The organism is Buchananella sp. 14KM1171 (assembly GCF_041380365.1).
Taxonomy (GTDB): domain Bacteria; phylum Actinomycetota; class Actinomycetes; order Actinomycetales; family Actinomycetaceae; genus Buchananella; species Buchananella felis.
Genome location: NZ_CP159981.1, coordinates 461,371 through 576,713, shown reverse-complemented (window position 1 = coordinate 576,713; position 115,343 = coordinate 461,371). Strand labels below are relative to the sequence as shown.

The 115,343-nt window shown below is 67.6% G+C and carries 89 protein-coding genes, 7 tRNA genes and 4 pseudogenes (2 of these 100 only partly in view); 55 read left to right on the top strand and 45 right to left on the bottom strand.

Annotated elements, in window-relative coordinates:
• Positions 1-893, bottom strand: partial view of a heparan-alpha-glucosaminide N-acetyltransferase domain-containing protein gene (locus ABYF38_RS02335; protein WP_371152520.1) — the 5' portion only. 724 nt of this gene lie to the left of the window's left edge; 893 of the gene's 1,617 nt are visible here — the first part of the coding sequence; it begins with the start codon at positions 891-893; the stop codon falls past the left edge of the window.
• 75 nt (positions 894-968) lie between these two features.
• Here ABYF38_RS02335 and ABYF38_RS02330 point away from each other — a divergent pair, with 75 nt between their 5' ends.
• The gene (locus tag ABYF38_RS02330) at positions 969-1,733 is read left to right on the top strand and encodes a fumarylacetoacetate hydrolase family protein (protein ID WP_371152519.1); all 765 of its coding nucleotides are present in this window, start codon (positions 969-971) and stop codon (positions 1,731-1,733) included.
• 94 nt (positions 1,734-1,827) lie between these two features.
• On the opposite strand, the gene ABYF38_RS02325 is transcribed toward ABYF38_RS02330, so the two are convergent.
• From ABYF38_RS02325 to ABYF38_RS02315, 3 genes are all read right to left on the bottom strand, one after another.
• Complete coding sequence (locus ABYF38_RS02325; protein WP_371152518.1) at positions 1,828-3,015, bottom strand: aminotransferase class I/II-fold pyridoxal phosphate-dependent enzyme; 1,188 nt, start codon at positions 3,013-3,015, stop codon at positions 1,828-1,830.
• Positions 3,012-3,476: a hypothetical protein gene (locus ABYF38_RS02320; protein ID WP_371152517.1), complete on the bottom strand. Its 465-nt coding sequence runs from the start codon at positions 3,474-3,476 to the stop codon at positions 3,012-3,014. Before ABYF38_RS02320 ends, ABYF38_RS02325 begins: the two co-directional genes overlap by 4 nt.
• Before the next feature lie 251 nt (positions 3,477-3,727).
• A complete protein-coding gene (locus ABYF38_RS02315) occupies positions 3,728-4,399 on the bottom strand; it encodes a hypothetical protein (protein WP_371152516.1) in 672 nt (223 codons plus the stop codon).
• A gap of 762 nt (positions 4,400-5,161) precedes the next feature.
• Between ABYF38_RS02315 and gltX the strand changes: the two genes are divergently transcribed.
• Positions 5,162-6,661: a glutamate--tRNA ligase gene (gltX, locus tag ABYF38_RS02310; protein WP_371152515.1), complete on the top strand. Its 1,500-nt coding sequence runs from the start codon at positions 5,162-5,164 to the stop codon at positions 6,659-6,661.
• 67 nt (positions 6,662-6,728) lie between these two features.
• On the opposite strand, the gene ABYF38_RS02305 is transcribed toward gltX, so the two are convergent.
• Together ABYF38_RS02305 and ABYF38_RS02300 are read right to left on the bottom strand one after the other, a co-directional pair.
• Positions 6,729-10,301, bottom strand: coding sequence for a cell wall-binding repeat-containing protein (locus ABYF38_RS02305; RefSeq protein WP_371152514.1), 3,573 nt, complete (start codon positions 10,299-10,301; stop codon positions 6,729-6,731).
• 246 nt (positions 10,302-10,547) lie between these two features.
• Positions 10,548-13,775, bottom strand: a complete 3,228-nt coding sequence (locus ABYF38_RS02300) for a cell wall-binding repeat-containing protein (protein ID WP_371152512.1) — start codon at positions 13,773-13,775, stop codon at positions 10,548-10,550.
• Positions 13,776-14,410: 635 nt separating this feature from the next.
• Between ABYF38_RS02300 and ABYF38_RS02295 the strand changes: the two genes are divergently transcribed.
• From ABYF38_RS02295 to ABYF38_RS02280, 4 genes are all read left to right on the top strand, one after another.
• Positions 14,411-14,482: transfer RNA gene (locus ABYF38_RS02295), tRNA-Gln, on the top strand.
• Positions 14,483-14,519: 37 nt separating this feature from the next.
• Positions 14,520-14,592, top strand: a tRNA-Glu gene (locus tag ABYF38_RS02290).
• Positions 14,593-15,867: 1,275 nt separating this feature from the next.
• Positions 15,868-15,940 (top strand) — tRNA-Glu (locus tag ABYF38_RS02285).
• 102 nt (positions 15,941-16,042) lie between these two features.
• Complete coding sequence (locus ABYF38_RS02280) at positions 16,043-17,206, top strand: glycosyltransferase family 4 protein (RefSeq protein ID WP_371152511.1); 1,164 nt, start codon at positions 16,043-16,045, stop codon at positions 17,204-17,206.
• A 16-nt stretch (positions 17,207-17,222) separates the two neighbouring features.
• Here the strand turns inward: ABYF38_RS02280 and ABYF38_RS02275 are convergent, their stop codons facing one another.
• The gene (locus ABYF38_RS02275) at positions 17,223-17,951 is read right to left on the bottom strand and encodes an IclR family transcriptional regulator (protein WP_371152510.1); all 729 of its coding nucleotides are present in this window, start codon (positions 17,949-17,951) and stop codon (positions 17,223-17,225) included.
• A gap of 82 nt (positions 17,952-18,033) precedes the next feature.
• On the opposite strand from ABYF38_RS02275, the gene leuC reads away from it, so the two are divergent.
• Together leuC and leuD are read left to right on the top strand one after the other, a co-directional pair.
• Positions 18,034-19,440, top strand: coding sequence for a 3-isopropylmalate dehydratase large subunit (gene leuC, locus ABYF38_RS02270; RefSeq protein ID WP_371152509.1), 1,407 nt, complete (start codon positions 18,034-18,036; stop codon positions 19,438-19,440).
• Positions 19,441-19,458: 18 nt separating this feature from the next.
• Positions 19,459-20,058, top strand: coding sequence for a 3-isopropylmalate dehydratase small subunit (leuD, locus tag ABYF38_RS02265; RefSeq protein ID WP_371152508.1), 600 nt, complete (start codon positions 19,459-19,461; stop codon positions 20,056-20,058).
• A 292-nt stretch (positions 20,059-20,350) separates the two neighbouring features.
• Here leuD and ABYF38_RS02260 read toward each other — a convergent pair whose 3' ends face one another.
• Positions 20,351-22,393 carry an acyltransferase family protein gene (locus ABYF38_RS02260; RefSeq protein WP_371152507.1) on the bottom strand — a complete coding sequence of 681 codons (2,043 nt, stop codon included), beginning with the start codon at positions 22,391-22,393 and terminating at the stop codon, positions 20,351-20,353.
• 174 nt (positions 22,394-22,567) lie between these two features.
• Between ABYF38_RS02260 and murA the strand changes: the two genes are divergently transcribed.
• The 5 genes from murA (at position 22,568) to ABYF38_RS02235 (ending at position 27,700) form a co-directional block, all read left to right on the top strand.
• On the top strand, positions 22,568-23,884 hold the full coding sequence (gene murA, locus ABYF38_RS02255) for a UDP-N-acetylglucosamine 1-carboxyvinyltransferase (protein ID WP_371152506.1): 1,317 nt from the start codon (positions 22,568-22,570) through the stop codon (positions 23,882-23,884).
• A 48-nt stretch (positions 23,885-23,932) separates the two neighbouring features.
• Positions 23,933-24,982 carry a lysophospholipid acyltransferase family protein gene (locus tag ABYF38_RS02250; RefSeq protein WP_371152505.1) on the top strand — a complete coding sequence of 350 codons (1,050 nt, stop codon included), beginning with the start codon at positions 23,933-23,935 and terminating at the stop codon, positions 24,980-24,982.
• Positions 24,979-25,998 carry an NAD(P)H-dependent glycerol-3-phosphate dehydrogenase gene (locus ABYF38_RS02245; protein ID WP_371152504.1) on the top strand — a complete coding sequence of 340 codons (1,020 nt, stop codon included), beginning with the start codon at positions 24,979-24,981 and terminating at the stop codon, positions 25,996-25,998. Before ABYF38_RS02250 ends, ABYF38_RS02245 begins: the two co-directional genes overlap by 4 nt.
• Before the next feature lie 39 nt (positions 25,999-26,037).
• Positions 26,038-27,147 carry a D-alanine--D-alanine ligase family protein gene (locus ABYF38_RS02240; RefSeq protein ID WP_371152503.1) on the top strand — a complete coding sequence of 370 codons (1,110 nt, stop codon included), beginning with the start codon at positions 26,038-26,040 and terminating at the stop codon, positions 27,145-27,147.
• A 274-nt stretch (positions 27,148-27,421) separates the two neighbouring features.
• Positions 27,422-27,700 carry a FeoA domain-containing protein gene (locus tag ABYF38_RS02235; protein ID WP_371152502.1) on the top strand — a complete coding sequence of 93 codons (279 nt, stop codon included), beginning with the start codon at positions 27,422-27,424 and terminating at the stop codon, positions 27,698-27,700.
• Between the two features lie 172 nt (positions 27,701-27,872).
• On the opposite strand, the gene ABYF38_RS02230 is transcribed toward ABYF38_RS02235, so the two are convergent.
• Positions 27,873-28,271 (bottom strand): hypothetical protein, encoded by a 399-nt coding sequence (locus tag ABYF38_RS02230; RefSeq protein WP_371152501.1) that lies wholly within the window; start codon positions 28,269-28,271, stop codon positions 27,873-27,875.
• A gap of 62 nt (positions 28,272-28,333) precedes the next feature.
• Here ABYF38_RS02230 and ABYF38_RS02225 point away from each other — a divergent pair, with 62 nt between their 5' ends.
• Complete coding sequence (locus ABYF38_RS02225) at positions 28,334-29,251, top strand: ATP-grasp domain-containing protein (RefSeq protein WP_371152500.1); 918 nt, start codon at positions 28,334-28,336, stop codon at positions 29,249-29,251.
• Between the two features lie 157 nt (positions 29,252-29,408).
• Here ABYF38_RS02225 and ABYF38_RS02220 read toward each other — a convergent pair whose 3' ends face one another.
• The 3 genes from ABYF38_RS02220 to orn all read right to left on the bottom strand — a co-directional run bounded on the left by ABYF38_RS02220 (position 29,409) and on the right by orn (position 32,438).
• Complete coding sequence (locus tag ABYF38_RS02220) at positions 29,409-30,437, bottom strand: hypothetical protein (protein ID WP_371152499.1); 1,029 nt, start codon at positions 30,435-30,437, stop codon at positions 29,409-29,411.
• A 758-nt stretch (positions 30,438-31,195) separates the two neighbouring features.
• Positions 31,196-31,271 (bottom strand) — tRNA-His (locus ABYF38_RS02215).
• Positions 31,272-31,703: 432 nt separating this feature from the next.
• On the bottom strand, positions 31,704-32,438 hold the full coding sequence (gene orn / locus ABYF38_RS02210) for an oligoribonuclease (protein ID WP_371152497.1): 735 nt from the start codon (positions 32,436-32,438) through the stop codon (positions 31,704-31,706).
• A gap of 178 nt (positions 32,439-32,616) precedes the next feature.
• Here orn and ilvA point away from each other — a divergent pair, with 178 nt between their 5' ends.
• Complete coding sequence (gene ilvA / locus ABYF38_RS02205) at positions 32,617-33,858, top strand: threonine ammonia-lyase IlvA (RefSeq protein WP_371152496.1); 1,242 nt, start codon at positions 32,617-32,619, stop codon at positions 33,856-33,858.
• A gap of 166 nt (positions 33,859-34,024) precedes the next feature.
• On the opposite strand, the gene ABYF38_RS02200 is transcribed toward ilvA, so the two are convergent.
• A complete protein-coding gene (locus ABYF38_RS02200) occupies positions 34,025-35,416 on the bottom strand; it encodes a Gfo/Idh/MocA family protein (RefSeq protein ID WP_371152495.1) in 1,392 nt (463 codons plus the stop codon).
• Positions 35,417-35,513: 97 nt separating this feature from the next.
• On the opposite strand from ABYF38_RS02200, the gene ABYF38_RS02195 reads away from it, so the two are divergent.
• The 3 genes from ABYF38_RS02195 (at position 35,514) to ettA (ending at position 39,154) form a co-directional block, all read left to right on the top strand.
• Positions 35,514-35,586 (top strand) — tRNA-Arg (locus tag ABYF38_RS02195).
• 963 nt (positions 35,587-36,549) lie between these two features.
• Positions 36,550-37,368, top strand: a complete 819-nt coding sequence (locus ABYF38_RS02190) for a single-stranded DNA-binding protein (protein WP_371152494.1) — start codon at positions 36,550-36,552, stop codon at positions 37,366-37,368.
• Between the two features lie 103 nt (positions 37,369-37,471).
• The gene (ettA, locus tag ABYF38_RS02185) at positions 37,472-39,154 is read left to right on the top strand and encodes an energy-dependent translational throttle protein EttA (protein ID WP_371152493.1); all 1,683 of its coding nucleotides are present in this window, start codon (positions 37,472-37,474) and stop codon (positions 39,152-39,154) included.
• A gap of 81 nt (positions 39,155-39,235) precedes the next feature.
• On the opposite strand, the gene ABYF38_RS02180 is transcribed toward ettA, so the two are convergent.
• Positions 39,236-40,243 carry an acyl-CoA thioesterase gene (locus tag ABYF38_RS02180; protein ID WP_371152492.1) on the bottom strand — a complete coding sequence of 336 codons (1,008 nt, stop codon included), beginning with the start codon at positions 40,241-40,243 and terminating at the stop codon, positions 39,236-39,238.
• A complete protein-coding gene (gene ptsP / locus ABYF38_RS02175; RefSeq protein ID WP_371152491.1) occupies positions 40,240-41,925 on the bottom strand; it encodes a phosphoenolpyruvate--protein phosphotransferase in 1,686 nt (561 codons plus the stop codon). The genes ABYF38_RS02180 and ptsP overlap by 4 nt, the downstream gene beginning before the upstream one ends.
• Before the next feature lie 324 nt (positions 41,926-42,249).
• Between ptsP and ABYF38_RS02170 the strand changes: the two genes are divergently transcribed.
• Both ABYF38_RS02170 and malQ read left to right on the top strand, forming a co-directional pair.
• The gene (locus ABYF38_RS02170) at positions 42,250-42,507 is read left to right on the top strand and encodes a PTS transporter subunit EIIB (protein WP_371152490.1); all 258 of its coding nucleotides are present in this window, start codon (positions 42,250-42,252) and stop codon (positions 42,505-42,507) included.
• A gap of 143 nt (positions 42,508-42,650) precedes the next feature.
• Positions 42,651-44,828 (top strand): 4-alpha-glucanotransferase, encoded by a 2,178-nt coding sequence (malQ, locus tag ABYF38_RS02165; protein WP_371152489.1) that lies wholly within the window; start codon positions 42,651-42,653, stop codon positions 44,826-44,828.
• A gap of 452 nt (positions 44,829-45,280) precedes the next feature.
• Here the strand turns inward: malQ and ABYF38_RS02160 are convergent, their stop codons facing one another.
• Positions 45,281-46,582 carry a PTS transporter subunit EIIC gene (locus ABYF38_RS02160; protein ID WP_371152977.1) on the bottom strand — a complete coding sequence of 434 codons (1,302 nt, stop codon included), beginning with the start codon at positions 46,580-46,582 and terminating at the stop codon, positions 45,281-45,283.
• A gap of 376 nt (positions 46,583-46,958) precedes the next feature.
• On the opposite strand from ABYF38_RS02160, the gene ABYF38_RS02155 reads away from it, so the two are divergent.
• The 4 genes from ABYF38_RS02155 to ABYF38_RS02140 all read left to right on the top strand — a co-directional run bounded on the left by ABYF38_RS02155 (position 46,959) and on the right by ABYF38_RS02140 (position 49,357).
• Complete coding sequence (locus ABYF38_RS02155) at positions 46,959-47,714, top strand: GntR family transcriptional regulator (RefSeq protein WP_371152488.1); 756 nt, start codon at positions 46,959-46,961, stop codon at positions 47,712-47,714.
• Positions 47,715-47,840: 126 nt separating this feature from the next.
• Entirely contained in the window at positions 47,841-48,071 is a 231-nt protein-coding gene (locus ABYF38_RS02150) for a glucose PTS transporter subunit EIIB (RefSeq protein WP_371152487.1), read from the top strand.
• Positions 48,068-48,526, top strand: coding sequence for a PTS sugar transporter subunit IIA (locus ABYF38_RS02145; protein WP_371152486.1), 459 nt, complete (start codon positions 48,068-48,070; stop codon positions 48,524-48,526). The genes ABYF38_RS02150 and ABYF38_RS02145 overlap by 4 nt, the downstream gene beginning before the upstream one ends.
• 66 nt (positions 48,527-48,592) lie before the next feature.
• A complete protein-coding gene (locus tag ABYF38_RS02140) occupies positions 48,593-49,357 on the top strand; it encodes an HAD family hydrolase (protein ID WP_371152485.1) in 765 nt (254 codons plus the stop codon).
• 167 nt (positions 49,358-49,524) lie between these two features.
• On the opposite strand, the gene pepN is transcribed toward ABYF38_RS02140, so the two are convergent.
• Both pepN and ABYF38_RS02130 read right to left on the bottom strand, forming a co-directional pair.
• Positions 49,525-52,098: an aminopeptidase N gene (gene pepN / locus ABYF38_RS02135; protein WP_371152484.1), complete on the bottom strand. Its 2,574-nt coding sequence runs from the start codon at positions 52,096-52,098 to the stop codon at positions 49,525-49,527.
• Positions 52,099-52,295: 197 nt separating this feature from the next.
• Complete coding sequence (locus ABYF38_RS02130) at positions 52,296-54,308, bottom strand: M13 family metallopeptidase (RefSeq protein ID WP_371152483.1); 2,013 nt, start codon at positions 54,306-54,308, stop codon at positions 52,296-52,298.
• Between the two features lie 85 nt (positions 54,309-54,393).
• On the opposite strand from ABYF38_RS02130, the gene ABYF38_RS02125 reads away from it, so the two are divergent.
• Positions 54,394-54,837, top strand: coding sequence for a ribose-5-phosphate isomerase (locus tag ABYF38_RS02125; RefSeq protein ID WP_371152482.1), 444 nt, complete (start codon positions 54,394-54,396; stop codon positions 54,835-54,837).
• Positions 54,838-54,946: 109 nt separating this feature from the next.
• Here the strand turns inward: ABYF38_RS02125 and ABYF38_RS02120 are convergent, their stop codons facing one another.
• From ABYF38_RS02120 to ABYF38_RS02105, 4 genes are all read right to left on the bottom strand, one after another.
• Positions 54,947-55,465 carry a GNAT family N-acetyltransferase gene (locus tag ABYF38_RS02120; protein ID WP_371152481.1) on the bottom strand — a complete coding sequence of 173 codons (519 nt, stop codon included), beginning with the start codon at positions 55,463-55,465 and terminating at the stop codon, positions 54,947-54,949.
• A gap of 191 nt (positions 55,466-55,656) precedes the next feature.
• The gene (gene cysE / locus ABYF38_RS02115) at positions 55,657-56,247 is read right to left on the bottom strand and encodes a serine O-acetyltransferase (RefSeq protein ID WP_371152480.1); all 591 of its coding nucleotides are present in this window, start codon (positions 56,245-56,247) and stop codon (positions 55,657-55,659) included.
• Between the two features lie 190 nt (positions 56,248-56,437).
• The gene (gene cysK, locus ABYF38_RS02110; RefSeq protein ID WP_371152479.1) at positions 56,438-57,385 is read right to left on the bottom strand and encodes a cysteine synthase A; all 948 of its coding nucleotides are present in this window, start codon (positions 57,383-57,385) and stop codon (positions 56,438-56,440) included.
• Between the two features lie 194 nt (positions 57,386-57,579).
• Positions 57,580-58,245 (bottom strand): IMPACT family protein, encoded by a 666-nt coding sequence (locus tag ABYF38_RS02105; protein ID WP_371152478.1) that lies wholly within the window; start codon positions 58,243-58,245, stop codon positions 57,580-57,582.
• A gap of 256 nt (positions 58,246-58,501) precedes the next feature.
• Between ABYF38_RS02105 and rpmF the strand changes: the two genes are divergently transcribed.
• The gene (gene rpmF / locus ABYF38_RS02100) at positions 58,502-58,669 is read left to right on the top strand and encodes a 50S ribosomal protein L32 (protein ID WP_371152477.1); all 168 of its coding nucleotides are present in this window, start codon (positions 58,502-58,504) and stop codon (positions 58,667-58,669) included.
• Between the two features lie 1,162 nt (positions 58,670-59,831).
• On the opposite strand, the gene ABYF38_RS02095 is transcribed toward rpmF, so the two are convergent.
• Positions 59,832-59,902: transfer RNA gene (locus tag ABYF38_RS02095), tRNA-Gly, on the bottom strand.
• A gap of 229 nt (positions 59,903-60,131) precedes the next feature.
• Here ABYF38_RS02095 and ABYF38_RS02090 point away from each other — a divergent pair.
• Positions 60,132-61,544, top strand: a complete 1,413-nt coding sequence (locus tag ABYF38_RS02090; protein ID WP_371152476.1) for an MFS transporter — start codon at positions 60,132-60,134, stop codon at positions 61,542-61,544.
• 84 nt (positions 61,545-61,628) lie between these two features.
• On the opposite strand, the gene ABYF38_RS02085 is transcribed toward ABYF38_RS02090, so the two are convergent.
• The 4 genes from ABYF38_RS02085 to ABYF38_RS02070 all read right to left on the bottom strand — a co-directional run bounded on the left by ABYF38_RS02085 (position 61,629) and on the right by ABYF38_RS02070 (position 67,020).
• Positions 61,629-63,035, bottom strand: coding sequence for an MBL fold metallo-hydrolase RNA specificity domain-containing protein (locus ABYF38_RS02085; RefSeq protein ID WP_371152475.1), 1,407 nt, complete (start codon positions 63,033-63,035; stop codon positions 61,629-61,631).
• 182 nt (positions 63,036-63,217) lie between these two features.
• Complete coding sequence (locus ABYF38_RS02080; RefSeq protein ID WP_371152474.1) at positions 63,218-64,201, bottom strand: epimerase; 984 nt, start codon at positions 64,199-64,201, stop codon at positions 63,218-63,220.
• Complete coding sequence (locus ABYF38_RS02075) at positions 64,198-64,626, bottom strand: pyrimidine dimer DNA glycosylase/endonuclease V (protein WP_371152473.1); 429 nt, start codon at positions 64,624-64,626, stop codon at positions 64,198-64,200. Before ABYF38_RS02075 ends, ABYF38_RS02080 begins: the two co-directional genes overlap by 4 nt.
• Positions 64,627-67,020 carry an MMPL family transporter gene (locus ABYF38_RS02070; protein WP_371152472.1) on the bottom strand — a complete coding sequence of 798 codons (2,394 nt, stop codon included), beginning with the start codon at positions 67,018-67,020 and terminating at the stop codon, positions 64,627-64,629.
• A 311-nt stretch (positions 67,021-67,331) separates the two neighbouring features.
• Between ABYF38_RS02070 and ABYF38_RS02065 the strand changes: the two genes are divergently transcribed.
• The 4 genes from ABYF38_RS02065 to ABYF38_RS02050 all read left to right on the top strand — a co-directional run bounded on the left by ABYF38_RS02065 (position 67,332) and on the right by ABYF38_RS02050 (position 71,060).
• Entirely contained in the window at positions 67,332-68,258 is a 927-nt protein-coding gene (locus tag ABYF38_RS02065; RefSeq protein WP_371152471.1) for an ABC transporter ATP-binding protein, read from the top strand.
• A 55-nt stretch (positions 68,259-68,313) separates the two neighbouring features.
• Complete coding sequence (locus tag ABYF38_RS02060) at positions 68,314-69,129, top strand: ABC transporter permease (RefSeq protein ID WP_371152470.1); 816 nt, start codon at positions 68,314-68,316, stop codon at positions 69,127-69,129.
• Positions 69,130-69,277: 148 nt separating this feature from the next.
• Positions 69,278-70,426 (top strand): sensor histidine kinase, encoded by a 1,149-nt coding sequence (locus ABYF38_RS02055; RefSeq protein WP_371152469.1) that lies wholly within the window; start codon positions 69,278-69,280, stop codon positions 70,424-70,426.
• Complete coding sequence (locus ABYF38_RS02050) at positions 70,419-71,060, top strand: response regulator (protein WP_371152467.1); 642 nt, start codon at positions 70,419-70,421, stop codon at positions 71,058-71,060. The genes ABYF38_RS02055 and ABYF38_RS02050 overlap by 8 nt, the downstream gene beginning before the upstream one ends.
• Positions 71,061-71,093: 33 nt before the next feature.
• Here ABYF38_RS02050 and ABYF38_RS02045 read toward each other — a convergent pair whose 3' ends face one another.
• Complete coding sequence (locus tag ABYF38_RS02045; RefSeq protein WP_371152466.1) at positions 71,094-72,335, bottom strand: glycosyltransferase; 1,242 nt, start codon at positions 72,333-72,335, stop codon at positions 71,094-71,096.
• Positions 72,336-72,511: 176 nt separating this feature from the next.
• On the opposite strand from ABYF38_RS02045, the gene ABYF38_RS02040 reads away from it, so the two are divergent.
• From ABYF38_RS02040 to ABYF38_RS02010, 7 genes are all read left to right on the top strand, one after another.
• Positions 72,512-72,587: transfer RNA gene (locus tag ABYF38_RS02040), tRNA-Pro, on the top strand.
• Between the two features lie 234 nt (positions 72,588-72,821).
• Positions 72,822-74,261, top strand: coding sequence for a trigger factor (gene tig / locus ABYF38_RS02035; protein WP_371152465.1), 1,440 nt, complete (start codon positions 72,822-72,824; stop codon positions 74,259-74,261).
• Between the two features lie 290 nt (positions 74,262-74,551).
• Positions 74,552-75,154 (top strand): ATP-dependent Clp protease proteolytic subunit, encoded by a 603-nt coding sequence (locus ABYF38_RS02030; protein ID WP_371152464.1) that lies wholly within the window; start codon positions 74,552-74,554, stop codon positions 75,152-75,154.
• An 18-nt stretch (positions 75,155-75,172) separates the two neighbouring features.
• Positions 75,173-75,847 (top strand): ATP-dependent Clp protease proteolytic subunit, encoded by a 675-nt coding sequence (locus tag ABYF38_RS02025; RefSeq protein ID WP_371152463.1) that lies wholly within the window; start codon positions 75,173-75,175, stop codon positions 75,845-75,847.
• A gap of 300 nt (positions 75,848-76,147) precedes the next feature.
• Positions 76,148-77,401: an ATP-dependent Clp protease ATP-binding subunit ClpX gene (gene clpX / locus ABYF38_RS02020; protein ID WP_371152462.1), complete on the top strand. Its 1,254-nt coding sequence runs from the start codon at positions 76,148-76,150 to the stop codon at positions 77,399-77,401.
• A 138-nt stretch (positions 77,402-77,539) separates the two neighbouring features.
• Positions 77,540-77,950 (top strand): chorismate mutase, encoded by a 411-nt coding sequence (locus ABYF38_RS02015; RefSeq protein ID WP_371152461.1) that lies wholly within the window; start codon positions 77,540-77,542, stop codon positions 77,948-77,950.
• Positions 77,950-78,372 (top strand): twin-arginine translocase TatA/TatE family subunit, encoded by a 423-nt coding sequence (locus tag ABYF38_RS02010; RefSeq protein ID WP_371152460.1) that lies wholly within the window; start codon positions 77,950-77,952, stop codon positions 78,370-78,372. Before ABYF38_RS02015 ends, ABYF38_RS02010 begins: the two co-directional genes overlap by 1 nt.
• A gap of 56 nt (positions 78,373-78,428) precedes the next feature.
• Here the strand turns inward: ABYF38_RS02010 and tatC are convergent, their stop codons facing one another.
• Positions 78,429-79,262, bottom strand: coding sequence for a twin-arginine translocase subunit TatC (tatC, locus tag ABYF38_RS02005; protein ID WP_371152459.1), 834 nt, complete (start codon positions 79,260-79,262; stop codon positions 78,429-78,431).
• Between the two features lie 33 nt (positions 79,263-79,295).
• Positions 79,296-79,649 carry a twin-arginine translocase TatA/TatE family subunit gene (locus ABYF38_RS02000; RefSeq protein ID WP_371152458.1) on the bottom strand — a complete coding sequence of 118 codons (354 nt, stop codon included), beginning with the start codon at positions 79,647-79,649 and terminating at the stop codon, positions 79,296-79,298.
• Positions 79,650-79,754: 105 nt separating this feature from the next.
• Between ABYF38_RS02000 and efeU the strand changes: the two genes are divergently transcribed.
• The 5 genes from efeU (at position 79,755) to ABYF38_RS01975 (ending at position 85,268) form a co-directional block, all read left to right on the top strand.
• Complete coding sequence (efeU, locus tag ABYF38_RS01995) at positions 79,755-80,858, top strand: iron uptake transporter permease EfeU (protein ID WP_371152457.1); 1,104 nt, start codon at positions 79,755-79,757, stop codon at positions 80,856-80,858.
• Positions 80,859-80,934: 76 nt separating this feature from the next.
• Entirely contained in the window at positions 80,935-82,125 is a 1,191-nt protein-coding gene (efeO, locus tag ABYF38_RS01990) for an iron uptake system protein EfeO (RefSeq protein WP_371152456.1), read from the top strand.
• A gap of 11 nt (positions 82,126-82,136) precedes the next feature.
• Positions 82,137-83,648 carry an iron uptake transporter deferrochelatase/peroxidase subunit gene (gene efeB / locus ABYF38_RS01985; RefSeq protein WP_371152454.1) on the top strand — a complete coding sequence of 504 codons (1,512 nt, stop codon included), beginning with the start codon at positions 82,137-82,139 and terminating at the stop codon, positions 83,646-83,648.
• Between the two features lie 256 nt (positions 83,649-83,904).
• Complete coding sequence (locus ABYF38_RS01980) at positions 83,905-84,645, top strand: hypothetical protein (protein WP_371152453.1); 741 nt, start codon at positions 83,905-83,907, stop codon at positions 84,643-84,645.
• Positions 84,646-84,845: 200 nt separating this feature from the next.
• Positions 84,846-85,268 (top strand): hypothetical protein, encoded by a 423-nt coding sequence (locus ABYF38_RS01975; protein ID WP_371152452.1) that lies wholly within the window; start codon positions 84,846-84,848, stop codon positions 85,266-85,268.
• Between the two features lie 25 nt (positions 85,269-85,293).
• On the opposite strand, the pseudogene ABYF38_RS01970 reads toward ABYF38_RS01975, so the two are convergent.
• Positions 85,294-85,543, bottom strand: a pseudogene (locus ABYF38_RS01970) (transposase); the annotation flags it as partial.
• A 1,942-nt stretch (positions 85,544-87,485) separates the two neighbouring features.
• On the opposite strand from ABYF38_RS01970, the gene ABYF38_RS01965 reads away from it, so the two are divergent.
• The 3 genes and pseudogenes from ABYF38_RS01965 (at position 87,486) to ABYF38_RS01955 (ending at position 91,206) form a co-directional block, all read left to right on the top strand.
• The gene (locus tag ABYF38_RS01965) at positions 87,486-88,787 is read left to right on the top strand and encodes an ISL3 family transposase (protein WP_371151564.1); all 1,302 of its coding nucleotides are present in this window, start codon (positions 87,486-87,488) and stop codon (positions 88,785-88,787) included.
• A 26-nt stretch (positions 88,788-88,813) separates the two neighbouring features.
• A pseudogene (locus ABYF38_RS01960) lies at positions 88,814-89,641 on the top strand (ISL3 family transposase); the annotation flags it as partial.
• Positions 89,642-90,930: 1,289 nt separating this feature from the next.
• Complete coding sequence (locus tag ABYF38_RS01955) at positions 90,931-91,206, top strand: hypothetical protein (RefSeq protein WP_371152451.1); 276 nt, start codon at positions 90,931-90,933, stop codon at positions 91,204-91,206.
• Positions 91,207-91,608: 402 nt separating this feature from the next.
• On the opposite strand, the gene ABYF38_RS01950 is transcribed toward ABYF38_RS01955, so the two are convergent.
• On the bottom strand, positions 91,609-92,061 hold the full coding sequence (locus tag ABYF38_RS01950) for a hypothetical protein (protein WP_371152450.1): 453 nt from the start codon (positions 92,059-92,061) through the stop codon (positions 91,609-91,611).
• A gap of 741 nt (positions 92,062-92,802) precedes the next feature.
• On the opposite strand from ABYF38_RS01950, the pseudogene ABYF38_RS01945 reads away from it, so the two are divergent.
• A pseudogene (locus tag ABYF38_RS01945) lies at positions 92,803-94,010 on the top strand (IS110 family transposase).
• Positions 94,007-94,435, top strand: a pseudogene (locus ABYF38_RS01940) (transposase); the annotation flags it as partial. The pseudogenes ABYF38_RS01945 and ABYF38_RS01940, both read left to right, overlap by 4 nt.
• Positions 94,436-94,567: 132 nt before the next feature.
• Here the strand turns inward: ABYF38_RS01940 and ABYF38_RS01935 are convergent.
• Both ABYF38_RS01935 and ABYF38_RS01930 read right to left on the bottom strand, forming a co-directional pair.
• A complete protein-coding gene (locus tag ABYF38_RS01935) occupies positions 94,568-95,314 on the bottom strand; it encodes a response regulator (RefSeq protein WP_371152449.1) in 747 nt (248 codons plus the stop codon).
• Positions 95,307-96,323, bottom strand: coding sequence for a sensor histidine kinase (locus ABYF38_RS01930; RefSeq protein ID WP_371152448.1), 1,017 nt, complete (start codon positions 96,321-96,323; stop codon positions 95,307-95,309). The genes ABYF38_RS01935 and ABYF38_RS01930 overlap by 8 nt, the downstream gene beginning before the upstream one ends.
• 100 nt (positions 96,324-96,423) lie before the next feature.
• Here ABYF38_RS01930 and ABYF38_RS01925 point away from each other — a divergent pair, with 100 nt between their 5' ends.
• The 5 genes from ABYF38_RS01925 to ABYF38_RS01905 all read left to right on the top strand — a co-directional run bounded on the left by ABYF38_RS01925 (position 96,424) and on the right by ABYF38_RS01905 (position 99,213).
• Positions 96,424-97,128, top strand: coding sequence for an ABC transporter ATP-binding protein (locus ABYF38_RS01925; protein WP_371152447.1), 705 nt, complete (start codon positions 96,424-96,426; stop codon positions 97,126-97,128).
• The gene (locus ABYF38_RS01920) at positions 97,125-97,856 is read left to right on the top strand and encodes a hypothetical protein (RefSeq protein WP_371152446.1); all 732 of its coding nucleotides are present in this window, start codon (positions 97,125-97,127) and stop codon (positions 97,854-97,856) included. Before ABYF38_RS01925 ends, ABYF38_RS01920 begins: the two co-directional genes overlap by 4 nt.
• A complete protein-coding gene (locus ABYF38_RS01915) occupies positions 97,853-98,548 on the top strand; it encodes a hypothetical protein (RefSeq protein ID WP_371152445.1) in 696 nt (231 codons plus the stop codon). Before ABYF38_RS01920 ends, ABYF38_RS01915 begins: the two co-directional genes overlap by 4 nt.
• A 96-nt stretch (positions 98,549-98,644) precedes the next feature.
• Complete coding sequence (locus ABYF38_RS01910; protein ID WP_371152444.1) at positions 98,645-98,869, top strand: antitoxin; 225 nt, start codon at positions 98,645-98,647, stop codon at positions 98,867-98,869.
• Positions 98,866-99,213: a type II toxin-antitoxin system PemK/MazF family toxin gene (locus ABYF38_RS01905; RefSeq protein WP_371152443.1), complete on the top strand. Its 348-nt coding sequence runs from the start codon at positions 98,866-98,868 to the stop codon at positions 99,211-99,213. Before ABYF38_RS01910 ends, ABYF38_RS01905 begins: the two co-directional genes overlap by 4 nt.
• A 73-nt stretch (positions 99,214-99,286) precedes the next feature.
• On the opposite strand, the gene ABYF38_RS01900 is transcribed toward ABYF38_RS01905, so the two are convergent.
• From ABYF38_RS01900 to ABYF38_RS01850, 11 genes are all read right to left on the bottom strand, one after another.
• Positions 99,287-99,724: an NINE protein gene (locus ABYF38_RS01900; RefSeq protein ID WP_371152442.1), complete on the bottom strand. Its 438-nt coding sequence runs from the start codon at positions 99,722-99,724 to the stop codon at positions 99,287-99,289.
• 306 nt (positions 99,725-100,030) lie between these two features.
• Positions 100,031-100,963 carry a nucleotidyl transferase AbiEii/AbiGii toxin family protein gene (locus ABYF38_RS01895; RefSeq protein WP_371152441.1) on the bottom strand — a complete coding sequence of 311 codons (933 nt, stop codon included), beginning with the start codon at positions 100,961-100,963 and terminating at the stop codon, positions 100,031-100,033.
• A 203-nt stretch (positions 100,964-101,166) separates the two neighbouring features.
• Complete coding sequence (locus ABYF38_RS01890) at positions 101,167-102,036, bottom strand: type IV toxin-antitoxin system AbiEi family antitoxin domain-containing protein (protein WP_371152440.1); 870 nt, start codon at positions 102,034-102,036, stop codon at positions 101,167-101,169.
• 151 nt (positions 102,037-102,187) lie between these two features.
• Positions 102,188-104,035, bottom strand: coding sequence for an AMP-dependent synthetase/ligase (locus tag ABYF38_RS01885; RefSeq protein ID WP_371152439.1), 1,848 nt, complete (start codon positions 104,033-104,035; stop codon positions 102,188-102,190).
• Between the two features lie 122 nt (positions 104,036-104,157).
• Positions 104,158-106,836 (bottom strand): valine--tRNA ligase, encoded by a 2,679-nt coding sequence (gene valS / locus ABYF38_RS01880; RefSeq protein WP_371152438.1) that lies wholly within the window; start codon positions 106,834-106,836, stop codon positions 104,158-104,160.
• Positions 106,837-106,949: 113 nt separating this feature from the next.
• Positions 106,950-107,588, bottom strand: a complete 639-nt coding sequence (locus tag ABYF38_RS01875) for a DUF6318 family protein (RefSeq protein WP_371152437.1) — start codon at positions 107,586-107,588, stop codon at positions 106,950-106,952.
• A 394-nt stretch (positions 107,589-107,982) separates the two neighbouring features.
• A complete protein-coding gene (locus ABYF38_RS01870) occupies positions 107,983-108,435 on the bottom strand; it encodes a hypothetical protein (protein WP_371152436.1) in 453 nt (150 codons plus the stop codon).
• A gap of 345 nt (positions 108,436-108,780) precedes the next feature.
• Positions 108,781-109,341 carry a hypothetical protein gene (locus ABYF38_RS01865; RefSeq protein WP_371152435.1) on the bottom strand — a complete coding sequence of 187 codons (561 nt, stop codon included), beginning with the start codon at positions 109,339-109,341 and terminating at the stop codon, positions 108,781-108,783.
• A 209-nt stretch (positions 109,342-109,550) separates the two neighbouring features.
• Positions 109,551-110,234 carry a DUF6318 family protein gene (locus ABYF38_RS01860; RefSeq protein ID WP_371152434.1) on the bottom strand — a complete coding sequence of 228 codons (684 nt, stop codon included), beginning with the start codon at positions 110,232-110,234 and terminating at the stop codon, positions 109,551-109,553.
• A gap of 409 nt (positions 110,235-110,643) precedes the next feature.
• Positions 110,644-111,405, bottom strand: a complete 762-nt coding sequence (locus tag ABYF38_RS01855; RefSeq protein WP_371152433.1) for a hypothetical protein — start codon at positions 111,403-111,405, stop codon at positions 110,644-110,646.
• The gene (locus ABYF38_RS01850; protein WP_371152432.1) at positions 111,402-112,085 is read right to left on the bottom strand and encodes a DUF6318 family protein; all 684 of its coding nucleotides are present in this window, start codon (positions 112,083-112,085) and stop codon (positions 111,402-111,404) included. The genes ABYF38_RS01855 and ABYF38_RS01850 overlap by 4 nt, the downstream gene beginning before the upstream one ends.
• A gap of 426 nt (positions 112,086-112,511) precedes the next feature.
• Between ABYF38_RS01850 and ABYF38_RS01845 the strand changes: the two genes are divergently transcribed.
• The gene (locus ABYF38_RS01845; RefSeq protein WP_371152431.1) at positions 112,512-113,570 is read left to right on the top strand and encodes a hypothetical protein; all 1,059 of its coding nucleotides are present in this window, start codon (positions 112,512-112,514) and stop codon (positions 113,568-113,570) included.
• An 853-nt stretch (positions 113,571-114,423) separates the two neighbouring features.
• On the top strand, positions 114,424-115,343 hold the start of the coding sequence (gene dnaE / locus ABYF38_RS01840; RefSeq protein WP_371152430.1) for a DNA polymerase III subunit alpha. Its footprint extends 2,638 nt past the window's final position; 920 of the gene's 3,558 nt are visible here — the first part of the coding sequence; its start codon is at positions 114,424-114,426; the stop codon falls past the right edge of the window.

Below are 115,343 nucleotides of genomic sequence, written 5' to 3'. Positions count from 1 at the left end.
TTGACGCCGTCCTTGGCAACGAACGGGGCGGCGAAGGCGGCGAACAGGAGCAGGCCGCTGACGCCGTAGGCCAGCAGCACCCTGGGCTTGGTCAGGTCGCTGCGCCCGATCGCCATGCCGATCAGGACGAAGCCCATCCAGACCACCGCCGGGTAGACGGAGACGAAGAGCATGGACAGGAAGCCGTTGCCGGGCGAGCCGCCGGGATAGTAGCCGAACCTGACCGAGGCCTCCTCGACCAGGAAGATGGCGGTGCTACCAAGGGCGGCGAACGAGAACCCCCAGGCCAAGAGGGCGCGCACGCTGCACCGCACGAACGGCAGGGCGAGCACGAACCAGAGGGCGTAGGCCCCCAGGATCACGGCGATGGGGGTGGCCAGGGTCTCCAGCACGGAGGCGAGCACCAGCAGCACCACGGCGCGGGTGAAGATCCGCAGGCGGTCGCGCAGCAAGTATTCGCCCTCGCGCGGCCTGGTGCCGCCGGTGATGATGGCCAGGGAGATGCCCGCCACCATCGCGAAGAGGATGGAGGCGCGCCCGTGCGCAAAACCCAGCCAGCGTGGCGTGTTGCCCACCGCGTCGATGGCGCCGGCGTGGGCGATGACCATGCCCAGCAGTGCGATTCCGCGCGCCGCGTCCAGGCCGGTCACGCGGCCCGCGCCGCCCAGGTAGGGGCCCTTGCGCAGCTGGGGCCACCACGGGCGCGGTTTCTGCGTCCACGGCGACTTGCTCTCCGGGGCATTAGCGTGGGCTGGCAGGGCGGCCTGGTCCACCGGGAGGGCGGCCTGCGTGGGCGGGGCGGTGGGGGCGGCAGCGTCGTCCACCAAGGAAGTCCCAATCTGCGCGGCGGCCCGTGGGGGGACCGGGCCGGGGGCGGGAATCGAATCTGTCATGGTGGGAGCCTAAATGGGCGCGGCCGGTTTGCAGGTCATGCGTCGGTATGAACGCGCCGCCCGTATCCTCATACCATGCGCATTGCTCGTTTTTCCCTTGCAGACGTTCCCGCCTACGGCGTGCTGGAGCCGGACTCCGACCGGATCGTGGTGCTGGACGGCGACCCCCTTTTCGGCGGCACCAAGCCGCGCGGTGAGATCACCAGCGTGGACGAGGTCCGCCTGCTCTCGCCCGTGATCCCGCGCTCGAAGGTGATCGGCGTGGCCGGCAATTTCCCGGTGGACGACGCTGCCGCCCCGGCCGCCCCCTTCCTGTACGCCAAGCCGAACACCGCCGTGATCGGGCCCGACGTGCCGGTAAACCCGCCGGCGTGGGCGGGCGAGCTGCACGTGGAGACGCACCTGGCTGTGGTGATCAAGTCGCTGTGCAAGAACGTGGCGCAGGCCGACGCGGCCGCCGTGATCCTGGGCTACACGGCGGCTGCGGACTTCACCAGCGCCACCGCCCAGGACGCCGACGGGCAGTGGACCCGCGCCAAGAGCTGGGACACCTCCTGCCCGCTCGGGCCGTGGATCGCGTTGGCCGACGAGTTCGACCCGGCCGCGGCCGTGCTGCGCACCTACGTGGACGGCCAGGTGGTCAGCGAGGCCAAGATGGCCGACGCCGCCTGGGACGCCGCCCGCGTCGTTGCGGAGGTCTCTGCCGTCATGACCCTGCTGCCCGGGGACGTGCTGCTGTGCGGCGCGCCCGCCCCGGCCGCCCGCGTCAAGGCCGGGCAGCGCGTGGACGTGGAGGTCTCCGGGATCGGTTCCTTCTCCAACCCCGTGATCGCGCTGTAACGGCGCGGGAAGGGAAGGGGCGGCGGCGGGCTGGTGGGCCCGCTTGGGGCAGACGGGCGCAGGGCAGCGGCCGGCGGCTGGCGGGCGGGGGAGATCAGCCCGCTTGGGCGTAGGCGTTGGCCGCAGCGGCGATCTGGCGGGCCAGCTGCGTGACCAGCTCCCGCGAGGTGGCCAGGTTGACGCGGAAGTAATCGGCGTACGCGCTACCGCAGGCCCCGCCGTTGTTCACGTCCACCAGGGCCTCCTTGACCACCACGTCGTGGACGCTTCTGCCCTCGGGCAGCAGCTGGGCCAGCGCGGTGGCGTCCACCCACGCCAGGTAGGTGCCCTCGATGGGGAAGGTGCGCAGCAGGGGGCAGGCCCCCAGCTCGCGGGCAAAGACACGGGCGTTTCCCGCCAGGTAGTCGTTCAGGGAGGCCAGCCAGCCGCGAGCGCGGCTGTAGCCGGCCGCGCTCGCGGCCGCCCCCACCGGGGAGTGCTGCGAGGCGAGCAGGTGCAGCGAGGTCGCAAACCGCCCGGCCAGGTTCGCGTCCGTGACGATCAGCTGGGCGCAGCGCAGCGACGGGATGTTGAACGCCTTGGTAGCCGCCAGCGCGGTGACCGTGTGCGCGGCCGCCCCCGGCAGGCTGGCGTAGGGCACGTGGCCCGCCCCGGCACTGGGGGAGTGGACCAGCGGGGCGTGGATCTCGTCGGCAAAGACCAGCGCGTCGTAGCGGCTGACCACGTCGCGCAACGCCTCCAACTCGGTGCGGGACAGCACCCGCCCCACCGGATTCCACGGGTTACACAGCACCACCAGGCCCGCCCCCGCCTTAAGCGCGTCCTCGATTCCCTCCAGGTCCAGCCGGTACACGCCAGACTCATCCGGGGAGCAGGGCACCTCGATCACCTCGCGGCCCTCCGTGGCCGGCAGCGTCAGGAACGGCATGTACGCCGGCGTGGGGACCACCACCGCGCTACCCGGGCGGGTCAGGCGCCGAATCATCTCCACCAGACCGGACAGGACGTCGGCCGCCAAGTAGACGTTCGAGCACTCGATCTGCCAACCGAAGGTGTCCCGCACAAAATCGCACGTCGCGGAGCGCAGCTCGGCGGTCTCAGCGGGCGTGGGGTAGCCCAGGTGGGCGCTAGTCACGCGGGCGGCCGCCGCCGCTAGCACCGGCGGCGGGGCAGGGAAGTCCATCTCCGCCACCCACGCCCCAATCGCGCCCGGGGTGCGCGACCACTTCAAGGAAGCATCCCGCTCCCGCTCCTGGCGCGTCACATCATCGAACACGCTCATAGCCCGCCAGCCTCGCCACCAGCAACGCGAAGGCCACCCACGAAGTCCTTCCACTCCGTGGGAGCAAAATCCATGGCGTCGCACACCGCCAGCCCCACCAGCATCGAACCGGACTCCACGTCCACGCGCGCCGCGATCGCCCCGTAAGACTTCGACGTGAGCCGGGGCCGGTTCATGAACTCCACCGCCATGAACTCGGTGCCATCCGCGCCCCTCATCGCGCGCGGCTCGCTGCGCTCCTTCAGCTCCGCCTGCTGATTGATCCGCTCCAGCTGCTTGTCCAGGTAGGCGAGCGTGGCGGACTCATCAGAGTCCGCAGGCAGATCAGTGTCCAACTTGAACGCGGTGCCCACGTAGTGGCAGGAGGACGGCCCCGAGAGCTCGAAGGACGCGTTGTTCTCCTGCAACGTGTTCCAGCCCTCCAACTCCGGCCGCACCAGCGTCAGCGGCGGCGCCTCCACCTGGGCCGCCTGCTGAGAACCGGCAGAGCCGGCAGACCCGGCGGACGGAAAAGCACAAGCCCCAAGCAAGGCGGTACACGCGGCGGCACTGGCAAGGAGGGCGGCATGACGGCGGCGTCGTGCAACTGGCGCAAAACTCATGCCCACAAGACTAGAGGCTCAGGCGACGCAAAAAGGCGGACGGCGCGGCCGTGCAAGAACACAACCGCGCCGTCCAGGCAACTAGCCAGGCGCACGCCCGGCAGTCAGAATCAGAGAGAACCGGGGTTGCCGGACTCCAAGCGCAGGGAAGAAATAAAGGTAGTCGCCTCGGTGACGTCGAAGGCGGACTTGTCCTGGCACGCGCCCAGGAAGTGGATCGCCTTGTTCGACTCCACGTCGATGCGGATACCAATAACCATCGGAACCTGGAGGCCGTCCTTCTCCAGGGTCACGGAGCGCATGAGCATCTGGGTGCCATCAGCCATCTTCACCTCCTGGATCGCGTCCTTGGACACCACAGTGCCGCCACCGATGGCCTCAGCGATGTGCTCCAACGCGTGCTCGGAGGCGGCCCGGTCGGTGGCACCCTCGAACGGCGGCGGGGCATCCACACCGGTCGCCACCAGGCAACCCGACGGGGTGTTGAAAGAGATCTTCTTGGGCGGCTCGATAGCCAGCGGGGTGAAACCGTCCACCTCCGGGACGGCCAGGGCCAGCTCGCCGGCAGCGGCAGCGCCTTGCGTGGCCTCAGCGGAAGCGGACTCGGACGCCGCCTCCGTGGTAGAGACCTCGGGGGCAGCAGAGGCGGACTCGGAGGCGGCCTCAGAAGCGGCGGCGGACGGGGCAGCCGCAGTCGCATCAGGCGTGTTGTCCCCCTGGCTGGAGCAGGCAGACAGGAGCAGGACGGCGCTCGCCGCCAGGGCAATCAGAGAACGTTTCATGCTTCCAGGCTACTGGGGGTGCGATTTTGGGGACTAGGAATATCCACAGAGACCTGGTGTGAAATCGCACAGCGGGGTTGGGCGTGTCCGGGGCCGCTGGGGCTGGTAGGCGCGGGCGTGCGGGCGTGCGGTTGGGTGCGGGTGTGGCCGCTGCGGGAGTGCGGTTGGGGTGGGTGCGGCCGCGGCGGGTGTGACGGCGGCGGCGGGTGTGACGGCGGCGGCGGGGTGCCCCCGAGCTCACAAGCGTGCGGTCGGGGTACATGCGACCGCTCGGGGCGTGGCACCGGTCGGTCGGATGTACCCCGTTGCAGCATTTGCGAGCTTGGGGGCCGGGGATGGGTGCTGTGGGCCTCGATGGGGCGCCGGTGCTCGCCGTAGGTGCCGGGTGTGCGCAAGCGATTGAGGGCTTAGTGCACCTCTCGTAGGGTTGGTGCACCTCTCGTGGGCTTAGTGAACCAGTCGTAGGCTTACCCGGCCGGGTAACCCCTCAATCGGTGCACCAAAAGCTCAACAGCTGCACCAAGAGCTCAAGAGGTCGGGAAACCCTACAACCGTTTGCGCAACGATCACTGGCCCGGCGTCGAAGTCCTTCGCCCCCAGGCCCGGGTTGGCTGGGTCGCTTCACCGAGCAGTCCGGCCAGGGCGGCCCCTTCGCCCCCAGGCCCGGGTTGGCGGGCCCCGCGAGGCGCGAGATTTGAACTGAGCCGCTGACCGGCGCCTGTATCCCACCTGGGCGGCAGCGGTCATAGACTTATCCCCATCATGACTACTGCAGCAGTTTCTCCGGTTCGCGTTCGTTTCTGCCCATCTCCCACTGGCACCCCGCACGTGGGCATGGTGCGCACCTGCCTCTTCAACTGGGCCTACGCCAGGCACGTTGGGGGCACCTTTGTTTTCCGCATCGAGGACACGGACGCAGCGCGCGACAGCGAGGAAAGCTACGCGGCCATCCTGGACTCCCTGCGTTGGCTGGGCCTGACCTGGGATGAGGGCATCGACGTGGGCGGCCCGCACGGTCCCTACCGTCAGTCGCAGCGCATGGACATTTACAAGGACGTGGCAGCCAAGCTGCTGGAGGGCGGCTACGCGTATGAGTCCTTCTCCACCCCGGATGAGATCGAGGCTCGTCACCGCGCCGCCGGGCGCGACCCGAAGCTGGGTTACGACGGTTTTGACCGCGACCTGAGCGAGGAGCAGAAGGCCGCCTACCGTGCCGAGGGCCGCGAGGCGGTGTTGCGTATCCGCATGCCCGATGAGGACATCACGTTCACCGACCTGGTGCGCGGCGAGATCACGTTTAAGGCGGGCAGCGTGCCGGACTACGCGATCGTGCGCGGTAACGGCCAGCCGCTCTACACGCTGGTCAACCCGATTGACGACGCGCTGATGGAGATCACCCACGTGCTGCGCGGCGAGGATCTGCTTTCTTCCACGCCTCGCCAGATCGTGCTGCACCGCGCTCTGGTGGAGTTGGGCATCTCGAAGGGGGTGCCGGAGTTTGGTCACTTGCCCTACGTGATGGGCGAGGGCAATAAGAAGCTCTCCAAGCGGGACCCGGAGTCGAACCTGCTGCTGCACCGCGAGCGCGGCATGATCCCGGAGGGCTTGACCAACTACCTGGCGCTGCTGGGCTGGTCCATCTCCCCGGACAACGACGTGTTCTCGATGGAGGAGATGGTGGCGGCGTTTGACGTGCACGACGTCAACCCGAACCCGGCCCGCTTTGACCCCAAGAAGTGCATCGCGATCAACGCCGAGCACCTGCGCCGCCTGGATGAGGATGATTTCCGCGACCGTTGCGTGCCTTACTTGCACGACGCTGGCCTCGTGGCCGCCCCCTGCTTCGCCGACCTGAGTGAGCGTGAGCGGGAGATCCTGTCTGCCGTGTCTCCGTTGGTGCAGTCCCGGGTCCAGCTGCTCGGTGAGGTGCCCGGCATGGTGGGCTTCCTGTTCACCGACGGCCCGGTGAGTGTGGAGGACGACGCTCGCGCCAAGCTGCGCCCGGAGGCGGCCGAGGTGCTGGCGGCCTCCCTGCGTGCGCTCGGTGAGTTGGGCGAGGGCGAGTTCGTTGCCGCCCGCCTGGAGGAGTCTCTGCGGGCCGTGCTGGTGGACGAGATGGGCATCAAGCCGCGCTTTGCGTTCGGTCCGCTGCGCGTGGCGATCACGGGCCGTCAGGTCTCCCCGCCGCTGTTTGAGTGCATGGAGGTCCTGGGCAAGGATGTCTGCGTTTCCCGTCTGGAGGCGCTGGCTGCATCTCTCTGATGCGTGAGCTGAGGGGCGGGAGGAGAGCTGTTGCTCTCCTCCCGCCCCCTTGCTTCACCTACGCGGATTAGCGGATAGCTTGGCGCACCGTGTTCTCCACGTGGTTGGACAGGGAGTTCTCCCCGCCCACCAGGTAGGCGTGGACCGGTCGCTTCAGGCTGCGCAGGAAGCGGTCGGCGTGCCCGTCGAGGGTGGGAGCGGCGCTGAGCAGCAGCACGCCACCGCTGCGGGCCGTGAGGGCAGAGGCCGCCAGGGCGTCGGCGAAGTTGTTGCCGTTTGCGATCACCACCCGGGCCGGGTGCGAGGCGGAGACCTGCGCAGGCGGGAACGCGGTGGCCAGCAGGTAGGCGGTCTCATACCTGGAGGAGCCCACGAAGTGCTGGGACATCGGGATGCGTGCGTTGCGTAGCGCGGTCTGCGCGCCCCCACCCAGGACCGCAATCGCTCGCTGGCTGCTCTGCTGCCGCAGGAACGCCGCCGTCCCGGCCGGGAGGGTGGTGCCGCGCGAGAGCACGGTGATCGCCCGGGCGTTGTGAGAGGCCGCGCCCGTTGCCAGGCCGTCGGGGAAGTTGTTGCCGTCGGTGACGAAGATCCGCTCGATGCTAGAACCGCTCACCGCCAGGGCCTGCTGAGCGATTTGGATTGAGGTGTCGAACCGGTCAGAGCCCGCGATGCGCTGCACGCCCATCCCGGCGCGGCGCAGGCTGGCCTCCACCCCGGCAGGCACAGAACCGTTGCCGCCCAGGATGACCACGCGCCGTGTCCCCTGCGTGCGCATCGAGTTCAGCACGCTCGGCTCGAGCGCGTAGCGGTTGACCGTCAGGTAGATCGGCGCGTCCAGTACCCGCGACAGGCCCGCAGCGCTCAGCGCGTCCGCGTAGCTGTTACCCGTTGCCAGGAGGGCGACCTCCGAGCTTTCCTGTGCCTGCGCGATCGAGACTGCCGTGGCGACGCGGTCGGAGCCCGAGAGCCGGACTACCTGGCTTTCCACCTTCGGCGGCGGAGGCGGCGCCACCGGGGGCTTGGCGGTGGCGGTCGGCTTCGCGGTGGCGGAGGCCGACGGCTTTGCGGTGGCGCTCGGGGTGGCCGAGGGCTTGACCGGCGGGGTCGCCGAGGCCGAGGTCGAGGCGGAAGCACTCGGCTTGGCGGTGGCGGTCGGCTTCGCGGTGGCGGTCGGCTTCGCGGTGGCGGAGGCCGACGGCTTCGGGGTTGCGGTGGCGCTCGGGGCGGCCGAGGGCTTGACCGGGGGCTTGGCCGTGGCGGAGACCGATGGCTTCGCGGTGGCGGAGGCCGACGGCTTCGCGGTGGCGGTTGCGCTCGGGGTGGCCGAGGGCTTGGCGGTGGCGGTCGGCTTCGCAGTGGCGGAGGCCGACGGCTTTGCGGTGGCGGTCGGCTTCGCAGTGGCGGAGGCCGAGGGCTTCGCGGTGGCGGTTGCGCTCGGGGTGTGCGAGGGCTTGACCGGCGGGGTCGCCGAGGCCGAGGTCGAGGCGGAAGCACTCGGCTTGGCGGTGGCGGACGTCTTTGCGGTAGCGGAGGCCGACGGTTTCGCGGTTGCGGAGGCCGACGGCTTCGGGGTTGCGGTGGCGCTCGGGGTGGCCGAGGGCTTGACCGGCGGGGCCACGGGCGTAGTCGCCGGCGCAGACACCGACGCGGTCGCCGACGCCGACGCGGTCGCCGACGCGGTCGGCTCAGAACCCGGCAGCGCGGGCAGCACGGTGATCTCCTCTTCGATCCAGTAGTGGAACGAGGAGAGCTTCACGCGCGCGACGCCGGGTGCTAGACCGCGCGCCTGGTTCGAGTTCTCGATCCGCAGCAGGTCTGGGGTGAGGGATTCCAGGGTGGCGAAGGGGGTGTCGTCGTCGCTGCCGAACGTGCGCACCAGGTTGATGACCTCACCGACGCGGACGGTCCTGGGGCCGCGCAGCTCAAGGCCGGGGCGGATCTGGACGGTTAGGGTGCGGAAGAACATGGTGCCCGGGATGGAGAAGAAGAGCTTGGCCTTGCCGGGCTTGACGAAGTGGAACTCGCCGGTTTCGCGGTCCACGGTGAGCAGATCGAGGGAGTCGGTGCCGAGGCTGAACTCGCCGGAGAGCTGCTCGGTGATGTCCCCGGAGCTGCCGTAGACGGTGAAGACACCGGTGGAGCCCACCACACTGTCGCCCCAGCTCCATCGAACGGTTCTGATCTTGTGGACGTTCACGGTCGCTTCGGCGATGCGCCCGGAGGGGCTGGCGGTGAAGATGATTCGTGCCCGGCCGGGGGAGACGGCCTGGAAGCGGCCGGTGTTCGCGTCGATCGAGATGACGTTGGGCGCGTCGGTGCTGAAGCGGCCCGTCACCGAGGCCTCCTGTCCGTCCACGAGCGCCGTGACGACGGGCGTCTCGAACGATCCCTCCAGCAGGTCGCTGCGGACGGCCAGTGAGAGCTGCGGGACGGGGGCGGCGGATACCTGCACCACCTGGGTCACCGTGTTGCTGGAGTTGGTGGGGGTGAAGGAGATCGTTGCCTGCCCGCCGGTCAGCGCGGTGATCTCGCCGGTGGTCTCGTCCACCTGGGCCACGTCGGGGCGGGAGGAGGTGTAGCGCCCGGCGAGGGCAACGGTGCGGGTGCTGAAGGAGGAGGTGACGGTGGCGAACGCCTTTTCCCCGACCCCCAGGGTGCTGATCGGCTCGAACTGGACGGAGCTGTCGCCGGGGATCGGCACATCGATGGCGTAGCAGCCGTTGCCCACGGGCGCGGCCGGGGTGTTGCCCCCGCTGCGCACCGAGTGGTTTACGTAGTGGGTCTGGTCGCTCTGCGCAAAGGCGTGGTGGGTGTAGGCCGGGTTGAGCAGGGTGTGCAGGTGGCCGGTGCGGAAGTTGAACGCGCCGTTGTCGTCCTGCAGGTAGATCAGCTCGTCCTCCCACAGGGTCAAGCCCGCGAACGGCGTCATCGTGCCGACGCTGCAGGCCAGGTTCTCCGTGTAGAGGGACTGCCCGCCCAGCACCTTGAGCCCGAACAGGTTGGTGCGCACCGGTCGGGTGTGGGTGATTCCGCTCAGCACCTGCTCGGCGGCGCGCTGCAGGGAGATGCGCTCGGCGTCGTTGTCCCAAGACACCATGCTGGCGTACTGCTCGGCGCTGGTGATGCCCTTCTCCCGCAGCACGGTCTGCAACGGGCGCCCGTTGTAGGGCGGGTTGGTCTGCCACATCCTGCGGCGCAGGTTGCGGAAGTCGTCCATTGCCCGCGCGCGAACGTCGTCCTGGTGTAGCTGGACGGGGACGCGCGCAAGCAGTCCCGTGCCCAGATCCGTGCCGAGGTCCACGTAGGTGGACTGCCGCAGGGTGCAGCTGGGGATAGTGGGCTGGTAGCACGGGTGGGTGAGGTTCTGCGGCGTGGCCTGCCCGCCTGGCCCGGGGGCGGTGTTCGACTGGTGGTTGCCCGCGCCGTCCCGGTCTGCCTCGGTGTCGGCATCGAGGAGCGGCTCGGTGAGCAGGGGCGCCTGGTGGGCAGCGTCGTCCACCTGTTCAAAACTGTTCGCGGCGGCGTCTGGGGTGGGGGGCTCCTGGGCGAAGGCGGCGGCGCTGCCGAGTGCGGCCGGGAGGCTGAGACATACCGCTATGGAAGCGGCGAGTAGGGATGGCAATTTCTTGTTGCGCATCGTTACTCCTTTCGATTTTGTAGTTATTTCTTGGCGGGTGAGGGGGCGGCCTACCGCTGGGCTCGGCCTGGGGTCGCGTCGGCTCGTCGTGAGCCGATTGGCGGCGTGGCTCGGCCCGCAGGAGGGGCGTGGTGGGGGCGCCCCCAAGCTCTTTCTGGCGCGCTGTCAGCTTGTATTTGGCATGGCTGCGCCCAAACCCGCACGAGACTGGGGTTTTGAACGCAGGCCCTCCGCCAGGGCGGGAGATCAGTCCACGGCTAGGCGAACCGAGTTCTCCACCCGGGTGGAAAGGGAGTTTTCACCCCCTGCCAGGTAGGCGTGCACGGGGCCGGAGAGCTGCATCAGGTAGGACGCGGCATAGCCCTCCAGCGTCGACGCCGTGCTCAACAGCAGCACCCCTCCCTCACGGGCCGTCAGCGCCGAGGCCGCCAACGCGTCAGCGAAATGGTTGCCGTTGGCGATCACCACGCGGATGGCCCGATTGGGGGCGGCGGGGGAGGCAAACGCCTTTGCCACCCGGTAGGCCGTCTCGTAGCGCGACGCCCCCAGGAACCGCTTCGCCGGCTGCACAGAGGCCTGCTGCAGGGCCGTGTTGGCCTTGCCGCCCAGCACGTCCACCGCCCGGAACCGGGACTGCTCCCGCAGGAACGCGGCAGTGGCGGCGGGCAGGCTGGACCCATTGGTTAGCACCGTGATTGCCTGCGCATTGGCCGACGCTGCCCCCGCGGCCAGACCATCAGGGAAGTTGGTTCCATCCGTGACGAAGACTCGTTTCACGGCCGCGCCGTTCACGCTGATCGCGCGCTGGGCCACCCGCAGCGAGGTGTCCGTGCGGCTGGCGCCCGCGATGCGCTCAACGGTCATGCCGGAGTTCAGCACGGTGCGCTCCACCGCGAGCGGCACCGAGCCGTGCCCTCCCAGGATCACCACGTGGCGCACGCCCTGCCGGCGCATCGAGGCCACCACCTGGCTCTCCAGGCCGGAGGAACTCGCCGTCAGGTAGATCGGCGCGTCCAGCACCCGGGAGAGCCCGGCGGCGCTCAGCGCGTCGGCGTAGCTGTTACCCGTGGCCAGGATGGCGGTGCTGGCGGGGGCCTGGGCCTGAGCGACGGCGATGGCCGTGTCCACCCTGTTGTTGCCTGCCAGGCGCACCACCCGGCTCGTCACTGTGGGCGGCGTCGGGGTGGCCGGCGCGCTGGCGGTAGGGGTGGTGCTGGGGGTGGCCGGCGCGCCGGTGGGGGCCGGCGGTTTTGGCGAGGCGGTAGGGGCGGTGCTGGGGTTGGCCGGTGCGTCGGTGGGCGCCGGCGGTTTTGGCGAGGCGGACGGTGTGGCGGATGGCGTGGAGGGCGCCGAGGGAACGGACGGGTTAGAGGGCGACGTCGTAGGCGAAACCGAAACCGAAGGCTGCGCGGAAGGCGTGGCCGGACCATTCGACGGCGTGGGCAATACAGGATTGCCGCCCGGGCCGGGCTCCACGCGGATGTCGAAATCCACCCACCACGACGAATAGGACAAGCGCACCCGGCCGCTACCCGGAGCCAAGCCCCGCACCTGGTCGGTGTTGTGCACCTCAAGCAGCTGAGGCGTCAAAGAGGTAAGCTCCCCGACCTCGTAACCCGGCCCCTGATTCAGGGCGCGCTTGAGCTTGATACTCTGGCCCACCTTCACCACGTTCGGGCCGGTCAGCTCCAGGCCAGGCTGCACGTCGATAGCGATGCGCTTGAAGATGTCCGTGCCCGGAACGGAATACTCGAACCAGACCTTGCCGGTGTTGTTCAGGTGGAAGGAACCCGTGTCGAGATCAATCGTCGCCTTACCGAAAGACTCCGGGGCAACCACGAACTTGCCCGGCACCACCTCGTTCAGGTTGGCCGAAGCCAAGCGCACCACCAGGGTGCCGGACGAGCCGGCGTTGCTGGCAGACCACGTCCACGAATAACGCTTGACCTGCTCAACCCGCACCTCCATGGAGGTGACCCTGCCGCTCGGGACGGCCGTGAAGATCACGCGCGCCTTGCCCGGGGTCAAGCCACGGTAGACGCCCGAAACCGGGTCGACCGCGATGATCTCCGGCGCGTCCGTGGAAAAACGGCCGGTCACCTGAGTCTCGGCGCCGTTCACGGTGGCGCTCACCACGGCAACGTCGTCCAAGCCGGGCAACAGGGCGCGCCGGCCGGCCAGCTTCAGCGTCGGCACGGTGCCGGCGGAAACCGTGATCGTCCGAGTGTGCACGCTGTCCGCACCCGCCGTGCGGAAGGTGATCACCGCAGACCCGGGCGCCTTGGCCCGCATCTCGCCCGTCTGCTGGTCCACCTGGACGACGTCAGGAGCCGAGGAAGAGAACGTGCCCACCATGACCAGCTCGCGCTTGTTGAAGACCCCGGTAGGCAGCAGCGTTGCGGTGTCGCCCACGCCCAGCACACCCGGGTCAGAGAGCTTGACCGCAGTGCCCGAGGGCAGCGGGACGTCGAAGGAATAGCAGCCATCCCCGACCGGGGCCGGCGAGGTGTTGCCCTGCGCGCGCACGCTGTGGTTCGTGAAATGGGTCTGGTCGGTCAGCGAGAAGGCGTGGCGGACCTTAGTCGGGTTGAGCAGCGTATGCAGGTGACCGGTCGCGGTGTTGAAGCTGCCGTTGTGGCGAATCAGGTCAGCCAGCTCCGCCTCGAACTGGCTCATGCCCTGCGCGCTGGTCATGAACCCCTCCGCGCACGCGAGGTTCTCAGAACCCAAGCCCTGCCCGCCGCTCACCCCGAGAGCAAAGATGCTGTGCCCGGAGGGGCGGTCGTGGGTGATGCCGCTAATGCTCTGCTCTGCGGCGCGCTGGATGGAGATTCGCTCCGCGTCGTTGTCCCACTGGGGCTGGTTGGCGAACGCCTGGGCGGAAGTGATGCCATGCTCGGCAAGAACTGTGCGCAGTGGGCGGCCGTTGTAGGGCGGGTTGGCGGCCCACATCCTGGTGCGCATCGCGCGCATCTCATTCATCGCCTGCGCGCGGACCTGGTTCTGGACCAGCCGCACCGGCACGCGGGCGCGGGGGCCGGGGCCCAACTCCAGGCCCAGATCCACGTAAGTGGACTCCTGCAAGGAACACGTGGGGACGATCGCCCGATTGCACGGGTGAACGAACTCGTTGGGACCGAGCGGGTCGGGGGCCTGCGGCGGTAGGGAGGGGGCCGGCTCATCCGGGTCGGGGGCCTGCGGCGGTAGGGAGGGGGCAGGCTCATCCGGGGAGCCGGAGCCGGGAAGTGGGTCTTGCGGGGGAAGCGCCGGAATCAGCAGGCTGCGCAGTTCGCCGTCCTCGTCCTCGTCCGCGCTCCCGGTGTCGGTCCAAAGGGGCGGGGAGGAAGTGGCGGGCTCTCCCGCCAGTGGGAGGGGGGACTCGGTAGCCAAGGAAGGACTGGCCAATGTCGCTGGCAGAATCAAGCCGATTGAGAGCGAAATGGGGGCCAGCAGGGACCGGCGAGGGCGGCGCATGATTACTCCTTTCGTGAGCGGCAGCCGTGCGCTAGTTAACCGGTAAAGCTGTCCGTTTACCGAGATTTCTCGGAATATGTGACAGATGTCTGACGACTGTGGCGCGTCTCGCGCAAATCGGGGCGCTCGCGGCGGCGTGTCGGTTGCCACGCGGTGATTTGCGCTATCTATCGCTGGGCGTGCGGGGGTGGGGTGGGGCGCGAGCGCCCCTGTCGTAGGGGCGCTGGGTGGTGGCCGGGGCTCGTGGCGCGGGGTAAAGGGGCGTTTGGGGTCGGGTGCGGGTCGAGAGCTGCTGGTGGCGGGTGGGGCGAGGTTCGGGGGCGAGGGCGCGGGGTGGGGTGGGAAGGTGCGTCCGGCTGGGTGTGTTGTTGGGGCCGGTCTGCGCCCGCCGTGGTGGCGTGGCGGGCTTGGGTGTTTGGTGGCTGCGGCGGGAGGGACGTCGGCCATAGTGGCGGGCCGTGCTCTGGCGGGCGGCGTTACCGGTTGCGGTGAATGGTGTCGCGTGGCGAGCAGCGTGCGCGGGAAGGTGGCGCGGATTACTCCCCGGGGATTTGCCGGGATCGGCACCCCTCGTGTAACGTTCACATCCGGCGCTCGCAGCCGGGCTTATGTCGGGCTGGGAGAGTCAAAACCCTTGGGGTATGGTGTAATTGGCAGCACGACTGATTCTGGTTCAGTTAGTCTAGGTTCGAGTCCTGGTACCCCAGCTCGCGAGTTAAATCGCGCGGCTCGAAAGAGCCAAGTGGCCCCGTCGTCTAGCGGCCTAGGACACCGCCCTCTCAAGGCGGCGGCGCCGGTTCGAATCCGGTCGGGGCTACAAATCGAAGCGGCTCGGAGGTTTTCCTCCGGGCCGCTTTCACGTTCGGTAGCGGGCCTGTCCCGCCGTCTCCAACGGTAGGGGAAATGGGAATAGGCCGGGCGCTAAGGGCTGGGAGCGCGGCCGCCCGGCTTGGCCGCCCGTGGTGGCCGACGTTCCGCCTGCCGTCGGGTTTTCGCGCCGGCGTTCTGGGTGGCCGACGTTCCACTCGCCGCCCGGTAACACGCCGATCCCCGTGGGGGCCGCCCGTGGTGGCCGACGTTCCGCCCACCGTCGGGTTGTCGTGCCGGCGTTCCTTGGTGGCCGCTGCGGGTTGCCCCCGAGCGTACAAGCGTGCGGTCGGGGTACATCCGACCGCTTGGGGGCGTGGCACCGGTCGGTCGGATGTACCCCGTTGCAGCATTTGCGAGCTTGGGGGGCCGGGGATGGGCGCTGTGGTCGCGTTAGGCGGCGTCGATGCTCGCCGTTGGTGCGGGTGTGCGCAAGCGATCGAGGGCTTAGCGCACCTCTCGTAGGGTTGGTGCACCTCTCGTGGGCTTAGTGAACCAGTCGTAGGCTTACCCGGCCGGGTAACCCCTCAATCGGTGCACCAAAAGCTCAACAGCTGCACCAAGAGCTCAAAAGGTCGGGAAACCCTACAACCGTTTGCGCAACAGTGCCCGGCCCAGTCCCCGGGGTGGTCGGTTCAGCTCGCGAGGTGGTCGTTCCAGTCCGCCAGGAGCTCCGGTACCCGGGGCGGGCCGGCGTGGTCCCCGGAGTGTGCCGGGCCGGGCGAGACTGACGGGATTCAGGGGCGACGCTGACGCCCGTCAGTAAGGTGCCCACACCAATGCTCCGGCTGCGGTGGGCGTGTCCTGAGCGGTGTGGCGGCGCCCGCCTCCGGGAGGCGGGCGCTGGAGTAGGTTGCGCAAACAGTTGCGTCTTTCTTGTACCTCTTGAGCCGTTCGTGCAGCGGATGCGTCTTTGTTGCAGCTCCTGAGCCCTTAGGACGTGTCGTAGCGCATCAAGAGGTCACATTAGGGCTCAGGAGGAGCCACAAAGGCTCAACTGGTCGGGCAAAGGCGCGATCGTTTGCGCAAGCCCGATGGCTGCGCCTCGCACGAGCAGCGAGCGCGTTACGCGAGTCTCCGCCCGCGTGGATTACCCGCCGCCCCGCATCCCCGCCGCCCCGCAGCCCCGCCCCCACCCGCTGGGCCTGTGTGTCATTTCACGGGCGTTCGATTGGCGCTGGCCCCGTGCGGGTCGCTAATGTTTCACCTGTTCGCGCAAGCGAGTGGCCCCGTCGTCTAGCGGCCTAGGACACCGCCCTCTCAAGGCGGCGGCGCCGGTTCGAATCCGGTCGGGGCTACAAATTGAGGCGGCCCGGAGTTTTCTCCGGGCCGCTTTCGTCTCCGGGCCACTAACCCTGTTTCCGGCCAGCTCCCGTGGCGCGTGTGCAACACTTCGACTCATGCGGATTGTGCACATTAGCGACTGCTACACGCCCCGGTTGGGCGGCATCGAGACGCTGGTGCGGGAGCTAGCCACCGCCCAGCACGCGTCCGGACACGAGGTGACGGTGCTGACCGCGACTCCCGACCGCGATGGTGTGGCCGGCGCGCGCTGGCCCGATCCGTTCGAGGTGGTGCGCGTAACGTCGCCCCTGCCGAGGCGCTTTCCGGCGGCGGCGTTTGCGTTCCGGCGCCTGAGGGCGCAGCTGGGCGCTCTGCGGCCGGACGTCGTCCACGTGCACGCCGGCGTGATCAGCGTGTTTGCTTGGCCGGGCATCGAGGCCGCTCTTTGCTTGGGGATCCCCGTGCTGGTGACGTGGCACAGCACGGTGCCGATGCGGGTGGCCGGCGTGGCTGCTCGCTTGGGGTGGGTGCGTAGGTGGCAGGAGCGCGGCGCCGAGCTGACGGCGGTTTCCGGCCTGGCCGCTGGGCGGGTTGAGCTGTGCGGCGCGAAGTCTGTTGGCGTGCTGCCGAACGCGATCGATTTATCGGCCTGGATTGGGGCGAGTGAGGGGGACGACGTTGCCGCGCCGCCGCCCGGTGCTTCCGCCGGCGAGCGGGTGGTGACGGTGGTTAGCGCCGTGCGGATCGTGAAGGCGAAGCGTCCCGAGGTGATGGCTGCGGCTTTCCTGGAGGCGGCCAGGCGCGTGCCTGGCGCGCGGGCGCGGTTCATTCTCTGCGGCGACGGCCCCGAGCTGGGGGCGTTGCGTGCTCGGCTTGCCCGTCACGACGAGCGGGGGTTGATTGAGCTGCGTGGGCGGGTGGACCGCGGCGACCTGGCCGCGCTTTACCGCGACTGCGATGTCTACCTCACCGCCCGGTTGGACGAGGCCTTTGGTCTTTCTCCGTTGGAGGCGCGCGCTGCGGGCCTGGCGGTGGTGGGCCGCGCGGGCACCGGGATGGACGATTTCATCACGCATGGCGAGCACGGCCTGCTGGCCGGGAGCGACGCGGAGCTGGCGGATCACCTGGCCGCGCTCTTGGCGCGGCCGGAGCTTTTGGACAGGCTGAAGCGGAACAACCGGCAAAGCCCCATCCCGTATTCGCAGGATGAGGCTTTGCGGTGGGTCATGGACGCTTACGGGCGCGCCGTCGCGCGCCGGCGAAAACTCAGGTGGGCGTAGCGGCTAGGCGCGCCGATCAGTGCCCGGCCTGGACCAGTAGCTCTGAGAGCCGGTTGGCGGCGGCGGCCACCATCTCGCCGTAGATGCGCCCGGGCTGGCGGCCCATGCGCTCGATGGGTCCAGATATCGAGACGGCGGCGATGACGCGTCCGCCCTTGCCTCGCACTGGGGCGGAGACGGAGCAGACGCCGGCCTCGCGCTCCGAGACGGACTGGGCCCAGCCGCGCCGGCGCACCCCGGACAGGGTGGTGGCGGTGAACGATGCTCCCTTGAGTCCGGCGTGCAGGCGGTCGGGGTCCTCCCAGGCCAGCAGTACCTGGGCGCCGGAGCCGGCCAGCATGGACAGGGTGACACCCACGGGCACGGAGTCTCGCAGGCCGGAGGGGCGTTCCGCTGCGGCCACGCAGATGCGGTGGTCTCCCTGCCGGCGGTAGAGCTGTGCGGACTCGTCGGTGTGGTCGCGCAGCATGGCCAGGACGGGGCCGGCGCAGGCCAGGAGGCGATCCTCTCCAGCGGCTGCGGCAAGCTCCGCCAGGCGGGGACCCAGTACAAAGCGGCCGTGGGAGTCCCGCGACACTAGGCGGTGGTGTTCAAGTCCCACCGCGAGGCGGTGGGCGGTGGGTCGGGTGAGGTGGGTTGCTGCAACAAGCTGAGCTAGCGTGGCGGGGCCGCCCTCAAGGGCGTCCAGCAAGGCCACGGCCTTGTCCAGCACTCCGATTCCACTTGAAGAGTTCGTCTCGTCCATGAGATGATATTGCCATCTCAGTAACTGAGATGCAAGCAATCGGTGGAGTGAATTTCTATTCACGGACCTGTGGAGGTGTTCGGTGGGCAAGACGCTCGCAGAAAAGGTGTGGCAGCAACACGTGGTGCGCGCTGGTGCGCAGGGCCAGCCCGACCTGCTCTACATCGACCTGCACCTGGTTCACGAGGTCACCTCCCCGCAGGCTTTCGATGGCCTGCGCATGGAGGGGCGGCCGGTGCGCCGTCCCGACCTGACCATCGCTACGGAGGACCACAACACCCCGACGCAGAACATCGACCAGCCCATCGCTGACCCGATCTCCCGCTTGCAGATTGAGACGCTGCGGAAGAACTGCGCCGAGTTTGGCGTGCGCATCCACTCCCTGGGGGACGCGCAGCAGGGAATCGTGCACGTGGTGGGCCCCCAGCTTGGCCTGACCCAGCCCGGCATGACCGTGGTGTGCGGCGACTCCCACACCTCCACGCACGGTGCGTTCGGCGCCCTGGCGATGGGAATCGGCACCTCCGAGGTCGAGCACGTGCTAGCCACCCAGACGCTGCCCCTGAAGCGCTTTAAGACCATGAGCGTGACGGTCAACGGGTCCCTGCCGGAGGGCACCACGGCCAAGGACGTCATCCTTGCCGTGATCGCCAAGATCGGCACGGGTGGCGGTGCGGGCCACGTGATCGAGTACCGGGGGCAGGCCTTTGAGGAGATGACGATGGAGCAGCGGATGACCGTCTGCAACATGTCCATCGAGGCCGGTGCCCGCGCCGGCATGGTGGCCCCCGACGAGACCACCTTCGCCTACCTCAAGGGGCGCCCGCACGCCCCGCAGGGGGAGGACTGGGACGCCGCCGTGGCGGCGTGGCGCGAGCTGCGCACGGATGACGACGCCGTCTTCGACACCGAAGTGGTGCTCGAGGCCGCAAACATCACGCCCTTTGCGACCTGGGGAACCAACCCCGGGCAGGGCGTGCCGCTGCACCAGACGGTGCCGGACCCCGAGTCCTTCGAAGACGAGACGGACCGCGCCGCCGCCCGCCGCGCGCTGGAGTACATGGACCTGCGCCCGGGCATGCGGATGAAGGACATCAAGGTAGACACGGTCTTCCTGGGTTCCTGCACCAACGGCCGCTTGGAGGACCTGCGGGCCGCCGCCGCGATCCTGGACGGTAAGCGGATCAAGGAGGGGCTGCGCATGCTGGTAGTGCCCGGGTCGGCCAAGGTACGCCTGGCCGCAGAGGCTGAGGGCCTGGACAAGATCTTCATCAGGGCCGGAGCGGAGTGGCGCAACGCCGGCTGCTCGATGTGCCTGGGCATGAACCCGGACCAGCTCACGGCGGGGGAGCGCTGCGCCTCCACCTCCAACCGCAACTTCGAGGGACGTCAGGGCCCGGGCGGCCGCACCCACCTGGTCTCGCCCCCCGTTGCCGCCGCCACCGCCCTGCTGGGGCACCTGGCCGCCCCGTCCGACCTGCCCGCCTGAGCCCGAGGAGAATAAGAAATGGAAAAGTTCACCGTTCACACGGGCATCGGTGTGCCGCTGCGCCGCTCCAACGTGGACACCGACCAGATCATCCCGGCCGTGTTCCTGAAGCGCATTACCCGCACGGGGTTCGACGACGCCCTCTTTGCCGCCTGGCGCAAGGAGCCGGATTTCGTGCTGAACCAGGAGCCCTACCGGGCCGGTTCGGTGCTGGTGGCTGACACGGACTTCGGCACCGGTTCCTCGCGCGAGCACGCGGTGTGGGCGCTGCGCGACTACGGCTTCAAGGCGGTGCTGGCACCGCGCTTTGCGGACATCTTCCGCTCCAACGCCGGCAAGCAGGGCCTACTGGTGGCGCTGATCGACGAGGCCACCCGCGACGCCCTGTGGGCGTACATGGAGGCCAGTCCCGGTGCCGAGGTGACTGTGGACCTGGTGGAGCGACAGGTGCGCTTTGGTGACCAGGCCGCGCCCATCGAGGTGGACGACCACACGCGCGAGCGCTTGCTGGCGGGCGCAGACGACATCGCCATCACGCTGCAGAACGAAGCGGACATCTCCGCCTTCGAGGCCACCCGGCCCTCATTCAAGCCCAAGACGCTGCCCGCCCGCTGGTAGGGGGTGGTGGGGGTGCCGTGTTTGAGCGGTGCGCCCGGGCTGTTGCTCGCCCGCTGGTAGGGGGTGGTGGGGGTGCCGTGTTTGAGCGGTGCGCCCGGGCTGTTGCCCGCCCGCTGGTAGGGGGTGGTGGGGGTGCCGCGTTTGAGCGGTGCGCCCGGGCTGTTGCCCGCCCGCTGGTAGGGGGTGGTGGGGGTGCCGCGTTTGAGCGGTGCGACCGGGCTGTTGCCCGCCCGCTGGTAGGGGCTTCTTGCCCCACGCCTCAGTTAGTCGGCCACCCGGCCAGCTGGCCCAGCTAGCGGGCCGGGGTGGCGAAGCTGTCCAGCGCCGCCTGCACGGCGGCGGCGTAGACGTCGCCGCCCTCCTCGCTGGGGTGGATCAGGTCGTCCGCCAGCAGGTCGGTGCGTGCGGCGATCGCGGTGTCCCAGTCCGCGATACGGACGCGGTCCTTGTGGGCGGCGGCGAACTGGCGGGCCACCTGGTTGTTGGGCGCCATCCACTCCACCGTCTCCGGGCCGTAGGCGGTGACCAGCACCAGGCGGCGGCCGGGAGCCAGCGAGGCCAGGAACTCCTCCATCTCCTCCAGGGAAACCGGGCCGTTAGAGAGCAGGGAGACCACCACGAACGGGCGCTGCCCGTAGGTGGCGTCCAGCCCGGCCAGGATCTCCTGCGCGGAGAGGAAGTGGCGCGAGACCTCGGCGTCGATGGCGCTGTCCACCAGCTGCTCGGCCAGCGAGGGCGCGGAGGCCAAGGTGACGGAGTCTCCCACCACGGCGACGTCGGCCCCCTGCACCGGCACGGAGATCGGCGGCACCGGCGTGGGCGTCGGTTCGACGGGCGAGGGGGAGGGGGCCGGCTCGCTGGGCGCCTCGGGACTCGCGGAGGCGGGGGCGGCAGCGTCGTCGCTGGGAGAAGCGGACGCGGCGGCCGGCGGGGAGGCAGGTGCGGCTGGGGTGGCGGTGGCGAGCGCGCGCCTGCCCGCCTCGATGCTCGCCTGCGCCTGCGACATGGCGGGCTGGTGGGCCAGCGCCCACACGAACGCGCTGCACACGATCACAATGGCCAGGCCGGAGGCCAAGAACGCCTTGTGCGGCATGGTGAATAGCCGCCTGGCCGCGCCGCGCCAACCCGAGTTGCGCACCGGTTCCTCCACGTATTTGTAAGAAAGGGCCGCCAGGGCAACCGACGCCAGGCTGACTGCCAGTGCCCCCCAAAGCGAAGGCACCCTGCGGGCGGCGTAAAAAAGCAACACGTACAGCGGCCAGTGCCACAGGTAGATCCCGTAGGAGCGTTCGCCGATCCACGTCAACGCGCGCGCACCCACCACCTTTTGCAGCCAGCGGGCCGGGCCCGGGTGACTGGAGGCGGAAGGCAAAAGCGCCTGCACCACTCCAACGGAGAGAACGGAGGCCACCAGCAGGGCGCCCATGCCGCGCGTGTCCGCCACCAGCCACGCCAGACCAGGCACTCCCGCCAGCACGCCGGCGCTGAGCGCGACCAGCAGCACCACCGAGACCCAGCCGGCCACGCCACGCCACGTGGCGCGCACGCTGGAAGTTCTGGCCGTAGAACTCAGCCCGGAGCGGTTGAGCAGCGCCAACGCCGCCCCCAGCATCAGGCCAAAGGAGTGCGTGTCGGTGCCGAAGTAGGCGCGCGACGCTGCCGCCCCGGCCGAAGTCAGTGCCACCCCGGCCCCAAACGAGGCCGCAGCTATCAGTACGCACAGGACCGCAGCCACCCTGCGGGCCTGCCAGTGAGCGGCCCACGGGAAGGCCCGAATGAGGCGGTCGGCCAGCCAGACGATGCCCAGCAGCAACAAAGGCCAGACCAGGTAGAACTGGGCCTCGATCGCCAGCGACCAGGTGTTCGTCAGCAGCAGCGGCTGGGTGTGGTCGTAGTAGGAACCCCCGGCAAAGATCTCCACCCAGTTGGAGACAAAGAAGAGCGAACCCAGGGTCTGGCGGCGCACCGCCAGCAGCGCATCGCCGCCCACCACGGCCGCCATGCCCACCACGGTCACCACCGCCAACACGAGCGCGGGCACCAATCGGCGCCAGCGCCGCAGGAAGAAGCCCCGCAGGTTGACCCGGCCGCTGCGCTGGGTCTCGGCCAGCAGTAGCGAGGTGATCAGGAAGCCGGACAGTACAAAGAACAGGTCCACCCCCAGGCGCCCCTGGGGAGCGAGCTTGGGGAAGAAGTGGTAGCCAAGCACAAAGACGATGGCCAGGGCCCGCAGGCCGTCCAGCGGCGCAAGGTGGCGCTTGCCGGGGCTTCGCGGCACACCTGCGGAGGTGGAGGGCTTGCCGTTTCGAGCAGCGCCAATCGGCTTAGCTTGCAATACCCTTCCCTCCGATAGACCAAGGGCGAGCCTAGCTCGAATGACCATGCCAGGCACCATCCAATGACTGACGTATGGATAACACCTCGCGGTTGCCCACGGCCCGCCGGTATGTGTGACGAGTGCGGGGGCAAGGGACGTAAACTCTTTTCGAGAACTTGCGGGAGGAGAGCCATGGCAGTCATGCGCGTTGAGGGCGGCAAGCCCCTGGTTGGCGAGATCTTTGTGCGCGGCGCAAAGAACCTCGTCTCCAAGGCCATGGTGGCGGCGCTCCTGGCTGAGAGCCCCTCCGTGCTGCGAAACGTGCCGCTGATCCGGGACGTGGACGTGGTCAGCGACCTGCTGCGCCTGCACGGGGTGGAGGTGGACTTCGACGAGGAAGCCGGCGTCCTGCGGATGGACCCGGGCCACGTCAAGGAAGCCGCCGTGGCCCAGGTGGGTGAACTGGTGGGTGCCTCCCGCATCCCGATCCTGTTCTGTGGCCCGCTGCTGCACCGGCTGGGCCGCGCCTTCATCCCCGACCTGGGTGGTTGCCGGATCGGGGACCGGCCGATCGACTTCCACCTGCGCATCCTGCGCGAGTTCGGTGCGGTGATCGACAAGGTGCCCGACGGCATCGAGATCTCCGCCCCCAACGGCCTGCGCGGCGCGATCATCGAGCTGGAGTACCCCTCCGTGGGGGCCACCGAGCAGATGCTGCTCACCGCCGTGCGCGCCCAGGGGCGCACCGTGCTGAAGAACGCGGCGGTGGAGCCGGAGATCATGGACCTGTGCGCGGTGCTGCAGAAGATGGGCGCCCGCATCTCCGTGGCCGCCGAGCGGGTCATCACCGTGGACGGCGTGGAGGAACTCAAGGGCTACCAGCACACCGCGCTCGCGGACCGCATCGAGGCGGCCTCCTGGGGCGCGGCAGCCCTGGCCACCGGCGGCGACATCATGGTGCGCGGCGCCACCCAGCCGGAGATGATGACCTACCTGAACGTGTTTCGGAACATCGGTGGCGCCTTCGACGTCACCGAGGAGGGCATCCGCTTCTCCCACCCGGGTGGCGACCTGCAGGCGGTGGCCATCGAGACCGACGTGCACCCCGGCTTCATGACCGACTGGCAGCAGCCCCTGGTGGTGGCGCTGACCCAGGCCAGCGGGCTGTCCATCATCCACGAGACGGTCTACGAAAACCGCTTCGGTTTCACCTCCGCGCTGGTGGACATGGGCGCCAAGATCCAGGTCTACCCCAACTGCCTGGGCCCGCTCACCTGCCGGTTCGGGGAGCGCTCCTTCCAGCACAGCGCCGTGGTCTCCGGCCCCACCCCGCTGCACGGCGCCGACATCGAGGTGCCCGACCTGCGCGGCGGCTTCAGTCACCTGATCGCGGCCCTGACCGCCTCCGGCACCTCCCGCGTGCACGGCATCGAGCTGATCAACCGCGGCTACGAGCATTTCAACGCCAAGCTGCGCGCCCTGGGCGCGCGCGCCACCATGGAGCGTTGAGTCAAACCAGTGAACAAATCGAGGCAGTCTGTGGGTAGAAGTTATCCGTTGTTCTATCGCGTCTCCGGCGCCGTTGCGCGCCTGCTGATGCGTTCGGTGGCCCGTCTGCGCTGGCAGCGCGTAGACAACTTCCCGAAGGAGGGCGCGTTCCTGGCGGTGGGCAACCACGTCTCCAACGCGGACGGCCTGACGCTTCTCCACCTGCTGCTGGACCAGAAGATCCCGGCGCGCATCCTGGCCAAGCACGAGCTGTGGCGCATCCCCGTGCTGAGCTTCTTCCTGCGGCGCAGCGGCCAGGTGCCGGTGGTGCGCGGCTCTGCCCGGGCGGTGGAGGCGCTGTCGGCGGCATTCAACGCGTTGGAGAAGGGGGAGGTGATCGCCCTCTTCCCGGAGGGCACGCTGACCTCTAACCCCGACCTGTGGCCGATGACCGCGAAGCTGGGCGCCGCCCGCCTGGCGCTGGCCTCCCGCGTGCCGGTTATCCCGGTGGGGCAGTGGGGCGCGCACGCCCTCTACCGCCGCGAGGGCGGGGTGCCGCGCTTCTGGCGCCGCCCGCGCATCGTGGCCCGCGTGGGCAAGCCGGTGGAGCTGAGCGACCTGTACGGCCGCACCGACGCCGCCGCCTACAAGGAGGCAACGCACCGCATCATCCTGGCGCTCACTTCGCTGGTGGAGGAGCTGCGCGGCGAGCAGGCCCCCATGCCGATGTGGGATTCGCGCCGCGACGGCCGCACCTATGACACCTCACCGCGTGTGCACGACGTCCAGTGGAACCCGCTCCTGAGCGTGCCTGCCGAGCAGTCGCGTGGCGGCGACATCACCGAACTCCTGGAACGCGAGGCCGCCGCGCCGGCCGGTGGTGGCTACGACTCCGCCCCCTACACGTGGGGCAAGCGGGCCGACGACGCTGCCCGGCCGCGCCCCGAACTGGCCGGCCCGTCCGTGCCCGCCTCCTCCCCGGAGGCCGTGGCCTCCAAGCAGGCCGGTGAAAAGCGGGCCGAGCAGGAGGGGGCGACCGGCGGAGCGTCGGGCATCAAGGCGGATCGAATCGTTGCGCCCGAAAAGCCGGGCAGCCAGCAACCCGGGCAGGGAGCATGAACGGTCACATCGCCGTAATCGGCACGGGCGCGTGGGGCACCACGTTCGCGCAGGTGTGCGCGCACGCAGGTAACCAGGTGGTCATGTGGGGGCGCGACGCGCAGGTGGTCGCCTCCATCAACGCCCACTGCAACGAGCGCTACCTGCCGGCGCTGAGGCTGGATCCCAAGATCGGTGCCACCACGGACATGCTCGGTGCCGTGGAGGGCGCCCAGCTGGTGGTAGTGGCGATCCCGTCGCAGATCGCCCGCGAGGCGCTGGCCCCCATTCGCGGCAAGCTGGGGCCCACGACCGTGGTGCTCTCCCTGATGAAGGGAATCGAGCTGGGCACGGACCTGCGCATGAGCGAGGTCTTGGCCCAGGCGCTCGCGGTGGACCTGGCACAGGTGGCGGTGCTCTCCGGGCCCAACCTGGCCAGTGAGATCGCCGAGCAGCAGCCCACCGCCACCGTGATCGCCGCCAAGGACGAGGCCGTGGCAAACCGGGTGGCGCAGCTGTGCGCCGCGCCCTACTTCCGCCCCTACACGAACACCGACGTGGTGGGAGTGGAGCTGGGCGGCGCCGTGAAGAACGTGATCGCCCTGGCCGCCGGGATGGCGCTCGGACTGGGGTACGGGCAAAACACCGCCGCCACGATCATCACCCGCGGCCTGGTGGAAACCACCCGCCTGGGCGAGGCCATGGGGGCGGAGCGAGAGACCTTCGCGGGCCTGGCCGGCATGGGTGACCTGGTGGCCACCTGTGCCTCGCCGTTGTCTCGCAACCAGCGATTTGGGCGCGCGATCGCGGAGGGCTGCAACCTCGAAGAGGCCCAGCGGCGCACGGGTGGAACGGCAGAGGGCGTGAAGTCATGCCAGTCGGTCAGCCACTTGGCCAAGAAGCTTGGGGTGGACATGCCCATCACCTTCGGCGTGCTGGCGATCCTCCACGGCGGAATCGACCCCAAGGAAATCACACGCGTGCTGCTGTCCCGCCCCCGCAAGGCCGAGGGCGTCAGCGGCGCCACCCAGGAATGACCCTGAACAGGGCGCAATTATCAAGGTAGTGAGGTCATCTTGACTGAGGCACAGTCCGGCGCAGCGAAGCCCCGGGTGGCGGTAGTTTTCGGTGGACGCTCCGGCGAGCACGGCATCTCCTGCGCCACCGCGTCCAACGTGCTGGCGGCGATCGACAGGTCCCGGTACGACGTGGTGCCCGTGGGCATCACCCGCGAGGGACAGTGGGTCCTGGTGGCTGACGACCCCGAGCGCTACGCCCTGCGCGACGGCGAGCTGGCGCAGGTGGTGGCGCAGTCCCCGGCACTCCAGGTGGTTCTGGAGGACCGCGGTGTGCTGCAGCTAGTTGCCGGCGCGCAGCGCATCGACGTGGACGTGGTGCTGCCGCTACTGCACGGCCCCTACGGCGAGGACGGCACCATCCAGGGCCTGCTGGAGCTCACCGGCGTGCGCTACGTGGGCTGCGGCGTGCTGGCCTCCGCCGCCGCGATGGACAAGCACACCACCAAGCTGGTCCTGGCGGGCGAGGGCCTGCCCATCGGCCGCTCCGTGTCCATCACCGACTCCCTGTGGCGCCGCGACCGCGCCCTCTGCCTGGAGACCGTGGCGGCCCTGGGGCTGCCCGTGTTCGTCAAGCCCGCCCGCGCCGGCTCCTCCCTGGGCATCAGTAAGGTGGAGAGCGCCGACCAGCTGGTGGAGGCGATCGAGGAGGCGCGCCGCCACGACCCGAAGGTCGTCGTGGAGGCCGCAGAGGTCGGGCGAGAGGTCGAGGTGGCCGTGCTGGGCGGGCGCGACGGCGCCGCCCCGCGCACCGCGCCCCCCGGCGAGATCGTCATGAACGGGCAGAGCGAGTTCTACGACTTCGACACCAAGTACGTGGCCGGCGCGGACCTCAACCAGATCCCCGCCCAGTTGCCCGCGCCCGTGACCAAGCGGCTGCAGGACCTGGCCGCGCGCGCCTTCGAGGCGCTTGGCTGTGAGGGCCTGGCCCGCGTGGACTTCTTTGTCCGCCCCGGTGGCGACGTGGTGATCAACGAGGTCAACACGCTGCCCGGCTTCACCCAGTTCTCGATGTATCCGCAAGCCTGGGTGGCGGCCGGGATGAGCTACTCAGAGCTCGTCACCGAGCTGATCGAGCTGGCGCTGGAGCGGCGCGTGGGACTGCGCTGAGCGGGGGTTTGAGGCGGTAACACCGGTTGCTGCAAACGGTGCGCCGATCCCTACGGGGGCCGGCGCGCTGCGTTTCCGGGGCCGGGTCGGGGTTGGCGCGTGGCCGAGCCGGGGGCGGGGGATGGCCGGGGGTGCCGAGCCGTCACTGCGCGGATGCGGCCTTTCCCCCCTTGCGCGCTCGTATTGAAGGGTGAGACTACGGAGTTCACCTCTTGGAGGAGACCTTGTTGACATGTACGCTAAATTGAATCAATCAAGTTTAGCCAGTGGGGTGATGGTGGTGACTCACCAGCAGGAAATGCAGGAATCTGAGGCGAAACAGATCTCCCTGGACAAGGTGCCGCAGGGGTGCTGGGCAACGGTCATCGCCATCGAGACGGGGCTACCCACGCACCTGAGCAGGCGCCTGCTGGGCTTAGGTCTAGTGCCCGGCACGCGGGTGCAACTGGTCCGCCCGGCCGCCTACGGTGGGCCGGCCATCTTCCGGGTCGCCAATCACGACGTTTGCCTGCGCCCGGACGACGCCTCCGCCATCACCGTGGTGGCAGCGTAGTTGCGCCCCGTGCGCGGGGAGCTGCCGGGCCTCGACAGGTTGCAGCGGTGGTCGGGAGCATGCTCCCAAAGCCAATCCGGCTGCCGGGCCAGGGCGCTTGAGTTAGCGGGTCAGGGGCAGCACGTGGGAGCGGGCCGGGCGTTTTGCTCGGCCCGCCGCGCATTCGCGAGAGTTAGTCCTTCTGCTGGCTGCGGCGTGCGGCCTCGACCTGGGCCCGCTGCCGCGCGGCCTTCTTGGACAGTCCGGCCGTCGAGGGTCGAGCCTGCTTCTGCTCCTCCCTGGCGACGGGAGCCTTGCTGGCGCGCCACGTGGGGCGAGCAATGCCCGCGTCGCGGTCGCGGTTCCACGCGGCCGACACGTCACCAAACAAGGTCTTACGCACGCCACGGTGAACGTCGCGCATCCGGTAGAACAGAATCAGGCCCACTAGGAAGCAAGAGACGATGACGACGGCGCCCCAGAACTCGTCGTACAGAGCAACGTATCCGCCGCCAAATGCCGCCACCAGGGCGCAAACAGTGATCGTGAGGCCGACCGCCCAGCGGTAGTTGCGGCGCTGAGAGAAATCCATTACTCCGTCCTTGGCAGTAGATAACGGTGCAAAGTCTAGCCGCAGCGCGATACGGTTAGAGAATGAGCAAGCCTGTGGTGACCTTTGCAACCAGCGCAGATCAACCGAACCTAGACGGCGAGGAGCACCCGCTCCTGGACGCAGTTGCCGAGCGCGGCATGGACCCGCGTGTGGCAGTGTGGGACGACCCTAGCGTCAACTGGGGCGACGCGGGCGTCGTAGTGGTGCGCGGAGTGCGTGACTACGCGCAAAAACGCTCCCAGTTCATCGAGTGGGCCGGCTCCATCCCGCGCCTGCTCAACCAGGCACCCGTGCTCGCGTGGAACACGGACAAGCACTATCTACAGGAGCTGGAGGCGCGCGGGCTGCCCACCATCCCCACCACCTGGCTGGAGCCCGACGCCGGGCTGACCAAGCACCAGGTGCACTGCCGCTTCCCCGCCCAGGGCGACTTCGTGGTCAAGCCCGCCATCTCCTCCGGCGGTCGCGGTACGGGCCGCTACACCTCCACCGACGCCAAGAGCCGCATGGAAGCGATCACGCACGCCGTGCGCCAGCTTCGCAAGGGCCGCACCGTCATGGTGCAGCGCTACCTGGAGACCATCGACACCGCCGGTGAGATCTCCCTGGTCTTCTTCAACGGCCTCATCTCCCACGCCGTCTCCAAGCAGGCCATGCTCCACCCCTCCTTCCGCTCCGTGGAAGAGGTGCAGCGGGAGACTGCCGTGCAGGTGCGGGAGGTAACCGAGGCCGAGCGCAACTTCGGTGAGCGCGTGCGCAGCGTGCTGCACGGTTACATCAAGGAAACCGTGGGCCGAGACATGCAGCTGCTGTTCAACCGCATCGACCTGGTGCCCGACGGCAAGGGCTCCTTCTACGTCATGGAGGTCTCCCTGATCGACGGCTCCCTCTACCTGGGCGCCGTGCCGGAGGCCGTGGGCAACTTCGCCGACGCCATCGCCCAGCGCGTGTTCTGGTAGAACGCCAAAGATGGGCTGAGGGGGCCGCCGGGGCTGTAAAGCCGCTGGCGGCCCCTCAAGTCGCTAATGCGTGCTGAGTGCGGGGCGGGCGCGCGGCCAAGCGATGCCGGCCGCGCGCGGGGCGCGGCCAGGAGGTAGTGGCCGTGCTGGCACGCGATCAGTCCACCCAGACCTCGGTATAGTCGGCGCAGGAGTACCGGAAGGTGGAGTACTTTGCCTCGCGGATGAAGCTCATCTTGCCCACCAGGGTCTTGTCCGCCGGGGACCACTGGGACTCGATAGTCACCTGCGGGTTGTAGGTGCCCGCGTATGCCTCGATGCAGCTGGTCTCGGGGGAAGGCAGATCGGAACGACCATGGGCCGCGAAGAACAGGTCGGTGTAGTCGTAACCGAGCACCACCGCGTAGTAATCCTCGCTAAAGCGGCTCACCCCGACGGACGGGACGGTTACGGTGCCGATCTCCGCCGCGGAGTAGTCGGTTCGGCAGGAGTAGAGGAAGGTGTACCTCCCGGAGATTAGGGCCGGGAAGGTCAAGGTGCCCTCGAAGTGACCGGTCGTGTCCGTCGTGAGGGCGCTGTCGGCGAGGCGGGCCGTGTAGGACTGCCCGTCGTCGCCCGCAATCATCAGGCAGGAAGTCTCCGGCCGGCGCAGGTCGCTCGGGCCCGTGGCCGTGAAGTCCACGTTCAGGCTCAGACCGTCCTGGGAAACGCCCGTCACTTGTGCGGCGTAACTCTCCGAGTACCTGCTTTCTGCCCCAGCCTGCAGTTGCGCCGATGGCGCCTCCGGCAGGCGCAGGTTGGTCCGCGAGGGTGAGGGGGTGGGCGTGGCTACCTGCGTGGTGGTCGCGGGTGTTGCGGACGCAGCCTGAGTTGTTTCGCGTGCGGCGGGGGAGGAGGAAGCGGTAGGGGCTGCAGCCCCCTGCGGCTCGGGAGCCGAGCGGCCCTTGACGAGCCAAACTACCGCTCCGGTAGCCACGGCGGCCAGCGTGACCGTGGCGATGATGGCGGCCATCAGGCCGCGCTTCTTGCCCGGTTCGCGGGCCGAGACCGGGGAAGTGATCGGGGCCGAGACCGGGGCCGGGACCGGGGAAGTGATCGGGGCCTGGGGCGGGAGTGCAGGCGCGGCCGGGGCAGGTTGCGGGGCTGCGGGCGGCGCAGCCGCAGCTGCCACCGGCGGGGGCGGCACAGGAGTAGCCGCCGAGGCTGGGCCCAACGGGGCCGGGCTGACCGCAGGCTGTGTGGGAGGCGGGAAGTTCAGCGGGGCCTCCTGCTGCTGACACCACGGGCACTGACTGTAAGTCTCCGGATAGACGTGCTGGGGATTGAGACGGCAGACCAACATCGGCAGGGCCCTTCCGAGAATGAGTGAGGCCGGGAACGCGCACGCAATGTTGGCGTTCGCGGCAGCGGAGGTGACGGGATGCGGCGCGGGGCGTCGTCCAGGACGGGGCTCGCCGCAGGGGCTCAATCCCGCCGCAGAACCCGGCGGCGCCGGGGCAGGTACCTGCCCCGGCGAGAGCATACTGAGCGCACACCGGGCCGACGGGAAACCGCAGTGTGAGGGAGCCGATCTAGGGGCGCTGCGAGAACGCAACCGGGGAAGGTGCGCCTAGCGCCGCTGGCCGTAGGCCCCGGGCCCGGGCGGCACGGACCGCACTTTTGCGACATTGGGGTACATGCGACCGATCGGGGGCACGGCACCGGGCGGTCGCATGTACCCCGCACTAGCATTTGCGTCGCGCCCCTTGGCGATAAGGCCCCGAGCCCGCGCCGACTCCGCCCAGCCCCGGCGCGTGCGTGGCCCGGTCCTCGTGCGCTTGCCGCCCAGCACACGGCACCCGGTGGGCATGAAAAAGCCCAGTCCGCACGGACTGGGCCACCACGCATTTAGCTGCCTGGACTCACCACATGAAAAAACCCAGTCCGCACGGACTGGGCCTTACCTGGGGTGAGTGACGGGTCTCGAACCCGCGACCTTCTGGACCACAACCAGACGCTCTACCGACTGAGCTACACCCACCAGGGTTGCATGGCGCAACGAATGAAGATGTTATCGCCCCGGGGTCGGAAAAGGGAAATCCTGGCGGTGTATTCCCTGCCACACGGGTGGGCGGGGCCCGGGCCAGGGCGCTGGCCCGGGAGCGGGCCGCCGGCGTACGGGCAGTGACTGGACAGGGTGAGCGCGTCCGCTCCCGGGGGCGCGGGCCGCCAGCGCACGGGCAGTGCCGAACGCGGCGGTCCCACGACCCACTGATTCACTGGCGGGCCGGCGCACGGGCAGTACCCCGCGCCGGTGCCCGGGCCGCGCCGGTTCCCCGGCCCTGCCGAACACACCGGCCCCGAGCAGAGCTGCCCCGCCCCGGCCGCCTACCGTAGGCCGTGCTTAACGCAGCGGCCGGGCGGAACGTCGTCCACCCGGCCACCACCTAAAACAGGCACCTCGCCTTTAGACCTACTCGCCAGCCCCCGCCGGCTTTCCGGCCTCGTACCCGCAGGCCGGCGCCTCAGCCCCCTCGGCAGCCTCGATCGCTTCGCCAGCCTTGACGAAAACCACGCCGGCAGCGGCGGCGCGCTGGTCGCGCTCGGCCAGCAAGCGCCGGGCGGCCCGCTTGCAGGTGGTCATGGAGGGCCCGGGCGGGGCGGGCAGCAGCACGTCGCGGTAGTAGGCAAGCTCCTGGATCGACTCCAGGATGTCCGCCATCGCGCGGTGGCCGCCCTCCTTCTTGGGGGCGTTGTAGTAGGCGCGCGGGTACCAGCGGCGGGCCAGTTCCTTCAGAGAAGAGACGTCCACGATCCGGTAGTGCAGGTGGCTCATCAGCTCCGGCATGTCGCGGTCCAGGAAGGACTTATCCGTGTGCACGGAGTTGCCGGCCAGGATTGCCTTGCGCTCGGTGGGGCAGAACTGCTTGACGTACGCCAGCACGCGGGCCTCCGCCTCCGCCAGGGGAATGCCGCCGTCCAGCTCCTCCAGCAGCCCGGAGGTGGTGTGCATGCTGCGGACGAAGTCGTTCATGCCCTCCAGCGCCGCAGCCGGCGGCTTGATGATGAGGTCGATCCCCTCACCCAGCGGGTTCAGGTCAGAATCGGTGACGATCACCGCGATCTCAACCAGGGCGTCCTGCTGCAGGTCCAGGCCCGTCATCTCGCAGTCGATCCACACCAACGGGTCGTTTTCGCTACTACTCACGGCCCCTAGCTTATGCCCGCCGCCCGGGAAGCCGGGAATACCAGGCGCGCCGGGAGGCCGGGTGCGCCCCGAGACCGCGCCGGGACGCCTGCAGACACCGGCCGCCCGCGAGACACTGCAGGGCGTGGCGGGGCGGGCGCACTATTCTGTAGAGCGGGATAGACACGAAAGGGCTGGTATGACGGCGCTTGATTTTGCGGGCGCGCGCGAGCGCCTGGACGGGGTACTCAAAGAGACGCCGCTGGAGCGCAGCGACCGCCTGAGCGAGGCGGCAGGCTTCCCGGTGCTGCTCAAGCGCGAGGACGTGCAGCGCTGCCGCTCGTTCAAGGTGCGCGGCGCCTACAACGCGATCGCGGCGATGAGCGAAAAGCAGCGGGCGCGCGGCGTCGTGGCGGCCTCCGCCGGTAACCACGCGCAGGGAGTGGCATTCGCCTGCAACGACCTCGGGGTGGAGGGGCAGATCTTCCTGCCGTCCAACACGCCGCGTCAGAAGCGCAACCGGATCGCGGAGATCGGCGGTCCGTGGGTGGAGCAGGTGATCGTGGACGGCAACTTTGACCTCGCCTCCGCGCGCGCCCAGCTGCACGCGATGGAGACTCGCGCGAACTTTGTGCACCCCTTCGACGACCCGCACGTGATCGCGGGCCAGGGCACCACGGCGCAGGAGATCTTCGAGGCCGCCGGGCCGGAGGGGATCGACACCGTGCTGGTGCCGGTGGGCGGAGGTGGCCTGCTGGCCGGCATCGCCGCCTGGTTTGTGCAAAACGCCCCGCAGACGCGCGTGGTGGGCGTGGAGCCGGCCGGGGCTGCCTCGATGCAGGCGGCGCTCGCGGCGGGCCGCCCGGTGGAGCTGGACCGCGTGGACAACTTCGTGGACGGCACCGCAGTGGCCCGCGTGGGTAACCGCTCCTACGAGATCGTGGCGGGGCTGGACATCCCGTTCGTGACGGTGCCGGAGGGCGCGGTCTGCTCCGAGCTGTTGGACCTGTACCACGCCGACGGCGTGATCGCGGAGCCGGCCGGCGCGTTGGCGTCCGCCGCGCTGCGCATCGGCCTGCCGTTCGAGCCCAAGGGCCCGGTGGTGTGCGTGGTCTCGGGCGGCAACAACGACCTTTCCCGCTACGACGAGATCGCCGAGCGCTCGGCCCGCTACCAGGGCCTGCGCCACTACTTCATGGTGCGGTTCCAGCAGCAGCCGGGCGCGCTGCGCTACTTCCTGGACGAGGTGCTTGGCCCCGACGACGACATCGTCCTCTTCGAGTACACCAAGAAGAACAACCGCGAGACCGGCCCTGCCCTGGTGGGCATCGAACTGGCCGACCCGCGCGACATCACCGCCCTGCGCAAGCGCATCGACGCCTCTCCGGTGCACGTGGAGGAGATCCCCAGCGAGTCAGACCTCTTCCGCCTCCTCATCTAGCCTGCCGCCCGGCCTGTGGCCAGTGAGGCCGGTTCGTGACGTAGGTGGGTGGCCGACGTCGTCCCCGCCCGGCCTGTGGCCAGTGAGGCCGGTTCGTGGTGTAGGTGGGTGGCCGACGTCGCCCACCTACCGCCCCTAGCACTCGGCCCGGACGCGGGGCGGCACCCTAGGGGAGGGCGCTGCGGCCCTGGTTCGACTCGAAGTAGGCCGCGAGATCGGCGGGCAGGGCGGCGACGTCGTACGGCTGGCCGTCCTGGCGCAGCGAGAGCGTGGCCGCGATGCCCGTAGCGACCGCGTGGTAGGCGGCCACCGGAGAGGTGTCCGTGGGCGTGCCAAAGCGCAGGAAGCGAAGGAACTCGGCCACGGTGAGGGCGTCGGCCTCCCCGTGCCCCTCGGCTTCCTCCGCAATGGGGAAAACCTGGTCGCCGGCCTCGTTGTAGTTGGTGCGGTGGTTGTAGAGCACCACGCGCCCACCGGCGCCGTCCCCAAAGTTCTCCAGGCGCCCGTGCGTGCCGATAACCGTGTAATTGCGCCAATAATCCGGGGTGTAGTGGCACTGCTGGTAGGAAGCGAACATGCCGCCGGGCAGGCGCATCAGGACCTGAGAGAGGTCCTCCACGTCGATCACCGGGTTCAGTCCGGTCTGCTGCGTGGCAGGGTAGGCGGTGCGGTCGAACCAGTCGGTCATGAGCCGGTCGGAGTTGTCCGCGCGGGAAGGCACGTCCCCGTACACCGTCAGGCCGCCCAAGGCCGTGACCCGCTGCGTGTAGGCGCCGGCCAGCCAGTGCATCACGTCGATGTCGTGAGCCGCCTTCTGCAGCAGCAGCGAGGTGGTGTAGCGGCGCTCTGCGTGCCAGTCCTTGAAGTAGAAGTCGCCGCCGTGGCCAACAAAGTGGCGGCACCAGATCGCCTTGACCTGCCCCACCAGGCCCTCCTGGATCAGGCGGCGCAGCGTGCGCACCACCGCCATGTGGCGCATGTTGTGGCCCACGTACAGGGCGGTGCCGGACTCGCGGGCCGCCTGCAGGATCGCCAGGGCACCGGGCAGCGTGATCGCCAGCGGCTTTTCCAGATAGACCGCCACGCCCGCGCGCAGCAGGGCCGGGGCGATCTCCTCGTGAGTGTGGTCCGGGGAGGTGACGAAGGCCAGATCCAGATCGAAGGACAGGAAGTCCTGCAACGTAGAGGCCACCGGGACCGGTTGGCGCAGGCGGTCCTGCGCGCGGCGGGCGGCCTGCGGGTGCGGGTCCAGCGCCGCCACCAGGTCCACCCCGTGCGGGCAGTCCAGCGCGTGCAGCGCCAGGGGAGCGCGCGCCCCGACGCCCACCACGCCCATGCGCAGGCGGCGCGTGCCCAGCGGGAGGGCGGGGGAGGTGGTGGTGGGGGTGGTGGCGTTGGCGGGGTGTGGCGCGGCGGGAGCCTGTGTCGGAGCGGCGGGAGAGGCGTCGGCGGTAGAGGTGTTGGAAGGGTGCGGCGCGGCGGGGGTGCAGGTGGGTGGGGCCGGGTTCGTCGTGGCCGAGGTGGAGTCCGGTGAGGCGGGCTGGAGAGGCGAGGTCATGAGCAGAATTCTGATCCCTCGGGCCGGCGAGGGTGCGTGCCACGCGGGAAAGGGGCCATAATGGGCCGCGACGCGCGCTCGCTCTAAACGGGCGCCAGCCTCCATAGCTCAGTGGATAGAGCAAGGGCCTTCTAATCCCTTGGTCGCAGGTTCGAATCCTGCTGGGGGCGCGCTTTGGAAAGGGCCGGGTGACCGGCAGAGCGACCGCCGCAGACAGCGTTGGCTCGCCCTTTTCTTTTCCTCCGATGCCTGGGCGTGGGGCGAAAGGCGGGGTGGCGAGGGGCGCAGGGCGGGGTGGCGTCCTGGCCGACAAGTGCCGGGGCTCAGTTCAAAAGAAAACAGTCCTTACCGTGCGCGCATTCCTGCCGCTCGCCCCCAAGACTCGTCCAAACGGTGCGTGCCAGGTTCGTGTGAGCTGGTTGGGAATTCCAGACTGAGCGCCGGAACGTCGGGCTGAGGGGCGCATACGTCGAGTTGAACAGGCGAACGTCGAGTCGAAAGGACGAACGTCGAGTTGAGGGGTGGAATGTCGGGCTGGGAGTGCGAGGGAGTGAGGCCGTGCTGCGAGGGCCCGGTATCCGGTCTCGACGTTTGGTGGTGAATCTAGACGTTTGGTGGTGAATCTAGACGTTGGCTTGGGTGGAAACGTCGAGTTGAACAGTCAAACGTCGAGTTGAACAGTCAAACGTCGAGTTGAGAAGGCGAACGTCGAGTTGAACAGGCAAACGTCGAGTTGAGGGGTGGAATGTCGGGCTGGGAGTGCGAGAGAGTGAGGCCGCGCTGCGAGGGCCCGGTATCCGGTCTCGACGTTTGGTGGTGAATCTAGACGTTTGGTGGTGAATCTAGACGTTAGCTTGGGTGGCAACGTCGAGTTGAACAGGCGAACGTCGAGTTGAACTGGCGAACGTCGAGTTGAACAGTCAAACGTCGAGTCGGGGCCCGCTTCTTCGAGATGAGCCACCGAGCCCCGGCGCCGCACCGCCCACTTATCCACCGGTGCGGGCGGGGCTGCGGCGGCGCCCGACCTGGGGATAACCGGCTCCAGCGCGCTTTACGCACGCGCCGTTGGTTTGGCTCCGCCGACCTAACAGGCTGGAGGTGCGGCGCTCGCCGCCAGTTCGAAAGGAGCCACCATGTCAAACCCGATAGAGATCACCGTCCACGGCTATGCCGCGACGAACGCGTCCCTGCTGCGCAGCGAGGGCAGGCCGGACCTGGCCGAGTTCCGCATCGCCGCCACCCCGCGCTACCGCACCGCCGAGGGGTGGAAGGACCTGGACACGGAGTTCATCACCGTCAAGGCGTGGCGGGAGGCCGCGCAGGACGTCGCCTCCTCGGTGCGCAAGGGCATGCCGCTGGTTGTCATCGGCCGGCTTGCCACCGAGCGGTGGGAGCGGGCGGGAAGCACGCAGACCTCGGTGGTGATCCACGCCTCCAGCATCTCGGTGGAGGTCAAGCGTGGCGTGGTTACATACGCGCGCGTGGTGGACCGCAACTCCGGCCGCCCGCAGGAGGAGAACGCGCAGTCCTCTCAGATGGACGACGCTGCCGCGCCCACCCCTCCCTCCCAGTCTGCCGACGGCGCGCCCACCTGGGCCACGGGCGCGGGGCCCCGGGAGGGCAGCGCGGGGCCCGGGGAGGGGAACGCCGGCCCTCAGGATGGGAGCAGCGTGCCGCAGGACGGGGCGACTGCCGCTCCTCGGGTCGACGGGGAGCCTGCCACTGCGGGGGGAGCCTTGCGCGAGTCCGGCGTGGGCGGGGACAGCGGCTCGCAGGCGGGGACGGACTTGACTCCGCTGGCCGGCGTGGGCGGGTTCCCGCAGGGCGGGGCGGAAGCGGCCCCGGCCGCAGCGGACCGCGCACAGGCCCCCTCCCAGGCGCTGGAGGACGCCGGGGGAGGCGGGGCTGAGTTCACCTCCGCCGAGCTGGAGTACGAGCTGCAGTCCGTTTGAGGGACGTGGGCCGAGCGTGACTAAAGGCTCGGCCCACGTACCGCTTGGCGCAGGTGCTTCCCGGCTAGGATTTAGCCGGATATGAACACACCTGGGAGGGTAAGTGGCTGAGTACATCTACTCGATGATTAAGGCGCGCAAGGCGCACGGGGACAAGGTGATCCTCGATGACGTGACGATGATGTTCCTGCCTGGTGCCAAGATCGGCATGGTGGGCCCCAACGGCGCCGGTAAGTCCACGATCCTGAAGATCATGGCCGGCCTGGAGACCCCGTCTAACGGTGAGGCCCGCCTCACCCCGGGCTACACCGTCGGCATCCTGCTGCAGGAGCCGCCGCTGAACGAGGAAAAGACCGTGCTGGGTAACGTCCAGGAGGGCGTGGCCGAGCTCAAGGGCGCTCTGGACCGTTACAACGAGATCTCCGAGCAGATGGCGGACCCGGACGCGGACTTCGACGCCCTCATGGAAGAGATGGGAAAGCTGCAGGAGTTCATCGACGCCAACGACGGTTGGGAGCTGGACTCGCGCCTCGAGCAGGCGATGGACGCGCTGCGCTGCCCGCCGCCGGACGCGGACGTGAAGGTGCTCTCCGGTGGTGAGCGCCGTCGCGTCGCCCTGTGCAAGCTGCTGTTGGAAGCCCCGGACCTGCTGCTGCTGGATGAGCCCACCAACCACCTGGACGCTGAGAGCGTGCTGTGGCTGGAGCAGCACCTGGCCTCCTACCCGGGTGCCGTCATCGCCGTGACCCACGACCGCTACTTCCTGGACCACGTCGCCGGCTGGATCGCCGAGGTCGACCGCGGCCGCCTCTACCCCTACGAGGGCAACTACACCACCTACCTGGAGAAGAAAGCAGCCCGCCTGGAGGTCCAGGGCAAGAAGGACGCCAAGCTCGCCAAGCGCCTGGCCGAGGAGCTGGAGTGGGTGCGCCAGTCCGCCAAGGGCCGCCAGGCCAAGTCCAAGGCGCGTCTGGCCCGCTACGAGGAGATGGCTGCGGAGGCCGAGCGCACCCGCAAGCTCGACTTCGAGGAGATCCAGATCCCGCCGGGCCCGCGCCTGGGCAACGTGGTCCTCGAGGCCACCGACCTGACCAAGGGCTTTGGCGACCGGGTCCTGATCGACAAGCTCTCCTTTACGCTGCCGCGCAACGGCATCGTCGGTGTGATCGGCCCCAACGGCGTCGGTAAGACCACCCTGTTCAAGACCATGGTGGGCCTGGAGCCGCTGGACTCCGGTGACCTGAAGATCGGCGAGACCGTCAAGATCTCCTACGTGGACCAGACCCGTGGCGGCATCGACCCGGACAAGACCCTGTGGGAGGTCGTCTCCGACGGCCTGGACTTTATCCAGGTCGGCAACGTGGAGATGCCCTCGCGCGCCTACGTCTCCGCCTTCGGTTTCAAGGGTGCGGACCAGCAGAAGCCGGCCGGGGTGCTCTCCGGCGGTGAGCGCAACCGCCTCAACCTGGCCCTGACCCTAAAGCAGGGTGGCAACCTGCTGCTGCTGGACGAGCCCACCAACGACCTGGACGTGGAGACCCTGGGCTCCCTGGAGAACGCCCTGCTGGAGTTCCCGGGTTGCGCCGTGGTGGTCACCCACGACCGCTGGTTCCTGGACCGCGTGGCCACCCACATCCTGGCCTGGGAGGGCACCGAGGAGAACCCGGCCTCCTGGTACTGGTTCGAGGGCAACTTCGAGGCCTACGAGGCCAACAAGATCGAGCGACTGGGCCCGGAGGCGGCCCGCCCGCACCGGGTCACCCACCGCCGCCTGACCCGCGACTAAGCCGGGGTTTCCCAGCGAAGAGGGCGGGTGGCTGCCGCGCAACGCGGCAGCCACCCGCCCTCGCCTTTGCCCCGCGCGAACCTATTTGCTGGGGCCCGCAGGTGGGGTGTCCAGGAAGGATTCCCGTCCGGCCTGGGCCGGGTCATCGCCCGGTACCCGCACCATTCCCTCCTGGCTCGCGGAGGCCACCAGGCGGCCGTCCGGGGCGTAAATGCTGGCGCGCGCCAGGCCCCGCCCGCCGCTAGCCGCCGGTGTGTCCTGCTGATAGAGGTGCCAACTGGCCGCGTCGACGTCCCCGTGGAACCACATCGAATGATCCAGCGTGGCCAGGGACAACCCCGGCTCCAGCCAGTGAATCCCGTGCCCTCGCAGCACCGGCTCCAGCATCACCTGGTCGCACGTGTAAAGCAGCAACGCCCGGGCCACTGTCTGACAAACCCCGGCCGGCACGTCCCCGCGGGTACGCATCCACAACAGCTGGCTGCTCCCGCGCTCCTGCGGGCGCGAGACGTAGAGCGGACTATCCACGTGCCGCACGTCCATCGCCAGCGTCTTGCCCAGGAACTTCGCCACCGGGTGCTCCACCGTGCGAAACAACTCGATGGCGCTCTTCAACTCGCCCGGGCCCGGCACCCCGGCGGGCATGGAATCGGCGAACTCCAGCCCGATCTGCTCCACCTGAAACGACGAAACCAGCGTCATGATCGCCTCGCCGCCCTGGTAGACGGCCGTGCGGCGCCGGGAGAACGAACGCCCGTCGTGCAGCCGCTCCACCCGAAACTCCAACGGCACGTCCAGGGCGCCTGGCCGCAAAAAGACCGCGTGTACTGAGTGCGGTAAGCGGGCAGCGTCGTCCACCCCACTGGTAGCGCCGCAAACTGCCGCACCGGGCACTGTGGCCGCCGCAGCAAGCAACGCCTGCGCCATCACCTGGCCGCCGTAAACACGGCCTCCCAGCTGCGGCAAAGAAGTCCCCACAAAACAATCCGGCCCCTCGCCTCCGTCCAGTTGCAAAATGCGCAGGACGGAGGCGAGCGGCTCGGATGAAGCGGAGGGAACCCTTAACGGAGCGTTCCCTGCGCGGCTCACAGACCCAGTTCCTCCAGGATCGGCAAGCGGCTGCGCACGGCCTCGCGCGCGGAGTTGGCGTCCACGGCCGTGAGCGCCAAAGCGGCTAGCTCCTGGCACTCCTCCAACGTCACCGAGGCGAGCACCTCGGCAACGTCGGCCAGAGCGCGGGAGGTCATAGAGAGGCTCTTGACTCCCAGGCCAGTCAGGACCACCGCCAGCGCGGGGTCGGCGGCCGCCTCGCCACAAACGCCCACGGGAGCGTCGTTCGCGGCGCCACCCTTGCAGGTGACGTCGATCAGAGCGAGCACGCCAGGCTGCCAGACCGTGGAGAGCTGAGCCAGCGAACCGAGCATGCGGTCGGCGGCCATCGCGTACTGGGTCAGGTCGTTGGTGCCGATGGAGGCGAACTTGGCGCGCGAGAGCAGGCGGTCCGCAGTCAGGGCCGCAGAAGGCACCTCGACCATGATGCCCGCAGTCTTCAGCCCCAGCTCCTCGCACTGGCTCACGAAGGAATCCGCCTCCGGCATGGTCGCGATCATCGGCGCCATCACCCAGACGTCGGCCGTCTCCATCTCAGCGGCGGCGGCCAGGGCCTTGAGCTGGTTGGTCAGCACCTGCGGGAACTTCCACGAGGTGCGGAAACCGCGCACGCCCAGCGCCGGGTTCTCCTCGCTCATGTCCGTTACGAACGGGAGCGGCTTGTCCGCGCCCGCGTCGAGGGTACGCACAACCACCTTCTTGCCCGGGAACGCGGCCAAAACCGCGCGGTAGGCCTCCACCTGCTTCTCGTGGCTCGGCTCCACGGCCTCGTCCAGGAACGCGAACTCGGTACGGAACAGGCCAACACCCTCCGCGCCGGCCGCAGCCGCAGCCATCGCGCTGGTGGCGTCACCCACGTTGCCGAGCAGCTGCACGCGGTGACCACACTTGGTCTGACCGGTGCCGTTGAACACCGCCTTGCGGCGCGACAGGGCGGCCACGCGCTCCATGTCCTCCACCGACGGGTTGACGCTCACGCGCCCCTTGGCGCCGTCCAGCAGCACGAAGGAGTTTGCCTTCAGGTTCCGCAGCACGCCGTTGCCGGCGCCGACGATCGCCGGGATGCCCAGGTCGCGGGCCAGGATCGCGGTGTGGGAGGTGGGGCCACCCTCTGCGGTGATGATGCCGATAACCTTGGCCGGGTCCAGCAGCGCCGTGTCAGCCGGGGCCAGGTCGCGGGCGACCAGGATGAAAGGCTCCGGGCGCTCGGGAATGCCCGGCAGGTCCTGGCCCGTCAGGCGGGCCACGATGCGGTCGCGCACGTCAGCAACATCGCGCGTGCGCTCGGCCATATAGCCGCCCAGGGACTCCAGCTGGGCGGCGATGGTCCCGGCGGCCACCCAGACCGCGCGGGCGGCGGAGACGCCCTCGTTCACAACCAGCTTGGCTGCCTGCTTCACCAGGGTCTTGTCTGCGGCCATCTGGGCCGTCATGGTCAGAACCTCGCGGCCCTCACCCTGAGCGGAGGCGGCCTTGAACTCCAGGTCAGCCTTGGTAGCAGCCGCAGCAGCCTGGATCAGCTCCTTGGCGCTGGCGGGGTCCCCAGCGAAGCGTTCATCCGGGCTCGGCTCCTCAATGCCAGCACCCATGTGGGCAATAGGGCCAGCCACCAGTCCAGGGCTGACGGGGATACCTTCGAAGCTGAGATCGTTCTCGGTCACGGGACCCTCCTTATGTCTGCTTGGCGCAATTGTCCCCGATTAAGTGCCCTCTTGGAGGCGGAACGCCCTGCGCGAACAAGGCGATTTTTCGATTCGCTCCCGGCGGGTGTCTCCCGGGGTGGTTCTGGGGTGGGGGAGCGGGGGAAATCGGGGCGGAGCGCGGGCGCGGTGGAGCGGTGGCGCGGCTGCCTGGCCCCGTCGGCTGGCCGGCACTCCGCGAAGGCCCGAGCGCCCCTACCGTAGGGGTCCAAATGTGACGCCGGACACCTATTGGTGCTATGGTTGTGCTGATTCTGGCCCTGTGTGCAGGAGAGAGGTGACGCCGTGTTGGAGCGCGCGAAGGCGATTCTTATTGCCCTGGGCGGAGCAGAAAACGTCATCAACGTGGAGTCCTGCATCACCCGAATGCGGGTGGAGGTCCGCGATGTTCGGCGCGTCTCCGTCCCCGACCTGCGGGGTGCCGGGGCGCTCGCCGCGATCATCTCTGGCACGGGCAATGTTGTTCAGGTGGTGCTGGGGCAAGAGACTGACGACGTGGTAGATAGCGTCGAGCGACTTGGGGTTGCCCGCCGCGTCGTGTGAGTTCAGCTGGGGCCTACTTAGCCACCAATGCCTGAGATTTCCTGCAACGCATTGCAAAAATTGCGGCTCTGTGCTGGTAGATTTGGCTTGAATCCGACTGAAACACTCTGCAAGTCGGTCCACCCAATGGAGGATGGCGACCCATGTCTGGCACGGTTCCCGGCAACGTCGGCGCTTTGCGCGAATTGGCAAACAAGTGTGGGGTTGCAACGGAGTACTGGGATTTCTCCGGCAACCATCGGCAGGTGCAAGAGCGAGTCTTGGTTGCCGTTCTTGAGGCCTTGGGCAGGCAAGCCGCCACAGATGAGGAGGTAGCGCGCTCCCTTGCAGAGGTTGAACTGGAGCCGTGGCGTGACGCCCTGCCTCCCAGCGTGGTCATGCGTTCAGGCTTCAGCTACGAGCTACCGGTGCACGTCCATCACGGCGAGCGAGTTTCGGTTCGGGTGGAGCTGGAACTGGGCGGGCACTGGCAGCTTTCCCAGATGGATGTTTACGTTCCGCCGCGTGACGTGGACGGTGACCTGATTGGTAGGGCGACCTTCTATTTGCCAGAAAACCTCCCCCTGGGGTGGCACGAGTTGGTGGCAGAAATAGGCGAGGGGGAGTACTGGCGCGAGGTACGTTGCCCGCTAGCGGTTACCCCCTTCCGTCTGGAGAGCCTCCCTAGCCGGGACTGGCGCGGCTGGGGCGTGATGGCCCAGGTCTACTCCACGCTCTCTAACGAGTCGTGGGGCATGGGCGACTACGGGGACCTGGCTGACCTGGCGCAGATCTCCGGCGAGCAGGGAGCTGACTTCCTGCTCATCAACCCGACCCACGCCGGGGAGCCGATCCCGCCGATCACTGCCTCGCCGTACCTGCCGGTGACGCGCCAGTTCGTCAGCCCCCTCTACGTGCGGCCTCAGTTGATCGAGGAGTACGGCAAGCTCACGGCCCCGGCGCGGGCACGCCTGGAGGACGCCCAGCGTCGCTGGCAGGCCGCAGCTCGTTCGATCGAGCGGGTGGAGCGTGACGCGGCGTGGGCCAGCAAGCTGGAGGCGCTGGAGGAGGTCTTCCTCGTGCAGCGCCGCTTTGGCCGACAGGCTGCCTTCGACCGCTTCCGCCGCCGGGGCGGGCAGAGCCTGGAGAACTGGGGCCTGTGGTGCGCGCTGGTGGAGGAGCTCTCCCCGGAGCGCGGCTGCGCCAAGGACGGCATCGACTGGCCCGTGGGCCTGGAGAACGTGCACGGAAAGGACGTGGAGGCCGCGCGCGAGCGCCTGGCCGCCCGGATCGACTTCTACGTGTGGTTGCAGTGGGTGGCCGACGAGCAGCTTGCCGCCGCCCAGAACACCGCCCGCGACGCCGGTATGCGCTTGGGTGTGATGGCTGACCTGGCCGTGGGCGTCTCCAAGCACGGCGCGGACATGTGGACTATGCCGGAGAACTTCGCCAAGGGTATTGGCGTGGGTGCGCCGCCGGACATGTACAACCAGCAGGGCCAGAACTGGGACCAGCCGCCGTGGCGCCCGGACGCGTTGGCCCGCGCGGCCTACCGCCCGCTGCGTGACATGGCACGCACGGTGCTGGCCCACTCCGGTGCGCTGCGAATTGACCACATCCTGGGTATGTTCCGCCTGTGGTGGGTGCCTGCGGGGGAGTCCGCGGCAGATGGCACCTACGTGCGCTACAACCACGAGGCGATGCTGGGCGTGCTGCTGCTGGAGGCCCACCGCGCCGGCGCCGTGGTGATCGGCGAGGATCTGGGCACGGTGGAGCCGTGGGTGCGGGACTACCTGGCAGACCGTGGCGTGCTGGGCACCTCCATCATGTGGTTCGAGAAGAACGAGGAGGGCGGCTTCCTGGCCCCGCAGGACTACCGCACCCTGGCGTTGTCTACCGTGAACACGCACGACCTGCCGCCCACCGCCGGTTACCTGGACGGCGAGCACGTGGAGTTGCGCCACCGCCTGGGGCTGCTGGAGGACGACGTTGAGCAGGTCCGCGCCGAGGCCCGCGCCGAGCGCGCACAGATGGTTGGCGAGTTGATCGAGCGGGGATATTTGGTGGACGACGCTGCCTCCGAGCCGCAGATTATTGCCGGCATGCACCGCTTTGTGGCGGACACGCCCTCCCAGCTCGTAGGGGTGGCCCTGGTGGACGCCGTGGGGGAGAAGCGCGCGCAGAACCAGCCCGGTACGGATGAGGAGTACGCCAACTGGCGTATCCCGCTGGGCGACGGGACCGGCACGCCCGTGCTGGTGGAGGACGTGGCGGGGAGCGAGCGCGCGCACTCGCTGTTCGCGGTGATGCGCCAGGCGATGGGGACGCGCCCGCGTTCCTGAACGGTGCGCCCTGCTGAAGCGGGTGGGTGAGGCGGCCGCAGCCGCCTCACCCACCCGCTTCGCGTTGCCCGTGCGCGCTCTTGTCGTGTGCGAAGCGAGCCTTCCCCGCCCGGGGCGTCTGGGGTCCCGCCCGGGGCGTTTGCGTGCCCGGCGGGTGGTTGCCGCGCGAACGCGTGGGGGCCGCGAGTAGCTAACCGGAGTCCGGTCGGCTCGAGCCGCGCAAATGCTGCGACGGGGTACATCCGACCGCTTGGTGCCATGGCACCAAGCGGTCGGATGTACCCCGCACTCACTCTTGTGCGCTCGGGGGCGCACGTTAACACCGCCGCGCCCGCGTATGGGACGGCTCGAAAAACCTTGGGCGGATCTGGCCGGAAAGCCAAAGGGTGGGGGCCGAGCGTTTGCTCGGCCCCCACCCCGGGAGCAAGTTTGCTTAGAAACTCGCTAGCGCGTCAGCGCTTGCGGGCCTCCTCGGCAACCTTACCGGTGCGAACGGCAGCCTCGGCCTGAGCGGCCTCGAAGCCGTCGCCCTCGTCCTCGCGACCCGGCGTCGGGAAGTTGAACGCGGGGATCATGAAGCGGAAGACGAAGAAGTAGATCACCGCGTAGGCCAGGCCGACCAGGACGATCATGATCGGGCCCTGGAACACGCCACCGGACAGTTCAGCAGACTTGCCGAAGTTGATCAGGTAGTCGATAGCACCAGCGGAGAAGGTGAAGCCGTCCTTGGCGCCCAGCAGGTTGGTCACGGCCAGAGCGGAACCGGTCAGGACCGCGTGCACGGCGTACAGCGGGAAGGCAACGTAGGCGAAGGCGTACTCGAGCGGCTCGGTGATACCGGTCAGGAACGCGGTCAGGGCCACGGAGAACATGAGGGCACCGGTGGCCTTCTTGCGCTCGGGCTTGGCGGTCTGCCAGATGGCGAAGGCGGCGGCCGGGAGGGCGAACATCATGATCGGGAAGAAGCCGGTCATGTAGGAGCCGGACCAGGCGTTGGTGCCGTCAACACCGTTGAAGAAGCAGGTCAGGTCGCCGTGCAGGGTGGCGCCTTCCTTGTCGGTGCAAGCACCCAGGGTGAACCACGGGATGGAGTTGATCAGGTGGTGCAGACCGAAGGGGATGAGCAGACGGTTAACGGTACCGAAGACGAAGCCACCGAGGACGGCGTTGCTCTCGTTCATCAGCCAGCCACCGAGCTTCTGGTTCACCAGCCAGTCGAAGGCGGGGTAGATGTAGGACATCACGACGGCGAGCACCACGGCCACACCGGAGGTGATGATCGGAACGAAGCGGCGACCACCGAAGAAGGCCAGCCAGTCCGGCAGCTTCACGCGGTAGTACTTCTGCCACAGCAGAGCGGCGATGATACCCATGAGGATACCGCCGAGCACGCCGTAGTTGACGGTCTTGAGCGCGGCACCGGCCTCGTCGACGCCCATGACGAACTTGGACATCGGCTTGAGGGTCTCGGAGAACACCAGGTAGCCGATCAGACCGGCCACACCGGTGGAGCCGTCAGACTTCTTGGCGAAACCGACGGCCACACCGACGGCGAAGATCAGGGGGAGGTTGCCGAAGACGGCACCACCAGCGGCGCCGAGAACGTCGGCAACCTTGTTCATGAATTCGACGTGCTTGCCGAGGCCGTCAGCGCCCAGCATGTCCGCCTGGCCGAAGCGCAGGAGCAGACCAGCTGCAGGCAGGGTGGCGATCGGAAGCATCAGAGAACGACCAAGGCGCTGCGCAACGGCCATGAAGCCGCCGGAGCGAGTCGGGGTTGAAGTACTCAATTGAGCTCCTGTTTGACGTGCGGCGCCATCGCCGCAATGCCGTCCACCCTCGGGCTGAGGGTGGGCCCGTCCATTGGTGCACGCTATGCGCAGGTCTGGACCAGCTGCGTACAACTCAACCGCGCCTTCAATCTCGTGTCAAGTTTCTTCCCAGGGTTTTCGCAGATTCAGGTTAGCTTTTGCTGCAATTGAGCTTTGGTTGATCGCAATTCGGGCGCGAGCGGGGTGGTGCGGGCCAGCTTCGTCCCGCTATGCCGTGTTGGAGCGCGCCCGGGGTGGAAGGAATTTGGGCAGCACATTTGGGCCACGTGGGCGCAGAAGGCGGTAGCCTGTTGGGCAAGTGGCGAGCTATCTGGGGGATGCGGTGGTAGTTGTCAAGCACAAGGCAGTGCGTGACTACCTGAGCTCTTTGATATCCACGGAGTTGTCCCCGGGGGACGCCATTCCCTCCGAGCGGGTGCTGTGTTCACTGTTCGGCGTGTCCCGGATGACGGTCCGGCAGGCCGTGGACTCCCTGGTGAACGAGGGCCGGCTGGAGCGGGTGCAGGGTTCCGGCACCTTCGTGGCGCAGCCGAACCGGCGCGCCCAGGTGCGCCTGACCTCCTTCACCGCAGAGATGCAGCGTCGGGGACTGAAGCCCTCCAAGCGCGTGCTGGCGTTCGAGACCGTCAAGGCCCCGCCGCTGCTGGCACAGGACCTGGAGGTGCCTACGGGAACCGAGACGTTCTATGTGCGCAGGCTGCTGCTGGCCGACGGGAAGAGCATCGCGCTGGAGGACATCTGGCTGCCGTGCTCCCTGGTCGCCCTGGAGGAGGCGCACGTGGAGGACGGCTCTCTCTACGACTCCCTCACGCGGGCCGGCTTCGAACCCACCTGGGGCGAGGACACGGTGGAGGGCGCGATCTTCACGCACTCGGAGTGCCGGGTGTTGCAGGTGGACTGGCCCCACCCGGCGCTGCGCATCACCCGCCGCGTGTTCGCCGGCTCGCTCAGCGTGGCCAAGACGATCACGACGTTCCGCGCCGACCGCTACGCCGTCACGGTCCCCGTGGTCGCCTTCGCGCGCAAGGCCGCGTCCCCCGGCGGTGGGATCTAGCCGCCCGCGCCTCCCACGGAATCCAAATGACGGCCGCTAATCATTTGACTACGGGCCGCAATGGGAGAAAAATATTGGTCTGGACCACCGAATTGGTCCAGAGAGATCACGAAGGAGTGTGTCTACATGTCTCAGGCCGAGCAGATTCTCGCCGCCCTCGGTGGCAGCGACAACATCATTGAGCTGGAGCCCTGCATCACCCGCCTGCGCGTTGAGGTTGAGGACGCGTCCGTGGTGGACGAGGCCGCGCTGAAGGGCGCGGGTGCTCACGGCGTCATGCGCATGGGCAACGTTGTGCAGGTCATCGTCGGTCCGAACGCCGACACCATCGCGGAGGACATCGAGGACATCCGGTGACCTTGCAGATTTCAGCCCCGCTGGCGGGCAAGGTTGTGTCCCTGGACGAGGTTCCGGACGCAGTCTTCTCCCAGCGCATCGTCGGACCTGGAATTGCAATCCAGCCGGCAATTGACGGTTCTGAAAGCCGCGTAGTTGCTCCCGTGGCCGGCAAGATCGTCAAGTTCCACCCCCACGCTTTTGTCATCATGACCGCCGAAGGCAAGGGAGTCCTGGTGCACCTGGGCCTGGACACCGTCCAGCTCAAGGGCGAGGGATTCACCCTGCACGCGGCCGAGAAGTCCGAGGTCGAGGAGGGCCAGCTGCTGGTCACCTGGAACCCGAAGGACATTGAGGAGGGTGGTCGGCGCACCGTTTGCCCGATCATCGCCCTGGACGGCAAGGACGCGATCAGCGTCGTTGCCGACGAGGGGGCCGACGTCAACGTTGGCGATCCGCTGGTGAGCTGGGAGTGATCCATTTAGGGTTGAGGGGCGCGGGCGCAAGCCCGCGCCCCTCGCTCGTTTTGTGAAGGAGTCAGCATGCCGGCTAGCGACGAGTGGATCAGCCCCGCGCCCGCCCAGGATGCCTCCGGCCCGGCCGAACCCGTCACGCCGGCCGCCGCGAGCCCTGCGGTGATCGACTTCGCGGCCCGCTCCGCCCGCGCCGGCGGCCTGCTGATCGACATGGACGGCACCCTGGTGAACTCCGAACCGGCCAACCAGGCCGCATATCGCGCACTCTATGCCGCGCACGGCTGGCACCTGGACGAGGCCGTGCTGCCCCTGTTCACCGGGCGCACCAGCCGGGACTCATTCCGGGACATCCCCGGGCCGTGGCACGCCGAGGGCCTTGACATCGACGCCCTCATCATCGAGGTCAACAGCCTGGTGGACATGCGCGCCTACCCGCCGGTGCCGATCCGTGGGGCCGCCCAGTTTGTGCGCCTGTTCGAGCGGGCCTGCGTGGTCACCTCCGCTATGCGCGAGTGGGCCCGCGAGGGCGTGGAACTGGCCGGGCTGAGCTGGGACGGCCTGCACCTGGTCAGCGCGGAGGACGTCTCGCGAGGCAAGCCCCACCCGGAGCCATACGTGCGCGGCGCGCAGGTGGCCGGCGTGGATCCCGCCTCGTGCCTGGTGGTCGAGGACACCCCCGCCGGGGTGCGCTCCGCCCTGGCCGCCGGGGTGGGGATGGTGCTGGGCGTGACCACCGGCTACCGGGACGCCGCCCTGCTGGAGGCCGGCGCTCACGCCACCATGCCGGACTTCACCGCCCTGCACGACGCCCTGCGCCCGGTCATCGCCTAGCCTGCCCGCCCCCAGCGCTTCTGCGCAGACAGGCGAGCCCGCCTGGGCGGGCGCCCCCAGCTGCTAGAGGGACGACGCTGCCGCCCCTACCTACAAAAGCGCGGTGGCGGGAGTTATCCTCCCGCCACCGCGCTGCCGTCGGCCCCCGAACCGGCCGGGGCACGGCCCTATCGGGTCAGGTCAGCCTGCTGGGCCTTGCGGGCGCGCTTGGCCACGTCCAGCCCCTCGGAGACCAGGCGGCGCAGCGCAGCCGGCGCCTGCGGGTTGGCCTCCAGCCACGCCTCGCCCTGGGCCACCGCGTCGAAGCCCAGCTCCTCCTCCAGGCCCACCAGGGCAGAGGGGTAGAGGGCCGGGATCAGCGTCTGAGCCACCTGGCCGCCACGCTCCTCCCACCAGGACAGCAGGCGCCCGAAGTACTGCTGCGCGCCCGGCAACAGCAGGGCGCGGTCGCGGCTGCGCTGGTAGCCGTAGATCAGGCGGAAGATCATGCCGTTGGGCAGCGAGACGTCGTCGGCCAGCGCCGCGAAGGTGGCGTCCTTGGCGGCCGCAGTCGGGAAGGCCGCGCGTGCCTCTGCGGCGCTCTCGCGTCCCGTCACCGTCTGGTCCTCTGCCTCGAAGGCCGCGATCTCCTGCTCGGTGGCCGCGCCGGCCGCCGCCAAACCAATCAGCAGCCCCCACTTGCGGTCCACGTCCAGCACCAGGCCGTTCAGGGTCTCGGTGCCATCCAGCAGGGCGCGGATCGCCGCAGCCTGCTCCGGGGAGGCCACGTGGCGGGCCGCCGCTGAGACGAACTGCAGCTGGGCGTCCGAACCGGCCGGGGCCGTGCGGGCCAGGCGCAGCAGGCGCTCGCCCACCTCGACCTCCACCTCCGCGCGGTGGGAGGGGTGCACGTAGCTCTCCAGCGCCGTGCGCACGCAACGCAACAGCATCGCCAACACCGAGGAGTGCGTCTCCGTGCCCAGCGCCGCCAGGCTCAGGTCCAGGAAGTCCCGGGCGCTCCACTCGCCGTCGCGCGTCATGTCCCACGCACCCGCCAGGATCAGCGCGCGCGCCATCGAGTCACTCAGGCTCGCCACGTGCTTGCGGGCCACCTCCAGGCTGGCCGGGTCCAGGCGCACCTTGGCGTAGGCCAGGTCCTCGTCGTTGACCAAGACCAGCGCCGGGCGGGCCTTGCCCACCAGCTCGCCCACCTCGGTCACCTCGCCACTCACGTCCAGCTCAATGCGGCTGGTGCGCTTCAACTCGCCGTCGGCAACGTCGTACCCGCCCACAACCAGGCGGTGCGGACGGAGCGTTGAACCGGGGGAGAAGCTCTCCTGCCGGATGATCGCGGAGGTAACCAGGCCAGCGTCGTCCACCTCGATCTCCGGGCGCAGCAGCGTGATACCGGACTCCTCCAGCCACACCTTGCTCCACTCGGTCAGGTCGCGGCCGCTGGTGGCCTCCAACTCCGTGAGCAGGTCCGTCAGCACCGTGTTGCCCCACTGGTGCTTCTTGAAGTAGGCGCGCACGCCCGCCATGAACTCCTCGCGGCCCACGTAGGCAACCAGCTGGCGCAGCACCGAGGCGCCCTTGGCGTAGGTGATGCCGTCGAAGTTGACCTCCACGTCCTCCAAGTCGTTCATCTGCGCCACGATCGGGTGCGTGGAGGACAGCTGGTCCTGGCTGTAGGCCCACGCCTTCTCAGCCATCGCGAACGTGGTCCATGCCTCATCCCAGCGCGTCGCCTCAGCGGTGGCCAGCGTGGAGGCGAACTCCGCGAAGGACTCGTTCAACCACAGGTCGTTCCACCACTTCATCGTCACCAGGTCGCCAAACCACATGTGGGCCAGCTCGTGCAGGATCGTCACCGCGCGGCGCTCCACCTGCGCCCCGGTGGGCACCGACCGGAACACGTACTCGTCGCGGAACGTCACGCAGCCGGCGTTCTCCATCGCGCCCGCGTTGAACTCCGGCACAAAGATCTGGTCGTACTTGTCGAACGGGTAGGGGAAGTCGAACTCCCGCTCGAAGAAGGCGAAACCGGCGCGGGTGATGTCCATGATCTCCTCGGCGTCCAGGTGCTCGCGCAGCGAGGCGCGCGCCCACACGCCCAACGGGATCTCCCGGCCGTCAGCGCTGGTCAGGCTGCCCGTGGCGCCCGCGAACGGGCCGCCCACGATCGCCGTGATGTAGCTGGACATCTTGGCCGTGGGGGCAAACTCCCAGCGCAGCGCGTCCCCGCCCCGGCCACGCGACTCTGCGGCGGTGGGGGTGTGGGCGTTGGAGAACACGGTCCAGCCCAGCGGGGAAATCACCGTGAACTGGTAGGTGGCCTTCAGGTCCGGCTGCTCAAAGACCGCGAACACGCGGCGGGAGTCCGCCACCTCGAACTGGGAGTAGACGTACGCCTGGCCGTCGGCCGGGTCCACAAAGCGGTGCAGGCCCTCGCCGGTGTGGGAGTAGGCGCACTCGGCCTCCACCACCAGCTCGTTGAACTCCGCCAAGCCCTCCAGCTCGATGCGCGAGTCCCGGTGCGCGGAGTTGTCCACCACCGCGCCGTTCAGGGAGATGAAATAGACGTGCGGGGAAATCAAGTCAACGAAGGTGCTGGCCCCCTCCTGCGCCGCAAAAGAAACAATGGTGCGGGAAAAGAAGGTCTCCCCGGGCCTGGACAGGTCCAGCTCCACGCGGTAGGAACAGTCACTCACCAGTGCCGCGCGCGCGGCAGCCTCGACCTGGGTCAGGTTCTCTCCGGGCATTTCCAAACTCCTCTATCGGCTTCGCGGCCGTCATAACGTCCCGATTCTGCCAGGAACCGCGCGATACCGCCCAAATTAGCGCAAGTGTGTCCCAGGTAATACAAGAATTAGTGTTTCGAAAATGAAGGTGGTGGGGGCCCGGCCCGCTACCGCAGACCGAGCCCCCACCACCGGCTCGACTCCAAGCCCCTAGGCGCTCACCAGATGCTCACGCGCTCCTGCGGATCGCGCCACAGGCCGTCGCCCGGCTGCACCCCGAAGGCCTCAGCGAACTCGCCGATGTTCGCCACGATCCCGTTGGCGCGGAACTCCTCCGGGGAGTGCGGGTCGGTAGCGACCTGCTGGATGATCGCCTCGTCGCGAGACTTAGAGCCCCACACGCGGGCGTAGGACAGGAAGAAACGCTGCGTGCCGGTGAAACCATCCACCACCGGGGCGTTCTCCAGGCCGTCGATGCCCGCCTTGCGCAGCGCCAGCCGGTAGGCCTTCAGCGCGATCGTGGCACCACCCAGATCGCCGATGTTCTCACCGATCGTCAGGGCGCCGTTGACGTGGTGGGTGTCCCCGTACTCCTCCACCAGCTGCGCCGGCACGAAAGCGTCGTACTGGGCGATCAGCGCGCGCGTGCGCTCCTCGAAGGCCTCGCGGTCTGCGGCGGTCCACCAGTCGCTCAGCGAACCGTCGCCAGCGAACTTGGAACCCTGGTCGTCAAAACCGTGCCCGATCTCGTGACCGATCACCGCGCCAATGGCGCCGTAGTTCACCGCGTCGTCAGCGTCCGGGGCAAAGAACGGCGGGCGCAGGATCGCGGCCGGGAACACGATCTCGTTGCGCAGCGGGTGGTAGTAGGCGTTGACCGTCTGCGGGGTCATCAGCCACTCCGTCTTGTCGATCGGGGTGCCGGGCTTGGCCAGCATGTAGTCCGTCTCGAAAGCTGCGGCCGCGCGCACGTTCGGCAGCAGGGCGGAGCCGAACTCCAGGCCCGAATAGTCCCGCCACTTGTCCGGGTAACCGATCTTCGGCACGAACGCGTCCAGCTTCTGCAGCGCCTTGGCGCGCGTCTCCTCACCCATCCACTCCAGGGAGGTGATGGACTCCCGGTAGGCCTCGATCAGGTTGGCCACCAGCTCCTGCATGGCGGCCTTGTAGTGCGGCGGGAAGTGCTTGGCCACGTAAACCTGACCAACGTCCTCACCGATCGAGTCCTCCACCAGGGCCACGCCGCGCTTCCAGCGCTCCCGCAGCTCCTCCGTGCCCGTCAGCTTCCTGCCGTAGAAGTCGAAGTTCTCATCCACGAACTTAGCGCTCAGGAACGGGGAGCGCGCCCGCACCACGTGCCAGGTGGCGTAGTCCAGCAGCAGGCTCAGCTTCGCCTCCTGCCACACCTTGCCCAGGTGAGAGAAGAACTCCGGCTCAGCCACGATCAGATCCGGCGCGTCCTTGCCGTCCGCGAAGGCCCGGTAGTAGGCGGCCCAGTCGAAGCCCGCCCCCAGCTCCGCCAGCTGCTCGAAGGTCATCGGGTTGTTCATCAGCTCGGCCTCGCGGGACTTCACCGCGTCACGGTGCCCCTTGGCCAGCTCCACCTCGAAGTCCACCACCCGGTTGGCGCGGCGCTGCGCGTCCTCGTCGCTCTCAGCCAGGCCGCAGTTGCGCAGCTGGCGGGCCACGTGCTCGCGGTAGGCGGCCAGCGTCTCGGCGTGCTTCTCCTCGCGGTAGTACGCCTCATCCGGCAGGCCGATACCGCCCTGGCCCACGAACAGCGTGTAGTGAGTGGGGCGGTCAAAAGCGGCCTCGGCGGCCAGGTAGGCCACGCTAGCGGCGCCAGTGCGGTGCAGCGCACCAAGAGCGCGCGCCAGGTCAGAGTGGCTGCGCGCGGCGCACAGCAGGTCGAGGTCAGCGGCCAGCGCCTTACCGCCAACCTGCTCCACCTTCTCCTCGTCCATGAACGAGGCGTACAGGCGGCCCACGCGAGCCTGAGTAGGATCGGCCTGCCCGGACTCGACCAGGGCGGCGCACCCCTCTACGATCTCACGCACCTCCTCCTCAGACTGGTCCCGCAGCGCCAAGAACACGCCGTCCCTGCCGCGGTCGGCGGGAATCTGGTGCTCGCGCAGCCACGTGCCGTGGACGTAACGGAAAAGGTCATCTTGCGGCCGGACCGCCTCATCCATACGGGCCGGGTCCAGCACTCCGGCAATCAGTTCGCTCATGCCAGGCAGTCTAGGGCCGCCCACGGGCAGGCGCCGAACAACCCGGGAACGCAAATCACTCCTGGGAGATGGCACCATAGTGGCCATGCGTATTCACATTGCGGCGGACCACGCCGGATTCGAGGCCAAGGAATTCGTGAGCGAGCACCTGCGCGCGCAGGGCCACGAGGTGGTTGACCACGGCGCCCACGAGTACGACGCCCTGGACGACTACCCGCCGTTCTGCGCCGACGCCGGCCGGGCAGTCGTGGCGGACCCCGGCAGCCTGGGCATCGTGCTGGGTGGCTCCGGAAACGGAGAGCAGATCGCCGCCAACAAGGTGGCCGGCGTGCGCGCCGCACTGGCCTGGAACGTGGCCACCGCCCTGCTGGCCCGCCAGCACAACGACGCCAACGTGGTCGGCATCGGTGCCCGCCAGCACAACCGCGAAGAGGTGCTGGCCATCGTGGACGCCTTTGTGTCCGAGCCCTTCAGTGGCGACGAGCGCCACTCCCGCCGCATCGCCCTGCTCACCGAGCTGGAGAAGTAGGGCGCGGGGTGGGTGCGGGAATCTCGATTCCCGCACCCACCCCTGCTTCACCCCGGGGCACAGCTACCTCTCCGTGCCCGCCTGACCCGGGGCCGCCCGTGAGCGTTCTCTAGTCGCCCTCCTCCGGGGCCACCACCTGGAAACCGAGCCACTCGTAGAGCCGCACCGCCGGGGCCGCACTCTTCATGGACACCCGCAGGCTGATGTCCTTCAGCCCCTGGTTGTGGCAGTGCGCCGCAGCCGCGCCCAACAGGGCGGTGGCCACGCCGCGTCCCCTAAACTCCGGGTGCACGAACAGCTCGATGATGAACGGGCCCGGCGGGATGTCGTCCCACGGCGGGTCAGAGACGGTCTGGATAGCGCCCACCAGGGTGCCGTCCACCTCCGCGCCCAGCGTGGCCCCCGTGATGACCTGCCCGAACGCCCCCTGGAACGCCATCTCCATCTCTTCGCGGGCCTCGGTGAGCGAATCCACCGCCACGCCCGGGTCGTAGGAATCCAGGTAGAGCTGGGCAAGCTCCTCCACGTCCGACTTACCCAGCCGGCGCAGCTTGAACTCCTTGCCGTTGGCGGGATCCTTCAGCTCGGCCAGATGCTCGGCGCCGATGCTCATCGTTAACGTGCCCATGCCCAATTGTTGCATGGGTCACGTTGTCGGCGGTGCCTGCCGGGCCGAAAACGGGGGAGCGGAGGGTGCGGCGGCCCCGGTGCGGGGCGGTGCGGCGGCAGCGTCGTCCACCCGGCCGGCCCTCCGGTGGCCGTGGTGTGAAAACTAGCGCGGCGGCAACGTCGTCCACCCGCCACCGCCCGGCCGGGCGGCTAGATGTAAAGCGCCGGGTCCAGGTGCTGGGGCGAATCCGCCCGCTGCCGGTTGTCCAGCGGAATGTTGCGGGCCGGCACGCCCACCGCCGAATGCGCCGACGGCACCGGCTTGACCACGATCGCGTTGGCGCCCACGCGAGCGTCGTCGCCCACGGTGATCGGACCCAGGATCTTCGCCCCCGCCCCGATCACCACCCGGTTGCCGATGGTGGGGTGGCGCTTGCCCTTATTCATGGACACCCCGCCCAGGGTCACGCCGTGGAAGATCACCACATCCTCGCCCACCTCGGCGGTCTCCCCGATCACCACGCCCATGCCGTGGTCGATGAACATGCGCCGCCCCAGCGACGCCCCCGGGTGAATCTCCACGCCCGTGAACCGGCGGGCGATCTGCGACAACGCCAATGCCCAGAACTTGCCCCACCTGCCGTGCCACCAGCGGTGCGCCAGCCGGTGCGCCCAGATCGCGTGCACGCCCGGGTAAAGCAGCGCCACCTCGAAGCGCGAGCGGGCCGCCGGGTCGGCGCCCACGGCTGCGTCCAGGTCCTCGCGCATGAGCGTGCGCAGGGAGACCTTGGAGTTGTGCATGGCGAATCCTCTCGGCCCGGGGTGGGGTGCTTGGTCGGTGGGCGCTCGGTGCGCCCAGGTAGTTAACGACGAAAGCAGGTGGTCTATTCCCGCCCGCCTGAAAACGATCGCCGCGCCGGCGGGGCGGGGGCGGTTGGACGACGTTGCCGCCCACCGCCCCCAGCCAGCTCGGCCCAGCCGCGTGGCGGCCTTAGTCCACCAGCTCCGACCACAACGGGGTGGACACGTAGCGCTCGCCGGTGTCGGGCAGCACGGTCACGATGGTCTTGCCCTGGCTCTCCGGGCGAGCGGCCACCTGCAGCGCGGCCCACACGTTCGCGCCGGCGGAGATGCCCACCAAGATGCCCTCCTGGGCGGCAAGCGCGCGCGAGGTGGCAAACGCGTCCTCGTTGGTCACCTGCAAAACCTCGGTGTAGACCTCGCGGTCCAGCACCTCCGGCACGAAGTTCGCCCCGATGCCCTGAATCTTGTGCGGGCCGGCCTTGCCGGTGGACAGCAGCGGCGAATCGGTGGGCTCCACCGCCACCACCTGCGCCTGCGGCTTGCGCTCGCGCAGCACCTGGCCCACGCCCGAGAGCGTGCCGCCCGTGCCCACGCCCGCCACGAACACGTCCACCTCACCGTTCGTGTCAGCCCAGATCTCCTCAGCGGTCGTGGCGCGGTGGGTGGCCAGGTTCGCCGGGTTGGCGAACTGGCGGGCCTTGACCACGCCCGGGTGCTTCTCCGCGTAGGCGTCAATGGCCGCCACGGCGCCGGACATGCCCTGGGCCGGGTCGGTCAGCAGCAGCTCCGCGCCGTAGGCTCGGGCCAGGGCGCGGCGCTCGATCGACATCGACTTCGGCATGGCCAGGACCACCTTGTAGCCGTGCGCCGCGCCGATCATCGCCAGGGCGACGCCCGTGTTGCCGGAGGTGGCCTCCACGATCGTGCCGCCCGGCTGCAGCTCGCCGCTGGCCTCCGCTGCCTCCACGATGCCCTTGGCGATGCGGTCCTTCACGGAAAAGGCCGGGTTGCGCGACTCCAGCTTCACCAGCACGGTCACCCCCTGCGGGGCCAGGCGGTTCAGGCGAACCAGCGGGGTGGAGCCAACCAGGTCGGTGATGTTCTCGACGATAGCCACGACTGTCCTAACTTCCATAACGGATGATTCAAGTGTGAACTACTGTAGGGCAAAGTAGTTCAGGGTTCAACTATCGGGTGTGTGAGCTGGGGCGCGGCGGTGGGGGGAGATGGGAGCGCGCGCGGTGATGGGCGGCGGTGCGGCGCTGGGGGTTGGGTGTCGGTGGGAGCGCGCGCGGTGATGGGCGGCGGTGCGGTGCTGGAGGGGAGGGGCTAGTCCAGGCGCACCCAGTCGGTCTCGCCCCAGGTGGGGGAGAGCTCGCCGGCGCTGAGGGAGGCGACTAGGTCGGTGAAGAAGCTCGCCCGCTCCGGGGCGACCGCCACGTGCAGCGTGGCCTGTGCGCCGTACTCGGTGCCCGTCACCTCGATGCCGCGCGCCCGCAGGTCGGCCTCGAGGCGACCGGCCACCGCGTGCGGCACGGCCAGGCTCGCCCGGCGGAGCTGCCCCCAGGTCACCACCGGGGTCTGGGCAAGCGCGGCCTCTACCGCCTCCGCGTAGGCGCGCACCAAACCGCCCCGACCCAGCAGGGTGCCGCCAAAGTAGCGGGTCACCACCGCCGCCACGTTCGTCAGGCCCGCGCCCCGCAACGTGCCCAACATGGGGATGCCGGCGGTGCCGGCGGGCTCGCCGTCGTCCGAGGAGCGCTCGATACTCACCGCGCCCTGCCCTGGCAGGATGAACGCGCTGCAGTGGTGGCGCGCATCCGGGTAGATACTCCGGGCAGCGGCGACCAGCGAGCGGGCGGCGGACTCATCCGAGACGTAAGCCAGCGCCGTGATGAAACGTGAACGCTTCTCCTCGATCTCCGCAGACACCAGGCAGCCGGGCACGGGCGTCAGTCGCGTCGCGCAGGCGGCGGGAGAGGTCGGCAAGGTCACGAGCGCAATCCTCCCACAGTGCGAGATGGGCACGTAGAGTGCGGCAGTGCTCGCACCGGTGGCGGTGAGTGGGGCGGCGGCGGAACGTCGTCCCCACAGAGCCAAAGCGTGGGGCAAACCACGCCAGGCGCGCTCGCCACGAGGGCTGCGCCTGATAAAATGCTCTGGTTTGCCGCGCAGGGTGCGACTCGCCCCCTAGCCCAACCTGGGCAGTGGCTTAAGAAGTCCCCCGAACACGGAAGGAGCGGCAGGGCTCATGGCAGTTCCGAAGCGCAAGATGTCCCGTAGCAACACCCGCTCTCGTCGGTCCCAGTGGAAGGCCGAGCTCACCACGCTCGACGCCGTTCGCGTCCAGGGCCGCGAGGTGCGTATCCCGCGTCGCCTGCACAAGGCGTACCAGGCTGGTCTGATCTCTGTCGACTGACCTAACGCAGGGTAAACCAGGCCGGGCCGTCCCACGAGGGGCGGCCCGGCCTTTTGTTGCCGTGGGGTGGCCCCAGGTCTCGCAAATGTGACAACGGGGTACGTGCGACCGCTTGGGGGCGTGCCCCCGGTCGGTCGGATGTACCCCGAGTGCACGCTTGTACGGTCGGGGGCACCGCGCCGGCCCCGACCTGGCCTGGCCAAGGTGAGCTCGACAGCAGCTGGCGTGTGCACGCCGTGGCCGGGTGTGCGCAGTGGCTCGGCGGCGCAGTGCGCGCCCGGACCCCGACGCCCCCACCGCCCCCACGCTCGCAAGTGCTGCAACGGGGTACAGCCGACCGCTTGGGGGCGTGCCCCCGGTCGGTCGGATGTACCCCGAGCTCGCGCTTGTACGGTCGGGGGCACCGCGCCGGCCCCGACCTGGCCCGGCCAAGGTGAGCCCGACAGCAGCTGGCGTGTGCACGCCGTGGCCGGGTGTGCGCAGTGGCCCGGCGGCGCAGTGCGCGCCCGGACCCCGACGCCCCCACCGCCCCCACGCTCGCAAATGTGACAACGGGGTACATGCGACCGCTTGGGGGCGTGCCCCCGGTCGGTCGGATGTACCCCGAGCTCGCGCTTGTACGCTCGGTGCCGCCTCGTGGCGGGTGTTGGGGTGGTGCGCGCGGGAGTTCTGCCCGGGGGCCCCAGGTCTCGCAAATGTGACAACGGGGTACATGCGACCGCTTGGGGGCGTGCCCCCGGTCGGTCGGATGTACCCCGAGCTCGTGCTTGTACGCTCGGTGCCGCCCAAGGCCCACGTGGAGGCCCACTCGATTGCCCGACCCGCACATAAGCGAGGATCCCACCGGTGTTCCCGGTGGGATCCTCCCTAAGAGCGGGTATGAGCCGCAGCTTTGCTGCTCTCATACCCTCCTCGTTCGCCTTGAGCATTCGAGCAAGCTCGACGCTCAATGCTCACTTCGAGCGGGTGACGGGATCCCCACTGACGCTGTGCGTCAGCGTGGGCCCACTCGATTGCCCGACCCGCACATAAGCGAGGATCCCACCGGTGTTCCCGGTGGGATCCTCCCTAAGAGCGGGTATGAGCCGCAGCTTTGCTGCTCTCATACCCTCCTCGTTCGCCTTGAGCATTCGAGCAAGCTCGACGCTCAATGCTCACTTCGAGCGGGTGACGGGAATCGAACCCGCGCAATCTGCTTGGAAGGCAGAGGCTCTACCATTGAGCTACACCCGCGTGCCGCCGTTAGGCTGCCGCGCCAGTATAGCCCCACCCCAACCACACGGCCAAAGCAAGCGCCGCGCTACCACCCAACGGCCCGGGGCGCGCGCATTCCACCGCCTCCGCGCCAGCCGTCCCCCACCCGTTGCCCGGATTCTGACGCCCCGGGCTGCCCGCGCCGCATTCCCTTTTATCCCGCTCACACCCGCGCGAGATGAGCAGAAGCCGCCTGTAAATTAGCGACGTGACTGACAACCCCGCGCCCGTCGAGCCCACCCGCACCCCGCGCACCCAGGCCGACGCGGCCACCGCCTCGACCGGCACCGCCACCGCCTCGACCGGCACCGCCACCGCCTCGACCGGCACCACCCCCACCACCCCCACCGCCTCGACCGGCACCGCCACCGCGCCGGCCACCCCGGGCCCCACCCCCGCCACTCAGCCCCCGGCGGCAGCGAACCAGGTGTCAGTGGTCCTGGCCGTCGTGATGCTGGCGATGGTCGGTCAGTCCATCCTGGGTCCCGTGGTGGCCCCGCTCGCCCGGGCCGTGGACCTGCAGGAGTGGCAGATCGGCCTGACGATCTCAGCCGCCGCCCTCATGGTGGTCACCACGGCGCAGTTCTGGGGCCGCCGCTCGCAGGCGTGGGGCCGGCGCGTGGTGCTGCGCTTGGCGGTGGTCGGCGCGTTCTTCGCCTCCACCGGCTTCGCGCTCGCGGCCAACGCGGGCATGGCCGGCGCGGTGGGCGTGACCACCCTATTCATCCTCTTCTTGGCGCTGCGCGGCGTGGGCTTCGGGGCATTCCTGTCCGCCCTGGTGCCCACGGCGCAGGCCTACATCGTGGACGTCACCAGTCCGGGCCCGGAGCGCGTGAAGGGCCTGGCCGGCCTGGGCGCGGTGCAGGGCAGCTCGATGGTGGTTGGCGCGCTGATCGGTGGCGTGCTGGCGGGCACGATGGGCCTGCGTGCCCCGCTGTTCGCCCTGCCGGTGATGCTGGTGGTGGGCTTCGTGCTCACCCAATTCGTGCTGCGCCCAGAGCCTCGCCACGAGCTGGTGGCCACGCCCAAGCGGGTCTCGTGGCGCGACGAGCGCGTCTTCCCCTTCCTGGCCGCCGGTTTCGGCATGTTCACGGGCCTGGGCTTCATCCAGCTCATCTCGGGCTTCATTGTGCAAGACCGCCTGCACGTGGCCGGCGACGTCGCCTCCATGTACACCGGCGGCGTCCTGCTGGCGGCCGGCCTGGGGATCGTGGCGGCGCAGATGGTGGTGGTGCCGCGCTCCGGCTGGACCCCGCCGCAGCTGCTGCGCAACGGATTGAGCATCGCCCTGGTGGGCATGGTGAGCTACCTGCCCGACTGGGGCCTGACCGGCCTGGTGGTCAGCTCTGTGCTGATGGGTTTCGGCATGGGCATCGCGATGCCCGGCTACAGTTCCGGCCCGACGATGCTGGTGCGCCGCGACGAGCAGGGCGGCCTGGCCGGCCTGGTGAGCGCCACCAACGGGCTTACCTTCGTGATCTCCCCGGCGCTGTCCACCTCCCTGTACGGCCTGTGGCGCCCGCTGCCGCTGATCGTCGGCGCGGTGGTACTGGCTGCCTCGCTCGCCCTGGTGGTCTTCCACCCGCGCATCCGCTCCTTCCGGCCGGTTTTGACCGACTAGTTGGCCGACGCTGCCGCGCCCGCGCCCCTCACCACCCGGCCGCTGCGTGCGGGGCCGGCAAGAAGGGCGGTGCGTGGCTGGGGGCTAGCGGCGGGAGCGTCGGACCCTAATGGTCTCCCCGCGCTTTGGTACCACGGCCATCCGGCCTAGTTCGCTGCCCAGCCGGTCGGCCAGGGCGGTGGCGGACTCCTGCTCGCCGTGGACGCAAAAGACCTGCTGGGGCGGCGGCTGCAGGGCGGCCACCCAGTCCACCAGCTCGGAGCCGTCGGCGTGCACGGAGAACTCCTCATCGCGCACCACCTCGGCCAGCACCGCGACGTAGGCGCCGTGCATCTTCAGCTGCCGCGCCCCCTCCGCCAGCGCCCGCCCGCGCGTGCCCACCGCCTGGTAGCCGGTCAGGACCACGCAGTTGCGCTCGTCGGGCAGCATGTGCTCCAGGTGGTGCAGCACGCGCCCGCCCGTGGCCATCCCGGAGGCCGAGATGACGATGCAGGGCTTGGCGGGGCGGTTGAGACGCTCGGACTCCTCCGGGGTGCGCACCTCGCGCAAGTCCAGCTCCGGCAGGCGCAGCCCACGCGCCTCGGCGCACAGCTCGTCGGCGTAGGCCGAATCCTGGTAGACGCGCAGCGAGGCCAGGGCCATGGGGGAGTCCACGAACACCGGCACCGCCGGGATGCGGCCCTCGTTTTGCAGGTCCGCCAGGGTGCGCAGCACCACCTCGGTACGGTCCACCGCGAACGCCGGGATCAACACGGTGCCGCCGCGCTGGATGGTGCGCCGGATCGCGTCGGCCAGGCGCTCGTGGGGTGGGTCCTCGCTCTCGAAATGCTCGCGGTCCCCGTAGGTCGATTCGATCAGGACCACGTCAGCGCCCGGCGGGATCTGCCGGGGCCGGAGCATCGGGTGGGTGGGCCGGCCCAGGTCCCCGGAAAACAGGACGGTCCCGGAGGGCGTGGTGACGTGGATGGAGGCCGAGCCCAGGATGTGCCCGGCGGGAATCCACCGCGCGGTCACTCCCCGGCCCAGGTCCAGCGGTGTATCGAAGTCGACCGGCTTAAGCAGCGGCAGGGTGCGGGCCACGTCCTGCGAGTCGTAGAGCGGCTGGGGGCGGGCGTGCTTGGAGTAGCCGCGCGTGCGCGCCAGCTCCGCGTCGCGCTCCTGGATGTAGGAGGCGTCCCGCAGCACGATCGCGGTCAGCTCCAGCGTGGCCGGCGTGCCCCAGATCCGCCCGGTAAAGCCCTGGCGCACCAGGCGCGGCAGCATGCCCGTGTGGTCCATGTGGGCGTGGGTGAGCAGCACGTCCGTGATTGCCTTGGGGGAGAAGGGGAACTCCGCCCAGTTGCGCAGGCGCAGGTTCTTCTCGCCCTGATACATGCCGCAGTCGATGAGAAGCTGGCGTGGCTTGTCAGTCCCCGCGTCCACGGTCAGCAGGTGCTTGGATCCCGTGACCGTGCCGGCGGCCCCGATGAACGTCAACGTGGTGGCTCCCATGACACAAGTGTGCCCTGGGTCACTGCGGTGCGGGGTGGCTTTGGTGGCCCGGCGTTGCGCCAAGGCCGCAGGGGCGGGGCTGCCGCCGGGCTTCTCGTGGTGCTTGGTCCATTCGTTGCGCCAACGCCGCAGGGGCGGCGCGCCTCGCTACTCCAGGGCTGCCGGTATTGCCTGCGGCCGCCCTACTCCAGGGCCGCCTGGATCGCCTCGCTCACCGTGGGGTGGGTGAACGCGAAGCCGGAGTCCAGCAGGGCTCGCGGCCGCACGTTCGCGTCCGCCAGCAGCAGGGCGTCGGCAGCCTCCCGCCCCAGCGCCATGCGCAAGCCGAACGCCGGGGCCGGCAGCCAGAAGGGGCGGCGCAGCAGCCGGGCGACTGCGCGGCCAACGTCGTTCGCCGTGGCCGGGGTGGGGCCGCACAGGTTCACCGGGCCGGTCAGGCGGTGGTCGATCACGTGCAGGATCGCGCCGACCTCGTCGGCCAGGGAGATCCACGGCCACACCTGGCGCCCGCCGGCCAGCGGGCCGGCCAACCCCAGCCGGGTGATGGCGATGAGCGGGCGCAGGAAGGACTCGCGGTGCACCACGGGCGCCGTGCGCAGCAGTGCCACGTCGGTGCCCGGGGCGGCGGCGAGCGCCTGGGCCTCCCAGCGCTGGCACAGCCCGGCCAGGAAGGTAGCCCCGGGCGCGCCAGACTCCGTCAACTCCGCCCCCGGCTGGCTGCCGTAGAAGCCGACCGCGGACGCGCTCACCAGCAGCGGCTGGCCCGCACCGCCCGCCGTACCGCCCGAGCCGTCCGCCGCACCGACCGCCGTACCGCCCGTACCGCCCGCACCGCCCGCACCGCCCGCCGCACCGCCCGGCAGCTCGGCGAGTGCCCGCACCACGGTGCGCACAGGGGTCAGCCGGGAGGCCACCAGCTCGCGCCGGTACTTGGCGGTCCACGGCAGGCGGGCGATGCTGGCGCCGTTGAGCACCACCACCGCGTCCGCGCCGGCCAGCACCCCCGCATCCAGCACGCCCCTAGAAGGCTCCCACCTGGCCTCGAACGGCCCGCGCGGCTCGCGCCGCACCAGGCAGGTCACGGCGTCGCCGCGCCCGCGCAGGGCGGCCACCAGCTCGCCGCCGATCAGCCCGGAGGCCCCGGCCACCACGATCCTCTTGCTCACGTTCGCTCCCACGGCTCTGGGCCTCCCCCGATGACGCTAAAGAGCGGATGGGCGCTCGGGCTAGCAGTCTCCCAGCGCTCGCGGTCTGCGGGGGAGCGCTGGGCCAGCTTGGCGCCCAGGTGGGCCCACTCGTAGTCCAGCTGCCCCCTGGTCACCGGGATCGGTGCCACCCGCGCGCCCGGGTGGATGATCTTGGAGGCGTCGAAGCGGTAGCCGCGCGCGCTGGCCTCCGCGTGCAGGGCGCTCAGGAACGCCCCCATCGCCTCCAGCGGCGCCTCCGCCCGGCGGAAGCGCTCCAGCTGCGGGTGGTGCTGGTAGCCCTTCGTCTTGCCGGCCAGCACCGCCTGCGCCAGCAGCGCCTCGCGCCACCCGGCCACCAGCCCGGCCCGATCCAGATGGGCGGGGTGCAGGGACCACAGCCGCATCTACTTACCCCCGGAGCTCTGCCGCTTGGACGACGCTCCGCCCGTCGCCCTCTTGGAGCCGCCCGCCGCCCCACCGGCCGGGTCGCCGGCCTCCGACCCGGCCAGGCGCGCGGTGGCGCCGGCGGGAGCAGGGGGCGTGGGCGCGGCAGCGTCGTGCATCAACTTAGATGGCCACCAGATGCGCGGCCCGATGTCCAGGCCGAGGGCCGGCACCAGCAAGGTGCGCACCACGAAGGTGTCCAGCAGCACGCCGAAGGCCACGATGAAAGCCAACTGCGCCAGGAACAGGATCGGGATGACGAACAGGGCGGCAAACGTGGCCGCCAGCACCAGGCCGGCGGAGGTGATGACCCCGCCGGTGATGGCCAGGCCGCGCGTGATGCCGGCGCGGGTGCCGTGCTGCAGGGTTTCCTCGCGCACGCGGGCCATCAGGAAGATGTTGTAGTCGATGCCCAGCGCCACCAGGAACACGAAGCCGAACAGCGGCACGGAGGCGTCCGCGCCCGGGAAGTCCAGCAGGTAGTTGAAGATCCACGCGGAGATGCCCATCGCGGTGGCGAAGGACAGGGCGGTGGTGGCGATCAGGACGATCGGGGCCAGCACCGAGCGCAGCAGCAGGATCAGGATCACCCAGATCACGAACAGCACCACTGGCAGGATCAGGTTGCGGTCGTGGATGGAGGCGGCCGTGGTGTCCACGGCGGTAGCGGTCACGCCGCCCACCAGCGCGCCGGGGACCTCGCGGTGCAGCGTGGCGCGTAGGTCGTCGATGGTGGCCGCCGCCGCGTCGGAGTCCGGGGCGTCGGTGAGCGTGGCCTGCAACAGCACGTCCCCGCCCGCGACCGTGGGGGTGGCCGGCGGGGTGCCGGGCGGGCCCAGCGGCACTATGCCCTCGGAGGTGATCGGGGCGGCCCCGGCCGGGGAGTCGGCGCTGACCACGGAGATTCCCTCGATGCCGGAGAAGGACTCCAGGATCAGCACGGCGGTCTCCAGCTCTGCCTGCGGCACGATGACCTGGGCCGGGCTGCCGGAGCCGCCGGGGAAGTGCTTGCCCAGCGCCACCTGGCCGTCGCGGGCCTGGGAGGTGCCCAGCACCAGCTCGGACTGCGGCACGCCGCCCACCTTCAGCTGAGGCACGCCCAGCGCGCCGATCAGCAGCACCACGGTGGTGACCACCCAGATGGTGCGCGGGCGGCGCTGCACCCAGCGGGCCAGGCGGGTCCACAGGCCGCCGGTGGGCATGCCGCCCTCGGCGGCCACCACCTCCGGTTCGAAGCGCGGGGCGCTGGGCCAGAACGCCACCCTGCCCAGCAGGTAGAGGGCCGCGGGCAGCATGGTCAGGGCCGCCAGCATGGCGAAGGCGATACCGATGGAGGCCACCGGCCCCAGCGCCGCGTTGGACTTCAGGTCGCTCAGTAGCAGGCACATCAGGCCGGCGATGACCGTGGAACCGGAGGCCAGGATCGGCTCCACGGAGCCCTTCCAGGCCGCGCGCGTGGCCTGCCACTTGTCGCGGGTCACCCGCAGCTCCTCGCGGTAGCGCGAGACGTAGAGCAGCGAGTAATCGGTGGCCGCGCCGATGACCAGGATGAACAAGATTCCCTGCGTCTGGCCGTTGAGCAGCAGCACCTCCCACTTGGCCAGCCACCACACGGTCAGCAGCGCGGCGCACAGCGCGAACAGGCTGGTGGCCAGCACGGCGATGGGCAGCAGGAAGGAGCGGTAGACCAGCACCAGGATCACCAGCACCGCCACCAGGGCCACGATCAGCAGCAGCCCGTCGATGCCGCCGAACGCGGTGACCAGGTCTGAGGTGAAGCCGGCCGGGCCGGTGACGTAGACGGTGAAGCCGTCTGGGGCATCCTGGCGCAGCGTGGAGAGCAGGGCGGTGACGGAGTCGTTGATGTCCGCGCCCTCCTCGATGGCCATGAAGGCCTGCGCCGCCAGGGTGTCCTCTGAGACGAGCACGGGGGAGTAGGCGTCGCTCACTCCCTCCACCTGCGCGGCCTTACCCAGCAGCTCCATCAGCTGGCCCTGGGTCTGCTTGTCGATGGGGGAGTCGGTGGTGAAGACGACGATGGCCGGGATGTCGTTTGAGCTGCGGAATTCGCCCAGGCGCTCTTGCACCTGCGTGGCCTCCGCCGACGACGGTAGGAACGCCGCCAGGCTGTTGGACGCCACCTCCCCCACGCGTCCGAAGTAGGGGCCGCCGATCGCGGCGACCGCCAGCCACGCCAGCAGCAGCACTACCGAGACGATGGCGCGGCCGGCGCTCTTGCTCCTGGTGGACGACGCTGCCTCCCGGCCGCCCCCACCAGCTGGCGTCCTGCGTGGGTCTGGGCGCCTGGCGGGCGCGGTGGAGGGGGAGCTGGACGAGGACCGGGGAGAGCTCATGCCTGCGTTCCGTTTCAATCGGGCGAGACCAGGGCGCGGCTAGGTGGCCGGGCCGGCACTCGCTAACTGGCAACATTCTGGCAGCGTGTCAGCTTCGCAACAATCGGATGCGACGGCTTGGGGCGAACTGTCGTCCAGCCGCCTGTTGCCCAGGCGGCGCGGGGGCAAGCCGGGTCAAGCTGAGTCAAGCCGGGGCACGCCCGCGGGCTAGGCCGAAGTCGGGCGGGGCGCGGCACCTATGACAAATGTCAGTGCTGGCCGCGCTACGCCTGCCACTTCTGGCGTCGCGCCGGCCGGGCCACACTGGTGGCATGGAAGATTCCCGCATTCCCACCGCAATCGAGGTCGCCGCCGTCACCAAGCGATTTGGTGCCACCACCGCCGTGGACGACGTCTCCGTGTCCGTGCCCTCCGGCCAGATCCTGGCCCTGCTGGGCAAGAACGGCGCAGGCAAGACCACGCTGATCGACATGATCCTGGGGCTCCAGGCCCCCGACTCCGGCCGGGTTTCCCTGTGGGGAGGCCCGCCGCGTCAGGCGATCAAGCGCTCGGCCGTGGGGGTGGTGCACCAGACGGGCGCGCTGCTGCTGGACCACACGGTGGGGCAGATGCTGCACCTGTTCGCCTCCACCCACGCCACCGCCCTGCCCCTGGAGCAGGTGCTGGCCGAGACGCACCTGACCGAGCTGCGCGGCAGGCGGATCGGCAAGCTCTCCGGCGGCGAGCAGCAGCGGGTGCGCCTGGCGTTGGCGCTGCTGCCGGACCCGCTGCTGCTGATCCTGGACGAGCCCACCGCCGGCATGGACGCCACGGCCCGCCGCGAGTTCTGGGACATGATGGCCACCCAGGCCGAGCGCGGTCGCACCATCGTGTTCGCCACGCACTACCTGGCCGAAGCCGAGCAGTTCGCCCAGCGCACAGTCATCATGAAGGACGGCGCGATCGTGGCCGACGCCCCCACCGACGAGCTGCGTCGCCTGTCCCGCCTGCGCACCCTGCGCGCCCTGGTGCCCGCCGCTCGGCGCGGGCAGACCGAGTCCGCCCTGGCCGGCTGCGGACTGGGCGGGGCCGATTTCGAGTGGCGCCTGGCCGACGTTCCTGCCGGCGAGGCGGAGCTGGTGGCGCGCTGCGCCCAGACCGACCAGGTGGCCCGCGCCCTGCTGGACCTGGACGGGGTACACGACCTGGAGATCACCTCCCCGTCCCTGGAGGACGCCTTCGCCCGCCTGACCTCCTGACCGCTGCCCCATCAGAACCGCTCCACCCTCACCTCTCCTCGGAAGAAACAGAGAAATGATCAGCACCGCCTCGAACCCAACCAGCCCCGCCACCATCCCAGACCTGCGCTCGCGCCCGCTCACCCCGGGCTGGCGCGGAATCGGCTGGGTGTTTTGGTACAGCTTCGTCAAGCTGGTGACCAATCCCTACTCCGTCGGTTTCGCCGTGCTCATGCCCACCTTCATGTACCTCATGTTCGGCGCCGGCCAGGCCTACTCCCAGCAGTGGACGGTCAACTCAAACGTGGCCGCAGTGGTGCTGGTGAACATGGCCCTGTACGGCACCATCATGACCACCTCCTCGATGGGCTCGGTGGTGGCGCTGGAGCGCACCAGCGGCATCTCCCGGCTCTACGCCATGACCCCGCTGAGCTCGATGGGCGCCATCCTGGCCCGCATCGGCGCGGCCATGCTCACCGCGGCCGTCGTGACCGGGATCGTCTTCACGGTGGGAGCCCTGACCGGGGCACGCATGTACGCCGGCGCCTGGGTGCAGGCCGCCCTCCTCATCGTCGCCCTCTCCGCCCTGCCCGCCGCCGTGGGCCTGGCCTGCGCCTTCCTGGTGCGCAGCGACGGCGCCTTCGCCCTCACCAGCGGCATCACCGTGGTGGGCTCCTTCGCGGCCGGGCTGTTCATCCCACTGTCCCAGATGGGCTCCTTCTGGGCCGCCGTGGCCCCCTGGACCCCGTTCTACGGCATGACCAACATCGTCCAGCTCTCCTCCTACGGCTGGGCGGCCTTCAAGTGGAGCTGGCTGCTCAACTACCTGGCCTGGACCGTGCTGTTCGCGCTCGCGGCAGCGTGGGGCAACCACCGCAACACCGGGCGTTAACGCCCAGAGGGCGGCGGGCGGAGCGTCGGACACCCGCAGGCCACCGCGAGGGCGGCAACCGGGTCAGGCGGCGGGCGCGGCGTTGGACAATGCGGACAACCGCGCCGTCGGGCGGGCAAACTAGCAACAAACGGCGAGGAGGAAGACGGTGAAGCAAGCTGAGGCGGGTGCACGCTTCTGGGGCGTGCCGCTGGAGCGGTGGACGGCGCTGAAGTGGTCCTCGCCGTCCCTGCTCTTCATGGGCTTCGGCTTCCACGCCGCCTTCGGCTACGGCCTGACCACCCTGGAGGGCGCCGTCTACTTCGCGGGAATGGTGGCCATGCTGGTCACCTACGTGGCCTCCTGGCTCATCAACGACCCCGCCCCGCGCACCACCGCCGGCTGGCGCGCATTCCTGCTCACCACCGCGCTCATGGCGCTCTTGCAGGTGGGGCTGGCGGGGTGGTCGGCGAGCAACGGCGGCGCGGGCATGCTCTTCATGCTCTGCTACGTGGCCGCCCAGGTGGCTCTCCAGTCCCCGCGCCGCTGGGTGTGGCCCGGCGTGCTGGCCGTGCTGGTGCTAGCCATGGCCGAATACTGGCTCTTCCCGCTGGAGACGGTGTTCGCGCTCATGGTCATCGGCGTCACCCTGGCCTCCTGCCTGTTCTCCCGCTACGCCGTGGAGGCCGAATACCGCAAGGAACTCGAGGCCGCCCAGGCCCTGGAGATCGCCCAGGAGCGCGAGCGCAACCGCATGAGCGCCGACCTGCACGACATCCTGGGCCACACCCTCACCGGCATCACCATCAAGGCAGACCTGGCCGGGCGCCTCCTGGACGCCGGCCGCGCGGAGGAGGCCCGCGCCCACATCGACGAGCTCACCGAACTCTCCCGCACCGCCCTGACCGAAATCCGCCAGGTAGTCAGCGCCAACCGAGTGCTGCTGCCGGAGGCGGAACTCGACAGCGCCCGCCGGCTGATAGAGGGCGCCGGGGCGCAGTTCGAGGTCACCGTGGAGGGCATGCCCGCCCCGGGCGTCGACTCCACCCTGGTGGCCCACACGATCCGCGAGGCCGCCACCAACGCCGTGCGTCACTCCGTGTGCTCCTACGTCAAGGTCAGGGTGCACCCCGCCGGCGTTACCGTGGTGAACGACGTCGCCGCCCGCCTGCCCCTATTTCGGGCCACCGGCGCTGCAGACAAGAGCGCGGGCACCGGGCTGAGCGGGCTGCGCGCCCGCGTGGGGGAGCGCGGGCACCTCACCTGGGGGCAGCGCGACGGGCAATGGAAGGTAGAACTGGAGCTGAACCATGAGTGAACCCATCCGCCTGCTGGTAGCGGACGACCAGTCCATGGTGCGCGGCGCCATCGCCACCCTGCTGAGCCTGGAAGCCGACCTGGAGGTGGTGGGCCAGGCCGGGGACGGGCGCCAGGCGCTCGCTGCGTTGGCGGAGCTGGCCGCCCGGTCCGGGCGGCCCGGGGCGCCGGTGGACGTGGTGCTCATGGACGTGGAGATGCCCGGCGGGGACGGGATCACCGCCTGCGCGCAGATCCGCCAGCGCTATCCCGGCACGCGCGTGCTCATGCTGACCACCTTCGGGCGGCCCGGCTACGTGCAGCGCTCCCTGGACGCCGGGGCCGCCGGGTTTGTGGTGAAGGACGCCCCCTCGGAGCAGCTGGCCGAGGCCGTGCGGCGGGTCCATGCCGGCCTGCGCGTGATCGACCCGAGCCTGGCCGTGGAGACCCTCTCGCGCGGCACCTCGCCCCTCACCGAGCGGGAGGAGGAGGTGCTGCGCGCGGTGGCCGAGGGCGGCACGATCGCGGACGTGGCCGCCCAGCTTGGGGTCGGCCAGGGCACCGTGCGCAACCACGTCAGCGCGGCCATGCTGAAGACGCACGCCCGCACCCGGGCCGAGGCCGCCCGCATCGCCACCGAGGCCGGCTGGCTCTAGGGCGGGAAGACGGCAGAGACGGGCGCGGCGCCGCTAGCGCGCGGCGTTGGCCGCCTCCAGCAGCTCCACGCTCCGGGTGGCAGAGGTGGCGCACTCGGTGCGAACCCGGGCGGCCACCTCGGCGCAGCGGGCGCGCAGGGCAGCGTCGTCCACCATCTCCCGCAGCTCCTCGGCAAGGGCCTCGGCGTGGTAGAAGCGCGGCAGCAACTCGCGGGCCACGCCCAGGCGGACGGCGGACTCGGAATTGTCGAACTGGTCGTAGCCCACCGGGCGGATCAGCTGCGGCACGCCCGCGCGCAACGCCTGCGCCATCGTGCCGATCCCGCCATGGTGCACAAACACCGCCGCCCGGCTCATCAGCACCGAGTAGGGGGCGTAGCGCACCGTGATCACGTTCTCGGGCAGGTTGGCCGGCACCAGCTCCGGGTACTGGCACATCAGGATGCCGCGCAGGCCCGTGCGCCGGCACGCCTCCACCGACTCCGCGAAGAACGGGCGCGCCTTCATGTTCGGCGTGCCGGCCGTGAACACCACCGGCGCAGGCCCGGCCGCCAGGAACTCCTCCACCTCGGCGGGCAGGGACTTGCCGCCCTGCTCGTCGTTCAGCACGAAGCTGGTCTGCACCAGCTGCGAGGGCCAATCCGGGGCGTGGGAGAACCACTCGGGGAACAAACCCAACATCATGTGAGCCTGGTTGTGCCAAGCCATCACCCCTCCACGAATCGGGGCCAGCCCGTAGGAGGAGCGAATCTGGTTCAACGGGTGAGTGAAGTGGCGCTTGAAGAACATGCGGTCCGCGCCCCGCCAGATCAGTCGGTTGACCCGCCGGGAACGGATCAGCTTGCGGCCCAGGTCCAGCTGCGTGGCGTAGCGCGGCGGCTGCGCAAAGGAACCGATGGAGGCCGCCGCCAGGTGCAGCGTCACGTCCAGCGTGTCCGTGATCTCCGCCAGCACCCGGTGGGCCGGCATGAACAGGCCACCCAGGGCCATGGTGTCACCGGGCACCACGTCCGCCCGCATCGCCTCCACGAACGGGCCCACGCCTTCCACCTGGCGCTCCAGGGCCACCTTCAAGGACTGCAGCGGATTGGTCTTTTGCACCTCGCGCACAACCGAGTCGTAGACCTCGTCGGAAGAAAGCGGCACGTAGCGGGCGCCAGTGGACTGCGCCCACTCCTGAAACTTGGGAAAGCCGTAGACCACCACCTCGTGGCCGCGCGCCACCGCCTCCTTCGCGATCGCCAGATAAGGCAGCATGTCGCCGTAACTACCCATGGGGCTAAGCAAGAGTCGCATAGATATAGCCTCTCCTTCCGGGTCAATTGTGGCCCATCGTTCCGGCGGGGACATCCGCCACAAGGCCTAGCTGTGGGTGGGCGCCCAGGCGTCGACGAGGGGACATGTATTCTGTAGGCTGCCCCGCAAGGGCAGCGGCCTAAACGCCGCATGAACGGGCTGTGGCGCAGGTGGTAGCGCGTCCGCTTTGGGAGCGGAAGGCCGCGAGTTCGAGTCTCGCCAGCCCGACCAGCCGAGTAGGTGGGCGGTGAACCCGCCACCGGCCCAGGCGGGCGGCCAACCCGCCACCGGCCCAGGTGGGCGGCCAACCCGCCACCAGCCGAGTAGGCGGTGTTGCCGGCCAACTCCCCGCCTACGGCGAAAACCACAGTTCTAGCGGTACAGGCGCATGCCTCCAGCCCCTAGACTGGTCAAGTTGACCTGGGCGCATTGCCCGTAAAGTCCCCAGTCATTGGAGAACCAGAAGTGAAGTCCGAAATCGAGAAGCTCTCTTCCACGCGCGTCAAGCTGACGGTGACCGTTCCGGAGGCCGAGCTGGCCCCGCACCTGAAGGCCGCCTACGCGGAGATCAGCTCCCAGATCTCGGTGCCCGGCTTCCGCAAGGGCAAGGTGCCCACCCGCATCGTGGACCAGCGCGTGGGCCGCGGCTACGTGATCCAGGAGGCCGTCAACGCCGCCCTGCCGGAGGCCTACGACGCCGCCGTGGTGGAGAACGAGCTCTTCCCGATGTCCCGCCCCGAGGTTGAGGTCACCTCCGTCCCCGGCGTCGAGGACAGCACCGACCTGGTGTTCACCGCCGAGCTGGACGTGCGCCCCGAGATCGAGCTGCCCGAGCTGGGCGACATCGAGGTCACCGTCGACGCCGTCAAGGTGGACGACGAGGCCGTGGAGAACGAGCTCACCGAGCTGCGCAAGCGCTTCGGCTCCCTCAAGCCCGTCAAGCGCAAGGCCAAGAAGGGCGACTTCGTTGAGATCGACCTGAAGGCCGTGATCGACGGTGAGACCATCGACGAGGTTGCCGGCACCTCCTACGAGATCGGCTCCGGCGCCCTGCTGGAGGGCCTGGACAAGGCCGTCACCGGCATCAAGGCCGAGGAGTCCGTCACCTTCACCACCAAGCTGGCCGGTGGCGAGCACGCTGGTGAGGAGGCAGAGGTCACCGTCACCGCCCAGAGCGTCAAGCAGCGCGACCTGCCGGAGGCCGACGACGACTTCGCCCAGCTGGCCTCCGAGTTCGACACCATCGCCGAGCTGCGCGAGAACCTGGCCGAGGTCGCCAAGGAGCGCGCCGCCTCCCTGCAGGCCATCTCCGCCCGCGACAAGCTGATCGAGACCCTGGTGGAGCGCGTCGAGTTCGACCTGCCGGCCGCCCCGGTCGAGGAGGAGCTGGCCCGCGTGCTGGAGCGCGAGGGCAAGGCCGACGACAAGAAGCGCGCCAAGGAGGCCCGCAAGGACATCGAGTCCGCCCTGCGTGTGCAGATCCTGCTGGACGTGCTGGCTGAGAAGCGCGACGTCCAGGTGGAGCAGGGCGAGCTGATCGAGTTCCTGCTGCAGACCGCCCAGACCTACCGCGTCGACCCGCGCGAGTTCATCTCCGGTGCCGACCGCGCCGGCCAGATCCCGGCCTTCGCCTCCGAGGTGCGCCGCAACAAGGCCATCGCCCTGTCCCTGCGCGACGTCAAGGTGAAGGACTCCGAGGGTGGCGACGTTGACCTGACCAAGTTCGTTGGCTCCGACGAGGCCGACGCCCAGGCCCAGGTCGAGGCCCTGGCCGCCCAGGCCGCCGCCATGGTGGAGAACGGCGAGGACGGCGGCGTTGACGCCGAGATCGAGCGCCTGGCCGCCCAGGCCGCTGCGGACATCGAGGCCGGCGACGTCGCGGACGCCGAGGCCGAGCAAGCCTGAGCCTGAGTCCTGTAGGCAAGGGGCGGGGTCGACCGGAAGGTTGGCCCCGCCCCTGCTTCGTGCCCGACTAGGCGGGGAAACGCGGCGGGGCAAGGCATGCTGGGCGCCGCCGCTGGACGGGGCGTGGGGCGCGCTGCGGCGGGCGCTCTAGGGGAGGCGGGGCGGCAACGTCGTCCAAACGGGGCCCAAGGCGCGGGCCATGCGCCTACCGCGAAACCGGGCCGGTGGAAGGGGCCGTTGCCCGGCGGAGGCGATAACCTCAGTGAAGCGAAAGGGGTTTGAATATGAACATGCCCGTGGCAGAAGCCCGGACCGGGGGCCTGGCCCTGAACGACCACATCTACAACCGCCTGCTCAAGGAGCGCATCATCTGGCTCGGCTCCGAGGTGCGCGACGAGAACGCCAACGCCATCTGCGCCCAGATGCTGCTGCTGGCGGCGGAGGACCCCACGCGGGACATCTACCTGTACATCAACTCCCCGGGCGGCTCCATCACCGCCGGCATGGCCATCTACGACACCATGCAGTACGTCACCCCGGACGTGGCCACCGTCGCCACCGGCATGGCGGCCTCCATGGGCCAATTCCTGCTCTCCTCCGGCGCGCCCGGCAAGCGCTTTGCCACCCCGCACGCCCGCGTCATGATGCACCAGCCCTCCGGCGGCATCGGCGGCACCGCCACCGACATCCGCATCAACGCCCAGCTGATCCTCCACATGAAGCGCGTCCTGGCCGAGCTCACCGCCGCCCAGACCGGCAAGACCGTGGAGCAGATCAACTCCGACGCCGACCGCGACCGCTGGTTCACCGCCCAGGAGGCGCTGGAGTACGGCTTCATCGACCACGTGGTTTCCTCCTCTGCCGCCGTGCAGAGCGCGGGCCAGCAGCACTGATCCAGGAAGGAAACTGTTATGACCACTCCGTTCATGGGTCTGGCCGGCGCGCAGGCCGCCGGGATTGCTCTGCCCCCGCGTTCCCGCTACGTGGTGCCCCAGTTCGAGGAGCGCACCGCCTACGGGCACAAGCGCCAGGACCCCTACGCCAAGCTGTTCGAGGACCGCATCATCTTCCTGGGCGTCCAGGTGGACGACACCAGCGCCGACGACGTCATGGCCCAGCTGCTCGTGCTGGAGTCCATGGACCCCGACGGCCTGATCACCATGTACATCAACTCCCCGGGCGGCTCCTTCACGGCGCTGACCGCGATCTACGACACGATGCAGTACATCAAGCCGCAGATCCAGACCGTGTGCCTGGGCCAGGCCGCCTCCGCCGCCGCCGTGCTGCTGGCCGCCGGTTCGCCCGGTAAGCGCCTGGCGCTGCCCAACGCGCGCGTGATGATCCACCAGCCCTCCATGGAGGGCGGCGGCTACGCGCAGGCCTCCGACATCGAGATCCAGGCCAACGAGGTGCTGCGCATGCGCGAGTGGCTGGAGGAGACCATCGCCGCCCACACCGGGCAGGACGTGGAGCGCGTGCGCCAGGACATCGAGCGCGACAAGATCCTCACCGCCGAGCAGGCGCGCGAGTACGGCCTGGTGGACCAGGTGCTGACCTCCCGCAAGTCCCCGACGCGGGTGAACTGACGCGATCGCGCGCGGGGCCGGGATGAGGCCCGGCGGCGCGAGCGAATAGCGTGAGTGGCGTGGGCCGGGTTCTGCGGGAATCCGGCCCACACCCGTGTTTGGGGCGCGGATGGACGACGCTGCGCCGGCCGCCCCGCGCAAGCCGGCGAGCGTGAGTTGCGGCGAGTTCCCGGTGGACGACGCTCCGCCGGCCGCTCCGCGCACTCCGGCGGGCCGCGCTGCGGCGAGTTCCCGGGCGCAATCGGCCCCAAGGGGATAGGCTGGCGCAAGTTGTGTCATGCCAGTTCAGGAGGGACCACGATGGCGCGCACCCCAGAGGGCGTGGATCTGCTCAAGTGCTCGTTTTGTGGCAAGAGCCAGAAGCAGGTCGTGAAGCTGATTGCTGGCCCCTCTGTTTACATCTGCGACGAGTGCATCGAGCTGTGCAACGAGATCATGGAAGAGGAGCGCGCCGCCAAGGCCGGGCCGGAGGAGATCGACCTGCCCAAGCCGCGCGAGATCTTTGAGATCCTGCAGGCGCACGTGATCGGGCAGGAGTCTGCCAAGCGGGCGCTGGCGATCGCGGTCTACAACCACTACAAGCGCGTCAAGGTGCGCGAGACGATGGGCGTGGGCGGCTCCGAGGTGGAGATCGCCAAGTCCAACATCCTGTTGCTTGGCCCCACCGGCACGGGCAAGACCCACCTGGCGCGCTCGCTGGCGCGGCTGCTGGACGTGCCCTTCGTGATCGTGGACGCCACCGCGCTGACCGAGGCCGGCTACGTGGGCGAGGACGTGGAAAACATCCTGGTCAAGCTGATCCAGGCGGCCGACGGGGACGTGGAGCGCGCCCAGCGCGGCATCATCTACGTGGACGAGATCGACAAGATCTCCCGTAAGAGCGAAAACCCCTCCATCACGCGCGACGTCTCCGGTGAGGGCGTGCAGCAGGCGCTGCTGAAGATCATCGAGGGCACGGTGGCCTCCGTACCGCCCACGGGTGGGCGCAAGCACCCCCACCAGGAGTTCATGCAGATCGACACCAGCGACATCCTGTTCATCGCGGCCGGCGCGTTCGCGGGACTGGACGAGATCGTCAAGCACCGCCTGGGTCACCGCTCCACCGGATTCGGTTCCGACCTGAAAAGCAAGGAGGAGATGGGCGACCTCTTTGCGCAGGTCACCCCGGAGGACCTGCACAAGTTCGGCCTGATCCCCGAGTTCATCGGGCGCCTGCCGGTGCTGGCCACCGTGGCGGAGCTGGACACCAACGACCTGGTGCGCGTGCTGACCGAACCCAAGAACGCCCTGGTGGAGCAGTACAAGTACATGTTCTCCATCGACGGGGTGGAGCTGACGTTCGACGATGACGCCATCCGCGCGATCGCGGAGAGGGCGCAGGAGCTGGGCACGGGCGCGCGCGGCCTGGCGTCCATCATGGAAAAGACCCTGGCGGGCGCGATGTTCGATGTGCCAAGCTTCCCTGACGTGACCAAGGTGGTCATCACCCGCGAGGTCGTTGAGGGCGGCGCGCAGCCGCTGCTGGTGCGCGAGGGCGAGGCCCGCCGCGCCTGATCGGGCGGTAAGTCGCGGACGGTAGGCGCCGGCAGAGTGCGCGCGGCGTGGGTGCCGGGGTGTGGGCCGTGCGGCGCCGACGCCGGGGTCTAGGCCGTTCGGTGCGGGCCGCGCGGTGTTTGAAGCAGAGGGGGAGAAGTGGCTGGTTTGGTTGAACCACAGGGCGAGCACGCCGAGCAGGGCGGTGCCGGCGCTATCCCCGCCGAGCTGGCGGAGGCCAGGCGCGCGATCGACAACATCGACGCCGCGCTGATCCACATCCTGGCCGAGCGCTTCCGCTACACGCAGCGCGTGGGTTACATCAAGGCGACGGCGGGCCTGCCGCCGTCCGACCCGGCGCGGGAGGCCGTGCAGGTGGAGCGGCTGCGCAGGCTGGCCACGGAGGCGGGGCTGGACCCGGTGTTCGCGGCGAAGTTCCTGGCCTTCGTGGTTGCCGAGGTGATCCACCACCACGAGCGCATCCGCGAGGAGCACGCCGCGAGCGGCGAGGCCGGGGACGACGTTGCCGCGCCTACGGGCAGCACAGAAACCGACGGGACTGAGCGGTAGTGGAATTCCTGGGTGTCTCTGGCACGGAGTTTGCGTTCCTGGCGCTGGTGGCACTGGTGATCTTCGGGCCCACGGGGATGCCCAAGGTGGCCCGCGCGGTGTTGCGCGGCTGGGGAAAGGTGGCCGCGGTGCGGGCCCAGCTGGCCTCGGCGGCGGCCTCCCTGCAGCAGCAGGCGGCGCTCGACCCGCTGGTGGCCCAGCTGCGGGCGGAGGCCGCCCAGGCCCGGGCGGAACTGGAGCGCGTGACGGCGCTTGGCGCCGGCGCAGCCGGCGGGGGAGCGGCAAGCACCGGTGGGGCAGCCACGGCGAGCGGCGGGGCCGGCAGGGGCGGGGCTTACGCGCGGGAGATCGAAACGCTGGTGGCACCGGTGCAGGAGGTCGCGCGCAGCGTGGCCGCCGACCTGGGCAAGCTCCCCGACTAGCGGTTCGCGCGGACTTTGCGGGCGCGGCAAAGGAGCCTCGGTACCCGCGCTATGCGCTAGCTGGGAGTCTTGCGCTGCGTGCCCCGCCTGGTGCGCTGACGCCAGCGTCGAATCGGGCGCCACTCGCGCAGCGCACACACCCCCACGGCCGCGTAGTACAGGGCGATGAGGGCGGCTCCCTGCAGGATCATCGACCACAGGTCCGGGAGCGGGTTGGTGATGGCAGCGAAGGTGTAGGCCGCCAGCACCGCCCACCGCCACGCCCCCACCAGGCGCCGTACCGTGACCAGACCGAGCGCGTGCGCGCTCACCACCGCGACGGGGAACAGGAAGGAAATGCCGATCACCAAGGTGAGGATGGAGACGAAGCGCAGGTAGCTGTCGGCGTCCAGCAGGGCGCGGGCGCCCTCGGGCACCTGGGTGAGCAGGATGCCCACCGCGCGGGGCAGGAACCAGAGCGCGGCCGCGACCCCTGCCAGGAAGAGCGCGGCCGACGGAACCACGATCGCCGCCGCCACCTTCTTCTCCCGCTTGCGCAACGCGGGGGCCAGGAACAGCCAGCCCTGGGCCAGCCACCACGGGCTGGAGAGGATCAGGCCGGCCCAGAGCGAAAAGCTCAGGCGCACCGTGAACGGGGCCAGCACGGTGCGGAAGTTAAGGCCGGCCTCCGGCATGGCGTCGGTGACGAATGAGAAGAGCCACCTGGTGGCCGGGGGGAAAAGGAACCAGCCGCCCACGGCGGCGGCCAGCAGCCCGAGCGCGGCCAGGAGCAGGCGCTTGCGCAACTCCAGGAGGTGGGCCGTCAGGCTGAGTAGCTGCGCGTCATCGCCCCCGGCGGCCCGCTTCGGGGCGGCAGGGGGCGTGGCGGCAGGGGCGGCGGTGCTTGCCACGACGGGCGGCGGTGCGGCCGGGATTCGTGGCGGCTACTGGGGCAGCGTCGTCCCGGTGGCGGGAGCCGAGGGCGGCGGGGCCGTGGGGGGTGCCGCGTGAGGGGAGGCCGGGGCGGCGGGCTCTGCCAGGCCGGCAGGCGAGGAACCGGGGACCGGCTCGCCGGGACCGCCGGGGGAGGGCTGAGCTGCCACCGGCGCGGCGGGAGCCGGCGTCCCGGTGGCCGGCGCACTGGCGGCGGGAGCGGCATCGTCCTTGGAGAGCTCGCGCACCTCTTCCTTCAGGATTCGCGCGGATTTGCCCAGGTTGCGGGCCACCTCCGGCAGGCGGGGCGCGCCGAAGACGATCAGGACGATGACGATCAGGAGAATTACGTGTGAGGGTCGCAACTTAGCTCCGTTATCGAATGTTGGAGGTAGACGCACCTTGGCTTGGCAGGTTAGCCTAACCAGGCCCTTAAACCATAAGGGCGGTGTTTCTAAAATGGAGTAGCGGTGCTATTTTACGCGAACTTCCTGATCGCACTGCGTGAAGGAGTGGAGGCCGCCCTCATCGTTGGCGTGGTTATCGCCTACCTAGTGAAGGTCGATCGACGCGAGCTGATCGGCAAGGTCTGGCTGGGTGTGGCCATCGCCGCCGCCATCCCGCTCGCCATGGGTGCCTACATGACCTGGGGCCCCTACACGCTGTCCTTCACCGCGCAGGAGGTGATCGGCGGGACGCTCTCGCTGGTCGCCGTCGCGATGGTGACCTGGATGATCCTGTGGATGGGCAAGAACTCCCGCAAGTTCGCCGCAGAGTTGCAGACCAAGACGGCCGCGGCCCTGGAGTCCGGTTCCCGCTGGGGAGTGGTCTGGATCGCGCTGATCGCGGTGGCCCGCGAGGGTATCGAGACCGCGGTGTTCGTGTGGGCCACGGTGAAGTCCAGCACGGAGACCTCCGTGGCCTCCCCGGCCCTGGGTGTGGTTGCCGGCCTGGCGGTGTCAGCGGTGATCGGCTGGCTGGTCTACACGGGCGCGGCGCGGATCAACCTGAAGGTTTTCTTCCGCGTCACCGGCCTGCTGCTGATCTTCGTGGCCGCCGGCATCGTCTCTTACGGCCTGGGCGACCTGCAGGAAGCCAACGTCATCTCCGGCTGGGGAGTGCCGGCCTACGACTTCTCCGCCTACGTCAACGGCTCCGTGTTCTCCTGGCTGGATTCGCGCTCCTGGTGGTGGGTGCTGCTGGAGGCCATGTTCAACCTGAACGCCGCCCCCACCCACCTGCAGGTGATTGGTTACCTGAGCTACCTGGCGATCGTGCTGCCCATCTTCCTGGTGGGCTCCGGCATGGTCACCCGCCGCGCCGCGAAGGATTCCTCCAAGTCCGACGCTGCCCTGCCCGCCGCCCCCACGGCCGGCCCCGCTGCCCCCGGCGCCACCTCCAAGACTTCCGCCGACGCCACCTCCAACGGCGCGGCCGAAGACGGCGCCCCTTCCGGCAACGCCACCGGCGCTGCCAACCAGACCCTGTCCGCCCCTCTTACCCCCTCCACGACCCCCGCCGAGCCGGCCGGCAGCCACGCCTCCAACGCTGCGCCCGCCGCAGATTCGGCCTGACCTCACTACGACACGCAAGTGTCAAAGCGGCCGGCGGCAACGTCGGCCATCCAACTCCAACTCAATAAGGAGAAAAATGCGCAACCTCACTCGCATTGGCGCGCTCAGCGCCGTCGTCGCACTGGCCCTGTCCGGCTGCGTCGCCAACGACCCCGCCGGCGGCTCCGGCAACGCCGCCTCCGGCTCCAACACCCTCACCGTTGAGATCACGGACGACGCCTGCAACGTCTCCGCCAACACCGCCCCCTCCGGTGTGACCAGCTTCAAGCTCACCAACAACGGCACCGTCCGCAACGAGTTCGAGATCCTGGCCTCCGACAAGCTGCGCATCGTGGGCGAGCGCGAGAACGTTGGCCCCGGCACCACCGTGGACTACACCATCACCCTGGAGCCGGGCACCTACTACACGGCCTGCAAGACCAACATGATCGGCAACCTGGTGGACGTGCGCGAGTTCACCGTCACCGACTCCGGCAAGACCATCGAGCTGGCCGCCGACGAGAAGGCCGTCGTGGAGGAGGCCGTCACCAACTACACCGCCTACGTGCGCGACCAGGCCGGCCAGCTGCTGACCGCCACCCAGGCGTTCGCCGACACCTACAAGGCCGGCGACTTCGACGCCGCCCGCGCCTCCTACGCGCCCACTCGCATGTACTACGAGCGCATCGAGCCGACCGCCGAGGCTTTCGGCGACATCGACCCGGCGCTGGACCTGCGCGAGGTGGACTGGCAGGCCATGGGCTCCGAGGGCGGCACCTGGCAGGGCTGGCACCCGATCGAGAAGGACCTGTGGCGCCCGGCCGGCTACGCGGGCCTGAACGAAGCCGAGCGCGTGGCCATGGCCGACCAGCTGGTGGCCGACACCCAGAAGCTCTACGACCTGGTCTACTCCGAGGACTTCTCCGTCAGCCTGGACGAGATCTCCAACGGCGCCATCACCCTGCTGGAAGAGGTCGCCACCACCAAGATCACCGGTGAGGAAGAGGCCTTCAGCCACACCGACCTGTGGGACTTCCAGGCCAACGTCGAGGGCGCCAAGGTGGCCTACGGCAACGTGCAGGCCCTGGCCAAGAAGAAGGACGCCGACCTGGCCAAGGACATCGAGGACCAGTTCGCCGCCCTGGAGGCCGAGCTGGCCAAGTACAAGGAAGGCGACGGTTACGTCTTCTACGACAAGGTGGACGAGGCCGCCCGCAAGGAGCTCTCTGACGCCGTCAACGCCCTGCGCCTGCCGCTGGCCAAGCTGACCGAGACGCTGCTGGGCTGAAGGGCGTAGCCGTGAACCAGGAGCTCAACTCCGAGCACGGCGCCGGGGCCACCCACGCGGGTGGCCCCGGCGCGGGGTGTCCGTTCCACGCGACGGGCGGACAGGGCGATGCGGCCGGCGCGAGCGCTGGCCACGAAGGCGGCGGGGCCGGCGGGAACGTCGGCCACGGCGGCAATCCCCACCTCGGTGGGCGCGACGCTGCGGCTGGCGGCGGTGAGGCCGGTAACGCCGGCGGGCTCACGCGGCGCCAATTCCTGGGCCTGGCCGGGTGGGGAGCGCTCACCCTTGGCCTGGCCGGGGGCGGATTCGCGCTGGGGCGCGGCGCAGGCACCGGCGGTGCGGCCGCCAGCGGGGGCGCGGCAAGGGACATCGGCCAGCTGCGCTACCCGTTCAGGGGCGTGCACCAGCAAGGGGTGCTCACCCCCGCGCAGCAACAGATGCACACGGCCGCGTTCGACCTGACCACGAAGGACCGCAAGAAGGTCATCCAGCTGCTGCAGGACTGGACGCTGGCCGCCGAACGCATGACGAACGGCGACCTAGTGGGGGACTACACCACCTCCCTGCACGGGCCGCCGGCCGACACCGGCGAGACCACCGACCTGGGCCCGGCCGGGCTCACCATCACATTCGGGGTGGGCGCCACGCTGTTCGAGAAGGACGGGGTGGACCGGTACGGGCTGGCCGGAAAGATGCCCAAGGCGCTGCGCGACGGCATCCCGCCGATGGCGGCGGAGAAGATCGACCCGAAGCTGGGCGGCGGCGACCTGGTGATCCAGGCGTGCAGCGAGGACCCGATGGTCAACCTGCACGCGCTGCACAACCTCACCCGCATCGCCTTCGGGCGGGCCACCATGAGGTGGACGCAGCTGGGGTACGGCAGGACCTCGTCCACCTCCACGGCGCAAGCCACCCCGCGCAACCTGTTCGGCTTCAAGGACGGCACCGCCAACATCAAGGCCGAGGAAGCCAAGAGCGAGCTGGACTCCCACCTGTGGATCCAGCCCGGCGACGACCAGGGCGACTGGGCGGCCGGCGGCACATACCTGTGCGCCCGCAAGATCAAGATGATGATGGAGGTGTGGGACGAGCTCTCGCTAGGCGAGCAGGAGCGGATCGTGGGTCGAGACAAGATCTACGGTGCGCCCCTGAGCGGCGGGGGAGAGTTCGACACGCCCGACTTCAAGGCCGAGGGGACCGAGCGGACCACCTCACCGGCCGGGCTGGCGATCGACCCGAACTCCCACGTGGCCCAGATGCACCCGGACAACAACGCCGGGGCGCGCATGCTGCGGCGCGGATACAACTACCTGGAAGGCGTGGACTACCTGGGTCGCCTGGACGCGGGCCTGTTCTTCATCGCATTCGTGCGTAACCCTGCGGAGAGCTTCATCCCGGTCCTCGCGCGCATGAAGGACGACCTGCTCACCGAGTACATCCAGCACCTGTCCTCTGCCGTCTACCTGGTCCTGCCCGGGCTGCGGGACGGCGAGGACTACCTGGGGCAAAAGCTCTTCGCCTAAGGCGGGGGCTTGTCCCGGGGCCCGGCTGTGGCGGGGGCTGCGTTCGAAGGAACGCAGCCCCCGTTCGGGTTTTCGGGGGTGTGGGTGTGGGCGTGCGGAGTGAGGTGGCGTTGGGCGGGAGGATTTGTAGGAGTGGGGCTGCAATGCTGCGTCGAATCGCCAGAATTCGCAGGCTGCCTCACCTATCGTTTAATTGGCGCGTTGCTTGCAAGGCGCGGATAGTTTGCCGCCCATTTCCTCCAGTGGGAGACATACCATGCTCAAGCGCCTCAGGCTGTCCTTTTCTAGCTTCTCAGGCTGGCTAATCTGGCTCATGCTGCTTATTTCGACGGCGACGGTGGGAACGTCGGGCGTGCTATGGCTGACCGTGGGGCGGCGCGGGGACGCGTCCTCCCCGTGGTGGGAGACCTGGAACTGGTTCAACGTGGGAGGCGAATACAACCTCTCGAGCTGGTGGGCGGCCTCGCAGTGGATCATTTTGGCGGTCGCGGCAGTGTTCGTGGCATTCCTGTCCCGCCGATTTCGGTTCATGTGGCTACTGGTAGCGGCGGTAGCGCTGTACGGCTCCGCGGACGAGGCCACGGAAATCCACGAAGAATTCTGGTCCTACGGCGACGCGATCACGCCGTATCTGGCATATGACTTTTTCTCCTACCGGTGGGCCGTATTCGGGACCGTAGTGGTGATAGCCGTGCCGGTGCTGCTGGCGCCGCTGCTATACAGGCTCCCGCTGGACGTGCTGAAGCGTCTGGTGATTGCGGGACTGATCTTTGTGGGCGGCGCGGTAGGAGTCGAGACGCTCTCCGGGCACCTGGACCCGATCCTGGGGCCGATGACCTCCAAGATGCTCGCCATCATCCACATCGAGGAATACCTGGAGCTGCTCGGCGTGATCGCGGCGGTGTGGGCGGTGCTCTCTATGTGCGAGTGGAAGCGGACGGAGACGGGGCTGCAGGTGAGGTGCCGGGAGTATCGGGGTGAGGCTAAGGCGGGGTAGGGCGTGAGGGATTGAGACGTCCATCATTGCGCTGCAATTGCACTCATAGGGAGAGCAGAACCTAGGGGCCAAACTCAGGGCAATTCACCTTGGATCACACCGCCACTACAACCTCATTTGGGAAGAGCCTGTAATGTCGAGTCCGCTTCCTGTATGATCAGGTCCGGCAAGCAAAATCTCACTATAGTCTAGGGGTTCCTATGGCACCGGATCAACATGGCATTAAGAGTGTTAGGCAGGAGCAAATTGCCCTTTTCTGGGCCCCGGGTGTAGCAATTGCTATTCTCGGCGGGCTAATTGTTGTGTCTCTGGTCTTCGATTTAAATTTGGCGAAACCTTTCTATGCTAATTTAGCTGTAATTATCATTGGTGCATTGCTGATGATATATTCGGGTGCCGTGTCCAAGGAGCGCTCGAAAATTGTAGAGGTGGTACTTTCGGGATTTGGCGTTCCGGCCATTGCAGCTGCGATTGCAACGGGCGCCAATGCAATTTTCAGTGAATGGGGCGGGGGTGGTGCTCCAGGAAAATTAGCAGAGTTGTTGTTTGCTCTCGTGACGACTCTTGCTGTGGCTACTCTTGCGTCCGGCATCAGGTGTGTCGTAGCGAGTCGCAACGAGTAGACAGTGGGAATCTGTAAGTGGCTCTTCACAGTTGAGGGTGTAGGTGCTCTTTGAGTCCTCCGGCGTGAAGGAGGGCTTAGGGCGTTGTAGTTGGTTGGATTGCGAAAGTCCGGCGCGATGCCGCGTAGGTGTTCCAGGCGGCCGTTGATTGCTTTGGTGGGGCCGTTGCTGGTCCTGGTGTGGTCGAAATAGCCCAGGATATAACCGGCTCGTTTCATTAACGTCCGGCCCAGGATGATGACATCGCTCAGGGCTGTAGGTGCGCCGCTGGATATTGGGTGTGTCTCTTAACGTGGTGTCACTGTGAACCGTCCTGGGTTTGGTTTCGGTGGTCAGCCTGAATGGATTTGCCTCAGCCGAAGCGTTTGGCCCCAGAGTTCAAGTCGCGTGCTGTTCGTCTTGTCAGCGACCCTCTGGCATCGCAGCAGACAGTCTCCCTCACCAGTGTTCTACGTGAGGAAGGGCGTCAATCTCGGGGTGGGGTATGAGACGATGCGCCGCTGGTATCGCGATCCCAGCCTGAGACAGGATCTTGAACAAGCCCCATCAAGGAGTGCGAGGTGGCCCGCCTGCGGCGAGAAAACGCTCAGCTCCGCCAGGTCAACGAGATCCTGAAGGCAGCCACAGGCTTTCCGTAATAGAACACGGGCCCTCGGTACCCGAAATGATCGCTTTCATCGACGCGGGCCGGGCCAGGTTCGGCGCTGAACGCATCCGCACAGCTCTCACCGAACACCGCCAAAGCGCCTTCATCACGGGTGCGAGGGTATCGCAAGGCCAAGAACCCTACGCCCTGGCAGCGCTGCTTGCGAGATGCCGCTTTGATCCCCGTCATCGAGCATATCCAGCCAGAGAACACTTACGTGTACGGGTGGCTAGATGTGGCATGCCCTCAAACGCGAAGGCTAGGCCGTGGGGCGCGAACAATACCGAGCCTGGCTGTCGAGGGAGATTTGCCGGGCTCAGGGGCGTTGTACGTGGACGCAAGGCAGTAACAACGAGGAGCGCTCCTGGGACCGATTACGCGCCCAGATCTGGTTGGACCCGCTCTTCGCGCGCAGTTCCCCTAACCAGTTGTGGATTGCCGACACTACTCACGTACGCGCGGCGGGTTTGTTTACACCGCCTTCGTAACAGGTTGGGTTCAGCCGCAAGATCGCTGGCTGGGCAGTGAGTAACACACTCAACGCCCAGGCCCTACCCAGCCTGCAGGCCCTGGAACGAGCTATCGCTACTGCCAAGGGGAGTGTCGAGGGATTGGTCCACCACAGCGATCACGCCAACCAGATACGTCTGTGTCGGCCGATCCATGGGCGCCTGGTCGAAGCAGGAATTGATGCCTCTACCGGCACCGAAGGAGAATACTTGCGACAACGCACTGGCCGAAACTGTCAACGGCTTATGCGCGAGCGAGTTGACCTAGCTTCCTAGCACTGGGCCGGACTGACCGAAGTTGAATGAGCAGGCCCTATGCTGGGTGAACTGGTGGAACAACACCTGCCTGCACAGCCACCTGGGCTATGCCACACCCCAAGAAACCCAAGACCGCTACTACCAACACCACACCCACCAAATGAGCACCGCCTAGGAACCAAACCCAGAACGGTTCAGCCTGACACACCACATAGGGTCACCCCACCTAGTGTCATAAGTCAGAACTGCGGTACCCCTTTGTCGACAACACCGAAGTCAACTTCGACAGCACAATCGCTTTCACGCCCAGCGACGGAGCAGCATTTTCGGGCTGCGCCCACATGTCCAACGCATAATCCCCACTCGACGGTATCCGTCTAACGAGTCTGGCCGGATGCCGCTATCCAGAGCGGGGGTGCCACTACTACATAAAGGAACGAGCTCACTATCCCGATGAGTGCTTGGCCAGCCCTCTTCAACCCTTTGCTGCTGGGAAGGATCTTTTTTCCAGCCTCCATGTAGGCGATTAGAACGAGCGACACGCCGATGACAATTGTCGCATAGTTAACGATCGATCTCGGTGAGACAAGGTCAACCCACAAGGCCCAGAAGAAAGCTGACGCAATCGCTGAGTTAGGCGCCACGTTCGTCGGTGCCTCACCTTTGTAATCGACACAAAGGGGCTCTTCCCAATTGAGGGTGTATTGGTGGTGTGATCCAGGGGAGGGTGTGTTGGTGTGTGGGTAGGGGTTGAGGTCTTCCGATGATGGGAGTCATCACACCGCCCACACGAAAGACCTCAACGTGTCCAACGCTACCTTCGTCGCGCCTGATCTGACTACTTTTGCTGGCTTGGACGAGCTTGGTCTTGTCGTTACTGGCCAGCGTGTCGAGCCTGAGCGGGCGATACTGGAATGCCGCCTGGTCGAGCCTGATGACTGGTGTGGGCGGTGTGGATGTCAAGGCCTGGCACGTGACACGGTCAAGCGCCGGCTGGCTCACGAGCCCTTTGGGTGGCGTCCCACCACACTGGAAGTGCGAGTGCGTCGTTACCGCTGCCAGGAATGCGCACACGTATGGCGTCAGAACATGGACCTGGCAGCTGAGCCCAGGGCACGCCTATCGAGGCGTGCGGTGCGTTGGGCGTTGGAAGCCTTGGTGTGTCAACACCTGAGCGTATCCCGCATCGCTCAGGGCCTGTCCGTGGCTTGGGACACCGCCAACGATGCTGTGCTGGCCGAAGGACAGCGCCTCTTGATCAACGACCCCGTCCGGCTTGAAGGAGTCAGAGTTATCGGCGTGGATGAGCATGTTTGGCGCCATACTCGCGCAGGTGACAAGTACGTAACCGTGGTCATCGACTTAACCCCCGTCAAGGATGGCACTGGCCCTGCCCGGCTACTCGCCATGGTCCAGGGCCGCTCCAAGCAGGCTTTCAAGGGCTGGCTGGCCCAGCAGCCCCGAGCATGGAGAGATGGCGTGGAAGTGGTCGCGATGGACGGTTTTAGCGGGTTTAAAACCGCCACCACCGAGGAAATGCCCCAGGCCAGGGCCGTGCTCGATCCCTTCCACGTAGTACGCCTGGCAGGCCAGGCGCTTGATGAGTGTCGTCGGCGTGTTCAGCAAGAACTACATGGACGGCGGGGACGGGCTGATGATCCCCTGTACAAGGCCCGCCGTACTCTGCACACCGGTAGCGACCTGCTCACCCCTGCCCAGCGCAAGCGTTTAGACGCGCTCTTCGCCAACGATGACCATGCCCAAGTCGAGGTCACCTGGGGTGTGTACCAGAAGATGGTGGCCGCTTACCGTCAGCCCGAGCGGGCCAAGGGCAAAAGACTCATGCAAGAACTGATCACCGCGATCTCTAGCGGCGTACCTGCCGCCCTGAGCGAGGTCATCACCCTGGGACGAACGCTGAAGAAACGCGCCGGTGACATCCTGGCCTACTTCGACCATCCCAGGACCAGCAACGGCCCCACCGAAGCACTCAACGGACGCCTGGAACACCTACGCGGCTCAGCACTCGGCTTTCGCAACCTGACCAACTACATCACCCGCAGCCTGCTCGAAGCAGGCGGATTCAAACCCCAACTACACCCTTAAATGGGAAGAGCCAGAAAACGGCCCGGCAAGCCCTCAGAGTTATCGGCGTGGATGAGCATATCTGGCGTCATACTCGCAAAGGAGACAAGTACGTCACTGTAATCATCGATTTGACCCCCATCAGGGACGGTACTGGCCCGGCCCGGCTGCTGGACATGGTCCAGGGACGCTCCAAACAAGCTTTCAAGAATTGGCTAAGCGAACGCGATCAAGCCTGGCGTCGGGGCGTTGAAGTGGTGGCCATGGACGGTTTCACCGGGTTTAAAACTGCCGCGAGTGAGGAATTACCCCAGGCCAGACCTGTGCTAGATCCCTTCCATGTCGTCAAACTAGCAGGAGATGCGCTTGACCAGTGCCGGCGGCGTGTTCAACAAGAACTCCACGCACGCCGTGGGCGATCAACTGATCCCTTGTATAAGGCCCGCCGCATCCTGCACACCGGCATCGATCTGCTCACCCCCGGCCAGCACCAGCGCCTAGAGACGCTGTTCTCCAACGATGACCATGCCCAAGTTGAGGTGACCTGGGGTGTGTACCAAAAAATGGTGGCCGCCTACCGCCAGCCCGAGCGGGCCAAAGGCAAAAGACTCATGCAAGAACTGATCACCGCAATCTCTAGCGGCCTACCTCGCTCCCGGAGCGAGGTCATCACCCTGGGACGAACACTAAAGAAACGCGCCACTGACATCCTGGCCTACTTCGACCACCCCAAGACCAGCAACGGCCCAACCGAAGCCATCAACGGCCGTCTCGAACACCTACGCGGCACCGCTCTGGGCTTTCGCAACCTGGCCAACTACATCACCCGCAGCCTGCTAGAAACAGGCGGCTTCAAACCCCACCTACACCCTTAAATCGGAAGAGCCCACAAAGGCTCAGACACACCAAGAGGAGCCAGATAGCAAGCACGATGTATAGGTACCCAATCGACATAATCGATTTGAGCGTGCAATGAGCACTCTGAATCCATTCACCTAACGAATGGAGTTTGATGGAATTTGCAGCCTGGGCAAGATTCATGAACCCTGAATCTCCCACTCCGAAGTATGGCAGGAGAGCGGCGAGAGCGTAGCCCGAAGCCGCGAGGTTCACAAGGCTTCGGAATTTGAAACCAAATCCCGTGAACAAGTTTAGCCAGTCCATCATTTCTATCCTCTCCGAATCACACTGCCTTGAAACGAGCCGCTCGCGCAGCTAGCGCGCGTGCGCCACGATTCTATTATGGGCCTTTCCTAATTGAGGGTGTAGTGCTGGTATGAACTGGGTGTGGCGTGTTGGTGGTGTTATCTCGCGTCATACTTAGTGGCATGGCCGTTATGTAGGTCTTGAAGGAGAGCTGGACATGGGAAGACCACCAGTGATTCCGTTGAAGTAGGCCAGGATTGTGTTTAGTGCCCTGGCCGTTGAGATGACTATTTGTCGAGGCAGCAAGACGTGAGAAGGCCTGTGAGCAGTGCCTTGGTCGGTGGAAGCTGGCTTTCTTCAGGCGGGCAAGGCTGGCCTTGCGATGGGCAGGTCCAAGCCCTCGACACGCGAGCAGCAGTTGGAGGCCTGATAGTCTGGAGCTAACCCAGGCGCTTGGCGAGGCTGCGGTCGAGATCCGGGTGTGGAAGATGTCTGCACAGTCCAAGCTGATCGCCGGTCGAGGACCTCGAGGTAATCCGCATCGAAGCAGGCACCTGCCGACCGTGGGGGTTCGTCAAGCTGATCGGCATGCCCTTTTCTTACTTGGGAGACTGTCAGGGCCCGGCAAGAGAAAAGACCCAGGGGGCCATGGCCTCAGCCCGCACGTACGGCTGCGCGGAAGTTGGTGACCAAACACGCGCTGCCCGATGCCAGCGAGGGCGGCGCCGCAAGATCTGGGCCCTGACCCCTCAATGACGGGCACAACGTTTCCCAAACAACCGTGCTGCGTATCCTGCGTGATGACGGGCTGATCCTGGCCTCTGGGTACCAAAAACAGCGCCGGGAGCTGGCAAAAACCGCAAGGTCGCCTTCGCCAGGAACCCGACCGGCCCGAACCAGGTCTTGCAGCTGGACTTCAGCGAGTTTTCAGACCATGTCGGGGCGGGACTTGGCGCATTGCCGGATGCCGCCACTGGTTCTCCCAAGGTGCGAACACCCCTTTTGCACGTCTCGCCGAGTGCGAACCAATACGACGCTTTTCAACGCGATCGAGCTCGCCCTGGCTGACCATGAAGCCATGTTCGCACGCAGGCTTCTCGAGGCTGTAGACCCCGACACCGCCGAGCTGGGCCCAGCGGTGAGGATTGTGACCGACAACGGTGGCCCGTTCAGGTCGCTGAACTCCGAGTTGTTCATCATGCAACACCCCGAACTACGCCACGTCCATGCGCGAGTGAAGTCGCCCGGCCAGAACGGATCTCGCGAACGTGCCCTTTTTGGCACGTTGAAGTAGGAAAGGATTTTCCTAGACGAGCATCTGCGACGCACAGACCTATGGTTGAACGAGCCGAGGACTACCGAGTCGAGTACAACACCCAACGCCCGCGCGAAGCTATCGCTTTCAACCGCCCTCTGGATATCCATCTCGGCCGAGCCAGCGCGACCATCCCCACCCTTGAACAAGAAGAAAACCTGCCAACGCCTTGACGCGGGACAGCCCTACACTACCCAGAACGCTTCCCCAGCAATTAACCCGTCAACCCGCTTACACGCAACTCTTGAGAGGTTTAGGCGGTTTCTAAACACTTGCAAACACGGCACCCCTTCTCACCCAAAGCGTTCCTGAATCATTGTCCACCAAAATCAGAACTTGGAGGCCTCAGGTCATCTTGCATCGATGATCAGGAAGAAGGACTCATTCTGCAGAGCAGATCCCCCGATACCAAAGCGGCTGAAGAGTCGCCTCAACAAATACCTTACTACAAGCAGTCACGAAAACTAGGGCTGCCGCCATTAGAATAGCAGACAGTGACGATCCGAAGACCCTTTCTACAATCTCACCAGCGGAAAAGTTCTCCGACAAAACTAATACGAGCGTAAAGCTGATTGAGACTACGAGGGGGGTCAATAATCCACCAATTAACATTTTCATAAACCTGTAAAATTCGCGAACGTGCAGGCTTGGTGGAACCAATAGAATGCCACCAAGTATAAGTGCCGATCCAATAATGCGATATGGTTCGCCAATTCGGCCATTAATAAGTATGCCAGCTAGTATTACGGCTAATGGGAAAAGGGTGTGCCCCCATTTCGCAGGCGTGTCGCCCTTCGATTCGCGCGGGACCTGGGATTCCAAAGCATTGCTCACGATAAGTGCCCTCTCTGAACGTCTCCCCCTCAAGCGTCGAGGGGCATGTAGATAATTTTGGTCACCATTCGCTGTGAGTCTACTGCCTCATCGCGCATACGGGAAGCTGTTGCTCTTCCTAAATTTGCTCCGACGGTTTACGGGGCTCTTCCCAATCATTGGTGGAATAGGGGTCTGAATCCTCCGGTGATTGGGAGGAGCCCGCTTGTCGACGACGGTCGAAAAGGGGACCACCGGTTGGTGTTGTGTAGTCTGCCTGTTTCTGGATGCGAGCGGAAGGTAGGGAGGTCATGTTGGTGTTGCGTAGCCGGTAGGAAGCGCCAGTTGAGTCCCGCATAGTGGTGTAACCACTTGGTGGTCGGCCCGGCTTGTGGATGTAGGCGCGGTCACCGTGTGATCCTTCGAGGAATCTCCTACAACCCGCTCGAAAGGACTCGTTACGATGACCGCTCCTCATATTGTCGACCCTGCCGGCCTTCTGAGTGAAGCTCTGGCCGTAGCCTGCCCGTTACTTTGTTTGTGGCTCGGTTGTTCCGGGCTCGGCCAGCTGTTGTGGGCATGATGGTTTGCCCCTGTCTAGCCAATGATCCGGGGGGTGTTGTCACCCACGACAGTTGGGCGCAGGGGAGGCGCTGATTAGGGGAACGACCCGCTTGTAGCGAGGTCTAACGCACACGTGGGTGTCGGTGCTGGTGACCGTGGTGCTGGCCGTGGCTTACAAGCAAGGAAACGGCCGTAGAAATTGACCAGATCTCAGTCTTTGTCGGCATTGATGTAGGCAAAAGCGAACACTGGGCTCACGCCCTAGACCGCGCGGGCAAGAAACTCCTAGACAAGCCTTTGCCCAACGACGAGACCAAACTGCGCTTGCTCTACCAAGACCTAGCCAAGCACGGCACGGTCTTGGTGGTGGTGGACCAGGTAAGCCACCATTGGTGCCCTGGCCGTGGCAGTAGCCCAGGACATGGAAATCACCGTGGCCTACCTGCCAGGTCTGTCCATGCGTCGTATTGCGGATCTAAGCCCGGGCAATGCCAAGACCGACGCCAAGGACGCAGCTGTGATAGCTGAGGCCGCCAGGACGATGCCTCACACCCTGCGGGCTATCAACATATCTGATGAGGACAGCGCCGCATTATCGATGCTCACCGGCTTTGATCTGGACCTAGCCCGTCAGGTCAACCAGACAGCCAACCGGATCCGGGGCCTGTACACACAGACCCCGCCCCGCTCTGGAGGCTGTTCTGGGGCCTTGGCTGGAACATGACGCCGTCCTGGAAGTAATTGCGGCTTGGCCCACCCCAGCTGAAATGAAACGGGCAGGTAAGGCAAGGATTGACGCCAAGCTAAAGAAACACGGCTCTCGGCGGCACACCGTCTGGGCAACCCAGATCGTCTCGGCTCTAAGCCAGCAAAGCGTCACCGTCGCGGGAACCGACGCTGCTGCAATCGTGCTTCCTCATCTGGCCCGCCAGCTCCTCAACCTGCACGCCCAACGCCTGCGATGCAGATAGCCAAGAGCAAGCCTTGGTCCGGGACCCACCCTCTTTTCCTGGTCCTGACCTCCATGCCCGGGATCGGGAGCCTGGGCCGCAGCCGTTTTCCTGGCCGAGACCCTGGGCAAGACCTTCAACACTGGCGCACAGCTAGCCTCCTATGCCCCACTAGCCCCTGTCACACGCCGCTCAGGCTCATCAATCCGCGGCGAGCATGTCTCCCACGCCGGAAACAAAAGACTCAAACGAGCCATGTTCCTGTCGGCCTTCGCTTCCCTGCGCTCTGATCCGGTCTCTCAGGCCTACTACCAGCGTAAACGGGACCAGACAAAACGCCACAACCAAGCACTCCTCGCATTAGCCCACCGCCGCATCCTGACCCTCCACGCCATGATCCGCACCGGCACCCTCTACGACCCACAACCAGCCGCGAAACTACCCCTGGCTGCTTGACACACCACATAGGGGCACCCCCCGACCTGATGCGTGATCTGCTGCAGACGGTGATCAGCGCGCTGCTGTCTGCCCACGCGGTTGCCGTGTGTGGCGCCCAGTGGGGCCAACCCAGCCCTGAGAGAGTGACGCAGCGCAACGTTTAGCGCCACCGCCCCTTGGACACCCGTCTTGGCTCCATCGACATCGCTGCGCCCAAACTGCGTAGAGGCACCTACTTTCCCGACTGGCTCATGGAACGCCGCAAGCGCTGCGAGGCGGCCCTGATCACCGTGGTCGCCGACTGCTACCCCGCCGCCTTCTCCACCCGGGGCATGGACAAGCTCATCAAAACCCTCGGTATCGACTCGCTGTCGAAGTCGCAGGTCTCCAGGATGGCAACCGACCTCGACGAGCACGTCACACAGTTGCGCCACCGTCCCCTGGATGTCCACCTCGGCCGAGCCAGAGCGACCATCCCCACCTTTGAACAAGAAGAAATCCTGCCAACTACTTGACGTGGGACACAACGAACCAGGGTTCGGTGCATTCCGTGCCGAACTCAGTGCCCTGACCGTTTACAGCCCCGCCTCTGCTGCCATGAGGACTAGCTGCACCCTGTCTCTCGCCTCCAGCTTCAGAAGCAAATGACCGATGTGCGCCTTCAGGGTGCCCCTGGAGATGAACAGCTCCCGCTCAATCTCCGCGTTCGTGTAGCCCCGCCCGATCAGCGCCAGAACCTCCCGCTCCCTGGGCGTGATTCGTTCTATCCAAGCCGGGGTGGCGGGGGTGGGAAAACCGCCCCCGCCACCCGCCCCGGTCTCTGGAACCTGCCCAATCCCGGGGCGGTCGCTTTCTGGTGCGCCCGAACCCGGGGCCCGGGGAGCCTCGGCCAACTGGGACGCAAGGGCCCGCTGCACCACCGAGGCCAGCACACTGGGGGAGAGGATCTGTTCCCCGCGGGCCAAGCACCGCACCGCCCGCGCCAGCTCCTCCGGTTGCGCGTCCTTCAGGAGGAAACCCGCCGCCCCGGCCCGCAGTGCACCGTATATGTAGTCGTCCAGCTCGAACATCGTCAGCGCGCACACCCGCACCCCCGCCAGCTCCGGATCACCGGCGATCCGTCGCGTCGCCTCCAGCCCGTCCATCACCGGCATACGGATGTCCAGCAACGCCACATCCGGCACCAACTCCCGGCACAACTCCAGCGCCTCCCGGCCGTCCGCAGCCAGCCCCACCACCTCGATACCGTCCTGCGCCGCCAGCAGGTGCGCCAGGCTCTCTCGCACCAGCCTTTGATCGTCCGCGATCAGGACCCTAACCACGCGCGCCTCCACCCGGGATCACCGCCTCTACCATGAACCCGCGCCCGCGCGGCCCGCACTTCAACTCGCCACCTGCCGCCGCCACCAGCTGAGCCAGCAGGCCCAAGCCGTGCCCGCTCCCGGCCCCGCGAACGCCGTCGGCCATGCGCATGCCGTCCGCCATGCGCACGCCCTCAGCCCTGTGGTCGACGCTCCCACCGTCGCCGGCCCCGCGCACGCCGCCAGCCCTGTGGCCGACGCCAGCACCACCGCCACCGGCGCCCCCTTCGCCAACTCCAGCGCTATCCCCACTGCTCCCGGCTCGCCCGTATCCGCGCGGCCCTTCGTCGGCCACCACCACGTGCACCTGCCCGCCGGCGCTCTCGATCCGACACCGCACCGTGGTAGGCCCCGCGTGCTTGAGCGTGTTCTTCAACGCCTCGCGCACCACCTGGTAGACCAGCAGCTCGGCCCCGGCCTCGGCTCGCACCTCCAGGCCCAAAACCTCCACCGCGAGCCCGGCCCCGCGCATCTGCGCGGCCAACTCGCCCACAGCTGCGATACCCACGGCCGGGCGCAGCGGGCTGGCCGCCTCCGGGTCGCGCAGCACCAGCAGCAGTCGGCGCAGCTCGCTCGTGGCGGCACTACTCAAAGCGGCAATCTCATTCAGGGCGTCGGCGGCAACGTCGCCCATCACCCCAATCGCCCCCGCCCGTGCGCGCAAGGTGATCGCACCCAGGCCGTGGGAGAGAACGTCGTGCAACTCGCTAGCAATCAACAGGCGCTCTCTCAACACAGCCGCCCGCTCCTGCGCCGACGACACCTCGCGCGCGGCCTGCCTGCGCACCCGCACCGCCTGCCACGCGAACCACGCCGCGAGACTCGCTAGTCCCACCACGCACGCCCCGAGCACCCACATTGCGCCCGGCGAATACGGGGCCACGCCCGTCAAAGACGCCAGTGCGGCCACCACGAACACCGTTGCGGCGCTGAGAGAAAACCAGAATGACTGCGGACGCGACTCGGGCACAGGCAAATCCTAGAAGCGCCGCCCGGCCCGCCACATCGGACCACGGTCCGATGCCCACCGTCCGATGCGCCCGCGCCGAGCCACGGCCAACACTTCCCCCATGATCACTTTCGACAACGTCAGCAAGCATCGCGGGGGAGTAGGCATCCTTGACGCGGTCAGCTTCACCGCCGCCCCCGGGCGCGTCACCGGCTTCCTGGGCAAGAACGGGGCGGGCAAATCCTCGGCCATGCGCATCCTGCTCGGCATGGACAAAGCCACCAGCGGCGCCGCCCTCATCGACGGGCGCCCCTACGCCAAGCTGAAGAACCCGCTGCGCAAGGTGGGCTCCAGCCTGGGCGGCGCCAGCGCCCACCCCGCCCGCAGCGCACGCTCCCACCTGCGATGGCTGGCGGCCAGCAACCAGATCCCGCGCGCCGAGGTCGATCGCGTGCTCGCCGCCGTCGAGCTGACCCGGCACGCGCGCCGCCCCGCCGGCAAATTCAGCCTGGGCATGGCCCAGCGCCTCGGGCTCGCCGCCGCGCTACTGGGCTCCCCGGCCGTCCTGGTGCTGGACGAGCCGCTCAACGGGCTAGATCCCGACGGCATCGCCTGGCTGCGCGCCACCATCCGCTCCCACGCAGATAGGGGCGGGACCGTGCTGCTCTCCAGCCACGTCATTAGCGAACTGGCCGCCGTGGCCGACGACATCGTGGTGATCGACCACGGTCGCATCCTGGCCGCCGGCACCGCCACGGACCTGGCGCGCGGGCACGCCAGCCTCGAAAGCGCCTACTTCTCCCTGGTGGCAGGAGCGCAGCGATGAAGCACCTGCACGCAGAGATCCTGAAGGTGGCCGGGTTGCGTTCGGTGTGGGTGGCCGCCCTGGCCGGCGCGCTGGCCGCCCCCGCGCTGGCCGCCCTCAACGCCAGGGCGCTGGCGGCGCGCGGGGAGCTTTTCAGCCTGGGGCAGATGCAGGAGGCGCTCATCGCCGTGGCAGCCGTCGCCTTCATAGCCGCCACGATCATGGGGCAGGAGTGGCAGCCCATGCCCGCAGAGGCCGGGGGAGGGCGCCAGTCCCTCGCCACCCGCAGCGCCACCCCGCGCGCGTCGAGCTGGCTGGCCGCCAAATTCGTGGTCATCCTGGCCCTGAGCGCCGCAGTCATGGCCGCCGCCCTGGGGGGAGTGGTGGCCGCTAGCGGGGCGATACACCCCGCCGTCTTGGCGGGCGTGGATGCCCGCACCCTGGCCAGCATCTTCGTCTACGGACTGCTCACCGCCCAGTTCTGCGCCGGCCTGACCCTGCTGCTTCGGGGCGGCCTCATCCCCACCGTGTGGATGGTCGCCAACTCCACGGTCATCTCCGTCGGCTACCTGGTGGCAATACACTTCGCCCCCGCCTGGTTCCTGCCCGACGCCATCGGCACCGCCATCATCCGCTTCACCCCGGAACCCGGCATGCCATCTCCCGCCGTGGCCACCGCTGCCTACGTCGGTTGGGTGCTCCTGGTGTGGGTAGCCGGACTGGTGCGCGAGTGGAGGGGGGACGAATGAGAGCTATTCTCCACGCCAACCTAATCAAGCTAACCACCCTGCCGCTGAACTGGGCGGCCGGTACGGGCGCGCTCCTGTGGGGCGGCCTGCTGGGGTGGGTGGCCGCCGCCAACGCCCGCGCGAGCGCCGCCGGTTCGCTGGCCGCCGCGCCTGCCGCCGATCCTGCCGCCCTGCTGGCCATCCTGCTTCCCCTTTTGCCCGCCGGCGTGGTGGTGGCCACCGCGACGATCCTGGGTGCAGAGTTCGGGCCGGTGCTGCGCTCCACCCTGGCGGCCACCCCCGATCGGCGTGTCCTGACCGCCGCCCGCGCTCTGAGCACCGGGGCGGTGGCCGGCGTGCTGTCAGCCGGGAGCGCTGTGGCCGCCTGGGGAGCGGCCCGCCTGGCCGGACACGCGCTCGGCGGTGGAATCGCGTTGCGCCTGGCGCTCTACCTGCTCGCCTGCGCCGCGCTGGCCGCCCTGCTCACCGACGCCACCCGCTCCCTGCCGCGAGGCGCTCTGATCACCCTGGCCGCGCTGTGGATCGCGCCGGTGGCCATAAACGCGATCCGGCCCGCCTGGCGGATTTATCTCCCCATGCACGACGTTGCCGCCCGCCTGTTTTCCCCCGCCGCCGCCCTGCCGTGGACCAGCCTGGCCTGCCTGGTTCTTGCCGGGGCGTGGGCGGTGCTGTCCTGGCGGCGCGACCTGTAGTGCGGGCGCGGAGGTGGCCTTTGGAAGAGACCGGAGGGTGGGAAGCGCTGCGCAATCCCCTTCTCCGCAGCGGTACGCCTCCAGTATGATCCCAGTATGGCCGTCAAGATCAGCATCAGCCTCGCCGACGAGTCCCTGGCCGCCCTGGACAAATACATCCAGGAGAAGCAGATCCCGTCGCGCTCCGCGGCCATCCAGTTGTCGATCCAGCAGCTGACCGCTCCCGACCTGCGTGCCGCGTATGCGGCCGCAGCGGAGGAGTGGGAGGACTCCGCGGATGCTGCACTGTGGGAGGCCACCTCGGGGGAGGGGCTGCAGTGAGGCGCGGTGACGTCTACTGGGTCAACTTTGAGCCTACGCAGGGCAGTGAAGCCAACAAGCGGCGCCCGGCTGCAATCGTCAGCCGCAACGACGCCAACTTCGTCGCGCAGGAAACCGGGCGCGGCACGATCACCGTCGTACCGCTAACCAGCAGCGCGAAACGGGTGGCGCCGTTTCAAGTGCTTGTCCCGGCGGAAGAGTGCGGGCTACGCCAGGACTCCAAACTCCAAGCCGAGCAGGTCAGAACCGTTTCCGTCACCCACGTCGGTGACTACATAGGGACGCTCAGCTACCAGTCGATGCTCAAACTAAACGACGCCCTGCGCCTCCATTTGGACCTCTAGCTGCGAGCGGGGGCGGGGAGCACTTCGAAGTGAAGTGCTCCCCGCCCCCGGACCGGATTTGGGGCTGACTCGCCTAGTCGAGGAGCTCCAGCCCGTCGGCGTCGCGGTGCCACTCTGTGCCGGGCTTAGAAGTCAGGATCAGGATCCCCTCGATGAAACCCCAGATAGCGGAGACGAAGGACAGGAAGCCGAGCGAGAGCACGGAAATGAGCAGCTGCGCCAGGGCCTTGCCGGTGTTGCCCAGGTAGAAGTTGTGCACACCGAGTGCACCAAGGAAGATGCCCAGCAGGCCGGCAGCCAGCTTCGACTTCGAGGACATCCCCCGGAAACCGGGGAAGGCGGCGTACGCGGCAGGGCCGGGCTGTCCGAAACCAGCCTGCCCGTAACCAGGCTGCCCATAGCCCGCCTGGCCGTAAGCCTGCTGCCCGTTGGGCGCGCCCTGCGGCTGGGAATAGTTGGGCTGACCGGGCGTGCCACTCTGTGCGGGATTCTGCGGGAAGTTTGCGGACATGGTCCCTCCTAAGAAAGAGCGGGATGAGTGGGCCAGACTCTGGCCGAGCCCGCCGGAACGCACCCGACCACGACTGTCTTGAATCCAGTATCGCAACCAGAAGCAGGGCTGTGATCGTGCGGAGGAAGGACTTGCTACCTCCGCTGCGCTAGACCGCCAGAACGATTGAGGGGCGGGGTGTGCGCCGCACACCCCGCCCCGACACTTCGCCCGGGAACGCCCGCCCCCCAGGGCCTAACCTCAGCCCTCGGCCGGGCCCGTGGTCACGCCCGCGTACAGCTCCTCGATGTCCGCCGTAAAGCGTATTCATTGCCGACAGTGAAAAGCGCCTAAATTCCAGGCGCCTATAGAAACAGAACCGTCCAGAATGGGATTAAGACAAGCCCCCGCTACATCAAGAGCAGCAACCAGTTCCCGAAGCTCGGGAGGATACTCTTCAAATGTCGCGGCGTTTCTTTTGAACTCTGTAGTCCAAAGCGGCCCTGGTGAGACCATCTGTTTGGGAAGGCAAATCCCCCGCCTGCTGGACTCGTGCTTGAGCATTTGTGACAGGCGAGCGCCATCCAACGGCAGCATGGTAACGATTCGAACGATGTCCGCAAGATCTCGGTAGCGTGTCGAAGGCAGCTTGGCGGCACCGTGACACTCGTACATTGCGCACACCTTGTCAGCCAGATGGTTCTCGATGGGAACGGTTGGAACTAGTGGCAGATCTGAGATTAGCTCGTGTTCAATGATTGGGGAGATTCGCACGCGGTCCACGGGGCCATATATATGGCGTTGTTCGGTGATATCTGCTTGGATCGTGTGAAACGGGAGAGCGCCCAATAATGTGTCAATTGTGGCTTTGATGGTAGTGGTTCCGTAGCCAAAGGCGTCCGCGCGCCTGGTTTCGAATAGTTTATTCAGGCGAAACACAAATGGGTCGCCTGGTATGGGGAGAGAAAGATAGTGCTCTAGTTCTGCCCGGAGATCTTCGATAGCTCGTTCCGAACCGGCTAGAGCCAAGTCGATGTCTTGGGTGAAGCCCCCACCGCCAGTTCGGATTAGTAGGGCATTTCCCCCAAGGAGTATCCAGTCGCTTTGGCCTGCAGAGAACAGTCGCTTGTAAAGCAGTGCAAACGCAAATTGGTGTCTAATTTTGGTCGCATGCGTATTTCTGGCTCTCGCCTCATTGCGGATGAGCGAGTCCAGGGACGCCTTGAGTCTTTGAAGGTCGCGCGACGAATCTGCTCTCATGATTAACTTTCGCTACCCAGATAGTCTTCTGTCTCAGTGCGGAGAGAGCTACTTGGCGAGAGATCGCCGTAGTTAACTGTGTTCAGCGCACTTATCCTTTGCTGTAATTCCTGGACAGGGGATGTCTGATGGATAGCTCTCTGGACCAGCCGATTTGCTGCGTCAAGGTGGTGCTTTGTGGCCTGGTGAGAACGCATTACGCCTTAAAGGATCGCCGCGATTTGCTCGGCGCCAGGGAATGTGGATGATAATTTTGCTAGGCGCAATTGCTTAACGAGCGTTTCGGAGGCCGAGCTCATCGCCCTAATCTTCGCGGCGAGCGGATTAGGTAGGGTAGTCGAGCGCAGTGCTAATGTGCGTGCCTGTGTAACGGCCGGGTTTTTCTCAATGGCGGGTATGCGGATAATCGACTGAATCGTGTCTAGTATCGGCTGGGGAAGGCCTGTGATCTGTATGCACGCACTGAGAAGCGATTCGCCGGAGGAATGGCCAAACCTGTGGGAGGTCGCGTGAAGCGCTGAGGCGAGGGCCTCGGGGGAAGTAAGTGATTTTCCAAGCGCGTCGTGCACCAGCTCCGCAACGTGCGCAATATCCGTGTTCCCTGCAGAGAGGTCTCCAATAGTGCGGGATGCGCTCGTAACGTTGAGGCCAGCCACCACGTCAACGTCTGTGTCGGAGAGCGGGGCAATTACGTAACGTATGTCCGTCTGTCGAGATTGCTTGCGAGCCCGTGTTGTAAGCGTGTGTCGGTTCGGCAGCAGGCTGCCAATGCCGTGGATTGCTGCCGCAGAGGAGTGGGAGAGTACTGGAGTCTCGCTGGAACCGACTCGTTGGTCGGCAAAGAGCGAAGGGGCACTGGCGAGCCATGCGGCACGTGCATCAGAGAACGGGTCGGCGCTGGCTGACGGGAGGGCATACACGCCGCGGCGCACGACAACTACGTCGCCACTGGAGGCAAGACGCGAGAGTGTGGTGCGGTCAATGCCAAGTTGAACCGCTTGGTTAGAGGTGATCAGCCCTCGTTGGCTGACGGTGGCTGCCTCAAGGGTGCGTAGTGCATCTACGGTCCTCATGCTCACCTCCGGCTGCATTTGTTACATCTAGGTGTAGTAAACGTAGCATCCAACTAGAGGTGGTGCGAGAGATCGCGAGAGAGGGCGGGGTGTGCGCCGCACACCCCGCCCCGACACTTCGCCCGGGAACGCCTGCTCCCAGAGCCTAACGTCAGCCTTCGGCCGGGCCCGTGGTCACGCCCGCGTACAGCTCCTCGATGTCCGCCGCGAAGCGCTGCGTCACGATCGCCCGGCGCACCTTCAGCGACGGGGTCAGCAGCCCGTTGGCCTCCGTGAAGTCCGTGGTCAGCACCTTGATCTTGCGGATCGACTCCGCCCTAGAGACCGCCTTGTTGGCGCGCGCCACCGCGCGGTCCAGCGCCTCCAGCACCTTGGGGTGCTTGGCGGCCTCGTCCACGCCCATGCCCGGCAGCCCGTGGTTGGACAGCCAACCGGGCAGCATCTCCTTGTCCAGCGTCACCAGCGCGGCGATGAACGGGCGGTTGTCGCCCACCACCACCACCTGGCTGACCAGCGGGTGACCGCGCAGGCGGTCCTCCAGCACGGCCGGGGCCACGTTCTTGCCGCCCGCAGTCACGATGATCTCCTTGGCGCGGCCCGTGATGCGCAGGTAGCCGTCGGCGTCCAGCTGCCCGATGTCACCCGTGTTGAACCACCCGTCGGCGTCGATCACCTCAGCGGTGGCCTCCGGGTTGTTGTGGTAGTACTCGAACACCTGGTCGCCCTTGACCAGGATCTCGCCGCCGTCCCCGATGCGGATGGAGGCGCCCGGCACCGGCGGGCCCACCGTGCCCAGCTTGTTCAGCTGCGGGCTGTTCACCGAGATCGGCGCCGTGGTCTCCGTCAGTCCGTAGCCCTCCAGGATGGACAGGCCCATGCCACGGTAGAAGTGGCCCAGGCGGTCACCCAGCGGCCCGCCACCGGAGATCGCGTACTTCGCGTTCGGGCCCAGCAGGCGGGTGAGCTTGTTCAGCACCAGGCGGCTGGCCAGGCGGTGCTGCGCCTTCAACACCGCAGACGGTCCGCCCGGCTTGTCCAGCGCACGCGAGTACGTGATCGCCACCTTCGCCGCCCACCTGAACAGCTTCAGCTTCACGCCGCTGCCGGCCTTCGCGTCGGCCGAGTTGTAGATCTTCTCAAACACGCGCGGCACCGCCAGCACGTAGGACGGCGCGAACGCCGCCAGGTCATCCAGCAGCGTGGCCGGGCCGGGGGCGTGACCCAGCACGCCGGGGCCCAGCAGGCTGAGCACGTTCAGCAGCCGCGCGTAGGAGTGCGCCAGCGGCAGGAACAACAGCAGGCGCGTCTGCGGGGTGTTGATGACCTCCGCCAGCCACGGCAGACCGTTCTGAACCAGCGTGGAGAACTGGCGGTGCTTGAGCACCACGCCCTTGGGCCGCCCGGTGGTGCCGGAGGTGTAGATGATCGTCATCACGTCATCCAGGCTCACCGCCGCCGTGCGCGCCTCCAGCTCCTCGTCACTGACGGCCGCGCCGCGCTCGGCCAGCGTGCCCAGCGCGTCCTGGCTGATCGAGAGCACCTCCTCCAGGCAGGCAATAGCGGGCCTGGCCTGCGCCACGATGGCGGCGGTGGCAGCGTCGGACGTCACCATCAGCTTGATGGCCGCATCCATCCCCATCCACTCGACCTGCTCCGCCGACGACGTCTCATACACCGGCACCAGCACCGCGCCCGCGTACCACGTGGCCGCGTCGAGCACGCTCCATTCGTACGACGTCGCCGCCATCACGCCCACCGATTCGCCGTGGCCGATCCCCGAGGCGATCAGTCCCTTGGCAACCGCGCGTGCCTGCCGGCGAAATTCCTGCGCGCTGATTTTCTGCCACGCGCCGCCGACGTCGCTCTTGCGCTCCAGCATTGTTGCGGCCGGATTGCGCTCCACGCGGCGGTCCAGCAGACGCGCCAGCGTGTCGTCGTCGGCGGGGACCACCTGGATCGGGGTGGAGTACTCGCGCAGAGTGCCAATTTGCTCAGTCATGGCGCCAATTCTCCCAGGAAACATGCAGGTAGCTGCTTCCCGTCGGGCACCAAGACGAAGTGGCCGGTTTGGAGGAAGCCTCCAAACCGGCCACGCGTATCGCCGCAAATGTTGGGCCGATGCTACTTCGCCGGGCTCTCCTCGAGCTCGAAGTCCACCACGACGGCGCGCTCGGCAGCGTCGTCCTCCTCAACAATCAACTGGCCACGCAGCTTGCCGGCCTCACGCAGATCAGCCAGGCACGCCTCCACCGCGCCCGCCATGCCGGCAGGCACAGCCAGAGTGGCGTGGGCGTAAGGAGTGCGCTGAGACACCTTCGCCTCACTCTTGACCTTCCGCAAAGCGGCCAGAGCCTGCCCGGCGGCAGGAAGCAGGGCGACATCGCCGTCCACGCCGGCCAGAGCGTCGGCCACCGGCCACGCGGCGCGGTGCACCGAACCGGTGCGGTACCAAGACCACACCTCCTCCGTGGCGTACGGCAGCACGGGGGCCAGCAGGCGCAGCACCGTGTCCACCACGACCGCCAGGGTGGTGCGCGCAGAAACCGCGCCCGCGCTCGCCTCCTCGGCGCCCTCCACGCCGTAGGCGCGCTCCTTGACCAGCTCCAAGTAGTCGTCGCAGAACGTCCAGAAGAACGTCTCCGTCAACTCCAGGGCGCGCGTGTGGTCAAAACGCTCAAACGCCGCAGTGGCGTCCGCGACCACGCCGCGCAACGTGGCCAGGATCGAGGCGTCGATCGGCTCCGTCACGTTGGCCAGGTCCAGGCTCAGGCCCGCATCCCCACCCATCGTCAGGGCGAACTTCGAGGCGTTGAGCAGCTTGATCGCCAGGCGGCGGCCCACCTTCATCTGGCCCTCGTCGAAGGCCGCGTCCGTGCCCAGGCGGGCCGAGGCCGCCCAGTAGCGCACCGCGTCAGAACCGTACTGCTCCAGCAGACCCATCGGGGTGACCACGTTGCCCTTGGACTTGCTCATCTTCTTGCGGTCCGGGTCCAGGATCCAGCCCGAGATCGCGGCGTTGCGCCACGGCGAGCAGTCAAACTCCAGGTGCGAACGCACCATCGTGGAGAACAACCACGTGCGAATAATGTCCTGGCCCTGCGGACGCACGTCCATCGGGAAGGTGCGCTGGAACAGGTCCTCGTCAGTCAGCCAGCCGCACGCGATCTGCGGGGTCAGGGACGACGTCGCCCACGTGTCCATGATGTCCACCTCGCCGACGAAACCGCCGGCCACGCCCCGCTGGCCCTCGGTGAAACCGGCCGGCACGTCGATGGACGGGTCCACCGGCAGCGCCTCCAGCGACGGCGTGATCACGTCCTCGTAGTTGACCTCGCCGTCCTCACCCACGCGGTACCACACCGGGATCGGCACACCGAAGAAACGCTGGCGGGAAATCAGCCAGTCAGAGTTCAGGCCGCCCACCCAGTTCTCGTAGCGCACCTTCATGAAGTCCGGGTGGAAAGCCAGGTCATCGGCGCGGGAAAGCAGCTCGTCGCGCAGCTGCGGGCCACCCTCGGTGCGAGCGAACTCGCGGCCGCCGTTGCGGATGTACCACTGGCGGGAGGTGACGATCTCCAGCGGCTTGTCGCCCTTCTCAAAGAAGTTAGTGTTGCGCACCGTGGCCACCGGCTCGCCCAGCATCTCGCCGCTAGCCTTGGCCGCCTCCACCACCGTCTTGCGGGCCGTGAACGTCGTGGTGCCCGTGATCGCGGCAACCAGCTCGCGGCCACGCTGCGAAGTGACCCACTCCTGCTCGCCCGTGATGCGGCCGTCGTGACCGATGATCGAACGGATCGGCAAGTCCAGCTCGCGCCACCACTGAACGTCCGTCAAGTCACCGAAGGTGCAGCACATCGCGATACCCGCACCCTTGTCCATCTCCGCCGCGGCGTGGGCCAGCACCGGCACCTCCACGTCAAACAGCGGAGAGGTCACCGTGGTGCCAAACAGGTGCTGGTAGCGCTCATCATCCGGGTGAGCGATCAGCGCCACACACGCGCCCAGCAGCTCCGGGCGGGTGGTCTCGATGACCACGTCGCGCTCCTCCGCCGGGGCGTCAGCCGCAACATCCGTGCGGTGGAAAGCCAGCTTGTGGTAGTGGCCCGGGTACTCGCGGGCCTCCAGCTCCGCCTGCGCCACCGCCGTGCGGAACGTGACATCCCACAGGCCCGGAGCCTGCGCCTGGTAGGCCTCGCCGCGCTCAAGGTTGCGCAAGAACGCCGCCTGGGCCACCTTCTGCGCCTTACCACCGATCGTCTGATAGTGCTGGCTCCAGTCCACCGACAGGCCCAGGTAGCGCCACAGCGCCTCGAACTGCTTCTCGTCCTCCTCGGTGAGGCGCTCGCACAGCTCGATGAAGTTACGGCGCGAGATCGGCTGCTGGTCGGCCGCCTTGATCGACTTGCCCTCGCCGCCCTCGTGCGGCGGCACAAAGTTCTCCACGTACGGCAGTGACGGGTCACAACGCACCCCGTAGTAGTTCTGCACGCGACGCTCCGTGGGCAGGCCGTTGTCATCCCAACCCATCGGGTAGAACACCTGCTTACCCGTCATGCGCTGGTAGCGCGCCAGCACGTCCGTGTGCGTGTAGCTGAACACGTGGCCCACGTGCAGCGAACCAGAGACCGTGGGCGGCGGGGTGTCGATAGAGAAAACCTGCTCGCGCGAGGCACTGCGGTCAAACGCGTACGTACCCTGCTCGGCCCACGCGGCGCCCCACCGCGTCTCCAGGCCATCAGTGCTGACCCGCTCCGGTGCCTGGGCGGGGGGCAGAGAAGTGCTGTCACTCTGGCTAGTCATGGGGGCAATTCTCCCACGCCCGACCAACGGGCTCCCGGGCCGTGCGGGCCGTGGCGCTATGGCACCCATCACCAGGAAGGGGCTGTGTCTGGGTGCGTTCGGCCGGGGGAACATCAGCGAGTCTGGCCCGGCGCTTCCTTATTGACGAGTGCGACTACGTCCCATGCGTCGCCACTGAAGAGTAAGCGAACAGCAAACTGGTGGGTCTCGGGAGGTACTGAAGTCGTCTTATTCCCATCGCGATCTAACGTGAAAATAGCGCCGAGGTCCGCTTGGAGAGTCACCACAAACTCGCTGTGGTTATCGGGATTCATTCGTGAATCAACTATGCGGGGAGTGAATGCAGATAGCTCGTTTGTCACGCCCTTTTCGATTTTATCTACGGCCGTGTCCCGCATTTGCTGTTTCCACTCGCAATCGGGGAAGTTTTCATCCCACCATTCGATGTTGTGGGTGTTGATGAGGTACCACCAGGCTTGGAAGAGGAAGTGGGCGTAGGCCTCGGCACCGTCGAAACTGTTTTCCAGCGCTACGTCCGAGGGGACGGGCGGCTGGATCGTTGTTGAGGGGTGCGGCGAGGTTGCAGCCGTTGGGCTAGACGAGGATGGCGCTTGGGATGGAGTGGGGCTTGCCTTCATCGCTGAAGGCGCCTGTTCGTTGGTCAGCGCCGTGGCTTGGGTAGTGGACGGGGAAGCGGGCTCTGAGTTGGGGTCGGCTGAACACGCGGCCAGCAGGAGCGGGATCGCAGCCAAGAGTGTCAGGAATGTCCCGGGGGAAGGCTTGCGGTGGCTAGACCCGCCCGTTGGCGCCAGCGGGCTTGTCCTGGTGGAAGTGAGTTTGTGGTGCATGAATCTAACCTCACTTTGGCGTGCGACAGTGGCAACTGCCGTTTCTTGCTTTATTCCCATAAACAACCATTCAGGTTCTCAAACTCACACAAATGATGCGGAGTAGACGGAACTGCAGACGGCACCGGAAGTGCCGCGATCTGGGTGTCGTTTGATGGATTGTCTATAATGCTAGGGATAGCCTGCCAAACGGGGGAGGGTGATACTTCAACCCCATTGTCTGTTGTCGCGACTTTCCAAATGTCTGAATTGTCGACATGAGGCAAAAGCGCTAGTATGAACGCGAGGGCTAGGGTAATCACTTGGGATCATCTGCCCCTCGGGTCACAATGGCTATTGCGTCCCATGAATCGCCGTTGTGCAGGAGATGTGCGATTAATTCGTATGTCTCCCCCGGAGATGCTACACTCCTGGTGCCGTCCTTAGTCACGCTGTATATGTCGCTAACGTCGGCGTGTAGGGTTATTTCAAACTCGCTTGTGTTCTCAAGGTTTACTTTTCGGCTGATCACTTGTGGGGTAATCGCAGCTGTCTCGCTGAGAGTCTCGCTTTCGATTAGGTATAGCGCAGAGTCGCGTATCTTCGTCTTCCATTCGCAGTTGGGGATGTTGGTGTCCCACCAGTGGATGTCGTGGGTGTTGATGAGGTACCACCAGGCTTGGAAGAGGAAGTAGGCGTAGGCCTCGGCACCGTCGGCGCTGTCCTCCAGCGCTACGTCCGAGGGGACGGGCGCCTGTATCTGTTCCGGCAAGAGCGGTGTCTGGCTAGGGCCGCTGGGGACCGGTGTTGCCTGGGTGGATTGGTCGGAGGGCTGGCTGCTCGCCGGCGCCGTGGTGTTCACGCTGGGCATGGGCGGCGGGGCTGGGGGATGGTCGGTTTGGGTCGAGCACGCGGCCAGGGTGAGGGGAAGGGGCACCAGGGTGGCAAGGAAAAGCCCGCGTGCCACCCACCTGCGCGCGATCGAGCACGCCGAGACTTGGGTACTGGTTTGGTTGGCCTGCATGATTTCCTGCCTCCATCAACGCCCCGCCATCGCTGTGGGCGACTAGAGCTTCACCACGGCAGGGGGCGAGAACAACAAGGGGTGGGGGTGGGGTTAGTGGCCGGCTAGTTTTTCGGCTTCGTCGGTCAGGAAGGGCACGGCCATTTTCTGGGTGAACCAGCGCGAGTAGCTGACGGTTTGCACGCTGCCTTCGATGGGGATCCAGGCCCCGGTGCGGGGGTGGAGGAACTCGGCGCGCCAGGAAGTGGTCAGGGTGATGCGGTTCTTGGCTGCCCGGGTGAGGTATTGGTGTTTGTAGGTGGCCTGGGGGTCGGGCAGGCCTGGGTGGTCCACGGTCTCTACCGTGCCGTCGCCAAAGTCCCAGGTGTATTCGAACGGGGTGGCGCGTACTTGGATGTCGGCGGTGGTGAACTGCAGGGTGTAGATCCGCTCACCCGCGTCGGTCATTACCGGGGTGGGTAGGTTTATGAGTACGTCGCCGGTGTTGGGCCACATGATCACTGCGGGTGGGGCGAAGTTGATGGACTCGACCTCCCGGATGGTCACCGCTCTGGTCCAGTCCACCTCGGGTGCCTGGCTGGGGGACGGGCGGGGCAGGCGGCGTTTTTCCCCGTAGTCCCACATGCACTCGGTCGGGTCCTCAAACTCACACAAGTAATGCGGCCTAGTAGGAACCACAGACGGCACAGGCAAAGCCGCGATCGGGGCAGAACCTGGAAAATCCCCAGGGAGATCTGGTTTCACGCCCCAGTCTGTTGAAACCTCGACAGAAACGCCCTCGGAGTCTGCTGTTCCGTCCCACTGGTCAACTCCCAGCGAAATCGGGAGCATGAAAGTGAGCAAGATCGGGAGGCTCGCCTTCATCATTCGTGTCCCGCTTCGTGGTTTACGACTGCTACTGTGCGCCATTCGCCTTGGTCAAACAGGAGCCGGGCAACGAGTTCGTGGGTCTCAGCCTCTACTGACACCGTCCGCGTTCCTTGAGCGTCAATCGAGTAAATCTCGGCGATGTCAGCCCGCATCGTCACCATGAACTCGTTCGGGTCGTCTGGGTTGACTCGAGAATCGAAGACGTACGGCGTGAACTGGGCTAGCTCGTCTGTGATTGCCTCATCTATCTGATTAGCTGCTTTGGCGCGCATCTCGCTCTTCCAGCCACATTCGGGGATGTTGGTGTCCCACCAGTCGATGTCGTGGGTGTTGATGAGGTACCACCAGGCTTGGAAGAGGAAGTAGGCGTAGGCCTCGGCGCCGTCGAAACTGTTTTCTTGGGCGACGTCGGAGGGGACTGGTGGTTCTATCTCCTGTGGCTGCGGCGTCGTGGGGGTCGGGCTGGCCTCGGCTGCGGACTCTGAGGCAGCGGCGGACGGTGTGGCGGTGTTGACGCTGGGCATGGGCAGCGGGGCTGGCGGTGGCTTGGTTTGGGTAGAGCAGGCGGCCAGGGTGAGGGGAAGGGCCACCAGGGTGGCAAGGAACAACCTGCGTGCTGCCCGCCGGGCCGGGCCCGTGGCGGCCATTGCCGGTTGCTGGGTCGGGTTGATCTCCATGAATCGAACCTAGACCAGGGCTCGTTGCCGTATCTACCACTTGTGGAAAACACCCACCGCCCTCACGATCTCCACCGCCGGTCACCTGAAGGACCAGGTGAAGAACAAGGGACGAGCGCCCCACCCCAACGCCAACACGCCGAGGGCCGGTTTAGAGAGGGTGCGGGCGGAACGTCGTTCGTGCTCTGGGCTTCCACGCGGAGGGGGCGGTTGTGCAGGGTATCCCGGTAAGCCAGTTCCAGGTGTCTGGGCCTCCACGCGGAGGGGCCTGTTCAGAGCAGGGGGTGGGTGCGGCGTCGTTCATGCTCAGGGGTCCACGCGGAGGCACCGGCCCAGGGGCAGGGCTGGGTGAGGAAGTCATCCATGCCACGGGAGTAGAAGTGGGCCGGGTACGACTAGCAGGGGTGGTTTAGTGGCCGTCTAGTTTTTCGGCTTCGTCGGTCAGGAAGGGCACGGCCATTTTCTGGGTGAACCAGCGCGAGTAGCTGAGGGTTTGCACGCTGCCTTCGATGGGGATCCAGGCCCCGGTGCGGGGGTGGAGGAACTCAGCACTCCAGGTGGTGGTCAGGGTGATGCGGTTCTTGGCGGCGCGGGTGAGGTATTGGTGTTTGTAGGTGGCCTGGGGGTCGGGCAGGCCGGGGTGGTCCACGGTCTCGATCGTGCCGTCGCCAAAGTCCCAGGTGTACTCGAACGGGGTGGCGCGTACTTGGATGTCGGCGGTGGTGAACTGCAGGGTGTAGATGCGCTCACCCGCGTCGGTCATCACGGGGGTGGGTAGGTTGATGAGTACGTCGCCAGTGTTGGGCCACATGATCACTGCGGGTGGGGCGAAGTTGATGGACTCGACCTCCCGGATGGTCACCGCTCTGGTCCAGTCCACCTCGGGTGCCTGGCTGGGGGTCGGGCGGGGCAAGCGGCGTTTTTCCCCGTAGTCCCACATGCACTCGGCCGGGTCCTCAAACTCACACAAGTAATGCGGAGTCGTAGGAATCGCAGACGGCACAGGAAGCGCCACGATCGGATTATCGGTTGCCCCCGAGGTTGATACGTCTTCGATCTTCCATTCAATCGAAATACCGTCTGATTCTTGCTGGCCGGAGACCTCGTCGATCCAGTCTAAGGGCAACATGATGCCGGGGAGCATAGTTGCCAGTCCAATGAAGCGCTTCATCGTTCTCCCACCCTTACGATGGAAGCTCTGACTAAACGCCAACTCTCGGAGTCATAGAGCAAGTGGGCCGTAAGCTCTAGTGTCCCTTTGTCTTCGAGGACTTCTAGCTCACCGTCAGGCAAGGTGCGCTCAAGCGGACCAAACGGGCTCCGCATCCTGATTTGGTACTCGGATGCGTTTAACTCGTTGACAGCTCTCTCGGTGGTCTCTGGAAGAAGTGGCGGAAGATGGTCAATTACATCTGCTTGGAGGGCATCAGCGGCCTCGTCCCGTTTCTGGGTTTTCCATTCGCAGTCGGGGATGTTGGTGTCCCACCAGTCGATGTCGTGGGTGTTGATGAGGTACCACCAGGCTTGGAAGAGGAAGTAGGCGTAGGCCTCGGCGCCGTCGAAACTGTTTTCTTGGGCGACGTCGGAGGGGACTGGTGGTTCTATCTCCTGTGGCTGCGGCGTCGTGGGGGCCGGGCTGACCTCGGCTGCGGACTCTGAGGCAGCGGCGGACGGTGTGGCGGTGTTGACCGTGGGCATGGGCAGCGGGGCTGGAGGCGGCTCGGTTTGGGTCGAGCAGGCGGCCAGGGTGAGAGGAAGGGCCACCAGGGTGGCAAGGAGAAGCCGTGGTGCCACCCGCCGGGCCGGGCCCGTGGCGGCCTCTGCCGGTTGCTGGGTCGGGTTGATCTCCATAAACCGAACCTAGACCAGGGCTCGTTGCCGTATCTACCCCTTGTGGAAAACGCCCGCCGCCCTCGCGATCTCCACGGTCGGCCAGCAGGAAGACCAGGCGGAGCACAAGGGACGAGTGCCCCACCCAGGCCAACACGCCGAGGGTCGGTTTAGAGAAGGTGCGGGGGGAACGTCGACCACGTTCTGGGCCTCCACGCGGAGGGACTATCCCCAGCGACGGGACGGGTGGAACGTCGGCCATCACTGGCAAGCAACGACGCCACCACTTCCACACGCCGACAGGAAAACCCAGCCGGGAGAACGCTTCTAGCACCACTGGGCAATACATGTACCCCTCAAGCGGCGCGGTGGGCTGTGGAAAACAGCCGGTGCGCACCGCGCGCACGAGCACAGGCACGAAGGGGAAAAGCGGCATAAACAAGGTCAATGGACATCACCAAAGCCGACATCGTCCGCATGAAAACAGAGCAGCAAAAGCCGGGCCGGCCCCACGGCATAGCGCGAATCAGACGCGGGTACGGGCTCCGGCTCCGGCCCGAAGACGAACACGGCACGCCCTGGGACCTGCGCCGGCAGGTAACCCTGGCACGAATACTGGCCACAGATATGGCAGCGAAACGTCGGCCGGTGTTCGCCGCACAGTCCGCGATGGCAGTGTGGGGCGTGGATGGGTGGACGGAAAACCCGGACGTCGTGACACGGCGGGCAACCCCGGGACGGCTCGTAGAACTGCCAGCCGTGCAAGTAATGGAAACCTGCGTCTCGGCAGCCCGGGCCACACAAATCTACCTAGAAGCCCCATTCAAGCCGGTCGAGCGCCGAGGCGTGCTGGTCGACACCCCCGCCACCGTCGCCCTCCACATGGCGCTCCAAGCACACCCGCTCGAAGCGGTGGTCGCCGTCAGCGGGCTAATGCGTCTCATGGTCCAGTCAGGGCCAGGCAGCGCCGACACCCGAGAACAGCTCGCCGAGCGGTCAACAGCGGCACGCACCTACCTCCTGCAACACCTCGAAACCTATGCCGGCATGCGAGGAGCGCGCAGAGCCGCCCGAGTAATCGCGGCGTCCTCGGCTGAATGTGAAAACGTGGGCGAGCGCGCTGCCCTCTACCTGCTCGCCGGGCTCACCACAAGCGAAGTAACTCCCCAGCACCCCGTGCACCTCGACGGGCGCAAGTACTACCTAGACCTCGCCGTGCCAGACCAGCACGTAGCCGTCGAATTCGACGGGCTCGGCAAACTCGGGGCCACCGGGCGCGAGCTCCAAGCCGCCAAGCAACAATGGGTGGACCGCCAAGCGGCACTGGTCTCCGCAGGCTGGCGCGTCGTGCGCCTCAGCTGGCGAGACCTAGATGACCTCACCAGAACCCGGTCCCTGCTCGGTGCCCAGACCGGGTTAGGGGACCACACGGACAGCAACCACTCCGGGCTGTGGGTTCCACCCCCTGCCAGCACGCGCACCTGGAGGCTCCACGGGCTGCGATAACGCGGGGGCTTGGGGAGGGGCGGATGCTGGGGGTGGGGGAGTGGTGGGTGCGGGGCTTCGTCTGGGTGCTGGGGTGCGGGAGTGGTGGGGAGTTGGCTGGGGGCGGTGTGGTGGGCTCCGGCGCGGTTCTGGGTGCCGGGGGCTGGGGTGCGGGGCTGAGCGCTGACGGTTGGGCGTGGGACTCGACGTTTGGTTCTTCATCTCGACGTTGGGAGGTGAATTTAGACGTTTCGGGGGGTGTAAACGTCGAGTTGAGGTGGCGAACGTCGAGTTGAGGTGGCGAACGTCGAGTTGAGGTGGCGAACGTCGAGCTGGGGTGGGTGTGGGGCTTCGTCTGGGGGCTGGGGTGCGGGGCTGAGCGCTGACGGTTGGGCGTGGGACTCGACGTTTGGTTCTTCATCTCGACGTTGGGAGGTGAATTTAGACGTTTCGGGGGGTGCAAACGTCGAGTTGAGCTGGCAAACGTCGAGTTGAGCTCGCGAACGTCGAGCTGGGGTGCCGAACGTCGAGTTGAGGTGGCGAACGTCGAGCTGGGGTGGGTGTGGGGCTTCGTCTGGGGGCTGGGGTGCGGGGCTGAGCGCTGACGGTTGGGCGTGGGACTCGACGTTTGGTTCTTCATCTCGACGTTGGGAGGTGAATTTAGACGTTTCGGGGGGTGTAAACGTCGAGTTGAGGTGGCGAACGTCGAGTTGAGACCGCGAACGTCGAGCTGGGGTGCCGAACGTCGAGTTGAGGTGGCAAACGTCGAGTTGAGACCGCGAACGTCGAGTTGGGACCGCGAACGTCGAGCTGAGGCGCAAAAGTCGAGTGGGGCATCGGGCACCGGCCCAACTCGCCCCGTAGACTGGCCGGCATGGCCGACGCAGACTTTGTGCACCTCCACGTCCACACCGACTATTCGCTGCTGGACGGTGCGGCCAAGACCCACAAGGCGGTGGCGGAGGCCAAGCGGCTGGGGCAGCAGGCGATCGCGATCACGGACCACGGCTACCTGTTCGGGGCTTACGAGTTCTATCGGGCGGCGAAGAAGGCCGGGATCAAGCCGATTATCGGCTTGGAGGCGTACGTGACCCCGGGCACCTCGCGCTTTGACAACAAGCGCGTGCTGTGGGGCACGGAGGACCAGCGTAAGGACGACGTTTCCGCCCGCGGTACCTACACACACATGACCCTGTTGGCGCGCAACAACGAGGGCATGCACAACCTGTTCCGCATGGGCACGCTGGCCAGCCTGGAGGGCCAGATGGGCAAGTACCCGCGCATCGACCGGGAGCTGCTGCAGACCTACGCGCCGGGCCTGATTGGCACCACGGGCTGCCCGTCGGGGGAGGTGCAGACTCGCCTGCGCCTGGGCCACTGGGATGAGGCCTTGCGCGCGGCGGCAGAAACGCAGGAGATCTTCGGCAAGGAGAACTTCTTCGTGGAGGTGATGGACCACGGCCTGGAGATCGAGCGGCGCGTGCAGCGGGAGCTGTTGAAGATCGCCAAGCTGCTGGACGCCCCGCTGCTGGCCACGAACGACTCCCACTACGTCACTAAGGAAGACCGGGATGTGCAGGACGCGATGCTGTGCATCAACTCCGGCTCGGTGATCAGCGACCCGGATCGTTTCAAGTTTGACGGCGATGGCTATTTCATTCGCTCCAGCCAGGAGATGCGCACCATTTGGCGCGAGTTGCCGGAGGCCTGCGACAACACGCTTCTGGTGGCGGAGATGTGCGATGTCTCCTTCCGCACCACCTCTGACGGCGCCAACTACATGCCGCGCTTCCC

What these genes read in the sequence shown, in the direction of transcription:
- ABYF38_RS02330 (WP_371152519.1), top strand. Translation starts at nt 969, where the DNA reads ATGCGCATTGCTCGTTTTTCCCTTGCAGACGTTCCCGCCTACGGCGTG.
- ABYF38_RS02325 (WP_371152518.1), bottom strand. Translation starts at nt 3,015, where the DNA reads ATGAGCGTGTTCGATGATGTGACGCGCCAGGAGCGGGAGCGGGATGCT.
- ABYF38_RS02315 (WP_371152516.1), bottom strand. Translation starts at nt 4,399, where the DNA reads ATGAAACGTTCTCTGATTGCCCTGGCGGCGAGCGCCGTCCTGCTCCTG.
- gltX (WP_371152515.1), top strand. Translation starts at nt 5,162, where the DNA reads ATGACTACTGCAGCAGTTTCTCCGGTTCGCGTTCGTTTCTGCCCATCT.
- ABYF38_RS02305 (WP_371152514.1), bottom strand. Translation starts at nt 10,301, where the DNA reads ATGCGCAACAAGAAATTGCCATCCCTACTCGCCGCTTCCATAGCGGTA.
- ABYF38_RS02300 (WP_371152512.1), bottom strand. Translation starts at nt 13,775, where the DNA reads ATGCGCCGCCCTCGCCGGTCCCTGCTGGCCCCCATTTCGCTCTCAATC.
- ABYF38_RS02280 (WP_371152511.1), top strand. Translation starts at nt 16,043, where the DNA reads ATGCGGATTGTGCACATTAGCGACTGCTACACGCCCCGGTTGGGCGGC.
- ABYF38_RS02275 (WP_371152510.1), bottom strand. Translation starts at nt 17,951, where the DNA reads ATGGACGAGACGAACTCTTCAAGTGGAATCGGAGTGCTGGACAAGGCC.
- leuD (WP_371152508.1), top strand. Translation starts at nt 19,459, where the DNA reads ATGGAAAAGTTCACCGTTCACACGGGCATCGGTGTGCCGCTGCGCCGC.
- murA (WP_371152506.1), top strand. Translation starts at nt 22,568, where the DNA reads ATGGCAGTCATGCGCGTTGAGGGCGGCAAGCCCCTGGTTGGCGAGATC.
- ABYF38_RS02245 (WP_371152504.1), top strand. Translation starts at nt 24,979, where the DNA reads ATGAACGGTCACATCGCCGTAATCGGCACGGGCGCGTGGGGCACCACG.
- ABYF38_RS02235 (WP_371152502.1), top strand. Translation starts at nt 27,422, where the DNA reads ATGGTGGTGACTCACCAGCAGGAAATGCAGGAATCTGAGGCGAAACAG.
- ABYF38_RS02230 (WP_371152501.1), bottom strand. Translation starts at nt 28,271, where the DNA reads ATGGATTTCTCTCAGCGCCGCAACTACCGCTGGGCGGTCGGCCTCACG.
- ABYF38_RS02225 (WP_371152500.1), top strand. Translation starts at nt 28,334, where the DNA reads ATGAGCAAGCCTGTGGTGACCTTTGCAACCAGCGCAGATCAACCGAAC.
- ilvA (WP_371152496.1), top strand. Translation starts at nt 32,617, where the DNA reads ATGACGGCGCTTGATTTTGCGGGCGCGCGCGAGCGCCTGGACGGGGTA.
- ABYF38_RS02200 (WP_371152495.1), bottom strand. Translation starts at nt 35,416, where the DNA reads ATGACCTCGCCTCTCCAGCCCGCCTCACCGGACTCCACCTCGGCCACG.
- ABYF38_RS02190 (WP_371152494.1), top strand. Translation starts at nt 36,550, where the DNA reads ATGTCAAACCCGATAGAGATCACCGTCCACGGCTATGCCGCGACGAAC.
- malQ (WP_371152489.1), top strand. Translation starts at nt 42,651, where the DNA reads ATGTCTGGCACGGTTCCCGGCAACGTCGGCGCTTTGCGCGAATTGGCA.
- ABYF38_RS02160 (WP_371152977.1), bottom strand. Translation starts at nt 46,582, where the DNA reads ATGGCCGTTGCGCAGCGCCTTGGTCGTTCTCTGATGCTTCCGATCGCC.
- ABYF38_RS02150 (WP_371152487.1), top strand. Translation starts at nt 47,841, where the DNA reads ATGTCTCAGGCCGAGCAGATTCTCGCCGCCCTCGGTGGCAGCGACAAC.
- ABYF38_RS02140 (WP_371152485.1), top strand. Translation starts at nt 48,593, where the DNA reads ATGCCGGCTAGCGACGAGTGGATCAGCCCCGCGCCCGCCCAGGATGCC.
- pepN (WP_371152484.1), bottom strand. Translation starts at nt 52,098, where the DNA reads ATGCCCGGAGAGAACCTGACCCAGGTCGAGGCTGCCGCGCGCGCGGCA.
- ABYF38_RS02130 (WP_371152483.1), bottom strand. Translation starts at nt 54,308, where the DNA reads ATGAGCGAACTGATTGCCGGAGTGCTGGACCCGGCCCGTATGGATGAG.
- ABYF38_RS02125 (WP_371152482.1), top strand. Translation starts at nt 54,394, where the DNA reads ATGCGTATTCACATTGCGGCGGACCACGCCGGATTCGAGGCCAAGGAA.
- ABYF38_RS02120 (WP_371152481.1), bottom strand. Translation starts at nt 55,465, where the DNA reads ATGGGCACGTTAACGATGAGCATCGGCGCCGAGCATCTGGCCGAGCTG.
- cysE (WP_371152480.1), bottom strand. Translation starts at nt 56,247, where the DNA reads ATGCACAACTCCAAGGTCTCCCTGCGCACGCTCATGCGCGAGGACCTG.
- cysK (WP_371152479.1), bottom strand. Translation starts at nt 57,385, where the DNA reads ATGGAAGTTAGGACAGTCGTGGCTATCGTCGAGAACATCACCGACCTG.
- rpmF (WP_371152477.1), top strand. Translation starts at nt 58,502, where the DNA reads ATGGCAGTTCCGAAGCGCAAGATGTCCCGTAGCAACACCCGCTCTCGT.
- ABYF38_RS02085 (WP_371152475.1), bottom strand. Translation starts at nt 63,035, where the DNA reads ATGGGAGCCACCACGTTGACGTTCATCGGGGCCGCCGGCACGGTCACG.
- ABYF38_RS02075 (WP_371152473.1), bottom strand. Translation starts at nt 64,626, where the DNA reads ATGCGGCTGTGGTCCCTGCACCCCGCCCATCTGGATCGGGCCGGGCTG.
- ABYF38_RS02070 (WP_371152472.1), bottom strand. Translation starts at nt 67,020, where the DNA reads ATGAGCTCTCCCCGGTCCTCGTCCAGCTCCCCCTCCACCGCGCCCGCC.
- ABYF38_RS02065 (WP_371152471.1), top strand. Translation starts at nt 67,332, where the DNA reads ATGGAAGATTCCCGCATTCCCACCGCAATCGAGGTCGCCGCCGTCACC.
- ABYF38_RS02060 (WP_371152470.1), top strand. Translation starts at nt 68,314, where the DNA reads ATGATCAGCACCGCCTCGAACCCAACCAGCCCCGCCACCATCCCAGAC.
- ABYF38_RS02050 (WP_371152467.1), top strand. Translation starts at nt 70,419, where the DNA reads ATGAGTGAACCCATCCGCCTGCTGGTAGCGGACGACCAGTCCATGGTG.
- ABYF38_RS02045 (WP_371152466.1), bottom strand. Translation starts at nt 72,335, where the DNA reads ATGGGTAGTTACGGCGACATGCTGCCTTATCTGGCGATCGCGAAGGAG.
- ABYF38_RS02030 (WP_371152464.1), top strand. Translation starts at nt 74,552, where the DNA reads ATGCCCGTGGCAGAAGCCCGGACCGGGGGCCTGGCCCTGAACGACCAC.
- ABYF38_RS02025 (WP_371152463.1), top strand. Translation starts at nt 75,173, where the DNA reads ATGACCACTCCGTTCATGGGTCTGGCCGGCGCGCAGGCCGCCGGGATT.
- clpX (WP_371152462.1), top strand. Translation starts at nt 76,148, where the DNA reads ATGGCGCGCACCCCAGAGGGCGTGGATCTGCTCAAGTGCTCGTTTTGT.
- efeO (WP_371152456.1), top strand. Translation starts at nt 80,935, where the DNA reads ATGCGCAACCTCACTCGCATTGGCGCGCTCAGCGCCGTCGTCGCACTG.
- ABYF38_RS01980 (WP_371152453.1), top strand. Translation starts at nt 83,905, where the DNA reads ATGCTCAAGCGCCTCAGGCTGTCCTTTTCTAGCTTCTCAGGCTGGCTA.
- ABYF38_RS01975 (WP_371152452.1), top strand. Translation starts at nt 84,846, where the DNA reads ATGGCACCGGATCAACATGGCATTAAGAGTGTTAGGCAGGAGCAAATT.
- ABYF38_RS01925 (WP_371152447.1), top strand. Translation starts at nt 96,424, where the DNA reads ATGATCACTTTCGACAACGTCAGCAAGCATCGCGGGGGAGTAGGCATC.
- ABYF38_RS01920 (WP_371152446.1), top strand. Translation starts at nt 97,125, where the DNA reads ATGAAGCACCTGCACGCAGAGATCCTGAAGGTGGCCGGGTTGCGTTCG.
- ABYF38_RS01915 (WP_371152445.1), top strand. Translation starts at nt 97,853, where the DNA reads ATGAGAGCTATTCTCCACGCCAACCTAATCAAGCTAACCACCCTGCCG.
- ABYF38_RS01910 (WP_371152444.1), top strand. Translation starts at nt 98,645, where the DNA reads ATGGCCGTCAAGATCAGCATCAGCCTCGCCGACGAGTCCCTGGCCGCC.
- ABYF38_RS01900 (WP_371152442.1), bottom strand. Translation starts at nt 99,724, where the DNA reads ATGTCCGCAAACTTCCCGCAGAATCCCGCACAGAGTGGCACGCCCGGT.
- ABYF38_RS01895 (WP_371152441.1), bottom strand. Translation starts at nt 100,963, where the DNA reads ATGAGAGCAGATTCGTCGCGCGACCTTCAAAGACTCAAGGCGTCCCTG.
- ABYF38_RS01890 (WP_371152440.1), bottom strand. Translation starts at nt 102,036, where the DNA reads ATGAGGACCGTAGATGCACTACGCACCCTTGAGGCAGCCACCGTCAGC.
- ABYF38_RS01885 (WP_371152439.1), bottom strand. Translation starts at nt 104,035, where the DNA reads ATGACTGAGCAAATTGGCACTCTGCGCGAGTACTCCACCCCGATCCAG.
- valS (WP_371152438.1), bottom strand. Translation starts at nt 106,836, where the DNA reads ATGACTAGCCAGAGTGACAGCACTTCTCTGCCCCCCGCCCAGGCACCG.
- ABYF38_RS01860 (WP_371152434.1), bottom strand. Translation starts at nt 110,234, where the DNA reads ATGGAGATCAACCCGACCCAGCAACCGGCAATGGCCGCCACGGGCCCG.
- ABYF38_RS01855 (WP_371152433.1), bottom strand. Translation starts at nt 111,405, where the DNA reads ATGAAGCGCTTCATTGGACTGGCAACTATGCTCCCCGGCATCATGTTG.
- ABYF38_RS01850 (WP_371152432.1), bottom strand. Translation starts at nt 112,085, where the DNA reads ATGGAGATCAACCCGACCCAGCAACCGGCAGAGGCCGCCACGGGCCCG.
- ABYF38_RS01845 (WP_371152431.1), top strand. Translation starts at nt 112,512, where the DNA reads ATGGACATCACCAAAGCCGACATCGTCCGCATGAAAACAGAGCAGCAA.